Source organism: Burkholderia sp. IDO3, assembly GCF_003366075.1.
GTDB lineage: Bacteria > Pseudomonadota > Gammaproteobacteria > Burkholderiales > Burkholderiaceae > Burkholderia > Burkholderia anthina.
Map to the genome: position 1 here is coordinate 57672 of NZ_CP028962.1, position 114130 is coordinate 171801.

Here is a 114130-nt window from a genome sequence, read left to right on the forward strand (position 1 = left end):
CATCAGGTCGAGATTCTGCACGGCCGCGCCGGATGCGCCTTTGCCGAGATTGTCGAACACGGCGGAGAGCAGCACTTGACCGTGTTCGTCGTTGACGAACACGCTGAGCCGCAGGTCGTTCGTATCGTTCAGCGTCTCGGGATCGAGATGCGTGATCGTGCGCGCGTCCGCGAGCGGCGTGACCTCGACATGGCGCGCGCCGGCGTAATGGTGCGCGAGACATGCATGCAGCAACTCACCGGTCGTGCCGGCCGGGAGAAGGCGCAGGTCGATCGGCACGGTCAGCACGATGCCTTGCCGATAGGCGCCGTAAGCCGGCACGAACAGCGGACGGTGCGCGAGCCCGGCATGCAGCTGGATCTCGGGCACGTGCTTGTGCGCGAGCGCGAGGCCATAGACCTGCAGCGGTTTCGCGCGAGCCGCGCCGTTCGACTCGAATGCGTCGACGGCGCTGCGCCCGCCGCCCGAGTAACCGGACACGGCGTGGACGCTCACCGGGTAGTCGCGCGGCAGCAGGCCAGCCTGTTGCAGCGGCCGAAGCAGGCCGATCGCGCCCGTCGGATAGCAGCCCGGATTGGTGACGCGCCGTGCGCGCGCGATCTTCTGCGCGTGCCCCTCGACCATCTCGGGAAAGCCGTAGACCCATTCCGGGTCGGTGCGGTGGGCCGAGCTCGCGTCGATCACGCGTACCGCCGGATTCCGGATGAAGCCGACTGCTTCGCGCGCGGCGGCGTCGGGCAGGCACAGAATCGCGATGTCGGATGCGTTGATCGCTTCGGCGCGCCGCGCGGGGTCCTTGCGCTCCGCGTTCGGCAGCGTGACGAGCCGCAGGTCGGTGCGATCGCGCAGGCGCTCGTGGATCTGCAGTCCGGTCGTACCTTGATCGCCGTCGATGTAGACAGTGGGGAAGCTCATGATGGTCGCGCTCCTTGCTTCGGACGTCGGGAAAACCGTATCGTCCGTCGAACGCCTAGAATAGGAAAAGTTGAATTTCCTGATTGCCGGATTCAGTTTTCCTGAACGAGAGGTGGGCATGCGCGAGATCAGCCTGGACCGGCTGCGTACGCTGGTCGCAATCGCCGACCAGGGATCCTTCGTGGCCGCGGCGCAATTGCTTCATCTCGCGCCGCCGACCGTCAGTCTTCACGTCGCCGAACTCGAAAGCCGCGTCGGCGCGCCGTTGCTGTCGCGTACGCGCGGCAACGTGCGGCCGTCGACCATCGGCGAAGTGCTGGTGGAGCGGGCGCGCCGTCTGCTGGCCGAGGTCGAGTCGACACTCGACGACGTGCAGCGGCAGGTGCAGGGGCTGACCGGACGCGTGCGCCTCGGCGCGTCCACCGGAGCGATCGCCCATCTGTTGCCGCAGGCGGTGGCCCGGTTGCGCGAGCAGCATCCGGATATCGATGTCCAGATCGCGGTGCTCACGTCGTCCGACACGCTGGCGCGCATCGCGCAGGGCACGCTCGACGTCGGGCTGGTCGCGTTGCCGCAGCCGGCGGTCGCGGGGCTGTCGATCCGCGCGTGGCGGCGCGATCCGGTGCTGGCCTTTCTACCCGCCGACTGGCAGTTCCCGGCACGTGTGACGCCGGCCTATCTGGCTGCGCGTCCGCTGATTCTCAACGATGCGACCACGCGCCTGTCCCGGCTCACGACCGAATGGTTCGCGCTCGGCGGCCACCGGCCCGAACCGCGTATCGAACTCAACTACAACGATGCGATCAAGAGCCTGGTTGCCGCGGGTTACGGCGCGACGCTGCTGCCGCACGAGGCGGGTGCCCCGCTGCCCGACGCACGGATCGTGATGCGGCCGCTGCGTCCTGCGTTGTGGCGCGAACTGGGCATCGCGCACCGGGCCGGGCCGGTCGAGCGGCCGACACAGCATGTGCTCGATGCGTTATGGGCGCTTGGCGCGCGATAGGGGGCGGTGGTGCGGGTGGGTTCGCTCGCCATCGTGCGCGAGCGGGGGGCGTTGTGCTGGACATGTGCCGCAGGCGGGGAGCGGCCGGACGCAGCATGCATCGCGCGGAGCCGCGCCGGCGCTTGCCCGCTGCCGCAGTCCGTTACAGCCGGTTGTCCTTCGCGAGCATCAGCACGCGCGCCCAGCGCTGCGCGTCGTGCTTGTCCATCATCGGCAGTTTCCATTCGCCGCGTACGCCATCGCGCACGCGCACGACGAGATGCCAGCGGCCGTCGATCGGCGCGGCCTCGCAGCCGTCGAGTTGCGACAGCGTATAGCGGCCGTCCGCGCCGTCATGCGACAGCCACAGCAGCCCCTGCGTCGCGGACACGCGCAACTCGCCCCATGCGCGATGCACGATGTGGGTCCAGCCTTGTTCTTTCGTGTTCGGTGCGATGTCGCGGCGGCGTTTGATCCACCACGCGATCAGCGCGATCAGGATCGCGGCGGCGAGCACGGCGGCCGCGATCGCGACCGGCTGGCCGAATTGCGCGGCGATGACGTGAAACAGGTGAACGGCGCCCCATCCCAGGGCGATGAGCGCGAATAGCGCAATGAAAATCGGCATGTCGAATCGGTAGGAAAGACGGCCCGGCGCATCCATCGCGCCGGGCCGTCGCACACGGCATTACCGGCGGCGGTGAATGTCGTGCGTAACGAAGCCCGCGTCGTTGACGGGCAGCGCGAGGCCGTCCTTGACCGCGAGCGTCTTGCGGATGTCGTCGAGACCCGCGGACCAGTGGTCGCGCATCGTCGACAGACCGAACTGATAGTCCTTGTAGTGGTGCTCGTACGCCTTCTGCTGATAGATCAGGTGCTGGATGTTGTACTTCTTCCCGCTCGACATCGCGTCAGCCTCGATGCACCACGGGTCGTTCTTGCGCTGCTCTTCCGGCACCTGGTCGAGCACGTGACGCAGCACGTTGCGGTAGCGCTGTTCGCGCTGCAGCGTGTCGGTGACGAAACGCGTGCGGCTCGAATACTGCACGTCCTTCGTGCGTTCCGCGACGTCGGCCATGGTACGCGGCAGCGGCCCGCGCGCGCTCCACAGATCGACCTGGAACGCGAGCGTGTCGCGGCGCGGACGCGCGCGCAGCACTTCCATCAGCGGCGTGTTCGACACGACGCCGCCGTCCCAGTAGTACTCGCCGTCGATCTCGACCGGCGGGAACGCGGGCGGCAGCGCGCCGGACGCCATGAAGTGCTCGGGCGCGAGGCGAACACGCGAGTTGTCGAAGTACACGAAGTTGCCGGTGCCGACGTTGACCGCGCCGACCGACACGCGGGTCTCGCCCGAGTTGATCCGGTCGAAATCGCACAGCTTGAGCAGCGTCGCGCGCAGCGCCGACGTGTCGTACCAGCTGATCTTTTCCGGATGATCGGCCACGCCCGGCAGCGGCGGCGGGAAGCGCGGCACGAAGAAGCCTTGCTGGCCCTGCATCATCGCGCTCGCGGCTTGCGACGCCGTGAAGAACGTGCGGACCTGGTCGATGCTGTTGAACAGTGCGAATTCGAACGCGGCCGGAATCGCGGGAAAGAACGCCGGCTGGCAGATCGTTTCCCAGAATTCGCGCAGCCGTTCGACGCGATGTTCGGGGGCATTGCCCGCGATCAGCGCGGTGTTGAGTGCGCCGATCGAGATGCCGGCGATCCAGTCGAGGGGAATGCCCGCCTCGTGCAGACCTTCGAACACGCCGGCCTGATACGCGCCGAGCGCGCCGCCGCCTTGCAGGACGAGCGCGATCGTTTCGTACGGCAGCGACCGCGCAGCGGCCGGCGCGCCGGCTTCGTGATGCAGGTCCGCCGCATCGACGGCCTGCTTTTCTGTACGCGCGTGCGGTTTCATCAATGACTCCGAGAAATCCCGCCATGGATGGCGGAGAGGAACGGAGTGACGCCGATCGGCGGCACTCCACGTTCCATCGTGACAATGAGCGGTGATGCGGGAGTCGCCTCCCCGTCGGGGAGGGGAGGCGGGGGCGTTACTGCATGAACCAGCCGTGGCTGACGACGAACGACTGGCCGGTGAGCGCGGCGCTCGGGAACGCCGACAGGAACAGCACCGTCTGCGCGACGTCCTGCACCGTCGTGAACACGCCGTCGACCGTGTTGCCCAGCATCACCTTCTTGATCACGTCCTCTTCGCTGATCCCGAGCTCCTTCGCCTGTTCCGGAATCTGCTTGTCGACCAGCGGCGTGCGCACGAAGCCCGGACACACCACGTGCGAGCGCACGTTGTGCTTCGCGCCTTCCTTCGCCAGCACGCGTGCCAGACCGAGCAGGCCGTGCTTGGCCGTCACGTACGCCGACTTCAGCGGCGACGCTTCGTGCGAGTGCACCGAACCCATGTAGATCACGACGCCGCCGCGATCGTCCTTGTACATGTGCTTGAGCGCGGCCTTGGTCGTCAGGAACGCGCCGTCGACGTGGATCGCCTGCATCTTCTTCCAGTCGGCGAACGAGTAGTTCTCGATCGGGTTGACGATCTGGATGCCGGCGTTCGACACGAGGATGTCGACCGAGCCGAACGCCTCGGCCACCTTGTCGATGCCGCTGTTGACCGCGTCCTCGTTGGTCACGTCCATCGCGACGCCGATTGCCTTGCCGCCTGCCTTGTTGATCTCGTCGGCAACCGCGTTTGCGCCGTCCTGGTTCAGGTCGGCGATCGCGACGGCCGCGCCCGCTTTCGCGAGTTCGAGTGCGATTTCCTTGCCGATGCCGCTCGCGGCGCCCGTGACGACTGCGGTCTTGCCATTCAGGTTGCTCATTTCGAATTTCCCGTGGTGAAAGGATTGACAGGGAGAAAGGACTGCGGACGTGTTACTGAGCCAGGTAATCGTAGACGACTTCGCCCAGCCCGAGTGTCAAATCTGCTACGAGGTGGCGTGCCTCGACGATCTCGAGAACCGGCAGATCGGCCACCGGCGCGAGCGCGTGCGGCGCCAGCTCGAGCGATGCGGGGCCCGTCCACGCGCCCTTCATCTTGATGTCCTGCATGTAGTAGCGCACCAGTTCGCACACGCGTGCGGTGCCGTCGACGTGCGGGATGATCTTCAGCAGGAAGTTCGGGCCGGCGAGACGCTTCAGCTGCTCGTCGATGTCGAGTTCCTTGTGCTTGTAGCCCATCGTGCCGGTCGCGACGCGCACCTTGCCGTAGTCGAGCGTGCCCAGGATGTGATCGGTGTTCACGTGCAGCGTGGGCGATGCGAGCTTCTTCGGGAAACCCCACAGCTCGCGGCCGCCGGCGATCGGCGGGTGATCGTCGAGATACATCGCGAGCGTGTAGCCGCCGGCCTGGCCGTTGTATTCGACGGGAATCACCTGGCCGCTTTCGGTGTAGTCGCCGAAGCCGGTCGAATCGGCCATGCGAATGAATTCGTAATGAACGAGCGGCTCGGTGATCTGCAGCGGCTCGGGGACAATTTCACGGAGACGATCCGGATCGGTGCGATACGTGATGATCAGAAACTCACGATCGACGAAACGGTACGGGCCCATCGGGAACGCGGGGCTGGTCAACGGCATCGCAAACGCTTTCGATCGGACATCGCTGGGTTTCATGCGGACTCCTTGTTGTTGATCGCTTCGTGGATGAGTGGTCGTAATCGTATGCCTGTGCGTTGCCGTTGTGCGATGCCGCATCTGGAATTAATTGTTGCCGATTTCGACGTATCAGCGATGTAAATGTTGAGGCGAGCGACACAAACGGCGTGGATTGCGCCCGGCGGCCCGATCTTCGCATGCGTCAATGACGCCACGATGTGAAAAGGGTGAGCCTTTACGGGATAAGTGGTGAGGGTTTCCGGGAGAAGGTCGCGCGGGAATGTGACAATTGTGTGAACTTGTGTTGCAGTGCGGGCTCTAAGTGCGTTCGCCGCGACGAACCGGCCCCGGCCCCGGTTCAGGCGATCCGGACACCGGCGCAGGTCGCCCGGCGCATTAAGCACCCCTTAAGCGAGTGAGCACTAGCATCGTTCGCATCCGACCGGCGCGACCGGTCCCCCCACTTACGTTTCACGCAACCGGATTCATGCAGAACCTCAATCTCACCCTGTTTTCCGCCATCAATGCCGGCGCCGCGCCGAACCCCGGCGTGGCCCGCCTCGCGATCTTCGCCGCCGACTGGCTCGTCTATGCGCTGCCCGTCATGCTATTGCTGACCTGGATCTTCGGCGAGCGGCCGACGCGGCGTCAGGCGATCGAAGCCGGCGTCGGCACGTGCCTGGCGCTCTTGCTCGCACAGGTGATCGGGCATTTCTGGTTCTCCCCGCGGCCGTTCATGGCCGGCGTCGGCACGCAACTGATTCCGCATTCGCCGGACAGTTCGTTTCCGAGCGACCACATGACGTTCGCATGGAGCCTCGCGGTGGGCATGCTGCTCGCCGGTACGACGCGGCTGACCGGGTTCGTGATGGTCGCGCTGGCCGTGGCGATCGCATGGGGCCGCGTGTATGCCGGCGTGCACTGGCCGTTCGACATGGCCGGCGGCGTGCTGGTCGGCACGGCCGGCGCGCTGGCCGCGCACCTGTACGGGCAACGTATGGTCGAGCCGCTCGAACGGATCGGCGATGCGGTGCACGCAGTCATGATGGGGCGCGAGCGCGCGCCGTAAGCGGGGCAAGCAGGAGAAGTACGGGCCGGACGCCGTCAGCCGGGCGTCTTGGCCGATTCGGCCGAAGCGGACGTGCCGCCGCCCGCTTCGTGCAGTTCGGGCGTCTCGCCCGGGTGTTGCGCGGCGTCGCGTTCGAGCGAGCTTTCCTTCAGGATCGCGCACATCGCGACGAACAGCGCGAGAACGACTGCGGCCAGGCCGCAATATCCGGCGATCTTCAGGTTGCGAAGGAACGGCGACGCGTGGCTTTCTTTTGTCATGACCGGGCGCTCCTGTACGGGCTGCGGCGGCTGTCGTCCGACAGCGGCGTCGCAGACATACATATATACCAGCCGCGCCGCCGATGCCAACCCCGCCGGCGCGCGCCCTTTCGCGGTCAGTCTTCCAGCGTCTCGTGCACGGCCGCCGCGCCGCACTTCCAGTATGCCGCCGCGCGGATGCGCGACTTGTGGACCCCGCGCTCGCCGGTCAGGTGCAGGCGCACCGCGCGCATCGACTGCGCTTCGCCGGCCGCCCACACGTAACCGTCGCCGGACGGCGGCAGCGGCAGTTCGCGCACGGCGTTCAGCAGCACGTCGTCGTCGTCCGTCTCGGCTTCGGCGCGAAAGCGCCAGATTTCATGCACGTCGGCACGCGTATCGAACGCGATCTGCGCGCTGCGATCCGCGACCTCCAGCACCACCGCTGCGCGCGAGCCGGCCGGCAATTGCTCGAGACGCCGCGCGATCGCGGGCAGCGCCGTATCGTCGCCGATCAGCAGATGCCAGTCGAAATCGATCGGGACCACGAACGACCCGCGCGGGCCGCCGATGCCGAGCCACTGGCCGACGCGTGCCTGCGCGGCCCACTGCGATGCGGGGCCCGGATGGTTCAGCACGAATTCCAGATCCAGTTCGCAGGCGGCGCGGTCGAAGCGGCGCGGCGTGAAGTCGCGCGCGACGGGCTTCGGTTCGCCCTCCGGAAATTCCGGGCCGTTCGCGCCGAGTGTCGGCAGTGCCGGCCGATCGGCGCCGGGCGCCGGGAAAAACACCTTCACGTGATCGTCGAACGACGACGATTCGAAATCCGCGAGGTCGGGGCCGCCGAGCGTGACGCGCAGCAAGTGCGGCGTCACGGCGTGCACGCGCACGACCTGCAGCAGGCGGAACTTGAGGGTATGGCGCACGCGGGTGACGGCGCGCTCGGATGTGTTTTGCATCAATCCGTTCTCCTATGGTTTGACGGGGCGGCGCGGGTTACGCGCCGGTGCCGCCTTCGATTTCGGCTGTCGCGCGACGCATGATGGCCGCGATGCGACGCTGTTCGTCGGCATCGGCGGCGCTCTTGTGCAGCAGCGCGCGCTTCAGGGCGAGCCGAGCCTCGACGAACTCCGGCAGCCAGCCGGGCTGTGCTTCGTCCGGTGCTTCGTTGCCCGCCGCTTCGCCGGCGAAGGCGCGGCGCATGAACTCCATCTTGCGCGCGAGATGCGTGAGGCGCGCGAACAGGGTGTCGACGCGTTCGCGCTGCGCATCGAGATGCGCGCGGCCGGCGTCGGTGAGGGCGTAGCGCTTGCGGTTGCCTTCCGCCTGCGACGCGACGAAGCCGACTTCCTCGAGATACGTGAGGGCCGGGTACACCATGCCGGGGCTCGGGCTGTAGAAGCCGTTCGAGCGCGTGTCGAGCGCCTTGATGAGCTCGTAGCCGTGGCTCGGCTGCTCGGCGACGAGCGCGAGCAGGAGCAACTGGAGATCGTCGGAGCTGAACTGGCGGCCGCGCGGCATGCCGTCGTCGCCGAAATCGCCAAAGCCGCCGCGTCTGCCACGGCCGCCGAACGGGCCGCCACCGAACGGATCGTGGCCGCGCCGATGGCGGCCGATCGCGTGCCAGAGACCGGCGAACCATTCAGGGCCGGCATGCGCACCATGTCCGTCGCATCGGGCATGGCCGCGGGAGGGGTTGTGTCGCATGATCGTGTCCTATATGTCGTAAAACATATCTAAAGATATATATCGAAAGATAGGGTGTCAAGGGGGATTATTGGGGGTTCGATGGTGGGGTTGCTTCGGCGGCCCACGCCGCCCGCCCATGCACGTGAATCCTGCATCCGGTGCACGGACGTACCAGCAGCGCCAAAAGCCTCGTCCTACAGTGGGCCAGATAAGCCGATCCCGCCGTCATGCGCGGGATCGGCCCTCGATCTGGAGACGAACGACATGGCAGCCGAATACACCCTCAAACACCGGATCGCGGGCGAGCAGCGCGAAGCCGCCCGCGGCGAATGGTTCGAGAAACGCGAACCGTGCACGGGTCAGTTGCTCGCGCGCGTGGCGGCCGGCACCGACGCCGACGTCGACCTGGCCGTGCGCGCGGCCCGTGCGCAATTCGACGGCGGCGCCTGGAGCCGGTTGCCAGGCGCCGCGCGCGCGCAATTGCTGCACGGGCTGGCCAACCTGCTCGAGCGCGACGCCGAGCGCTTCGTCGAGCTGCTGGCGCGCGAACAGGGCCGCCCGGCCATGGAGGTGCGCATGATGGATCTGCCGATGTCGATCGACACGCTGCGCTACTTCGCCGGCTGGGCCGACAAGCTCGAAGGCCGGCAGATTCCGACCGGCGGCTTCATGGGACGTCCGACCGTCAACTACACCGTGCGCGAGGCCGTCGGTGTAGCCGGCCTGATCGTGCCCTGGAATGCACCGCTGATGATCGCGTGCTGGAAGCTCGCGCCTGCGCTCGCGGCGGGGTGCACGGTCGTGATGAAGCCGTCGGAAGACGCCCCGCTCGCCGTGGGCGCACTGGCGGACCTGGCCGCGGAGGCCGGGTTTCCTCCGGGCGTCGTGAATCTCGTGCACGGCATCGGCGCGTCGGTCGGGGCCGCACTGGTCAATCATCCCGGCGTCGACAAGATCAGCTTCACGGGCAGCACCGAGGTCGGCCGGACGATCGCGCGCGAAGCCGGCGCGACGTTCAAGCGGCTGACGCTCGAACTCGGCGGCAAGGCGCCGCAGATCATCTTCGACGACGCGAATCTCGAGCAGGCGGTCGCCGGCGTCGCGATGGGGCTGTTCGTCAACCAGGGGCAAACCTGCGCGGCGGGCACGCGCGTGCTCGTGCAGCGCCGTCTCTACGACGAAGTCGTCGGCGCGCTCGCGCACGCGGCGCGCTCCGTGAAGGTCGGTACGCCGTTCGATCCGCAGACGCAAATGGGCGCGCTGATCAGTGCGCGTCACGCCGATCGCGTGAAGACGCATATCGTGGCGGCACTGCGCGACGGCGCAACGATGGTCGCGGGCGACGAGCCGGTGCCGTCGCAGGGCTTCTTCGTGCGGCCGACGGTCTTCGCGAACGTCGATCCGGCGATGCGCATCGCACGCGACGAAGTGTTCGGCCCGGTCGGCACGATCATGCCGTTCGATACGGAAGACGAGGCGGTCGCGCTGGCGAACGACACCGTCTATGCGTTGTCCGCCTCGATGTGGACGCGCGACCTCGCCACCGCGCACCGCACCGCCGCGCGGCTGCGGGTCGGCGCGGTCGCGGTGAACGCATGGAGCCCGCTCGACGCGCGGCTGCCGTGGGGCGGCTTCAAGGACAGCGGCGTCGGGCGCGACCTGTCGCAGAGCGGGCTCGACGCGTACCTGGAAGAGAAGGTCGTCACGATCGCGATGTAGCGGTACGCGCGCCGACGCGCGGACCCTCCGACCACACAACCACAAGACCACGGGCGTTGCATCGCGCGCCCGCTTACCCCTATCGACTGACATGACTACACAAGACCTGACCTTCAATTACGTCGTCATCGGCGCGGGTTCCGCCGGTTGCGTCGTTGCCGCGCGGCTGATTCAGCAGAACGCCGGCTCGGTCCTGCTGCTGGAGGCCGGCACCCGCGACGACAATCCGTTTCACCGGATTCCGGGCGGCGTGATGATGGTGTTCCAGAAGAAATCGTGGCCGTACATGACCGAACCGCAGCCGAACGCGAACGATCGCCGGATGATCATCGCGCAGGGCAAGGTGCTGGGCGGCGGCAGCTCCGTCAACGGAATGATCTATATCCGCGGGCAGCGCGAGGATTACGACGACTGGGCGACGCAGTGGGGATGCACGGACTGGCGCTACGACGACGTGCTGCCGTACTTCATGAAGGCGGAAGCGAACGAAAGCCTGGGGCCGGCGTATCACGGCCAGACGGGGCCGCTACCCGTCAGCGAGAACCGCTACCGCCATCCGCTGACGGCCGCGTTCATTCGCGCCGGACAGGAAATGGGGCTGCCCTACGTCAACGATTTCAACGGCGACGTGCAGCAGGGCATCGGCTATTACCAGACGACGACGCGCAACGGCGAGCGCGCGAGTACGGCGCGAACGTATCTGGCGTCGGTGCGCAACGATGCGAAGCTGAAGGTGGTGACGGGCGCGCTCGTGCACCGGATCAAGACGGATGCGGGGCGCGCGGTCGCGGTCGAATTCAGCGAAGGCGGCAATGCGCCGGTGTCGGTGCAGGTGCGCGAGGAGGTCGTCGTGAGCGCGGGGGCGATCGGGAGTCCGAAGGTGCTGATGCTGTCGGGCATCGGGCCGGCGGAGCAGCTCGCCGCGTTCGGCATCGAGACGGTGACGGCATTGCCGGTCGGCAAGAACTTCCACGATCATCTGCACATGTCGGTGCAGGCGTCGATTCGGACGCCGACGAGCCTCTATGGCGAGAACGAAGGGCTCAGGGCGATGCGCCATTTCCTGCAGTGGAAGTGCTTCAGGAGCGGGTTGCTGACCAGCAACATCCTCGAAGGCGGCGCGTTCATCGACACGCTGGGCACCGGGCGCCCCGACGTCCAGTTCCATTTCCTGCCGCTGCTCGACAACTTCGACAATACGCCGGGGGAGAAGCCGCCGGCGGGCGAACACGGCATGTCGGTCAAGGTCGGCCATCTGCAGCCGAAGTCGCGCGGGCAGGTGCAATTGCGCAGCACGGATCCGGCGGATCTTCCCCGGATCGACGCGAACTTCCTGAGCGATCCGGCCGATCTCGAAGGGCAGATCCGCGCCGTTCAGGCGGGGCTCCGGATCCTGTCGGCGCAGGCGCTGCGCGCGCACGTGAAGGACATCGTCGCGCCTGCGCGGGTCGATCCGGACGATCTGCCGGCGATCGAGAAATTCGTCCGGCAGGACATCAAGACCGTCTATCACCCGGCCGGCACGTGCCGAATGGGCACGGACCCGCGGACGTCGGTGGTGGACCAGAAGTCGCTGCGCGTGCACGGCTTCTCGAACCTGCGCGTGATCGATTGCTCGATCTGCCCGCAGGTGCCGAGCGGCAATACCAATGCGCCGGCGATCATGATCGGCGAACGCGGCGCCGATCTGCTGCTCGGCCGGTGAACGGTGCGGCGCAGGGACGACCTGCGCCGCCGCCGCGTCGGCCGCAGCCGGCGCGGATTTGCTCGGGTCACAGCGGAAACACGGCCTTGAGCCAGAATGCCGCCCCTTCGGGGCGGTTCCGCACATCGGTTTCCATCTGGTATTTGGCGGTCACGAACCAGCCCTTCCCGCTGTCGTACTTGATCGACGGCCCGATCGCGAACGACTGGCCGCGATTGCCGGCGATGGTCTGCCCGCCCTGCGCGTCGTCCGTCATCTGCCGGTAGTAATAGCCGCCCGCGCCGACCGTCAGTCCGTTGCCGAACCCCCAGCCCGCCGAGTAGTCGACGATGAATTCCTGGCCGGACTGGTAGTCCGTCGCGTGATTGCGCTGGTTGAACGTCCACATGAGCTTGGCATCGAACGTCGGCCCGGTGCGGCCGCCGTACGAGATGCCGGCGATCGGCTGGATCGCCCAGTAATTCCGGCCGATGTTGGCGAGGTCGTTCTTGTCGTACTGGCCGGTCGGCGCGAAGACATCGACGGCGAGCAGCGTGTGGAGCGTCGGCGTGATATGCCAGCCGAGCGCCGGCCCGAACGTCATGTCGCCGACGCCGGTCTGCCGTTGCGATTGCCCGCCCGCGTGCACGTCGAGCGTGACGAGCGGCAGCAGCGCGTGCATGGCGAGCGACGCTCCCGCGAACGTGTACGGGGTCACCCACACGATGCGCGGCGTCACCGCATACGCCGTGATGCCGAAATCCGGCGGCGCAACGTTGCGGCCTTCGTTGTCGCGCAGTTCGCCGGCGTGGTAGCGCTCGGCATAGATCAGCGCATAGAGCCCCGGCGGGGGCAGCGCGCAGCACAGGTAGCCTTCCGCACCGGTCGGGTACACGGAGCCGCCGCCTTCGGTGGCATGGGCGCCGTGTGCGGCGGCGAGCGCGGACAGAATCAGGGAAATACGTAGCCGTTTCATCGTTTGTCTCCTCCGGCGGCGCACGAGCGGCCGCCATTCGTCTCCGGGCGGTGTTCGCGACAGCGCAAGCCGGGTGCAAGGTGTCCGAACGGAAGCAGGTTTCCGCCCGTCGGCAGGTTGCCGCGTCGCGCCATCGGCCGCATGTGTTTGCGTGCAGAGCCGTCAGGAGTGCCGTGCAACTAGGTGAAATCTTCAGGGTGTCCGGTGGCGATCCGGCCGCGGATGGGAGTTGTGCGAATTTTTTTTCCGGCCGGCGCGTCGTACGCTACGTCTCGATCCCCTCGATGGATGACGACCGTGCGTCGCCATGCGACCGGAAAGTCGGGCGAGTCGATCATCGTGCCTGGCGTATTCACGCGCAGGCGGCGACGCAATGAACGGACTTGCAAGCCGGACCTTTCTGGAGGCCACTGTCATGATCGATTCGGGATCTCATCCGCCCGCGCCGGGCGCGGACATTGCAGGCTGGTCGGAGCGCATCCGGCATCGGTTCTTTCCGCTGGAGCTCAATGCCGGGTCGTCCGGCGAATTCGACGCGAGCGTCGACGTGTTCGATCACGCGCGCTGCCGCGTGGCGCGCATTGCGGCCGCGGCCCATAGCGCGTCGATCGGGCGCGCCGCGTGCGGGGCGCTCAAGCACCGCTACGTCAAGGTGATCTGGCAACTGGGCGGGGTCGCGCGACTCGAACAGGGCGCGTGCGAAGCGGTCGTGCCGCAAGGGCATTTCACGCTGTACGAGGCGAGCCGCCCGTACTGGATCCAGAGCGAAACGCATGGCGAGTTCGTGACGATGCTGTGCGAAGTCGCGGATCACGATCCGCTGCTGGAACTGGCCCGCCGCGCGCTCGGCCGCGCGATGCCGACGGCGGGTGGCGCGGCAGTCGCGCTTGCCGCGCTGCAGGCGATGATCGGCGAAGGCCGGCGCATGAACCCGCGCAGCCGCTTCGGCGTGCTCGGACTGGTGGCGACGCTGATCGCCGAGGAAATCGATTTTGCGGACGGGACGGCGCCCGCTTCGCGGCGCAAGGTTCGCGACACGTTGCTGCGCGACGCGCAGCAGTACATTCATCGGCATCTGGACGACAGCGCGCTGTCGCCCGACTGCCTGGCGGCAGCCTTGAAGGTCTGCCGACGCACGCTCTACCAGGCGTTCGAATCGATCGGCGAGAGTCCGCAGGCGATGATCCAGCGGCTGCGGCTCGAAAAGTGCTACGAGGTGCTGTCGCAGACCGGAGCGGACGGCGCGAGCATTACGCGCCTCGCGTTGCAGTCGGGCTTTTCCGATCCCGCGTATTTTGCCCGGCTGTTTCGCCGGCGCTTCGGTATCACGCCGTCGCAGTGCCGGGATGCGGCGATGCAGGAGGCGGGCGGCGCGGCGTCGATGCGCTGATCGTCGACCGGTGCGTCGAGTTTCGGCGGTACCGCGCGATGACGCGCGTCACTCCCCCGGCATCGCGCGGTATGCGACACGATATGCCCCTGGACTACACCCGAACCGCGCCTTGAACGCCCGCCCGAAATGCGTGATGTCCGAAAACCCGCACGCGATCGCGAGTTCCAGCAGCGTGCGGTGGGTATCCGCCGGATCTTCCAGCGCGCGCCGGCTTGCCTGCAACCGGTATTCCTGAATCAAGCTCTGCGGCGTCCGCTCGGTCGCGGCCAGCGCGCTGTACAGCGTGCGCCGCGACACGTTCAGCGCGCTCGCCAGCTTGTCCGGCGACAAATCGGGATCGCTGTAGTGGTGCGACAGATAGAGTTCCGCATTCATCCGCAGCGTCGCGCTGCGCGTATCGGCGCCCATACGCGAATCGCTCGCCTCGCGGCGGATGACTGAATCGAGCAGCATCAGCGTCGACTGCTCGAAGCCGAACAGGCTTTCCGGATCGTTCGGCACCTGCCCGTCCATCAGGTAATGGATCGATTGAAGCGCCAGTTGCGCATTGCCGACGGTCTGTCGCACCTGCACGCCCGCCCGCTCCACGAACCAGCGCCACATCGTGCCGCTTCTCGGCGGCGTCAGCGCGGCGACGAAGCGCGACGCGTTCGCCGATTCGATCATGTACGGCTGCGTCGCATCGTAGATCACCCACTCGCCGGGATTGACGGTCGACGTCGCGTTGCGCTGCGTGACGCGGCTTTGTCCGGCGATCTGGAACAGGATCTTGTAGCAGTCGCGGTCGGCGCGCGACGCGAGCGAGCGGTCGCGATCGACGCGGATCGCCGTTGTATCGACGTCCGCCATGCGCAGGCCGCCAACCGTGGCAACGCGCACCGACATCCGGAACTGCGGGCCGGTGTCGTGAAAGATCAGCGGCAGGAAGCTGTCCGCGATCAGGTCGCGCAGGTTCGTGCTGCTGTTGCTGGCGTCGACGACGAGTTCGTGTGCCATTGCCGGAAGAGGAAGTGGGCCGGGGAACGCGTCAAGGGTAATGCAAACGGCCGCGACGCGGGTTCAGACGGCGCCATTGTCGGGAGCCCGGCCCCACGGCGTCAATCGTGGTTTCTCCACGTTTTGCCGCGACCTCAGTGCACCCCATCGCACCGCATCGATCTGCACGCTCAAGCCAAAAGTGTGCACGCAACGCCGATCGGCGCGGGCGACGCGTCCCTAGAATCGACAGGCGGTCGGCAAGCTGTTCTGTCGAATCGCATGGGCTGGCTCGTGCGATGAAGCGTAACCACCGATTTTCAAGGAGACCGTGCCGAAGGCCGGGCAACGGACGCATGCGGCGGCGGCGCGCGCCGGCGGCCGTCGTGCGGACGACCGCGGGCGCATGTCAGGATGTCCGATAGCACTTTCGACGACATCGTCGTTGGCGCCGGCTCGGCGGGCTGCACGATCGCGACCCGCCTCGTCGAGCGCCGCAAGGGCGCGTGCTCGGCGGCATCCCGAGCGGCAACACGAACGCGCCGACCATCGCGCTCGCCGAAAAAGCATCGAACCTGATCGCCCAAGCGGCCTGATCGGGCCTTTCACACTCACCTTCACATTCAACGGAATTTCCGGAGGAACACAGATGGCACTGGTTCGGATGCTGGACGAAGTCAAAACGTTTCTCGCGCGCGAACACGGTCACTACATCGACGGTCGCGCGGTGGCCGGCCGCGGCGAACGGATCGACGTGCGCGATCCGTCGACGCGTGCGGTGATCGGCTCGGTCGCCCAGGCGACCGACGACGACGTCGAAGCCGCGATCGCGTCGTCGCATCACGCGTTTCGCGGCGAATGGGCCAGCCTGACGCCGGCTGATCGCGAGCGCATCCTGTTGCGCTTCGCCGACCTGATCGACGCGCACGGCGAAGAGATCGCGCAGATCGAAACCGCGCAGTCGGGCAAGCTGATCGGGCTGTCGCGTGTGATCGAGGTCGGCTGGTCCGCGCGCTGGCTGCGCTATTACGCGGGCTGGGCCACGAAGATCGCGGGCGAAACGCTCGCGCCGTCGTTTCCGAGCATGAACGGCGAGCGCTACACGTCGTTCACGCTGCGCCAGCCGCTCGGTGTCGTGTTCGGCATCATTCCGTGGAATTTCCCGGTGATGATCCCGGTGTGGAAGTTCGGCGCGGCGCTCGCGACCGGCAACACGGTGCTGATCAAGTCGTCGGAGTTCACGCCGCTCACGATGCTGCGCATCGCCGAGCTGGCGACCGAAGCCGGCCTGCCGCCCGGCACGCTCAACGTGATCAACGGCACGGGCCAGGTCGGCTCGAAGGTGATCCGCGATCCGCGCGTGGCGAAGGTGTCGTTCACGGGGTCGGTGCCGACCGGCCGCATCATCGGCGAGGAAGCCGTGAACGCGAACTTCACGCGCTTCACGCTCGAGCTGGGCGGCAAGAATGCCGCGGCGTTCCTGCCGGACACGCCGGTCGACAAGATTCTCGACGGCATCGTCGAGGCCGGGTTCCTGCACAGCGGGCAGGTGTGCGCATCGGCGGAACGCTTCTTCGTGCATCGCTCGAAATTCGACGAGGTGGTCGAGAAGATGAAGGCGCGTCTCGACAGCTTCCAGCCGGCCGACCCGATGGACGACGCGGGGATGATCGGCCCCGTCTGCAACGAACCGCAGTTCCGCAAGTGTCTCGACGCATTCGAGCTCGCGCGCACGGAAGGCGACACGATCGTGACCGGCGGCGGCGCGTATGCGCGCGACGGCTTCTACGTGAAGCCGACCATCGTGCTGCCGAGCTCGCTGGAATCGGCGTCGTATCGCAAGGAGATCTTCGGGCCGGTCGGCGCGTTCGTGCCGTTCGACGACGAGGAAGCGCTGATCGCGATGATGAACGACACGCCGTTCGGGCTCACCGCGAGCCTGTGGACGAACGACCTGTCGAAGGCGCTGCGCTACGTGCCGCGCATCGAAGCCGGCACCGTGTGGGTGAACATGCATACGCTGGTCGACCCGGCCGTGCCGTTCGGCGGCGCGAAGGGGTCCGGCATCGGACGCGAGTACGGTTCGTCGTTCATCGACGCCTACACCGAGCCGAAGGCGGTGACGATTCGCTTCTGACGGCGTGGCGCCAATGGAAATGCCCGCCCGGGGCGACCCGGGCGGGCATTTTCGTCAAAGGGTGCGGCGCGTCAGAACCGCGTACTGAACCCCACCCGCGCGATCGACTGCACCGTGCCGCTTGCCGCGCCGTCGGCATCCATCACGCCGTTGATCTGCGCATTGCTGCCGTGGCTCGCGCGCTGATACACGCCGGCCACATACACCATCGTGCGCTTGGACAGCCAGTACTGAACGGCGGCCAGCAACTGATGCGCGTGCGCGTTGTCGAGCGTGTCGTTGCCCTTCATGTACGTGTAGCTCGCGCCGACCACCCAGGCCGGCGACGGATGCCACGCGGCGCCGGCTTCCGCCGACCATGCGCCCGCGCCGTTCCACGCGTTGTGCACGGTCGTGAAGAGCGCCTTCGCGGTGACCGTGCCGAGCGTGTAGTGCGCGCCCGCGCCCCAGTTGCGCACGCTCGTGGCCGGCATCCCGTCCGCCGCGCCGTATTTCTGGTTCGTATAGGCGGCGCCCGCGCCGAACGGGCCGTTGTCGTAGCTCGCGCCGACGCTGACCGTGTTGTTCGCGCCGACCGACCCCGCGACGTTGCCGAAGCCGTACAGCGCGCCGAAGGTCAGCCCCGAGATCGATGCGCTCGTGTACTTCACGGAATTCGCGACGCGGTTGCTGCCCGCGACGCGATCCCAGTCGAAGGCGCCGGTCGGGTTGTTCGGCAACGCGAGCTTGTCGAACGGCCCGTTGCGAAAGCCGTACAGCCCGACGAGATCCTGCGCGATCTCGTTGCCGCTCGCGGCCAGCGCATCGACCATGAACTCGTACTGGTTGCCGAGCGTCAGCGTGCCGTAGCGGTCGTTCTGCAGCCCGACGTAGGCCGTGCGCGCGAACAGCCCGCCGCCGATCATCGAGCCGTTCGCGAGCGAGAACTGATTGACGAGCCGGAAGATCGCGCGCGTGCCGGCGCCGAGGTCTTCCTTGCCCTCGAAGCCGAGCAGGTTCGGGAAGAATATGTTGTCGTCGAATTTCGCGTTGCCGTGGCCGCCCTCGTTGCTGACATAGCTGATGCCGGCGTCGAGCAGCCCGAACATCGTCACGCTGCTCTGCGCGAACGACGCGGCCGGGATCGTGCAGGCCGCGAGGGCCAGCAAGGTCTTTTTCGTCATCTCCAATGTGCTCCTCACATGTTTCCGGTCGTGCCGGAATATTTTTGATGGGACTACTGATTGATATGAAGATAAGGTGTTGCGAAACTACCGATTCGATCGCGCCCGGAACCGCACCGGTCGATCCCGCGGGCGTCGGCGATGTCGATCGGTCGCCGATGCCCGCGCGTACTGCGTCGGCTAGACCGTCGAATACCCGCCGTCCACCGGCACGATCGCGCCGGTGACGAACGACGCGGCGGGCGAACACAGGAACAGGATCACGTCCGCAACCTCGTCGGCCGTGCCCCAGCGCCCGAGCGGCGTGCGATCGAGAATCCGCCGCGAAGCCTGCGTGTCGGCCATCAGCCCGCTGCTGAGCGGCGTGTCGATCCAGCCGGGCGCGACCGCGTTTACGCGGATGCCGCGGTCGGCCCATGCCTGCGCGAGCGAGCGCGTGAGCTGCGCGATGCCGCCCTTGCTCGCGCTGTACGCCGGGCGATCCTTGCTGCCGAAGTACGTGTACATCGATGCGACGTTGACGATGCTGCCGCCGTTCGCCGACAGCGCCGTCAACGCGGCGTCGGACGCCCGCATCACCGACGTCAGGTTCACGTTCAGCACGAACTCGAACTGGTCCATCCGGTATTCGTCCGCGTGCCGACTGATGCCGACGCCGTTGACGAGCGCATCGACGTGCGGCAGCGCGCCGATCGTGCGTGTCAGTGCGTCGCTGTCGGTCACGTCGAGTTCGACGCGGCGAACGCCCGGATGGACGGGCGCATGCGGGCCGGTGGCATCGAGCCCGAGCGCGACGACCGATGCGCCCGCTTGCGCGAACCGCAACGCGGTGCGTGCGCCGATGCCGGACGTGCCGCCCGTCACGACGATGGTCTTGCCGTCAAACGACCACTGGCGGCTCATGTTCGATACTCCCGATGGTGTGAAGGGGGCGCGCCGGCCGGTGCGATGGCGCAACGAGGATCTTGATCTGGGCGCGATCGGCGAGCAGCGCATCGAAGCCGTCGGCGACGGCGTCTTCGAGCGACACGGTGCGCGTGACGATCGACGTGAGGTCGAGCGCGCCCGACCCGACGAGCCGAAGCAGGTCTTCGTACACGTGCCGGTAGCCGACGCTGGCCGTGAAGGTCAGCTCGTCGTTGACCGCGCGGAATGCGTCGAAGCCCACATGCGGCATCAGGCCGACCATCACGAGACGACCGCCCTTGCGCAACCCTTGCATCGCCGCTTCGAACGTGGCCGGCAGGCCGGCCGCCTCGAAGCTCACGTCGACGCCGAGCCCGCCCGCGGCTTCGCGGATCGCGTCGCGCAGCACCGGCGCGTCGAGCGAGCGTGCGTCGAACGCATGCGTCGCGCCGAAGCGCGCGGCGGCCGCGAGCCGTTCCGGCGACACGTCGACCGCGACGATCGTCGTCGCGCCCTGCAGCTTCGCGAGCATGATCAGCAACAGCCCGATCGGCCCGAGCCCGAACACCGCGCAGGTGTCGCCGAGGCGCAGCTCGCCGCGCCGCAGCGCGTGCAGCGCGACGGCGGCCGGTTCCATCACCGCCGCCTGTTCGAGGCTCACGTCGTCGGGCAGCCGGTGCAGCATGTAGGCCGGCACGACCGCGAAGTCGGCCATCCCGCCGTCGCCCATCAGCCCGGCGAAGCCCATCGACACGCACAGGTTGTACGACCCGGAGCGGCAGTACGCGCACTGGTGGCAGCGATACTCGGGCTCGATCGCGACGCGGTCGCCCGGGGCCAGTGTCGTCACGCCCGCGCCGACTTCGACGACGGTGCCGCTGAACTCGTGGCCGAGCGTGAGCGGCGCGGTGCGGCCCGACAGCGGATGCGGCGTGCCGACCGGAATCGCATGCGGGCCGTCCGCATATTCGTGCAGGTCGCTGCCGCAGATCCCGCAATAGGCCACTGCGACGCGAACCTCGCCGGGCCCGGCACGCGGCGTGTCGAGATCGGCCAGGCGGATGTCGCGCGGGCCGTGCCATTGAAGTGCACGCATGTCAGCGTCCTCCGAGGTTCTGGGTATCGAGACGGGCGCCGGCACCGGCGAGCGCGCGCTTGCGCAGCACGGCGGGCGCGGTTTCGACGAGACCGAACGACAGCACGCACGCGAGGATCGCGCCGGCGGCCGACGTCCACATCGCGAACTGCAGGCCGTACTTGTCGGCGGCGAAACCGGCGACGGTCGGCGCGACGAAGCCGCCGATCAGCTCGCCCGCGCCCATGATCAGGCCGAGCGCGCTGGCGATCGCGCGCGGCGGCACCGTTTCGGCCGGGATCGTCGCCATGAACAGCGTGAAGCAGCCGAGGCCCGTGTACGTGACGAACACGAGCGCGCCGAGCGCCCACAGCGCATTGACGTGGATCAGCACGATCGGGCAGATCGCGGCGATCAGCGCGAACGCGATCATCGTCGGCTTGCGGCCGATCCGGTCGGAAATCGCCGGCACCGCGAAGCCCCAGAACACCCACGCGGCGCCGAGGCAGGTCATCACGACGCCCATGTCGGCCGGCGACAGATGGCGGCTCTCGACGAGGAAGACCGGCGCGAACGAGATGATCACGACGAACCACGTGAGGAAGAAGCAACTGATCAGCACGCACAGCAGGATGTTGCGTTCCTTCAGCAGCGCCCAGCGGCTGACCTGCACGCCGGGCGTGGCCGTGCTGTCGGCCTGTGCATGCCGGACGCCGCCGGGCGGCACTTCCCGAACCCAGCGCCAGATGCAGAACGCGATCAGGAAGCCGGGAATGCACGACACGTAGAACGCTTCGCGCCAGCCGTACGCCGTCGCGATGCCGATCACGACCGGCGGCCCGATCATCGCGCCGAGCAGGCCGGCGGCCGAGCCTTGCAGCAGGCCCATGTTCAGCCCGCGGCGGCTTGGCGTCGAGCTCTCGACCATCAGCGATTGCGACAGCGGCAGCACGGGGCCTTCGGCGATGCCCATCAGCGCGCGGAACGCGATCAGGCTCGCGAAGCCGCCGACGAGGCCCGACAGCGCCGAGCAGACGGAAAAGCCCAGCACGGCCGCGATCAGCAGCGGCTTGCGGGTGCCGCGCGCGTCGGACCAGGCGCCGGTGGCGGCGCCCGACAGCGCCCACGTCAGCGCGAGTGCGGACGACACCATGCCGAGCTGCGTATTCGACAGGTGCAGCTCGGCCGACATGAACGGAAACAGGAACGACAGCGCGAGGCGGTCGAAGAACACGAAGCCGAACGTCATGAACAGGATCAGCAGCAGCCTGTTCTCGTACGTCCATGCGGGTTTGGGGGAGGAATGGGATGTCATGGGCGGCCTCGTCGCGCGTCAGCGGAACAGCTTCTCGATCGCCTGCGCGCCGAGGCCGACTTTCTCGTAGTGCGCCTTGCACATCGCGATGTACGAATGCACGTCGAAGTAGCCGTCGGGATTGCCTTCGTCATCGAGCCAGATCAACGGGCCCTTGACGATGAAGAACGCGCGCATCGGTTCCGGATGATCGAACGCGACGAGCGTATGGCCTTCGCCCGGCGTTTCGTACACGAAATCGCCGCGCGTCGCGGTCCATTCGTGCTCCAGATAGCCCCACTTGCCGGACAGCGTGTACGCGAACACCTCGTGCGGGTGGTAGTGCCGGTTCACGAGCCCCGCTTCCTTCGCCATCAGGATGTCGCACCATTTGTTTTGCGACGGCGAGATCCACAACGGCCGCGACGAAACCGTTTCGGTGAACGGAACGTAATAGCGCTCGTCTTCGGTGGCCGCGTTCTGGATGTAAGCTTCGGGCAGCGCATCGGGCTTGAACGGATTGGCAATCGGCGCGATGTTTTGCCAGAATTCGGATACGGCTTTGTCGACCACGGTTTGTCTCCTTGCAGGTTGGTGTCGTGGGGACGACTTTAGCCAGCCGGTGCGCGGCGCTCTTGACTGGGCTGGACGAATTGCTTGATCGGGCCGGACATCGCACCGCACCAACGACAAGACGCACCCTTCCCCAATCCGTGCCGCTCCGCACGACAGGCGCCAGCAGGAGGCGACGTGACGAATTCGACCGTTTTTTCACGCACGCGAGGCTCGACGGCCGACGTGCCGGCGCGCGACCGGATGGCGTACTGGGATGCGTTCAACGCCGAGACGCTGGTCGGGCTGCGCTGCTCGTCGCTGTCGCCGGCCGGGCTCGAGGTCGAGAAAACCGATCTCGCGCTGCCGGGGCTGGGCGTCGCGGACATCAGCGGCCGCGATCACGTGATCGAACGCAGCCCCGCGCTGGTGCGCCAGTTGCCGAAGGAGTCGCTGTTTGCGTGCCAGATCCTGAGCGGGCGCGCGTATTTCATCCAGCGCGACCGGTGCCTGCTCGCGGAAGCCGGCGACGTGGTCGTGTACGACACCCGCGTGCCTTATCTGTTCGGATTCCTCACACCGATGCGGCAACTGCTGATCGACATTCCGGTCACGACGTTCGACGACCGCTTCGATGCGGAGCTGGCGGCGCTGCCGCTGCGGATCGCGCCGAAGCCGGGGGCGGGCGCGATGCTCGGTGCGACGCTGCGCGCGAGCGTCGAGCGCTTCATGAAGGAGCCGGTCGAGGGCGAGGCCGCGCGCTTCGCCGAGCACACGCGCACGCTGGTTGCCGAACTCATCGACGTCGAAGTGAACGGTGCGGGCGCATCGCGCGCGTCGCTGTCGTATCTGCTGACCGCGAAGCAGTACATCGCGACCCATCTCGGCGAGCCGGAGCTCGGGCCGCAGGCGGTTGCCGATGCGGTCGGGCTGTCGTTGCGGCACCTGAGCCGGCTGTTTGCCGCCGAAGGCGAGTCGATCACGCAGCACATCTGGTCCGAGCGGCTGTCGCATGCGCACCGCGAGCTGACCGATGCGCGGCTGCGCAAGACGAGCATCGGCGAGATCGCGTTTCGCTGGGGCTTCTCGAGCCAGGCGCACTTCAGCCGCGCGATTCGCGAACGCTACGGCGCGTCGCCGATGACGCTGCGCAGCGCCTGTTGATGCAGCGAAACCGACGTCGAAGCGGCGCGTGATTCACGCGCCGCTTTCATGTTCATTGCCGCGCGGAGTGCGCCGTCAACCCGCCAGCAAGAATTCCGCGCAGCGCTCCGCGATCATGATCGTCGGCGCGTTCGTGTTGCCCGACACGATGCGCGGCATCACCGACGCATCGCAGATCCGCAATCCGTCGATCCCTTGCACCGCGAGACGCGGCGTCACGACCGCGCTTTCATCGCTGCCCATCCGGCACGTGCCGGCCGGATGGTAGACGGTTTTCGCGCGGTGCCGCACGTAGTCGGCCAGCGCGTCGTCGGTCAGCGGCTCGGCTTCGCGGACGACACGCGCGAGCGACGGCGCGCGAAGGATGTGCCGCGCGAGCGCGACGCCGCGCACGAGGCCGTCGACGTCGGCGGGGTCGGAGAGCGCGCCGCTGTCGAAGCGGATCGGCGCAGCGGGATCGTTGCCGCGCAACTGCACCGAGCCGCGCGAGCGCGGCCGCAACAGGCACGGGTTGATCGACAGGCCGTGACCGGGCAGCGGTTCGCGATCGACGTCGCCGACGAGCGTCGGCAGCACGTGGAACTGGATGTCCGGACGGCCTTCGCCCGTCGTATCGACGAACGCGCCCGATTCGACGACGTTCGACGTCAGCAGGCCCGTGCGGCTCAGCATCCACTGCAATCCGTGGCGCAGCGCCTTCAACCCGCGATCCTCGCCGAGCAGGCTGATCGGCGCATGGCTGTAGCCGTAGATCGACACTTCGAGATGGTCCTGGTAATTCGCGCCGACCTCGGGGCTGTCGTGCAGCACGTCGATGCCGTGCGCATGGAGATGCGCACCGGGCCCGATGCCCGACAGCATCAGCAGCTTCGGTGTACTGAGCGCACCGGCGGCCAGCACGACGTCGGCGCGCGCGGCCGCCGAACCGGTTGCGCCGCTTTCCGTGCGCCATTCGACGCCGGTCGCGCGCCGGCCGTCGAAGCGCACGCGCGTCACGCGGCAGCCGGTCAGCACGCGCAGGTTCGCGTGACCGAGCGCGTCGGCGAGATAGGTCGCCGCGGTGCTGCCGCGCTGTCCGTCGAAAATCGTCGTGTGATAAAAGCCGGCGCCGTGTTGCGCGGCGCCGTTGAAATCGTCGTTGTACGCGATGCCGGCTTCCTGCGCGGCCTTCACGAACGCGAGGCTCAGCGGATGCCGGAAACGCGTGTCGCCGACCTTCAGCGGCCCGTCGGTGCCGTGGAACGGCTCGGACAGCCGCAGGTGCGATTCGGCGCGCTTGAACACCGGCAGCACGTCGTCCCAACCCCAGCCGGCGCAGCCGAGCGCGGCCCATTCGTCATAGTCGGCGCGCGTGCCGCGCACGTACAGCATCGCGTTGACCGAGCTGCCGCCGCCGAGCGTGCGGCCCTGCGGCACGTAGGTCTTGCGCCCCGCCGCGCCGGCTTGCGGCTCGCTTTCGAACGTCACCGTGCGCTGCGTACCGAGCACGCGGATGAACGTCGCCGGAATCCGGATGAACAGGCTGTCGTCCTTCGGGCCGTCCTCGAGCAGCAGCACGCGCCTGCCCGCTTTTACCAGTCGATGTGCCACCGTGCAGCCGGCCGAACCGCCGCCGACGACGATATGGTCGTACGTCTCCATCCCGCTTCTTCTCCTTGCTGTCGGGCGGCGGAACGAGCACCGCCGCGCAAGAAGCCAGCTTATCGATGGGCATGCGGACCTATTTGACCGGGACGGCCGCCGTGCTTGCCTCGCAGGGACACGGCGGCGCCGGGCGCGAACGGGCGCTAGCGGGCTTCGGCCGGCACGCGCGTGTCGCTCGGCGTCTCGCCGAAGCGCGCGCGATAGCTGCGGCTGAAGTGCGCGCTGTTGTTGAACCCCCAGCGGAATGCGATTTCGCTGACCGTCAGGTGTTTCAGCGACCGGTCGCGCAGGTCGGCGCGGCAGCGTTCGAGACGCCGCGCGAGGATGTAGCGCGTGAGCGGCATCCCTTCGATCTCGAACACGCGCGCGAGTTGGCGCGGCGACAGGTTGAGCGCGCGGCTGACCGACTGGCTGTCGAGATCGTCGTCGGCGAGATGGCTGTCGATGAACGTCTTCGCGCGCGACAGCGTATGGGCGGTCGACTTGGTCGGCGACGCGTCGCCGTCGCGCAGCCGCAGCATCGACTGCATCACGTCGAGCATCGTCGCGGCGCGCCGTTCGCGTGCGTCGGGCGTCGCTTCATAAGGCTCGGCGAGCATCGCGTACATCCGCTGCACGGCCCACGACGTGACGCCGTCGCCGCGGTCGATCTTGACGACGCTGCGGTAGCGCCACGGGCCGACGCGCGCCTCGAAGATATCGCGCGGCACGTCGAGCACGGTCATCGCCATGTTGGCCGGGAAGCCGTGGCCGTACGGCATCGACGTGTCGTACAGCACGATGTCGCCGGGCGCATGCTGGATGCATTCGACGTCCTGGAACGTATAGCCTTGCCCTTCGTGCATCAGGCAGACGAATACGGCGTCGCGCTGGTCCGCGTGGATGTTGTGCGGCGTGCGCACGACCGCGTGCCGGTTCGCGACGATGTCGCATACGCCGAGCAGGCCGAGGTCGCGCCTGCGCAGCGTCGCGTCGATGCCTTCGGACGATTTTCCGCTGCACTCGATGCGCACGAGCGAGCGGGCGACGTGGTCGACCCAGAAGTCGACGCGTTCGTCGCCGCGTACGGCGCGCGTCGAGATCGTGACGCTTCCCGTGCTGATGTCCGGCATGACGTTCTCCCAATGACCGCCCGAGCGGCGCAGTCTCGGGCACGTCGCGGGGCGCGGTCAATCGGTGAAAGACCCGGGGCCGGGCCGGGACGCGCGAGGGGCGGCGGATTGCGGGCGGATGTCCTTCCGGGTCAACGATGGTGGCCGTGGCAGGCAAGACATGGGCGCGTATTCGGGCTAGGGCCTGTTCACGCTAATAACGGGCTTGCGAACGTGCCTTTCCGCCCGTCCCCCAAGGGGACTTCCTCCGGGCGCAGGCAAGGAGAGAGGAGGCGCAATAGCCGTAGCTATTGCAACGACGAACGACGCCGCCATGCGGGCGGAAAGGCACGTTCCCCTATTTGGAAAATTCATTCGTGGGGCTGGCCCCCAGAAGGGCCGATCGCGGCGTCATGCTCCTCGCGAATACGTCGAGTATTCGCTTCGTCGCATTCCTTGCGCTCGGCCCTTCTGGGGGCCAGCGCAAGCCCGTTATTAGCGTGAACAGGCCCTAGGTTGTCCGGTTTGACGCGGGCTTACTTCGACGAACCGGCCGGCAGTCCGAGCGAAACGTCCTGCTCGTAGCCCATCTTGCTGTCGCGGAACTCGACGGTCACGTGGCCGTCACGCTGTGCATCGGTGACGTTCGCGTAGATCGACGTCATCACCATCCCCGCATCGCATCCGAGCGCGATCGTGCGATCGGTGCGGCCCGTCGCGATGTTCACCGCGCGCAGCGATCGCATCGCGATCCCGCACTGGTCGGACAGCGTGTAGACGCCGACCAGCATGTGCGTTTTCGTACGGGACCACATCGGGACGTCGACGGTGCCGTCGAGCTGCAGGTGATCGCGATCGTTGTCGTTCAGGCGCCCGACTTCGTTCAGCGCGACCGGGAGCGTCTTCCGGCCGTCGTCCCAGAGGCCGGTTGCCGTTTTGCCCGTGACGGCGATCGCGATCGGGCAAGGCTTCGGCCGCGACGGCGATGCGGGCGGCACGACCGGCGATTCGGCAGTCGAGGCGGGCGGCGACGCCTCGCACAGCGTCATGCGGCCGTCGGGCTCGCGATGGCCCCGCAGCGGAATCGGCGTGCGATGCGCGTCGTAGTAGTAGCTGCCGTCGACGCGCCAGCGGCCCGCGTCGTTGTGGTCGAGCGCGTCGTAAGTCTGCAGCGACACGTGGACGGGGGCGCGGCCGATCGTGCCGGTGTAGTTCACGACCTCGTACCAGCCGGCATGGGATACCGCCGGCGCGAACGCGAACGCGAGCAGCGCGGCGACGGCCGCGGAGGGCAGGCGGGCGTAACGGGAGCGGCGGGTGTTCCGGGGCATGGGCGGTTCCGTGCGTGGTGTTCGTCCGGGCACGGATACCGGTTCGATCAGGTCGAGCCGCCCGGCCGTCGGGATGCACGCCATTGTATCGAGCCGCCACGCGAGAATTTCATGCGCCCCGCATGCGGCAATACCGGAACGCAGATGACGCAGGCCGGCCGCGGAACCGCTGCACGACGCGATTCCACCGACCGGCCTGTGCTGTTGCAGACGGCCTCAGGCCGCGCTGGCCTCGTCGATCTTGCGGATATCGCCGTCGTCGAGCTGCACGCGGATCGCTTCGCCGAGCAGCGCGAGCTGTTCGAGCGACGTCGCACTGGCGATCGGCGCGGTGATCGTCGGCCGGGCGATCTGCCAGGCGAGCGCGATCGCGGCCGGCTGCGTGCCGTGCTTGGCCGACACGTCGTCGAGCGCCTTGAGGATGCGCAGCCCGCGCTCATTGAGATAGCCGGCGACGCGACTGCCGCGCACGCTCTTCTTCAGATCGGCTTCGCTGCGGTATTTGCCCGACAGGAAGCCGCTCGCGAGCGCGTAGTAGTTGACGACGCCGAGCTTCAGGTCGCGCACGACCGGTTCGAGATCGCGCTCGTATTCGGCGCGGTCGATCAGGTTGTATTCCGGCTGGATCACCTGGTATGCGGGCAGGCCGTCGCGCTGGCTGATGTCGGCGGCTTCGCGCAGGCGCGCGCCGCTGTAGTTCGATGCGCCGATGATGCGCACCTTGCCTGCTTCGATCAGCGTCTGGTATGCGGCGAGGGTTTCTTCGAGCGGGGCCGTGTCGGCGAGATCGCGGTGCGAGAAATACAGGTCGATGTAGTCGGTCTGCAGGCGGCGCAGCGAATCGTCGGCGGCCTTCAGGATGTTGTCCTTGGTCAGCCCCGCGCGCGCGGCGAGCATGCCGACCTTGGTCGCGATCACGACCTGTTCGCGCTTGCCGGAGCGCTTGAGCCACTTGCCGATGATCGTTTCCGATTCGCCGCCGCTGTTGCCGGGCGCCCAGGCCGAATAGACGTCGGCCGTGTCGATGAAGTTGATGCCGGTGTCGGCGAGCGCGTCGAGCAGCGCGAACGATGCGTTCTCGTCGACGGTCCAGCCGAAGACGTTGCCGCCGAAGGCGAGCGGTGAAACCTGGATGTCCGACGTGCCGAGGGTGCGTAGTGCCATGTTTCTCTCCGAAATCTGCGAGGTGACGGGATCGAACTACGGGATGGGACGAGATGACGGCGACGAGACGGCGGGGCGCGACGCGCTTGCGCCGTTGTCGCGGGACTCGGGACATTCTCGCCGATCGCTCGAAATCGTGCAGCCGGCCCGCCGCCGTGGAGGCGGAGGAATCGCGGCGGATAGCGGACGCGTCGTCCGTTGCGTGGTGATCCGGTCGGCTGCGTTCGATCTGGAACTGAATTTCGTCGCGGATGCGGGCGGGAGAAACGGAGGGAGGGTTGCTGCGTGCGGGCGGCAAGCCGCTGCCCGGGCTTCGATCGGCGAACGTGCTATCGCAACTGCACCGCCGCCAGGAACAGCACCATCCCGCCGATCGCGCCGTCCAGCACGCGCCACGCGACGGCCTTGCGGAACCACGGCGCGAGCAGTCGCGCACCGTATCCGAGCCCGAGGAACCACACGACGCTGACCGACATCGCGCCGACGGCGAACGCGAAGCGCGCGCCTTCCGGCTCGCGCGCGCCGGCCGTGCCGATCAGCAGGAAGGTGTCGAGATACACGTGCGGGTTGAGCCACGTGAACGCGAGCGTCATCAGCACGATCGCGGCCGCGCTTTGCGGCGGCGGCGCGACGGCGTCGCCGCGGACGTCGAGCGTTTCGTGCCCCGGCTTGAACGCGCGGCGCAGCGCGTTGATGCCGAACCACGCGAGATACGCGAGACCGACGTACAGCACCGCGTGGACGAAGGTCGGATAGCGTTCGACGAGCACCGACGCGCCGCCGACGCCCGTGCCGATCAGGATCATGTCCGACAGCGCGCACAGCAGCACGATCTTGCCGACATGCGAGCGCATGATGCCTTGCCGGAGCACGAACGCGTTCTGCGCGCCGATGGTGACGATGAGCGACGCGCACAGGGCCACGCCGTGAGAAAAAGCGATCCAGTTCATGATGGGGAATTGACAGCAGTAGACGGGGGAATCGGTTGGCGCTAGTCTGCGGTCAGCCCCGGAATAAGAGAAGCTAATTTACCTAATGTCGATTAAGGAAATCTAATGCTGGACTACGCGTTGCTCGACGCCCTCGCGGCGGTGATCCGGCACGGCTCGTTCGAACGGGCGGCCAGGGAGCTGAACGTCACGCCGTCGGCGGTGTCGCAGCGGGTGAAACTGCTGGAGGAGCGTGTCGGCAGCGTGCTGGTCAAGCGCGGGCAGCCGTGCGTCGCGACGACCTCGGGCGCGCTGCTGTGCCGGCATACGGAGCGCGTGCAGTTGCTCGAGGCCGAACTGGGCGGCCGGATGCCCGCATTGCCGGGCCAGATCGCGAGCGCATGGCCGACGCTGCGCGTGGCCGTGAACGACGACAGCGTCGCGACGTGGTTCATCGACGCGGTCGGGCCGTTCTGCACGGAGCGCGAGACGTTGCTCGACCTCGTGATCGACGATCAGGACTACACGGCCGCGCGCATCCGCGACGGCAGCGTGCAGGGCGCGGTGACCGCGCAGGCCGAGCCGATCCAGGGGTGCAGGTCGACGCGGCTCGGGCGCATCCGCTATCGCGCGGTGTGCTCGCCGGCGTTTCACGACCGTTATTTCGGCGCGGGCATCACGCGCGATGCGCTGCGCCGCGCGCCGTGCGTGATGTTCAATCCGAAGGACGGGCTGCAGGCGCGTTTCATCCGGCGCGTGACGCGTGCGGAGCTCGATCCGCCGCAACACTGGATACCGCACGTCGCCGGGTATCTACGCGCATGCGAAACGGGGCTGGGATGGGGAATGTGTCCGGACCGGATGGTCGATCGCCAGCTGGCAGCGGGCGAACTGGTCGACATGTCGCGCGGGCGGACGGTCGACATCGAGCTTTACTGGCAGAGCTGGCGCCTGTCGATCGGCTGGCTCGACGATTTCAGCGCGGCGCTGAAGGCGCGCGCCGCGCTGTTTCTCGACTGATCGGACGGGGAAGGCATGCGGCGCGTATCGCACGCGCCGGGCCGGGTCAGACGTGATGCAGGCCGTCGAAGTCGACGATCTGCACGAGGCGGCCCTGCATTTCGATCAGGCCGCGCTTCTGGAATTTCGACAGCGTGCGGCTGACCGTTTCGAGCGTCATGCCGAGGTAGCTGCCGATGTCTTCGCGTGTCATCCGCAGGTTGAATTCCGACGGCGAGTAGCCGCGCTTCAGGTAGCGCTGCGACACGTCGAGCAGGAACGCGGCGACGCGCTCTTCCGCATTCAGCGAACCGAGCAGCATCGTCTGCGACGTTTCGCGCACGATCTGCTCGCTCATCAGCTTGTGCATGCGTAGTTGCATCGTGCCGGCTTCCGAGCACAGCGACTTGAGCGCGCTGTACGGAATCACGCAGACCGAGCTGTCTTCCAGCGCGACCGCGGTGCGCGGGTGCGTGTCGTCGCAGATGCCGTCGAGGCCGAGCGCTTCGCCCGCGAGGTGCAGGCCGGTGACCTGTTCGCGGCCATCATGGCGCGTGGCGACGGTTTTCAGCGAACCCGAACGTACGGCATACAGGTTGTCGAACGCATCGCCTTCGCGGAACAACGCTTCGCCGCGCTTGACCGGGCGAGCCGCGCAGATGACCGATTCGAGGCGGCTGAGCGCTTCGGGGGCGAGGCCCTGCGGCATGCACAGATGACGCATTGCGCACGACGAGCAATGAGGGGCCTGGCGGGGAGCCCAGTTGCCTGCATGGGAAGGGGCGGCGGGGCGTGTGGCGACGGGCGTCAGCATGATCGTTTACTCCGGCGTTGAATCGACAGAATCATTGTCCCACCGCAAATTGGTGCGGTCGGGTGACAAAACGTCGCGACCGCGCGCGCATGCCGGCCGTTGCGTGAGCACGGTGCGCGCGCGAACATGTTCAGCCCTCCTGCTCATCCGTGTGCGAGGCGGCCGGGATCAGCAGCACGGGCAACGTCGCGTGGCGCACGCACTGTTCCGCGATGCTGCCGAGCACGAGGCGGCGGAACCCGCGCCGGCCGTGCGTGCCGAGCACCAGCAGATCGGCGCCGAATGCCTTCGCGCCATCGAGGATCAGCGTCGAGACGTCGTTGAGCGACGACGCTTCGCTCATCAGCGTCTCGCCCTTCACGCCCGCCGCCTGCATCAGCTTCGTGAAATCCGCCGCGAGCGCGTTGCCTTGCGCGACGAGCTGGTCGCGCAGCACGGACGGATCGTAGCCCGGCACGTTGTAGTAGATCGCGGCGTTCTCGACGACGTAGAACGGCTGCAGTTCCGCGCCGTGTTCCTTCGCGAGTGCGAGTGCGGCATCGAATGCGTGGCGGGACGTGTCGCTGCCGTCGATGGCAACCAGAATGCGCTTGTACATAGTGTCTCCGAGTGGCGGGTTGAACGGAAGTCGGCCGAACGGCCGGGCAGACCGTGCGTTGCTGCGAGGCAGAGTAAACCAACGGCAGGGACTTTGCATCGACATGCCGGTCGTCTCGATCGGCACGCGCGATCGCGGCGCTTGTGTCGTTGCAGCGGCGCATGCCGATCGCGAGCCATGCGCGCGCCGCATGTTGCGCTGCGTGACGGGTGCGGCGGCGTGCGACGTCGCGCCGGCCGGCCGTCCGGGCGGCGCGTTGCGGCAGTCTGCGGCGAGATGACGGCGGACGAACACCGTGCGGATACCGCATCGTGACGGCAGCGGCCGCACAGGCGTCGCGCGATGGTCCGGGGTGCGGCACCGTCCGCCGATGCACGACAACGTCCGCTTTGGCGAAGCCGAATCGCGCGCGTGCCTCCATTGGATCGCAACCGAACTGCGAATAACCTGATTTCGATCAACATCGATGCATTCACATCGATCGAAAGCGCGCGGCGCACCCGCGCGTCGCCGCGAACCGGCGCCGGTATCGACACCGATACGGAAGATCGTCCGCGTGCGCGCCGAACACAAGCCGGGCCCGCGCGAACCATCGGCCCGCGCGCCGCTCCGGCAAACGAACGATCGATTCAAACGCCGCGCGCTACCTCGGCACCGCGGCGATCTCGATGACGCGTTCGGGCCGGCGTCCGTGCCCGGGCCAGTACGCGCTGCCGTACATCCGGTGAACCGGGCCGAACAGTTCGTCGCCTGCGTGCGGCGGTGCATCGAAACCTTTCTCGATCACCGTGTAGCCGGCCCGCAGCGCGAACGCCGGGTGATTGCCGCCGGGGCGGCTGTCGAAGCCCGCGAAGCCGTCGCCGGCTTCGGGCATTGCGTTGACGAGCGATGCGTTGCTGCGCGTGATTTGATCGGGCGAGATCGCGCCGCCAGCAAGACGCGACGCTTCGCGATTCTTGCCGTCGGTGTCGACGGTGCTGTCGTGCGTGTCGTCGTTGTCGAGTTCGATGCTGCGCGGATGCGCGGTGTGCGCTTGAGCTGACGATTCCATCGCGGCTCTCCTGGCGGCGAAGCGCTCCGGATCGAAGCAAGTCCCGTTCCGGGCACGACGGGAAAAGGCGCGCGGGCGATCGCCGCGGTCGCGCGGCGCGCATTGATTTGTCGTGATTTATTTCAGCTAGAACACGCGTTTTCTACAGAGTATGATTCTTTTCCTGCGAAGCGGCGAGAGGGGAAGCGATCTCGCCGTCTCTGCCCGCGCCGGGGGCCGCAGCACCCTTAAAGACGGGTAGTGAACAACAAAGCAAGGGACTAGAGGTGGCGGATTCATGCAAGCGACTACTGCCTTCACGCACCGCGGTTATCTGTTGAATTGCGCGCCCGCGCGCGCCAGTGACGGGTCGTTCAAGCCCTATGTCGTGATCTCCCGATCGAGCGACGGGGAACTCGTTGCCAATCGTTTTTTTCCGATCGAACTCCAGTTCAACGACGAAGGCGCTGCGATCGCGCACGCGCGCGACTGGGCCGTGCGCTGGATCGACGCGAGCAGCATCGCGATCTGACGCCGTCGCGCACCGGCCGCATTGGCCATCCGGCCGATCCACCGCGGGCCGCTGCCGGACGAAAAACGCGGTAATCTTGCGGAACCCGTCACTTTATTAGCGGCCGTGCGACTGCGCGCGGCTGCCTGCATTGGCATATGTCGACATCACCCGCCCGTCAGTGGGGCCTCGAAGAAATCGTCGCCGGTTTGCGCGAGTCGCGCGAGGAACTCCATCGCACGCGTCATCCGCGCGGCATTCGCGAACTGCCGTCGCGCGACGCGATCTGCAAGATTGTCACCGGCCTGCGCGCGTCGATGTTTCCGACGCATTACGGTGCGCCCGATCTTACCGACGAAAGCGTCGACTATTACGTCGGCCATACGCTCGAAAGCACGCTGCGCGTGTTGTCCGAGCAGATTCGCCGCGCGCTGCCGTTCCTGCCCGAGCATGTGGACACGCCGTTCGCGGCACTCGACGAGCGCGCATTCGAGATCGCGCGCGAGTTCGGGCGGCAGTTGCCGTCGGTCCGCGCACTGCTGGTCAGCGACATCCAGGCCGCGTACGCCGGCGATCCGGCCGCGCAGCACATCACCGAAATCCTGCTGTGCTACCCCGGCGTGCTGGCGATGATGCACCATCGGCTCGCGCATGCGTTGCACCGGCTCGGCGTGCCGCTGCTCGCCCGGTTCATCAATGAAATCGCGCACTCGGCTACCGGCATCGACATTCACCCGGGCGCGCAGATCGGCCCGAGCTTCTTCATCGACCACGGCACCGGCGTCGTGATCGGCGAAACCGCGATCATCGGCGAGCGCGTGCGCGTGTACCAGGCCGTCACGCTCGGCGCGAAGAGCTTCCCGGCCGACGGCGAAGGCACGCTGGTCAAGGGCAACGCGCGGCATCCGATCGTCGAGGACGACGTCGTGATCTACGCGGGCGCGACCATTCTCGGCCGCGTGACGATCGGGCGCGGCTCGGTGATCGGCGGCAACGTGTGGCTCACGCACAGCGTGCCGCCTGGCACGAGTGTCGCGCAGGGCAAGGTTCGGGAAGGCGGGAGCGGCGAGAAGCCGTAACGCGGTGCGCGAACGCCCGGGCGCCGCGCCGTACGACGCAGCGGCATGGGGCGGACGCAGCGGACGAGCTGTGCGAATGCTCGGGCGACGCGCCGCACGACGCGGCGGACGAGGTGGAATGGAGCGACGACCTGACCGCCGCCAGCGAGCGTCGCGCGTGAGCGGCGCAAAGCCGCGCGACCCGGCGCACGCAGGCGGCGCGCAGCCGCCTTCGCTCACCGAGCCTCAGTGCTTGCTGGCCGGCGAGCGGTGCTTGTACAGCACGTCCTGATCGACGCGGATCAGGTTCTGCCCCGCATCGACGACGAAATCCACGCCGTTGTACGCGCTGCCCGTGAGCAGCAGGATCGCGCTGGCGACGTCGTCGGGGCCGGCGATGCGCGCGAGCGGCGTCGATGCGCGGCTCGCGTGTTCGAAGTCGGCCTGCGTCTGGTCGTCGCTCGGCAGCATCAAGCCGGGGAACACCGCGTTCACGCGCAGCACCGGCGACGACGACAGCGCGAGCATCTGCGTGAGGTTGCCGAGCGCGGCCTTCGCGACCGTGTAGCTGAAGTGGTCGCGGTGGAAGTTTTCCTTGATCTTCTGGTCGACCACGTTGACGACGACGCCCTGCGTGCCGGCCGCGCGGGCCCGCTCGTAGAACGCGCGCGTGAGCAGGATCGGCGCACGGCAATTGACGGCCCACGCCTGGTCGAACGCCGCGAGGTCGAAGCTCGGGAAGTGATCCTGCCAGAACACCGACGCGTTGTTGACCAGCACGTCGAGGCGGCCGAAGCGCGCATAGGCCTGGTCGATCAGCGCGGTGATCTGCGCGGCATCCGACAGGTCGGCCTGCAGCGCGGCCGAATCGTGCCCGCGTTCGGCGATCGTGCGGGCCGCCGCTTGCGCGGCATCGGCCGAGCGGTCGTAGTGCACCGCGGTGCGATAGCCGTGCGCGGCGAAATACTCGGCGAACGCGCGCCCGGCCCGGCGCGCGGCGCCGGTCACGAGCACGACGGGCGCGTTCGCCGCTTGCTTCGTAGACTGCATTACGTATTCGTCAGGTTGACTGAAGAAGGATTCGCGACGATCGACAGGAATTCGCGCCGCGTCGACGGATCGGTGCGGAAGGTGCCGAGCATGCGCGACGTGACCATCTCGACGCCCGGCTTGTGCACGCCGCGCGTCGAGATGCACTGGTGCGCGGCTTCGAGAATTACGCCGACGCCCTTCGGCTGCAGCACGTCGAACAGCGTGTCGGCGATCTGCACGGTCATTTTTTCCTGGATCTGCAGGCGCTTCGCGAACGCGTCGACGAGGCGCGCGAGCTTCGAGATGCCGACGACGCGATGGTTCGGCAGATACGCGACGTGCGCGCGGCCGATGATCGGCACCATGTGGTGTTCGCAATAGCTCTCGAAGCGGATGTCCTTCAGCACGATCATCTCGTCGTAGCCGTCGACTTCGCTGAAGGTGCGCGCGAGGATGTCGCGCGGGTCGAGCGCGTAGCCGGCGAAGAACTGTTCGTAGGCGCGCACGACGCGCGCGGGCGTGTCGAGCAGGCCTTCGCGGGAGGGATCGTCGCCGGCCCAGCGCAGCAGCACGCGAACGGCATCCTCGGCTTCTTCCCGGCTCGGTCGGGATGCGGCCGGCTCGGGCCGCGCGGATTTTTTACCCATCAGGTCGCTCCATCGAATTCAGCCGCCCGCGGCGGCGCGATCCGGTCATTGTTTCATGCTTTCGCGGGTCGTGCGTGCGGCCGCCCGCTCACCCGTCGTTCACCTTTCCTCACTTCGGCCATTCGTCCTGTTCGTCGTTGAACAGCGACGCGACGACCCCGCGCAGCCACGCGGTGCGCGGGTCGTTGTGGAACTTGCGATGCCAGTGCTGCTTCAGGTCGAAGCGCGGCAGCGGCAACGGCGGCTCGACCGGCACGATGAACGCGTGCTCGGCCGCATACGCATAGCCGATCGCGTGCGGCACCGTCGCGATCAGGTCGGTGCGGCTCAGGATGAACGGCAGGCTCATGAAGTGCGGCGTCTCGAGCACCGCGCGGCGCTGCATGCGCTGCTTCGCGAGGTATTTCTCGAGCACCTCCTGGCTGCGTCCTTCGGCGCGCACCACCGCGTGGCCGCACGAGAGGAACTGCCCGGCCGTGAACGGGCGCGCCTGTTCGAGCGGATGGCCGCGCCGCATCAGGCAGACGAACCGGTGCGTAAACAGTCGCTGCTGGAAGAAGTTGTTGCCGTCGAGATCGGGGAAGTAGCCGACCGCGAGATCGATCGAGCCGGCTTCGAGGCCGCGGCCGACTTCGTCGTGCGCGAGCGAGACCGAGCGCAGGTTCGCGTACGGCGCGTGTGTCGCGAACGCCTGTAGCAGCTTCGGCAGGAACACGATCTCGCCGACGTCCGACAGCGCGATCGAGAACGTGTGCGTGCTCGCCGCCGGGTCGAAGTCGTGCGGCGCGACGAGGCCGCGCTCGATCTGCGCGAGCGCATCGCGCGCGGCCGGCAGCAGGGCGAGCGCACGCGGCGTCGGCTCCATTCCGCGCGACGTGCGTACGAACAGCGGATCGCCGAAATACTCGCGCAGGCGGCCGAGCGCCGTGCTCACGCGCGGCTGGCTCACGCCGAGCAGGTCGCCGGCGCGACTCACGTTGCGCGTGTCGTCGAGCGCGACGAGGTAGGGAATGAGGTTCAGATCGAGGGCATCCATCGCCAGGCCACTATCGGAAAGACGTATACAACTTATCTCCAAAATCGCGTTGCCGCATAGTCGGGAAAGCGCTCAAATTGTTTCCATTACTCGAACCAATGTTCAGGAGACGAACAATGCGCACCCAAGTCGCCATCATCGGCGCCGGCCCGTCCGGCCTTTTGCTTTCCCACCTGCTGCGCCTGCAAGGCGTCGATTCCATCCTCGTCGAAGCGCGTTCGCGCGAATACTGCGAGAACCGCATCCGCGCCGGCGTGCTGGAGCAGGGCACAGTCGACACGCTGAACGAAGCCGGCCTCGGCGACCGGATGCGCCGCGAAGGGCTCGAGCATCACGGCATCGAGCTGCTGTTTTCGGGCCAGCGCCACCGCATCGACCTGAGCGCGCTTACCGGCGGGCGCGCGATCACCGTCTACAGCCAGCATGAAGTCGTGCGCGACTTGATCGCGGCCGGCGACGCGCATGGCCACCCGATGCATTTCGACGTCAGCGACGTCGCGCTGCACGACGTCGAAAGCGAGCGCCCGTTCGTCACGTTCAAGCACGCGGACGGCCGCGCCGAGCGCATCGACTGCGACTACATCGCCGGCTGCGACGGCTTCCACGGCATCGCGCGGCAGACGATTCCCGCCGAGCGGCTGAATACGTTCGAGCGCGTGTACCCGTTCGCGTGGCTCGGCATCCTTGCCGACGCGGCGCCGTCGCTCGACGAGCTCGTCTATGCGCATCACGCGAACGGTTTCGCGCTGTTCTCGATGCGCTCGCCGACGGTCACGCGCCTGTACCTGCAGTGCCAGCCCGACGAAAACCTCGCCGAATGGTCCGACGCGCGGATCTGGGACGAACTGCACACGCGTTTCTCGAACGACACCGGCTGGACGCCGACCGAGGGCCGGATCACGCAGAAGAGCGTGACGCCGATGCGCAGCTTCGTGTCGGAGACGATGCAGCACGGGCGGCTGTTCCTCGCCGGCGACGCCGCGCACATCGTGCCGCCGACCGGCGCGAAGGGGATGAACCTCGCGGTGGCCGACGTCCGCGCGCTGTCCCGCGCGCTCGGCGCGCGCTACCGGAACGGCGACGCGGCGCCGCTCGAGCGCTATTCGGCAACCTGCCTCGAGCGCGTGTGGCGCGCCGAGCACTTCTCGTACTTCATGACGAACATGCTGCACGCGTCGCCGGACGACACGCCGTTCGTCGACCGGCTGAAGCTCGCGGAACTGAAATACGTGACCCGCTCGCGGGCCGCCGCGCAGTCGCTGGCCGAAAACTACGTCGGGCTGCCGTTCGACGATGCGGCGACCCCCGAGGCATCCCGCCTTGACAACGCGCTGTGCGCGACTCTATGATCGGCCCATCGTTCGCTAATCGAATCTAGGTTCGAATGGCGAACAAATGCCGAAGGCCGACGATGGTCTCCGGCGCGGCACGCGACACGCGCGTGTCCCCTCGACAGGCCGCGCATCGTGCCGCGGGTTCGTATCAGGAAGAGACATGGTCAACAAGATTTTCGAATCGCTTCAGTCGGCTGTCGCCGACGTCCACGATGGCGCGACAATCATGATCGGCGGTTTCGGCACGGCAGGCATGCCGTCCGAGCTGATCGACGCGCTGATCGAGCAGGGCGCGCGCGGCCTGACGATCGTCAACAACAACGCGGGTAACGGCGAGACCGGTCTCGCCGCGCTGCTCAAGGCCAAGCGGGTGCGCAAGATCATCTGCTCGTTCCCGCGCCAGAGCGACTCGCAGGTGTTCGACGCACTGTACCGCGCGGGCGAAATCGAGCTGGAGCTCGTGCCGCAGGGCAACCTCGCGGAGCGCATCCGCGCGGCGGGCGCCGGCATCGGCGGCTTCTTCACGCCGACGGGTTTCGGCACGAAGCTCGCGGAAGGCAAGGAAACGCGCGTGATCGACGGCAAGTCGTATGTGTTCGAGACGCCGATCCACGCCGATTTCGCGCTGGTCAAGGCGTACAAGGGCGATCGCTGGGGCAACCTGGTGTATCGCAAGACCGCGCGCAACTTCGGGCCGATCATGGCCAGCGCCGCGAAGGTCGCGATCGTGCAGGTGTCGGAAGTCGTGCCCCTCGGCGGCCTGAACCCGGAACACATCGTGACGCCGGGCATTTTCGTGCAGCGCGTCGTCGAAGTGCCGCAGGCCGCGCATGCGGCCGAGCTGGCCGCCGAACGTGCCGCATCGCAAGCCGCCTGACCGCCAGAGGAGACCCGACATGAAACGACTGACCCGCGATGAAATGGCCAAGCGCGTCGCCCAGGACATCCCCGAAGGCGCGTACGTGAACCTCGGCATCGGCGTGCCGACGCTGGTGGCGAACCACCTCGATCCCGCCAAGGAAATCTTCCTGCACAGCGAGAACGGCCTGCTCGGCATGGGCCCGGCGCCCGCGCCCGGCGAGGAAGACGACGAACTGATCAACGCCGGCAAGCAGCACGTGACGCTGCTCACCGGCGGCGCGTATTTCCATCACTCGGATTCGTTCGCGATGATGCGCGGCGGCCACCTCGACTACTGCGTGCTCGGCGCGTTCCAGGTGTCGGTGAACGGCGACCTCGCGAACTGGCATACCGGCGCGCCCGATGCGATTCCGGCCGTCGGCGGCGCGATGGACCTCGCAATCGGCGCGAAGCAGGTGTTCGTGATGATGGAGCACCTGACGAAGCAGGGCGAAAGCAAGATCGTCGCGGCGTGTTCGTATCCGGTGACCGGCGTGCAGTGCGTGAGCCGCATCTATACGGATCTCGCCGTGCTCGACGTGACGGTCGACGGCCTCGCGGTGAGCGAGATCTTCACCGACCTGTCGTTCGACGAACTGCAGAAGCTGACCGGCGTGCCGCTGATCGACGCGACGCGCAAGGCCGCGGCCTGAACCGCGAGCGTGCCGGCCCGCTCGTTCGAGCGCACGCCGGCACGCTTGGGTAGACAATAGGCGCACGCCGTTTCCCTACTCTGATGCCATGCTCGAAGACAGCGCCCGCCTGACCTCCCTGATCTGCGGCACCGAGCCGCTCAACCGGATCTGGTCGCCCCGCGCGACGATCCAGCGCATGCTCGACGTCGAAGCCGCGCTTACGCGTGCGCTCGCCGCGCGGCAGGTGATTCCCGCCACCGCGGTTGCGCCGATCGAACGCGCATGCAATGCCGATCGGCTCGACGCCGACGCGCTCGCGCACGGCGCGGCGCTCGGCGGCAATCTCGCGATTCCGCTCGTCAAGCAGCTCACCGCGCAAGTGAAGGCCGACGACCCCGAGGCCGCGAAGTTCGTGCACTGGGGCGCGACGAGCCAGGACATCATCGATACCGCGACCGTGCTGCAGTTGCGCGATACGCTCGACGTGCTGGAGCCGCTGCTCGACGAAGCGTGCGCGTCGCTCGCGACGCTCGCGCGCACGCATCGCGCGACGCCGATGATCGGCCGCACGTGGCTGCAGCAGGCGCTGCCGATCACGCTCGGTCTCAAATTCGCGCAATGGCTCGATGCGCTGCTGCGCCATCGCGCGCGCTTCGCCGAATTGCGCGAGCGCGTGCTGGTGCTGCAGTTCGGCGGCGCCGCCGGCACGCTTGCGAGCCTGCGCGAACACGCATCCGGCGTGAGCGCCGCGCTCGCCGCCGACCTGAAGCTCGCGGTGCCCGCCGTGCCGTGGCATACGCAGCGCGACCGCATCGCGGAAGCCGCGTCGTGCTTCGGCATGCTGACCGGCACGCTCGGCAAGATCGCGCGCGACGTGTCGCTGCAGATGCAGACCGAAGTCGGTGAGCTCGGCGAACCGGCTGCCGCCGGCAAGGGCGGTTCGTCGACGATGCCGCACAAGCGCAACCCGGTCGGCTGCGCGGCCGTGCTGACCGCCGCGGTGCGCGCGCCGAACCTCGTCGCGACCGTGTTCGCGGGGATGGTCCAGGAGCACGAGCGCGCGCTCGGCGGCTGGCAGGCCGAATGGGATGCGCTGCCCGATCTGGCTCGCCTGACCGGCGGCGCGCTCGCGCAGATCGCCCAGATCGTCGCGGGCCTCGACGTGAACACCGAACGCCTCGCCGCGAACCTCGACCTGACGCACGGGCTGATTCTCGGCGAAGCCGTGATGCTCGCGCTCGGCGACCGGATCGGCCGGCTCGATGCGCACCATGTCGTCGAGCACGCGTCGAAGGAAGCCGTGCGCACCGGCGCGACGCTGTTCGACGTACTCGCCGCCGACGCGACCGTGTCCGCCCACCTGTCGCGCGACGCGCTCGCGCGGCTGCTCGATCCCGCACATTACGTCGGCGAGGCGCAGGCCTACGTCGACGCCGTGCTCGCGCTGCACGCGCGCGCGCAATAACCAGGAGAACATTGATGCCCTTCGCCACTGTCAACGGCGTGAAACTGCATTACCGGATCGACCGTGCCGCGCGCGACGACGCGCCGTGGCTCGTCTTCTCGAACTCGCTCGGCGCCGACCTGCAGATGTGGGCGCCGCAGATCTGCCCGCTCACGCAGCACTTCAACATCCTGCGCTACGACACGCGCGGCCACGGCCATTCCGAAGCGCCGGCCGGCTCGTACACGGTCGACCAGCTCGCGGGCGACGTGATCGGCCTGCTCGACCATGTCGGCATCGATCGCGCGCATTTCTGCGGGATTTCGATGGGCGGCCTGACCGGCGCCGCGCTCGCCGCGCGCTTCCCGTCGCGCATCGTGCGCGCCGTGCTGGCGAACACCGCCGCGAAGATCGGTTCGCCGGAAGTGTGGGCGCCGCGTGCGCAGAAGGCGCGCGCCGAAGGGATGGCCGCGCTGGCCGACGCCGTGCTGCCGCGCTGGTTCACCGACGCGTTCGTCGGGCGCGAGCCGCGCCTGTTCGACGCGATCCGCGACACCTTCGTGCATACCGACAAGGACGGCTATGCGGCGAACTGCGACGCGCTGAACGCGGCCGACCTGCGCGAGGAAGTGAAGGGTATCGCGCTGCCGGTGCTCGTCGTGACCGGCGAGAAGGACATGTCGACGCCGCCCGACCAGGGCCGCGCGCTGGCTGCCGCCATTCCCGGCGCGCGTCACGTCGAATTCGACGCCGCGCACATTTCGAACATCGAGTACGCCGACGGTTTCAACCGCGCGCTGCTCGAATTCCTGACCGCGTAAGGCACCGACGATGGATGATCAGCAACGTTACGAAGCAGGGATGAAGGTGCGCCGCGCGGTGCTCGGCGACGCGCACGTCGATCGTTCGATCGAGAACCGCACCGAGGTGACCGACGAATTCCAGAACCTGATCACCCGCTATGCATGGGGCGAGATCTGGACCCGCGACGGCCTGCCGCGCCATACGCGCAGCCTGTTGACCATCGCGATGATGGTCGCGTTGAACCGTGGCGAGGAACTCGCGCTGCACCTGCGCGCCGCGCGCAACAACGGCGTGACGCGCGACGAGATCAAGGAAGTGCTGCTGCAGACCGCGATCTATTGCGGCGTGCCGGCCGCGAACTCCGCGTTCCACCTCGCGGACAAGATCTTCAAGGAGCAGGATGGGGCCGCCTAGGTGCGGCTGAATGACACGACCGGCTCGCGCCGGACGTGACCCGATCGCGACGCCTGCCGCAGCCGGCAGGTGTCGACGATGCATGACGCGCCGGCGGCGAATCGGCGCGCGAACAAGGAAAGACGCGGCCATGAGGCCGCGTTGTTCATATCAGCGTTACATGGGACCGGGAGAGCGCGCAAGCGCCAACGCCGGTCGACAAGGAGACTCGCGATGAATCGCGCACCCGTGGTCGATGTCCAGACCTTCATCAACGAGCAGCCGTTCGGCGGCTTTCAGTGGCTCGTATTCCTGATGTGTTTCGTGATCGTGCTGCTCGACGGCTTCGATACGGCCGCGATCGGCTTTATCGCACCGTCGCTGCTCGGTGAATGGAACCTGACCAAACCCGATCTCGCCCCCGTGCTGAGCGCCGCGCTGTTCGGCCTTGCGTGCGGCGCGCTGGTGTCGGGTCCGCTGTCCGATCGACTCGGGCGCCGCTCGCTGCTGGTCGGCTCGGTGCTGCTGTTCGGCGTCGCGTGTTTCGTGTCCGCGTTCTCGACGACCATCGGACACCTGACGATCCTGCGTTTCGTGACCGGCGTCGGCCTCGGCGCCGCGATGCCGAACGCGGTCACGATGATGGGCGAGTTCTGCCCGGACAAGCGCCGTGCGACCGTGATCAACCTGATGTTCTGCGGCTTCCCGCTCGGTGCGGCGTTCGGCGGCTTTCTCGCCGCGTGGATGATCCCGCATTTCGGCTGGCGCAGCGTGTTGATGCTCGGCGGCGTGACGCCGCTGCTGCTCGGCGTGTTGCTGCTGTTGAAGATGCCCGAATCGGTGCGTTTCATGGTGGCGCACGGGAAGAGCGTCGACCGGATCCGCGCGACGCTCGCGCGCATCTCGCGCGATGCGATGAACGCCGGCTCGTTCGCGATGACCGAAGCGGCGCCGCAAACCGGCAGCCAGGGCCTCGGCGTCGTGCTGTCGCGCTCGTACATCGTCGGCTCGGTGATGCTGTGGGTCGCGTACTTCATGGGCCTCGTGATCTTCTACGCGTCGATCAACTGGATGCCGATCCTGTTGAAGGATGCGGGCCTCACGCCGAAGAGCGCGACGCTGATCTCGGCGCTGTTCCCGCTCGGCGGCGTCGGCGCCGTGCTGTGCGGTGTGCTGATGGACCGCTTCAACGCGAACCGCGTGATCGCCGTGTGCTATGCGCTGACCGCGATCAGCGTGTATGCGATCGGGCAGGCCGCGGGGAACGTCGGGTTGCTCGTGCTGGTCGTGTTCGTGGCCGGCGTGCTGATGAACACCGCGCAATCGTCGATGCCGGCGCTCGCCGCCGCGTTCTATCCGACCGAAGGGCGCGGCACGGGCGTGGCGTGGATGCTGGGCGTCGGCCGCTTCGGCGGGATCGCCGGCTCGTTCCTCGTGGCGGAACTGACGCGCCGGCACTTCTCGTTCGCGGGTGTATTCGCGACGATCGCGGTGGCGGGCCTGCTCGCGTGCGTCGCGTTGCTGATCAAGCAGATGGCACGGCCGCACGGCGTCGCGCAGCCGACCGGCAAGATCGAATCGCTCGGGCATTGAGCGGGCGCGGGGCCGGGGCGATGCGCCGGCCCGGTGTGCCGAGGTTGCCGCAGTGGGTCGCAAGACGGCCGACACGCAACGACAGGGCGGGTCGCTTCGGCGGCCCGTCGTTCATTCCGGCCGTCGCATCGTTACTCCTCCGCGTCGTGTTCCTTGACGAAGTTGCGCAGATACGCGCGCAGCGCGGCTTCCTGGCTGCGATGATCGGCATGATTCGCGGCGCCCATCTCTTCCTCGTCGCCGAACAGTGTGGGCGGCGCGCAGTACGTACCCACTTCGACGTTTTCTCGCAGCACGCGGATGTCGTGCGTGAGCGGGTGATACTCGGCCATCCAGTGCATGCCTTCGATGTGTTCGCCGGCTTTCAGCATTGGCTTCATCGGCACTCTCCATGCAGCGACGGTGCAACCGCCGAAGCGGCTGCACGCGCCCGTATCAAAAGGGTACGCCTGCATGGGATGAAGCTCAACGGGTGCGCTGTGAGCGCTTACTGCGGGAGCAGGTGCGCGACGAGCGGATACAGCGACAGGATCAGCAGCACGGCCATCGTCACGTTGAAGATGCGCAGCGCGCGGCTGTTCGACAGGAAGCGGCGCAGGCCGAGGCCGAACGCGGCCCACAGGCTGATGCACGGAAAGCCGATCAGGATGAAGACGACGGCCATCCATGCGGCGTTCATGCCGTAGTCGGCGGACAGGCGGATCGTCGTCGCGGCGGTCAGTACCATCATCCATGCCTTCGGATTGACCCACTGGAACGCGGCGGCTTCGAGGAACGTCATCGGCCGCGGCTTGGCGCCTTGCGCCTTCACTTCGCCCGACGTGCCGATGCGCCACGCGAGGTACAGCAGGTATGCGACGCTTGCGATTTCGAGGATCGTGTACAGCACCGGTACGCGGCGGAACGCTTCGCCGAGACCGAAGCCGACACACAGCATCAGGATCGCGACGCCGATGCTGATGCCGAACAGGTGCGGCATCGTGCGGCGGAAGCCGAAATTGACGCCCGATGCGAGCAGCATCGTGTTGTTCGGGCCGGGCGTGATCGACGTGACGAGCGCGAACAGCATGCCGGCGGGCAGCGCGCTCAGGGTGAGGAATTCCATCGCGGATTCTCCATTCGTGTTCGGGACTGGGATGGAGTCAGTGTAGCGACGGTTTTCGGTACAGTACCGGTACAGTTTGTTTGACGATTGCCGGTACGGGGTGGGGGTGGGGGTGGCTGGGGCGGGGTGGTTCCTGTTTTGTTGTTTCGTAGACAACTCGGGTTCAGTTCTTTGAATGAACGGTGCAGCGTGTGGTGGCAGTGATATCGAAGCCGTCTGCGCAATGCATGCCGAGATGGCGAGCGAGCGTTGACTCCCGATATCTCACTGCAATCTTGTTTTGAAAATCAGTTGCTTGATACTTTGAGCTGCAGAAAATCGCTCAAATTACGGTAGGTTCTAGTGAATGTGTCCGATTTCGGCGCGGGATTTGCATTCTCGCCGATTGAATCGAGAGCCTTATCCGTAATGTCGGAGATCATTCCGAAAACTCGACCTGGCTCCTGCGGGTTACGTGTCAGGTACGCCACCAAGCGTATTTTTCGAATCTCACCGCCTGATCTGATGATTCTGAACTCGCTAAAATACTCCAGCCTGGAGGTCGAAGGTCCTTGATCGATCGACGTTACGCAAACCGCTTGCTGCATATCTTCAGGATGCACAAGCGCGCCAAGTTCATCAATGGACCGGGAATCGTCCGTGATATTGAGACACAGAATTTTGCGACAATGGTCGTCAAGAGCGATGCGCTTTACGTGGACATCGAATTCAAAAAATCCAACATCGCCAAACCGCGTAACGATATTCAGCCGATCCTGAAGTTGCTGATTTACATCTCGCGACTCGATTTCCCTGGTCACTTCCCGCGAAATGCAGAGAATCGTTGTCACTTGGCCGGCTGGGCCCATCACAGGGGTCAACATATTATCCCAATGCTGGATCCGGCCATTGGAATCTACGCTGCGTCCCGGGAATCGACCGGACTTGCCTTCCTTTGCCAGATTCAATGCAACCCTGCCGGCGGGTTGAATGTCTGCCGGCAACAAATCTAACCAGGGCATGCCAAAGGCAGAATTTTCCGGGATACCCAGTGCCTGGCAGCCTGCTTTGTTCATATGCAGCAACATGCCATCAGTCGCAACCAGCTTGATGCAGTCGACGCTGATGTCCAGCATATCGCTCTGAATGGATGCTCGTCTCTCCAGGGAAATCTCCCGGGTCTTGATTTCATCTATATCGAAGAAAATACACAGCCACTCCAGATTTCTGGTTGGCTGAAGGGTAGCGATATACCAGCGTTTGCTGTCGATGTCGCTGCCGTTTAATCGGCATTCGAACGAGATGCAATTTCCCTTCACCAGCGCTGCGCAGAAATTGGAGACTGCGCGATATCTGTCAGAGGGGTTGATTAACTCGGCCCAGGGGTTGTATTTCTGCGGATCGATGGACGGGTTTATCAATTTCCGCCACGGTTCGTTCAGCGAAACAACATAGCCTCGACCATCGATAATGCACGCCGGCAGGCAGATCGTGGACAAAACCGCCTTCGGGTCGGAAACGGGTTTGTCTTTGGGTTTGTTGTTCTCTATGTTTCTGAGGTCATTTATCGTATCTGCAATCATGGGTGTCTTCTCCATTTAATGCTCGATCGTGAAAATTTTATCGATGAATGTCGGAAAATACGAGGTATTGTCTTCGTTGTGCACCGGTCCGACTTGTGGGATGGAGAAACACTTTTTTAGTCACATTCCGAGATGCGAATGAGGGTGATCTGTTTTTAAAAAATGAATTAAATAATTTTGATCGATTCGGTTGTAAATAAATTGAAGGAATCGTCAGAATTGTTAATACATTCAGGCTATTTGGGCGGGATGTCAAGTGGCGCGCGGTAATTTGTGTTTGTGTCGAGCGCGTCTTTATCGTGGGCCCGCATAATAGTCAGACAAATGCGACAATTGACGATTAATTGACAACCAGACGTTGATAATTGGTGCGGGGATAAAGCACGGGTTGATATTGACTCTGCGGGTGTCAGAGGCGGGATTTTCGTTCGCGTGCTTCCTCGGCGTATTCGAGGTGCATGCAATGGTGGGGATGTTGGGTTTCGCGATGCTGGCGGTCGGGTTCGTATTGGCGAGGCTGGGAACCGACCTCGGGCGCTGGTGTTTTATGGTGCGTCGATGGCGCCGGTCGGTCCGGCATGGCTGCATGCCAAAAAATCACCTGGCGCACAGCTGAGCGGTTCGTGCCGGCCGCGACCACCGCTACGCAAACGGCTGCAGCGCCTTCGGTATCTGGTATTTGCCGTTGCGGTACGGGATCGTGTAGTCGACACGCTTCACGTCGGTGGCGCGCACGCCGCAATCCTGCGACGACGTTCCTTTGTTCGGGCTTGTGTAGGTCGATGACGTTTCCGACGCCGTCAGCGGCGGAGGGGCACCGTTGACGGCCGCCCCGACGGCCAGTTTCCGATTGATCTCCTCGATCTCGCCCGCGCAATCGTCGAAGATCCCGCCCGTGCGCCAGTAGACCAGCAGTCGGTCGAGAACCGGCGTCACGCGCGAGCCCTCCATCACGTACATCGACATCACGGCTTCCTTCGTGCGCGCCGTGGTGTCGATGTCGCCGTTGACCACCACGATGCCGAACCCGATCCGGTTCCGGTCGAGCGGATAGGGCTTGACGTCGATCGCAAGCCGGTCGAGCACGCGCCAGCTGCGGCGATCGATTCCGTTCTCCTGTTCACCGTGGGCGATCACCCTGCCGGTCGCACTGTCGGCCACGATCACGCCGAGGTCGGTGGAATGTCCGCCGAATGGCAGTGCGGCGATCGTCAGCTTCGGATCGGCCGGCCACGCGAGACATGCCACGTGCGCGGCGTCGACCGTGTGGTCCGGAAAGAGCTTGCCCCATGAACGGGTGAAGTCGTGGCAGTTCGCATGCGCGAGCGAGGATATGGCGAGGCCGACGGCAAAAGCGAAGCAGGCGCGACGTTTCATTGGGGTGGGTGCCGTGCGAGACAGGAGGTCGGCAGTATGAAACCGATCGATTGCGTTGTCACGCCGGCGGCCGCTTCGGTGGTGAGGCCCAGTGTGTCGACGCGGCGATCCGCGCGGAAGGTGCCGCGGCCAGTCAGGCGCGACGATCCCCGAACCCTGGCCCGCACCACCTCCATGCTTTCAAAATTGAAAGAATGTCCGGCGTTTGCGATAGAATGCCCCCCCTGTTCGCCGTGGCGGTGTCCACGGACGGGCTCCGGCACCCGAAACGGGCATGCGCCGCACCCGCGGCTCTCCGTCCCCGATTCCACGCCGACGATCTGCCAGCCGTTGGAAACACATGTTCTGTAATTTGGATTGCTAATGAAGAAGAAGCACAACATCACCCGGTACATCGTCATCGCGATGGCGCTGGGTATCGCCGTGGGCTACGCCTGTCATAGCGCGTTTCCCGACCCGAAGATGGCCAGGGAAGTCGCCGGCTACGTGTCGCTGCTGTCCGACGTGTTCCTGCGCCTGATCAAGATGATCATCGCGCCGCTGGTGTTCGCGACGCTCACGGTCGGCATCGCGCAGATGGGCGACGGCGGGTCGGTCGGCCGCGTGGGCGTGAAGGCGTTCGGCTGGTTCTTCATCGCGTCGTTCACGTCGCTGGTGCTCGGCCTCGTGACCGCGACGATCCTCCAGCCCGGCAGCCACCTGAGCCTGCCGCTGCCGGCCTCCGATGCGGCGCTGGGCCTGAAGACGGGCGCGTTCACGCTGAAGGACTTCGTCGTCCACCTGGTGCCGAAATCGATTGCCGAGGCGATGGCGAACAACGAGATCCTGCAGATCGTCGTGTTCTCGATCTTCTTCGGCACCGCGCTGTCCGCGCTCGGCGACGCCGGCAAGCGCCTGACCGGCGTGATCGACGATCTCGCGCAGGTCATGCTGAAAGTGACGGGCGCGGTGATGTGGTTCGCGCCGGTCGCGGTGTTTGCCGCGCTGGCGTCGACGATCACGACTGAAGGGCTCGGCATCCTGCTCACGTTCGCGAAGTTCATGGCGAGCTTCTACCTGGCGCTGGCGCTGCTGTGGGGCGTGCTGACGCTCGCCGGCGTGGCGTTCCTCGGCAAGCGCGCGTTCTCGCTGATCCGCCTGATCCGCGAGCCGTTCCTGCTGTCGTTCGCGACGGCGAGCTCGGAAGCCGCGTATCCGAAGCTGCTCGACGCGCTCGACCGCTTCGGCGTGAACCGCAGGATCTCGAGCTTCGTGCTGCCGATCGGGTATTCGTTCAACCTCGACGGCTCGATGATGTACTGCACGTTCGCGGTGCTGTTCATCTCGCAGGTGTACGGGATCGACCTGCCGCTCGGCACGCAGATCACGATGCTGCTGATGCTGATGGTCACGTCGAAGGGGATGGCGGGCGTGCCGCGCGCCTCGCTCGTCGTGATCGCGGCGACGCTCAGCCAGTTCCATCTGCCGGAAGCCGGGCTGCTGCTCATCATGGGCGTCGACATGTTCCTCGACATGGGCCGCTCGGCCACCAACGCGGTCGGCAACTCGATCGCGGCCGCCGTGGTCGCGAAGTGGGAAGGGCAGCTCGGCGATCCGCGCGACGACGCGGATTCGGAGTCGGACGGCGGCGGCGAGATCGAGCAGGTAGCAGTGCGGGAAACCGCGGCGTCCGCGTGATTTTCCCGTTGTCGTGAAGTTCGCCGGCCTGGATTCGACCTGGATTCAGGCCGGTACGATATTCGCCATCGGTCATTTCTCTACCCCGCATCCGGCGATTTTCCCGATTCGCCGAAAACTCCCTCCGCCATTTCAATACGCCAATACGCCGCATTCGAAAACCGCGGTGATATGCCGGTCGGCGCAAGCTGGACTTTTCCGATATCCAGCAAGCCGCGCGCGTAAGTGACCATTCACTTTCGCGCAGTCGCGTGCGCCGTCGGCCGGCCGGGCCTGCAATTTTTTTTCATTTATATAACGCTATTCTCGGCGGTGCCGATGATCGGATGCACGCCCGATGTAATACCGACCGCGCCGGATGATTTAGCGGAAGTATTGACGCATTGCCGATTTCAAACCATCCGGCCGTCCCTCATGTGAATGATTCCACCATTCAGGAGAGCATCAGCCATGGTCGCCAGACAACCGATTCGGGCCGTGCTGCTCGCCGCCGCGATCGCTGCGATTGCGCCGGCCGGATACGCGCGCAACACCACCGACTGGATCGCGAACACGTACGGCACGCTCGCGGCGCACGTCGGCAACGTCGCGCGCTCGATGTGGGTCGCGCCCGAAGGCGTGATCTACACGTCGTCGATGTGGGACGAGGATGAAGGCGGCGTCGCGATCTACCAGAACGGCAAGAGCATCGGCTCGATCGGCACGCATTCCGAATTCCAGGGCAGCGCGATCACGGGCAATGCGACGTCGCTGTTCGTCGCGCTGCAGCCCGGCAGCGGGTACGGCAGCGGCGCGGTCGGGCGCTACAACCGCGCGACGCGGTTTCGCGACAAGCTCATTCAGATCACCGCGGCGACGAATCAACCACGCATCGACGTCGTCACCGGGCTCGCGACGGCCGGCTCGCTGCTCTATGCGAGCGATTTCTACGGCAATCGCGTGCGGGTGTTCACGACCGACGGCGTCTGGCAGCGCGACATCGGCGTGAGCGCGCCGGGCGCGCTCGCGGTGGACGGCGCGGGCAACGTGTGGGTCGCGCAGAAGGGCGCGGGTTCGATCGTCGAATTCAGCGCGACCGGTGCGCCGCTGAACACGATCCGGATGGCAGCCGGGGCGCAGCCTTCGGCGCTCTGTTTCGATGCGGCGACGGGCCAGTTGCTGGTCGGCGACGAAGGCCCCGACATGAACATCAAGCGCTATGCCGTGTCGGGCCGGCCCGCGCTGGTCGACACGTTCGGCGTGCGCGGCGGCTATCTCGACACGACGACGGGCATCAAGGGGCAGGTGGGCGCGAAGCGCTTCACGCGGGTCGCCGGCATCGGCAAGGACACCGCCGGCAACCTGTACGTACTCAACAACCCGTGGGGCGGCAGCTGGGATCTCGGCCGCAACGGCGCGACCGACCTTCATGCGTACAGCAGCGCGGGCAGCCTGCGGTGGACGCTGCAGTCGCTGAACTTCGAAGGGATCGCCGCGCCCGATCCGGTGACGGACGGTGCGCTGTTCTACAGCGCCACGCACGTGTATGGCGGTACCGCGGGCGGCACGTTCGTCGCGAACACCGTCGATCCGTTCGCGTATCCGTCGGACCCGCGCATCGACATGAACGATACGCAGCGCGACGAGCACTTCGGGCTGCTGACGTCGGTCGGCGCGAACCGGATTCTCGTCGCGGCGGGCCAGAATCCGCCGGTCTACGCCTTCTTCCACTTCAACGCGGCCAATGGCAACGTCGCGATTCCGGACGGCTCGATCCCGGGGCCCGCGTTCAACACGACGCGGCGCGTGTCGGCCGGCTTCAGCCTCGACAGCAAGGGCGGCGTATGGGCCGGGCTCGACAAGACCGGCGCGATCTATCACTACCCGCTCGCGGGCTTCGACGCGAGCGGCAAGCCGTCATGGGGGCCGGGCGTGCCGACGCCGGTGCCGGCCAGCATCCAGCCGCTGACGCGCATCGTCTATCTCGCCGACAGCGACACGATGGTGCTCGCGCAGGGCGTCGTCGGGAGTACCGACTGGACGTCGATCGGCACGCGCATCGAGGTGTATCACGGCTGGCTCGCGGGCAACACGACGAAGCCGAACCCGGTGATCACGCTGCCGCACAGCGGCGCGAAGTCGATCGACGCGGCCGGCAATCACCTGTTCGTCGGCTACTGGTTCAGCAGCAGCGGGCCGCTGTGGCCGAACATCGATGCATTCAACCTCGACACCGGCACGCTCGACACGACGCTCGTCAACGCGAGCCCCGCGACGGTGGATACCAGCAGCGCGATCGATGCGATGTACAGCGTGCGCGCGTATCGCCGCTCGAACGGTGAGTACGTGGTGACGAAGAACAACGTGAAGGGGAACAGCATCACCGTTTATCGGTGGACGCCGTAAGCGGCGGGCGGCGTGTCTTCGAATGGCAGGCGGCCGGAGAGGCGGCCTGCCGCAATGTACGCCTCGTCCGTACGACGCGTCAGGTCAGTTCAGTTCGGCCCGCTTGCGCGTGACGCGATAGCGCATCTTGCCGTTGCGCAGATGTCCGATGGTCGTCACGAGCCACGCGCCGTCAGCAGACAGGCTTTCGTCCCAGTTCGCGATTTCGACGAGATGGCCGCCTTCATAGCGCCACGTTTCCGACGAGTGGCTGCAGCAGCTGTTGCGGTGAGCGGAGGTAACCTGCTTCCTGCGCGCATCGAAGCCGATCTGCGGCAGGTCGGACAGCGCCTGGTCGAACACGAAGCGCCGGGATTTCGGGTCGAACAGGAAGAAGTTGTCGGTGCTGTTGGGCCCTGCGCCGCCGGAGCTGCCGCCGATCATCAGGTCCGGATGGCCGTCGAAATTGGCGTCGACCAGTGTGAGGCTCGTGTCGCTCTCGCCCCATGGGTCCGCGTAGAAATCGCGGATGACCTGCACGCGTTTACCGGTTGCGCGATCGAGCACCTCGATGGCGACTGCCGTCGCGGGATCGTTGTCGCTCGCTCCCGCCGTGAAGGCGACGCGGAAGCGGAACTGCTTCGTGGTCGCCTGCTGACCGACCCATTTGACGTCTTCGAGATCGTCACGATCGATCCAGCCGTGCGTGGGCGTGCCGTCCTGGGCGAAGCGCTCGACTTCTTCCCATTCCGGGCCGGATGCGACGACGACCACGTAGCTGCCTGCGGGAAGCATGCCGGACGATGCGCTTCGGTGCGCGCCCGGGAAGAACGGCACGTCTTTCGTCAGGTACTGCACGCTCTGATACGCGCGCGGCGTCGCGAGCACGAAGCGGTCGCCATGGTGCTTGATCGCGTAACGGGGATGCGATTCGCCCTTGTCGTCGTAGTCGGTGCGCAGGTACTTCCGGTCGCTGCCCCAACTGACCGTGAACGCATTGGTCGACCAGTTGAATGCGGCGTCGTCGCCGGAGATGTTGGTGCGGCAGAACGGCTGCACGTCGGAGTATTCGTTCCAATCGGGAAACGCGTACGCGGGGCAGAGCTTGTTCGGGCTGTTGACGTCGTAGTGATACCCGCCGTCGACGAGGAACAGCACGCGATTCTGCGTGCGACCCGGATCGCGGGCGACCACCGCGTAGCTGATCCGAGCGGCTGGCGGCAGCGCGTGTTCGAACGAGTCGTCGTCGATCTCGCCGTAGCTTGCCGGTTTCGCTTTCGGCATCGCGAGGTAACCGTCCGGATCGAGCCGGTAGATGCCGGGTTCGAGCAGGGTCGGCGTGGCGGCGCGGGCCCCGGCGGAGAGAAACGGGACGGTGAGCAGAAGTGCGAGGATCGAGGACTTCACGGTGTCGGGTGTCCGGACATGAACGGGGAGGGGAACGGCGGACGATTCTAGTGGATCGGTGCAAAGGATCGCGCCCGCTCATCGCCGGGCAGGGGCGTCCCGGCGTGCGACGGCGAACGACGTCATCGGGCTTCGGGTACTTCCGGAACATTGTCACTGTCCGGCCGGAGGTTCGCGAATCGCTGGTCGATCGCTCGCATGGCCTGAACGTTCGGCAGTGCTTCCAGTCCGTCCACGAGCGTCGAAAGCAGGTCGCGCACGCGTTGCGGGCACGTGTCCTTCTCCATGTGATGCGTGGCCGCGTCGCTTATGTCGGTGAGGAGATTCTCATAGACTTTCGGGTAGGAATGGCCCGCAAATGTATGGACGATCTTGCCGTCGTGATCACCGACGACAACGAATTCCCGGGCGATCGTAACCATCGCCTTGAGACATTCGCGGATCGCTCCGATCAGCCAGGTATTGGGCGCGTTCGAGCGCGAGTTGTTCCGTTCGATCGCTCGCCATGCCGTCAGGATATTTCTGAAATATGGGGCGCGCTCGAGCCGCTTCTCGTCCCTGGCGTGTTCGAGCAGTTCCTTCAGGCGCCGCTGTACGTATTCGGCAATATCGTCCGGAATCCTGTCATTGGTGCCGGTTTCTGAAGTCGAGCCTTCGGGCGGCAGGCAACATTCCGCATACACGTCGGCGGCGAAAATTGCCGAAATGCGCTTTTTGAAAATGCTACGCACCACGTATCTGGCGTAGGACTCGTTCATTCGAAGTGTCTCCAGCAATTGGGCAACGAGTTCCAGGAGCCGGGTGCGGGGCGAAACGGATACCGCATCAGGGGCGGAAAATTTGCGCAGAAACCGTTCGCCGATGGCGAAGATGGCTTCCAGAAGGGGCGCGGCGATGACGGACTGAATTTCCTTCTTTGCCAGCCGAAGCGTCAACTGCTCGAACAGATCGATCGTGATCGCGCCGCGATGCGGGTTATCCGAGAAAATGAGGTCGGACAGCAACCCGGCTACGGTGTCGACATCCTGGTCGGGCCGCAGCAGGTCATCGATGGCTGTTTCCGCGACGAACGGCCGGGAAGGCTGCAGCGCGAAGTACGCGTCGAAGTTGTGCTTCGTGGAAATTCTCCGCCGGCTCGCGTCGTGGAGACGGAATGCCGGGTCTTCGTGGCTTCGGGCGTGAGAGAAGTCGCTGCCGAACAGTATGGACAGTATCGACGTCGTATCGGCGCTCGTCCCGCGTGGAAGCGTACTGATGAACATATCGACGTGCTTTTTCCGGGCGCTGTCGGTGGCCAGCCTGAAGCTTCCTTCCCGGAAAATGAAATCGTGGTTGTCGCGGATCCATTCGAAGACATCGGGCTCGAATAGCCGCAATCCTTCCATGGCCAGCAAGTCGTCCGGATCGAGCTCGTCCTGGAGGATGGTCCACGAAAACCTGATCGCGTTCGACAGGCGATGGACATCACGAGGCTTCCTGACCCATCGCGTCACGCCTCGGGACATGAGCGTCCGGTAGCGCCAGTCGCCGGCGCGCTTGCCGATGATCCGTTTCAGATCGTCCTCTACGATGCGAACCAGCACGGTCCGCGATGGCACCGGCAACTCGATCTCGTGCTGGAGTATTTTTTCTGCGTAGCCGGCGCCGTCCCCCACATCGAGCGTGTCGAGTGCGGCGTGAAGCTTGGCCCGGTCGTAGGCCAGCAGGTAGACCACGTTCGGAAGCTGTCCAACGGTCTTGACCATCTGCATGATCGTGACCATTTCCTCCTGTGTCAGCCGGTCGATGTCGTCGATGGTCACGAAGATGCGGATTCCGCTGTCCTTGAGCTTCTCTTTCAGCGTCTTGTGTGCGGCCTGCAGGGACGGCTCCTCGAGATACTTCTCGAGCAGCTTGGCGGCCGGCGCCTTGGCGAGTTTCGTCGCGTTCGTCAGCATGCCGCCGGCCAGCGTGCTGTCGAGCGCGACCGCGACCTTGGCGATGGCGTCGATGACTTCACCGGTTTTTCCGTCGGCGGACCGGGCCATGAAGCGAAAGAACTTCTTCGCTTTCGTTTGGGGAAACGCCGACTCCGACAGCACCTTGATGAACGCGGCCAGCAGATCCTGGTGACCGGCGACTATCCACGGCTTGAATTCGACGATCCGGATCTTGTCTTCGTCCGATGTCGACCCGTCGGTCGTGGTCCCGAGGCACTTGACGACGAAGTTGAGGAACGTGGATTTGCCGCTTCCCCACGGTCCATGCAAGCCGAGGACGTAGCCGTTGTGCGGGTGGTCGAGATTGCGGATGAAACCGGCGACTTTCCGGGCGAGCGGCGCGACGTCGAGCTTGTCGTCGTCGAGTTCCTCTTTCGGGATATCGTCGCCGAAAGTACGCCATTGCGTGGCCGAATCAGTCGTTCTTGTGCGCGCTTGTGTCATGTCCCGTGGTCTCTCTTTCCGGGCCGCGAGTCCATGCGTTGCGCAGGGCGGATCCCGGTTCTCTGTTGTTTGAATGTTGTCGTCGCGCCGGCGCCGGGCCGCGAAGAGGGGCGAGACAGCGTATCGACCCTCACGGGAATTGTATGAGAGAACAGCGGTGCACGGAACGGGAATTCCGACCGGCTGCAAGTCATGCACGCGTCACGGCAGCGCGCCAGCCGGCGTGACGGGCGCAGCGCGACGGCCTCGCCGATACCGAAGAAGATCAAGGGCGACAGGGCGATCCTCACGCGTACCAGAGCAGGTTCGTGCCGGTTGCCGTCTCCGACGCGAACCGGAACCCGAGCCGCTCGTAGAGCCGCCGTGCCGGGTTGCCATGCAGCACGCTGAGCGAAACGGGTACATGCTCGCGTGCGGCTTCGGTCAGCAGTTCGCGCAGCACGGCTTCGCCGATGCCGTGCCCTTGCCGCGACGGATGAATCTGGATCTGGTGAACGTGCCATTCATCGGCGGCGCGCGTCACTTTCAGCAAGCCGATCGGGTTCGCATTGGCGCGCGTGCCTTCGCAGACGATCATCGCGTCTTCGAAGTTCGCCGCGATGCGCCGGTGGTGCGCTTCGTCGTCGGTGGGTGCACCGACGCGTTGCAGGTGTTCGGTCATCGTGAGCCGGCGCAGCGTCAGCAGAAAGGGCAGGTCGGACGGGGACGCGAGACGAAGGCGGATCGCCGGTTTCATGATCGACGTGGATGCGCTCGGGGGGCGAGCTTCGACGTCGATGATTGCAGTATTCGCGAAGCCGGTCAAAGGCCCGGCAACGGAATCTGCCGCCCGGCCGGGCGATGTTCGAGGACATCCGTGACTTCGTATTCGGTTTTCGCTCCGTCCGATGTTTGCCACTGCTGCATACGGACATTGCAGACGAGCACGTCACCCTTGGTGAAACTGATCTGGCTGTTGTTCACGCGCGACAGGAAGCCGGCATCCGTGATCGCCGCGTGAATCGTCGACGCGCCGTCGTACAGCCGCCATGTGTTGTCGTCCTTGAATGCGAGCGACACGATCGAGAACGCCATCTTTCGATGTTCGTCGAGAATGAGCGCGTCGGCTTGTCCGGGCGCGTGAAACCATGCGATCTCGTCGCGGGTGACCGTCTCGAACACCTCGGTGTCGGTGCCGGTGGCGAACATCACGATGCCTTCGCGTGCGAGCGGGGCAAGCACTTGCTCGGTTGCCTGTCGGACGCCGACGTCCCGAAGCAGGGTGAGGACGGACAGATCGATTTCGAGTTGCTCGTCGTCCACGTACAGCAACGCGGTGTGCTCCTGCATTCGTACTTGCCGGATCGGGCGCCCGCGCAACCACTTGAGGACGGCGAAGAGACCCTTCCTCGCTTTGGGCGCGGCGATGCCGAGCGCGGTCAGGATCGTGACCGCGTTGGCAAGCGCCGTGCTCTCGTTGCCGCTCAGGATGTCGCGCATGCGGCCGAGAAGCGAGGTCGCGAGCGTGAAGTCGATGCCGAAGCTGCCGGTCTTGAAGCTGCCGCGCACGTTCACCTGCGGTCGAACCTGATCGCCGCACAACGCACGGGCCGAAGCTTCGAGCAATGCGCCGATCGCAAGCAGTGCGGGCGCGAGTTCGCGCACATCCATTTCGGAAGATTCGAGTGCGGGACCGTCGTAAGTGACGCGAAACTGGCTCATGTCGTCGAAGGGGGCGATATCGGCCCGGCCGGTACGGTTTTCATTGCGTGTGGTCATGCGAAACATGAACTGGAGACGTGGACGATACCGGAAATGATTTCTTTCGGGTGCCTTTCATATTAGGCGGGGTCAGCCGGCGGCGCGCGCTTTTGGCCATCGGGCCAGGGCGGCTGCGTCACGTGCGTCGACGATGTCCGGTAAGCGCCGAATTGCTTGGGATTTGTCCGGTATGCGAGGCAGGCCGTGCGGCGAATCACGCCGCGTCCGGCCTCCGCGCGATCCGCTCGCGAATCTCCGGCGACGCGAGGCACGTCGCCACGGCTTCGTAACCGGGTGCGCCCGGGTAAGGCGCCACGCGGGAAGGCGGCGCGTGATTCGCCGGACACAGGATGATGGCTTCATCGGGCCCGACCGCCGACAGGTCGAGGATCGCCGACGAACGTGTCATCAGGAACAGCGGCCGCACGTCGGTCGCGGCGCGCGCACGCAGCCACGCGATCAACGCGTGCTGGGTCGGCCGGTCGAGATCCTGTTCGATCATGTCGACGACCAGTGCGCTCGGGCCATCCGCTTCGAGGCACGCCAGCAGCGCGGTCAGCGCCGGCGATTGCGTCGCGCCGGCGGCGGCGAGCGACGCCGATGCGCGTTCGACGCGCGCCTTCAATACCGGATCGGCACGCAGCGCGCCCGATGCCGCTGCCGCGGCGTGGTCCAATCGATCGAGTCCCGCGAACACCGCGCCGGGCAGCGCGTCGGCGAGCCGCATCGCCAGCCGGGTCTTGCCGCTTCCCAGCGAGCCGATGATGTAGTTCAACGGCCGGATCCCGCGAAACTCGAACCACTCGCCGCCCCACGGCCACGGCAGGCTGAACGCGATACCGGCGCCGCCGTCGTCGAGCAGCCGCGTCAGTTCGCCGCCGTCAGGCATCCGGCCGCGTGCCAGGCCGGCGCGGATCGCGCGCACGCGGTCGAGCTTGCCGACGAGATCCTGAATGCCGTGGTCGAGCGCCGCTTCGTGAGCGGCGAGCGCTTCATCGAGACTGCGCGCGTCGCCGTCGAGCACGCTCGCGACTTGCGCGACGCTCAGGCCGAGCGCACGCAGCGCGACGATGTCGGCTGCGCGCGCGAGGTCGTCGGGGCCGTACATGCGGTATCCCGCCGGCGTCCGCTGCGGCGCGACCAGACCGTGCCGCTCGTAGAGCCGCAGCGCCTTGACCGATACGCCGAGCCGCGCGGCGGCGGCCGACGCGCTCAAGCGAAGCGTGGACGTGCCCATTCGTCACCCCTGTCTGCCGTCGATTCGTTGCACCCAGCATAAAGGCGACCCCAAGGGCCGGGTCAAGCCCGGTCACGCAATCCGGTACACGCGCATCGCGTTGCCGTGCCAGATCGCGGCGCGCGCGACGTCGTCGAGGCCGGCCATCGCGCGTGCGAACGTGCGCAGCAGCGCCGGATACGACACGCGCAACCCCGCCACCGGAAAATTGCTCGCGAACAGGCAGCGCTCCCAGCCGAAGATCGCGATCGTGTCGCGGATGATCCGCGCGTTGTCCGCGTCGCTCCACACGGCATCGCGCAATCCGAGCTCGGAGATCTTCACGCTCACGCGCGGCGATGCCGCGAGCGCTTCCATCCCGCTGCGCCAGCGCGCGAGCCCGGCGTCCGACCGATCCCACGGCAACCCGGCATGTTCGAGCACCACGTCGACACCTGGCGCTTCACCCAGCAGCGCGGCTGCTTCGCCGAGATGCCAGAACGGCACGCGCAGATCCCAGCTCAGGCCGTGCGCGGCAAGCCGTTCGAGCGCGGCCGGCCAGCGCGGATCGCGCAGCGTGCCCGGCCCGTCGACGTCGGCATCCGGCGCCGAAGCGGTGCGCGGCTTGAAGCGCACGCCGCGCACGCGCGGCCACGCGGCCTGTTCGGCGAGCCGCTCGTCCGCGTCGCCGGCGAGCAGGTCGACCCACGCGACGACCGCCGACGGCAGCCCGTGCGCGGCCGCGACCTCATGCAGCCAGCGCGTTTCCGCGAGCGCTTCGTCGTGCGCGCGTTCGGCCTCGACGTGCACGCTCGCGACGATCGGCGCGCCCTGTGCCGCATGCCGCAAATCGGCCACGCCGAAATCGCGGCACAGCGCCGCGTAGTCGCCGAACATGAAGCGCGCCGGATCGTATTGCGCCTGCAGCCACGGATAGCGTGCTCCCGTGCCGAGCTGCCACAGGTGGTGATGCGCGTCGACGAGCCTGGCCGGCCGCGCATTCGGCGACGGCGGTGCGTCGCCGCGTGGCTCAGCGCGTGCCTGCGAGCACATACGACGCATCCGGTTCGCGCAGCGTCGGCAGCGCGCCGACGAAGCGCCACGCATCGAGATCGAGCTCGCGCACGTAGTCGTCCTGGAACGACACGTACGCGACGCGCCGCGACGGATGGAACGACAGCGCGGTCGGATTCGCGGGCAGCGCGACGCGTTCGATCTCCTCGAGCTGCCGCGCGTCGAACACCGAAATCGACCGTTCGCCGGAATTGGTCAGCAGCAGCAGATCGCGGCCGTCCGGCGCGGTGGTGCGGTAGATGCGGTTCGGATCGCTGCGCGTCTTCACGCGGCGGCCGCAGGTCATCGTGTCGGTGTCGATCTCGACGAGCGTGTCGTCGCCGCGATTCGCGACGAACAGCGTGCGCTCGTCGCTCGACAGCGCATTGCCTTCGGGGCGCGGGCCGGGCATCACCGCGCGCGGCGCGACGGTCGCGTCGCGCGGATGAAACTGCGTGACGGTGTTCGACAGCAGGTGCACGCCGTAGGCGCGGCGCGCATCGCGCGTGAGCGTCACGAGGTGGGTCTTCACGCCGCCGGACGGCACGGCCATGTTCGGCACCGGCTGCCGGGTCGGCTCGTCGAACACGAGCAGCATGTCGTGCGCCTCGCTCATCGCGTATAGCCGGCCGTCGCGGTCGCTCGCCATCCCGTGCGGCCGGTAGTACGGCCACAGGTCGAGCATGCGCGTGTGCGTGCGCTCGACGAGATCGATCTCGGCAATCCGGTGATCGCCTTCATGGCCGCGCGACCACGCGGTCTCGATCCCGAAGATGCCGACGTATGCGTAGCGGTTGTTCACGTCGACGGTGAATTCGTGCGGGAAGTTCGGCAGCACGACATGCTTGAGCGCGGCTTTCGTTTCGAGGTCGTAGAAGCTGAAGGTATGGGCGCATTTCTGCACCAGCAGCAGGATGTCGTTCATGGTGAGTCTCCGTTGTTTCGTGCGCGTGCCGGCATCCCGGCGCGCACGTATCAGGCGTATCAGTCTTCGCAGCGCCCGGGCAGCGTCAGCGCGAGCAGGCCGGCCACCGCGAGCGTGACCGCGAGGCTGTACACGCCGGCCGCGGCGCTCACGTGCTGGGTCAGCACGCCGACCGCATACGGGCCGCAGAAGCCGCCGAGATTGCCGAGCGCGTTGATCAGGCCGCGTGCGCTGCCGGCCGTCTCGACGCTGCACAGCTTCGGCGGAATCGCCCAGAACACGCCGGCCGCCGCCTGCAGGAAGAAGCCGCAACCGATCAGGAACGCGAACGACACGAGCATCGACGCGTGGGTGAGCACCGACAGCGCGAGGCACGCGGCGAAGCCGACCAGCGGCAGCAGCACGAACAGGCGGCGCTTGCCGGTTCGGTCAGACAAATACGACGTGCCGAACATCCCGATCATCATCGCGACATACGGCAGCATCGCGAGCAGGCCGACTTTCCCCATCCCGCCGTGCGTGAGGTTCTTGAGCAGCGTCGGCAACCACATCGTATAGCCGTAGATGCCGACCTGATAGCAGAAGTTGATCGCGATCAGCAGCCAGATCGTCGGGTTGCGCAGCATCGCGCCGAACGACGCGGCGGCCGGCGTGCCGGCGGCCTGCTTGCGCGCCTGTTCCTCGCGCAGCGCGTCGAGGATGTACGCTTTTTCGCGCGGCGACACCCAGCGTGCGGTCTCCGGGCTGTCGTCGGCGAACATCATCCACGCGACCAGGCACAGCACCGACAGTGCGCCCGCGATGAAGAACAGGTGACGCCAGTCGTACGCGGCGAGGATGAAGCCGGACAGCGGCGCGGTGATCATCCCGGCGAGCGGCACGAACATGATGACCATCGCGTTGGCGCGCCCGCGTTCGCGGTCGGGAAACCAGTGGCTGACCATGGTCAGCACGACGGGCAGCATTCCGCCTTCGGCCACGCCGAGCAGGAAGCGCAGCGTCAAAAGTTGCCACGTATGGGTGACGAGCCCGGTCAGCACCGACAGCAGCGCCCAGCTCACGAGCGACCACGCGATGAATCTCTTGCCGCTGCCGAGCGCGGCGCGCCGGCCGGCCGGAATCTGCAGGAACAGGTAGCCGAAGAAGAAGATGCCGCCGGCGAGGCCGGCCATGGTCGCGTCCATGCCGAGATCGGCGTTCATCCCGCCGGGCATCGCGAACGCGATGTTCACGCGATCCATGTACGAAATGATGCAGGCGAGCAGCAGCGGCGGAATCACGCGCAGCCAGCGGCGGCGCGGAACGGTTTCGCCGGCATCGTAGGCCGGGTTGGCGGGGTTCAGCAGGTTCATGGTGTCTCCAGTCCATGTGATGAGCGGCGGCGGCCTTCTGTCGGGCCGCCGTCACGCCGATGCGCAACGCACGCGCGTTGCGGGTGCAGGCAAATGTCGGGTCAGCGTCCCCAGCGCAGCACGAGCGGATCGAGCCGCCGCGCCGCGTCGAGCAGGCCCGCGCGCACCTGCGGGTGCAGGTCGGGCCACGGCGCGCGCGGCCGGTCGCACGCGATCACGCCGCCTTCCTTCATCAGCGCCTTCGCGCTCAGGAAGCCCGACTGGCGGTTCTCGTAGTTGATCAGCGGCAGCCAGCGCGCGTAGTGCTCGCACGCTTCGTCGCGACGTCCGGCGAAATACGCGTCGGTGATCCGGCGAATGCCGTCCGGATACCCGCCGCCCGTCATCGCGCCGGTCGCGCCCGCATCGAGATCGGCGAGCAGCGTGATGCCTTCCTCGCCGTCCCACGGCCCTTCGATCGCGTCGCCGCCGAGCGCGATCAGCTCGCGCAGCTTCGACGCCGCGCCGGGCGTCTCGATCTTGAAGTACGACACCGCGTCGATCTCGCGTGCGAGCGTCGCGAGCAACGACGCCGGCAGCGCGACGCCGCTCGCCGGTGCGTCCTGGATCATCAGCGGAATGTCGAGGCCGTCGGCGACGTCGCGGAAGAACGCGCGCACCTGCGCTTCCGGCACGCGGAAGGTCGCGCCGTGATACGGCGGCATCACCATCACCATCGCGGCGCCGAGCGCCTGCGCGTGGCGGTTGCGTTCCGCGCAGATCCGCGCGCTGAAATGCGACGTCGTGACGATCACCGGCACGCGGCCGGCGACGTGTTCGAGCGTGGTGCGCGTGATGAGGTCGCGTTCGTCGTCGCCGAGCGCGAACTGCTCCGAGTAGTTCGCGTGGATGCAGATGCCGTGCGAGCCGGCGTCGATCATGAAGTCGAGGCAGCGGCGCTGGCCGTCGAGGTCGAGCGCGCCGTGCGCGTCGAAGATCGTCGGCGCGACCGGAAAGACGCCCTGGTAGCGTGCGTTCATGGCGGCCCTCACTCGACGATGTCGAACTGGTCGAGGAATTCGGTCTTCAGCGTGAGGCCGAGACCCGGCACGTCGTCGCGCAGTTGCAGGAAGCCGTTCTCGGCCACCGGCTCGCCGTCGAAGATGTAATAGAACAGCTCGTTGCCGACTTCCACGTCGAACATCGGGAAGTACTCGCTCATCGGCGATGCGAGCGTGCTCATCGTCAGGTGATAGTTGTGCATCTGGCCCGCGTGCGGAATCACCGGCACGCTGTACGCCTCGCACAGCGCGTTGATCTTGTGCGCCATCGTGATGCCGCCGACGCGGTTCGTGTCGTACTGGACGACCGACACGGCCTTGCGGTCGAGCAACTGCTTGAAGCCGTACAGCGAGAACTCGTGCTCGCCGCCGGAGATCGGGATGTTCGTGAGCTGGTTCAGCTCCGCGTAGCCGTCGAGGTCGTCGGCGATCACCGGCTCCTCGAGCCAGCGCGGCTGGTACTTCTCGAGCTTCGGCAGGATGCGCTTCGCATACTCGAGGTTCCAGCCCATGTAGCACTCGAGCATCAGGTCGTTGTCGTAGCCGATCACCTCGCGGATCGCCGCAACCGATTTCAGGTTCTCCATCACGCCCTGCTGCCCGTGCGCGGGCCCGTAGCCGAAGCGCATCTTGAACGCGCGGAAGCCTTCCTTCAGGTACTTTTGCGCTTCCTCCTGCATCGCCTTCAGGTCGGTGCGGTACAGCTTCGAGTAGTAGCAGGGGATCTTTTCCTTGGTGCGCCCGCCGAGCAGCTTGAACACGGGCTTGCCGACGCTCTTGCCGAGAATGTCCCAGATCGCGATGTCGACGGCCGAGATCGCCGCCATGCCGATGCCCTTGCGGCCCCATGCGTGGGTCGCGCGGTACATCCGCTGGTTCAGGTATTCGTAGTCCCACGGATCCTGGCCGATCACGAGCGGCGCGAGGTACTGGTCGATGATCGCCTTCGCGACGTGCGGCGCGAGCGCGACGTTGCCGAGGCCGACGATGCCGTCGTCGGTCTCGACTTCGACGACCGTCCACGCATGGAAGCGGAACGTGCTCATCGTCTCCTGCGGCGCGTACAGCAGGTCCATCGCGTTCGAGCAGAAGTTGCCTTGCGGCGGGACGGTCTTGCCTTTCCACTGGAATACGCGGGCGCGTACGGAACGGATCTTCATGATGGTGTCTCCGGAATCGATGTTGTCGTGTGTAGAAGGCGTGCGAGGGTCACGCGGAAACGGTGGACGTGCGGCGCGCGGCACCCATCCGGCACGCGATCTGCAGCGCCTGCCAGGTCGCGCCGACGTCGGCGCTGCCGCGGCCCGCGATGTCGTACGCGGTGCCGTGCGCGGGCGTCGTGATCGGCACGGGCAGCCCGCCCTGCACGGTCACGCCGCGCGAGAAGCCGAGCAGCTTGATCGCGATCTGCCCCTGGTCGTGGTACATCGTGACGATCGCCTGGTAGTCGCCGGCCTGCGCCTTCAGGAAGATCGTGTCGGCCGGGAACGGGCCGTGGAACGGCGTGTCGGTCGGCCACGCGCGCGCCTGCAGCTTGCGCACCGCCGGCTCGATGATGTCGACTTCCTCGCGGCCGCAGCTGCCGCCGTCGCCGCCGTGCGGGTTGAACGCGGCGATCGCGACCTTCGGTGCGGCGACGCCGTTCGCGAGCAGCGACCGGTAGATCAGTTCGGATGCCTGTTCGATCCGCTCGACGCTCAGCTGGGCCGCCGCATCCTTCAGCGGGATATGCGACGAGATTCGCGCGGTCCACAGCTCGCCGAGCGTGTTGAATTCGCAGAAGTAGCCGGTCACGCCGAGCGCGGCGGCGAAGTGGTGCAGCTCGTCGTCGTGCTGGAGGCCGCCGAGCTTCATTGCGTACTTGTTCAGCGGCGCGAAGCAGATCGCGTCGATGTCGCCGGCGAGCGCGGCGTCGAGGCACTGGTCGAGCACGGTCAGCGTCGAGCGGCCGCCGGCGGCGCCCGCCTGGCCGACGGTGACCTGCGCGGGATCGATCGTGTCGACCGCGACGAACGCGGCGCGCGCGGTGGACGGCCGGCCGCGCACGGCGGCGAGCGACGCGACGGGTTCCACGTCGACCGTCACGCCGGCCACGCGCTGGCCGGCTTCCCACAGCCAGCGGTCGCCGATCAGCACGAGGTTCGCGCGGGCGGTCGCGTCGGGCCGCGCGAGCAGTTTCGCGATCAGCTCGGCGCCGATGCCGGCGGGGTCGCCGAGCGTCAGCGCGACGACGGGCAGGGGAGCGGCGGTCGTCATGCGGCGCCTCCGTGGCGGACGGCGGTCGGGTGCTTGTTCATGCTGTGTCTCCGGTGGCGGCGCGTGGCCGTTGGTCTATGGGGTTCATGCTAGGTAGACGGAATGAGTCGGTAAATTGAAAACTCTTGATGAATCGATAACCTGGAGTAATCAAAAATGGGCTCGATCGATCGACGAGACTCGACTCCCCAATTGCTGAACCGGCTGCGGATGCGGCAGATCGCGCTGTTGCTCGCGGTGGACGAATGCTCGACGCTGCGCGCGGCGGCCGGCCAGCTCGGCCTCACGCAGCCCGCCGCGACGAAAATGCTGGCCGAACTGGAAAGCGCGCTCGGCCAGCGGCTGTTCGACCGCGTCGGGCGCGGGCTCGTGCTGAACCGGGCCGGCGAGCGCGTGCTCGGCTATTTCCGCGGGATCCGCGGTAGCGTGGAGGCGCTCAACCGCGAGCTCGGCGAGCTGCAGCTCGGCAGCGCGGGGCGGCTCGCGATCGGCAGCATCATGGCGGCGTCGCCGGGGCGGCTCACCGAGGCGCTGGTGCAGTTGAAGGCGCGCTATCCGCTGCTCGCGATCGACATCGCGGTCGACACCAGCGACCGGTTGATGCCGCAATTGCGCGAAGGCGTGCTCGAAGTGGTGATCGGCCGGAACGTCGGTACCGATTGCGATTTCCGCGTGGTGGACGACGAGGCGCTCGCGATCATCGCGGGCCGCGACCATCCGCTCGCGGGCGCGGGGCCGGTCGAATTCGACGCGCTGCTCGATTACGCGTGGATCCTGCAGCCGGCCGGCAGCCCGGCGCGCGAAGTGGTGGAGCGCGAATTCCGCGCGCGTCACCAGCCGATGCCGCGCGGGCTCGTCGAAACAGGCTCGATCCTGACGACGATGAACCTCGTCGACCGCTCGCACATGCTCGGCGTGATTCCGCTGACCGTCGCGCGGCGCAACGCCGAGCACGGGCTGGTGGCGATCCTCGATTACGTGCTCGACCAGAAGCTGCCGTCGTACGGCAGCCTCGTGCGGCGCGACCGGCCGCTGAGCATTCCCGCGCAGCAGTTTCTCGCGCTGTTCCATCGGGACGGGGCGGGGGATGACGGCGATGCGTAATGGCGTGGTTTGTCAGCCGAGGCGGCCGAGCCAGCCGCGCCAACCGCGCTGGCCGGTCAAGCCGGTCAAGCCGATCAAGCCGATCAAGCCGAACCAGCCGAACCAGCCGAACCAGCCGAACCAGCCGAACCAGCCAAGCAGGCCAAGCAGGCCAAGCACACCAAGCACACCAAGCACACCAAGCACACCAAGCACACCAAGCACACCAAGCACACCAAGCACACCAAACCACTGCCATCACGGAACGCGGTGAAGCGGGATGGCGACACCGGCGAGGCGACTGAGGCAGGCGAACCCGACGCGCGCCGCTTCAGCGCGCCGACGGCGCGGCCGGCGCTTCGACGAGCGACGGCGCGGCTTCCGACAGCGCGCGATCGGGCCGGATCCGCAGCGCGGCGACGATGCCGATCAGCAGCATCGCGACCGAGCCGATGAACGGCACCGTCCAGCTGCCGGTTCGGTCGACGAGATAGCCGAACAGGATCGGCGACAGAATCCCCGAGACCGCGGAACCGGCATTCATCATTCCGCTCGCGATGCCGGCGTGTTTCGGCGCGATGTCGCTCGGCACCGCCCAGATCGGCCCGATCGTCAGTTCGAGACACAGGAACGACCCGGACAGGCACAGCGCGACGCCGGCCGTCGAATGCACGAACGCGAGCGGCAGCAGGCACACGAGCGCGCCGGCGAAACTCGCGACGATCACGCTCTGGCGCGACAGCGCGAGGTTGCCGGTCTGGCGGTAGATGCGGTCGCACAGCCAGCCGCCGACCGTGTCGCCGACCACGCCCGCGAAGAACACGCCCGACGCGAACAGCGCGGTCGACTTCAGGTCGAGGCCCTTGCCGTTCAGGAAGAACGTCGGCAGCCACGTGAAGAACAGCCATGCGGTCCAGCCGTAGCAGAAGTACACGAAGATCGTCGGCGCCATCCGGCGGAACAGCGGCCCCCACGGCGTCGGGCCGGACGGCGGCGCGGGCCGTGCGACGGGGCGCGTGCGGCTGTCATCGTCGCCGAGCGGGTATTCGCGGAAGCCGGCGATCCACCAGGCGAGCCACACCAGCGTCACCGCGCCGATCACGAAGAACGCCGCGCGCCACGACAGCCACGTCATCAGCGCGGCGACGATCGGCGGCGTGACCGCGTTGCCGAGCCGCGAGAACGAATGCGTGAAACCCTGCACGACGCCGCGCCGTTCGCGCGAGAACCAGTGCGTGATCGCCCGCGCCTGCGCGGGCAGCGTCGCGCCTTCGCCGATGCCGAGCAGCAGGCGCGCGGCGAACAGCAGCGCGAGGCTGTGCACGAGGCCCGTCATGAAGGTCGACGCGACCCAGATCAGCCCGCAGCCGATCAGCGTGATGCGTGCGCCGAAGCGGTCGGCGATCCAGCCGCCGAAAACTTGGCAGACGGCGTACGAATATGCGAAGGCGGAGAAGGCGACGCCGAGTTCGGTGTTCGATAGCCCGAGTTCGGACTTGATCGCACCGGCCGCGGTCGCGAGGTTCACGCGGTCGACGTAGAGGATGAACGAAAGCGCGCACAGCAGCCACAGCGTGTGGCGCCGTTGACGATGATCGGTATTCATGTGTCTCGCTCCAAGGTCGTGCGCGGGGTTGCAACGACACCGCGTTCACGGGCCGGGCCAGCATCGCGCGCCGGGCGATGCATCGTCTAATGAATCTTTTGGATCAATTGATAACCTGAGGCATTCGGTGTCGCCGCGCCCGGGCGCGGACCTGCCGCGGGTTTGCCGCGAGCGCTTGCGGCATGATGCGGAATGGTCGTGCGGCGGGCGCGCGCATCGACGCGGATGCCGATGCTGCCGGTGCCGCCGCGCTGCGATGATGAAGTGACGAAGCGGTATCGCACAGTCGGGAATGGACGGACATGGAACAACAACTTGCACGCCACCGGGACAGCCGTTTCTGGCAACTGCCGCCGGTGAAATGGTGGATCCAGGGGCATGGCCGCGACGGTTATTCGTTCCGGCTGCTGCTGGTGCCGCTCGTCACCGTGTTCGTGCTCGAATTCGTTTGCGTAATGCTGGACGCGCTGTTCGGCGCGCTGCTCGTGAGCGGCACGATGACGCTGCTGCTCGGGTTCGCCGGGTTTCACGGCGCCAAGCGCGAATGGCTCGCGCCGTCCGCGACGGCGCGCGCGCTCGTGAAGGCGCGCACCAAGCAGGCGGCCGAGCGCTTCTCGTCGCTCGGCGCGGGGGCGACGGTGCTGGCGATCTTCGTCGGCGCGACGTCGCTGTCGCTCGTGCTGTCGGGCCAGCCGATGCTGGACAGTGTGTCGAAGGACACGGTGTCGATCTTCATCGCGTTGGTGTTCCTGCCGGTGTACGTGTCCGGCGCGGTACGCAAGCTGGCGATCGCGCGTGTCGAGGAGCTGGAAGCGCTGCGTCAGGCGACCGTGGGCACGCGGCTGAAGTTCGACCGGGCCGGCGCGGTGCGGGCCGTCGTCGTGCAGGGGCGGGAGGCGAAATCGACCGTGTCGGTCGCGGAATACACGCTGCTGGGTTTCGAGCCGCCGCTTGAGCGCGTGGGGCGCGAGACGGGCACGCGACGACTTCGACGGGATCGAACGGCTTGACCGCATGGTCGGCGGTGCCGATGCGCAGGCCGGCGAGCGCTGCCGGGTTTGCCGTTCATCGCTTGCTTTTTTTTTGTAAAGAAGCCACGACGACGAAACAGGAAGGCGCGCGACCGTTCGACGGCACGCGCCTTCCTGCCTAGATGCGACCCAGCAGCACCAGGATCACGACGATGATGACGATGAGCCCGACGGTCCCCGATGGCCAGTAGCCCCAGCTTCGGCTGTGAGGCCATGACGGAAATGCCCCGACGAGCATCAGAATCAGGATGATGATAAGGATCGTACCGAGCATCGCACCCCTCCTGGACGTGTTCGACATGACGGTGGCGGCTGCCGCAATTCGCGTACCGCGACGCGGGGTGCGGACGAAAGCCGGCGCAAGCACGTTGTCTGTCCAGGGTGAATTCACGCGATGAATACTGACTGATTCAGAAAATAAATTTCAAAAATATAGATCCGGTCGCTATGCTGGGCCTTCGGTTTCCCTCAGGCGGGCAGGGCAGGCAATGGCTGAACTCTTTCTGGTACGGCACGGGCAGGCGTCGTTCGGCACGGACGACTACGACCGGCTGTCCGCCGCGGGCGAGCAGCAAGGCGTCTGGCTCGGCGAATACTTCGCGCGGCAGGGTCTCGCATTCGATCGCGTGATCTGCGGCACGATGCACCGGCACGCGCAGACGGTCGATGCGATCCTGCGCGGGATGGGCCGTGAAGGCGCGCCGGTCGACCGCCATCCCGGCCTGAACGAATACGATTTCCACGGGCTGTTCGCGGCAGCCGCCCGCGACTATCCGGAGATCGCGCGGCTCGCGGCCGGCTCGATGAACGCGCACTTTCGCGCGCTCCGGCAGGTGCTGTACCTGTGGGCCGACGACAAGCTCGGCGACGCGGCCCCCGAAACCTGGGCGCATTTCCAGCAGCGCGTCGCCGACGCGCGCGCCGCGATCCGCCACGGCGGCGGCCGGCGCGTGCTCGCGGTGAGCTCCGGCGGCCCGATCTCGGTGACCGTGCAGCAGGTGCTCGACGCACCGCCGTCGAGCGCGATCGCGCTGAACCTGCAGATCCGCAACAGCAGCCTTTCGCAGTTTTTCTTCAACGCCGAAGCGTTCCACCTCGCGTCGTTCAATGGCATCCCGCATCTGGAGGATCCCGAACGACATGCGCTGCGAACCTACGGCTGACCCACGAACGATCGCGACGATGACGAACCCTTCCCAGCCCCTCGACGTAGCCCGCCTCACGCGCTATCTGGAAGCGCACGTAGCGGGTTTCGAAGGCCCGCTCGACATGGAGAAGTTTGCCGGCGGCCAGTCGAATCCGACCTTCCTGCTGCACGCGAAGAGCGGCCGCTACGTGCTGCGCCGCCAGCCGCCCGGCGAGCTGCTGAAATCCGCGCATGCGGTCGATCGCGAATTCCGCGTGCTGAGCGCGCTGTCGGGCACCGCGGTGCCGGTCGCGCATCCGTATCACCTCTGCGAAGACCGCGACGTGATCGGCAGCCTGTTCTACGTGATGAGCTTCGAGGACGGCCGGATCTTCTGGGATCCGGCGCTGCCGGAACTGCCGAAGGACGAGCGCGCGACCTGCTACGACGCGCTGCTGCGCACGATGGCCGCGCTGCACGACGTGGACGTCGACGCGGTGGGGCTTGCCGACTACGGCCGCCCCGGCAACTACTTCGAGCGGCAGATCGGCGTGTGGACGAAGCAGTATCGCGCGGCGGAAACGGAGCGTCTCGACGCAATGGAGACGTTGATCGACTGGCTGCCGAAAGCGTGCCCCGAGGATATCGGCCGGCCCGCGCTGGTTCACGGCGATTTCCGGATCGACAACCTGATGTTCGCGCGCGACGGCTATCGCGTGCAGGCCGTGCTCGACTGGGAACTGTCGACGCTCGGCAATCCGCTCGCCGATCTCGCGTATTTCTGCATGTGCCTGCGGCTGCCGTCGGGCGGCCAGGTGCGCGGGCTCGCGGGCCAGGATCGCACGGAACTCGGGATTCCCGACGAAGCGGCGATCGTCGCGCGCTATTGCGAACTGCGCGGGATCGAACCGATCCGCGACTGGCATTTCTATCTGGCCTTCAGTTTCTTCCGGCTCGCGGCGATCGCGCAGGGCGTGAAGGCGCGCGCGCTGCAGGGCAATGCGTCGAGCGAGCAGGCGTTGCGTGTCGGCGCGATGACGGGCCGGCTGGCCGAACTGGCCGTGGACGTGATCGGCACGCAGCGCTGAACGCCGGAATCGCCGCAGCCGCCGGGCGGTGGCGCGGCGGCACGGTCAAACATATCAATGGAGGAGCACGACGACATGGCAACGAATCTGTTCGACCTGACGGGAAAGATCGCACTGGTGACGGGCGCAAGCCGCGGCATCGGCGAGGAAATCGCGAAGCTGCTGGCGGAGCAGGGCGCGCACGTGATCGTGTCGAGCCGCAAGCTCGACGACTGCCAGGCGGTTGCGGACGCAATCGTCGCGGCGGGCGGCCGCGCCGAAGCGCTGGCGTGCCACGTCGGGCGGCTGGAGGATATCGCGGCGACGTTCGAGACGATCCGCGGCAAGCACGGCCGACTCGACATCCTCGTGAACAACGCGGCCGCGAACCCGTATTTCGGGCACATCCTCGATACCGATCTCGCCGCATACGAGAAGACGGTCGACGTGAACATCCGCGGCTACTTCTTCATGTCGGTCGAGGCCGGCAAGCTGATGAAGGCGAACGGCGGCGGCGCGATCGTCAACACTGCGTCGGTGAATGCGCTGCAGCCGGGCGACCGGCAAGGCATCTATTCGATCACGAAGGCCGCGGTCGTCAACATGACGAAGGCGTTCGCGAAGGAGTGCGGGCCGCTCGGCATTCGCGTGAACGCGCTGCTGCCCGGCCTCACGAAGACGAAGTTCGCCGGCGCGCTGTTCGCCGACAAGGACATCTACGAAACCTGGATGGGCAAGATCCCGCTGCGCCGCCATGCGGAGCCGCGCGAGATGGCCGGCACGGTGCTGTATCTCGTGTCGGACGCGGCGAGCTACACGAACGGCGAATGCATCGTCGTCGACGGTGGCCTGACGATCTGAGCGCGCGATGAAACTCGACAGCTACGCCGGGCAGGCCGTGATGATCACCGGTGCCGCGAGCGGCTTCGGCGCGCTGCTCGCGAGCGAGCTGGCCGCGATGGGCGCGCGGCTCGCGCTCGGCGACCTGAACGCTGCAGCACTCGAACGCGTGGCCGCACCGCTGCGCGCGGCCGGCGCCGACGTGATCGCGCAGCGCTGCGACGTGCGGATCGAAGCGGAGGTCGCGGCGCTGGTGCAGGCGGCGGTCGCGCGCTTCGGGCGGCTCGACGTCGGTATCAACAACGCGGGCATCGCGCCGCCGCTGAAGGCGCTGATCGATACCGACGAAGCCGATCTCGACCTGAGCTTCGCGGTGAACGCGAAAGGCGTGTTCTTCGGGATGAAGCACCAGATTCGCCAGATGCTCGCGCAGCGCGAAGGCGTGATCCTGAACGTCGCGTCGATGGCGGGGCTCGGCGGCGCGCCGAAGCTGGCCGCCTATGCGGCGTCGAAGCACGCGGTGATCGGGCTCACGAAGACGGCCGCGCTCGAATACGCGCGCCACGGCATTCGCGTGAACGCGGTGTGCCCGTTTTACAGCACGACGCCGATGGTCACCGACAGCGACATCGGCGAGCGCCAGGACTTCCTCGCGCAGGGCTCGCCGATGAAGCGGCTCGGCCGCCCGGAAGAAATCGTCGCGACGATGCTCACGCTGTGCGCGAAGGAAAACACGTATCTGACCGGGCAGGCCGTCGCCGTCGACGGCGGCGTCTCGGCCTTCTGAACCGAACGAACGGAACACGGAATCTCGAGGAGTCGATCATGGATTTTGGCTACACCCCGAAAGTGGAAGAACTGCGCGAACGCGTCGGCGCGTTCATGGATGCGCACATCGTGCCGCGCATCCGTCAATGGAACGAGGAAGTGCATGCGGGGCAGTACCCCGTGTCGTTCATGGAGGAGTTGAAGGCGCGCGCGAAGGCCGAAGGGCTGTGGAACCTGTTCCTGCCGCACCTGAAGGACGACGAGCCGGGCACGGGCCTGACGAACCTCGAATATGCGCCGCTCGCCGAGATCATGGGGCGCGTGGGCTGGGCGTCGGAGGTGTTCAACTGCAATGCGCCGGACACTGGCAACATGGAGCTGCTGCACATGTTCGCGACGCCGGAGCAGCGCGAACGGTGGCTGCTGCCGCTGCTGCGCGGCGAGATCCGCTCGGCGTTCGCGATGACGGAGCCCGACGTCGCGTCGTCGGACGCGACCAACATCACGACGCGCATCGAGCGCGACGGCGACGACTACGTGATCAACGGCCGCAAGTGGTTCATCACGAACGCCGCACATCCGAACTGCAAGATCTTCATCGTGATGGGCAAGACCGACCCCGATGCGGAAACGCACCGGCAGCAGAGCATGATCCTCGTGCCGCGCGACACGCCGGGCCTGACGATCGTGCGCAACATCACGGTGGTCAACCACTACGCGCCGGAAGGGCACTGCGAGATCACGTTCGACAACGTGCGCGTGCCGGCGCGCAACCTGCTCGGCGAGGAAGGCAGCGGCTTCGCGCTCGCGCAGGCGCGCCTCGGCCCGGGCCGCATTCACCACTGCATGCGCTCGATCGGCGCGGCCGAGCTCGCGCTGGAGCTGATGATCGACCGCGCGCAGTCGCGCGAGGCGTTCGGCAAGCCGCTGAACCGGCATGGCACGATCGGCGAATGGATCGCGCGCTCGCGCATCGAGATCGACCAGGCGCGCCTCTTGGTGCTGAAGGCCGCGTGGATGATCGACAAGGTCGGCGCGAAGGCCGCGCGCAAGGAGATTTCGATGATCAAGGCGCTCGTGCCGACCGTCTATACGGACGTGTGCGACCGCGCGATGCAGGTGTTCGGCGCGATGGGCCTGAGCCCCGACACGCCGCTCGCCGATCTGTGGACCTGGGGCCGCGCGCTGCGCTTCGCCGATGGTCCGGACGAGGTGCACCTGCAGGCGATCGCGCGCATGGAGATCAAGGATGCCGTGCGCGGATCGACCGAGCCGTACCTGACGCGCCCGCCGCGCGGTTGAGCGGCGCGACGTGGACGAACGAACGGCGCGCGCCGTAAGATCTCGGCAAGGAGATTCGGCGATGCGCCTTTCGAAGATTGATCTGAACCTGTTCGTCGTATTCGAGGCGATCTACAACAAGCGCAACCTGACGCGCGCGGCGGAGGTGCTGAACCTCACGCAGCCGGCCGTCAGCAACGCGCTGGCGCGGCTGCGCAAGACACTGAACGATCCGCTGTTCGTCAGCACGCCGGCCGGGATGATGCCGACGCCGATGGCCGAGAACATCGTCGGCCGCGTGCGCGAGGCGTTGCAGCTGCTCGATTCGAGCGCGCACGAAGGCGACGTGTTCGACCCGGCTTCGTCCGAACGCGTGTTCCGGCTCAGCATGAGCGACCTGACCGAGGCGCTGCTGTTGCCGGCGCTCGGCGAACTGCTGCAGACGCATGCGCCCGGCATGCACGTGCGCAGCTATACGATGGACCGCCGCGAAGTCGCGACCGCGCTCGCCAACGGCTCCGTCGACATCGCGATCGACGCGCCGCTGCTTGCCGATCCACACCTGCACCAGGCGCTGCTCGTGCGCGACCGCTACGCGTGCATGATCCGCGACGACCACCCGTTCAAGGGCGACACGCTGACCCTGGACGACTACCTGTCGATGGGACACATCCACGTGTCGAGCCGCCGCCAGGGCAGCGGACACGTCGATGCGGAACTGACGCGGCTCGGGCTGCGCCGCAACATCCAGATGCGCGTGCAGCACTACATGGTCGCGCCGCTGATCGCGATGCGTGGCGATCTCGCGCTGACGGCGCCGCTGCGGCTGTTGCGGCGCTATCCGGCGCGGATTCTCGAACTGCCGTTCGAGATGCCGGGGCTCGAATACTTCTGCTACTGGCATCGCAGTGCCGATCAGGACCAGGGGAGTCAGTGGCTGCGGGAGCAGTTGATGACGCTGATGGGCGGGATGGGCGAGGTGCAGTGATGCGCCTGCGGCGGCCCGCCGTCACCGGGCCATTGCGCGCCGGGTGGCGTGCCTGAGCGTCGGCGCGGCCGTCAGCCTTGCAGCGCGCGCTGCAGCACGCGTGCCACGTGCACGGCCTGCGTCTGCGCGCCGTCGCGGATCTGGTGCCGGCAACTCGTCCCGTCCGCGACGACGATCGCACCGTTGGCCCGCGCGCGCACGGCCGGCAGCAGCGACAGCTCGGCCATTGCCTGAGACGCATCGTAGTGCTCGGCTTCGTAACCGAAGCTGCCGGCCATCCCGCAGCACGACGATTCGACCGGCGACACCTTCAATCCGGGAATCCAGCGCAGCACGGTCTGCACCGGCGTGAACGCGTCGAATGCCTTCTGATGGCAGTGGCCGTGCACCAGCGCCTCGGCGGTTCCGTCGAGCGCACGCAGCGGCAGCGACAGCCGGCCGGCCGCTTGCTCGCGAACCAGAAACTCCTCGAACAGCAATGCATGACCGGCGAGGCGGGTCGCTTCGTCGCCGTAGCCATACGCGAGAAACTCGTCGCGCATCGACAGCAGGCACGAAGGCTCCAGCCCGACGATCGCCACGCCGCGTTCGAGATACGGCCGCAGCGTATCGAGTGTGCGTTTCGCTTCAGCCTTTGCTTCGTCGACGAGGCCGGCCGCGAGGAACGTGCGGCCGCAGCACAGCGGCCGTTCACCTTGCCGCGCGTTGAAATGCACGGTGTAGCCGGCCGCTTCGAGCACGGCCCGCGCGGCGCGCGCGTTGTCCGGCTCCTGGTAGTTGCTGAACGTATCGACGAAGAGCAGCACTTCGCGGGTGATCGAACCGGCTTGCGGGTCTGGCGCCGGCATCGAAGCCGCACCCGCACCCGCCAGGAACGGCCGCGCAAACGTGGGCAGCGCGCGCTGCGGCGCGAGGCCGATCCACCGCTTCATCACCGGCGCAACGACCGGCATGCCGTTCGCGAACGCGAGCGCGCCGCGCATCCTCGAAGCCCACGGCGCATAACGCGGCAGATACGCGACGAGTCGTTCGCGCAGTGTCGTGCCGTGCGTGCGGTTCCGCGCATGGCGCGCTTCGATCTTGAAACGCGCCATGTCGACGCCGGTCGGGCAATCGCGCTTGCAGCCCTTGCACGACACGCACAGATCGAGCGCGGCCTTCACGTCGTCGCCGGCGAGGCCGTCGGCACCGAGCTGGCCCGTCACCGCAAGCCGCAGCGTATTCGCGCGGCCGCGCGTCACGTGCTGCTCGTCGCGCGTCACGCGATAGCTCGGACACATCGTGCCCGCGTCGAATTTGCGGCAGTGGCCGTTGTTGTTGCACATCTCGACGGCCGACGCGAGCCCGTGCGTGATGTCCGTGCCGCTACCCGGTTCGGTTTCCTCTCCGGTCAGCGGGTTGCGTGTGACGTTCCAGGCCGACCAGTCGAGCGCGGGCTGCAGCGGCAGCGCCGCATAGCCGGGCGCGAAACGGAAGTGCTCGCGCGCATCCATGCGCGGCGGATTGACGATCTTGTCCGGGTTGAAGCGGTTGTCGGGATCGAACAGCCGCTTGATCTCCGCGAACGCGGCGTTCAGGCGCGGGCCGTACTGCCACGCGACCCATTCGCCGCGGCACAGCCCGTCGCCATGCTCGCCCGAATAGGCGCCCTTGTACTCGCGCACCAGCGCGGCCGCTTCGCCGGCGATCTCGCGCATCCGGGTTGCGCCGTCGCGCCGCATGTCGAGGATCGGCCGCACGTGCAGCGTGCCGACGCTCGCATGCGCGTACCACGTGCCTTCGGTTTCATGCTTGTGGAACACCTCGGTCAGGCGGCGCGTGTATTCGGCGAGATGTTCGAGCGGCACCGCGCAATCCTCGATGAACGACACCGGCTTGCCGTCGCCCTTCATGCTCATCATGATGTTCAGCCCGGCCTTGCGCACGTCCCACAGGGCCTTCTGCGCGCCGGCGTCGGTCATCTTCACGACGCTGCCGGGCAGGCCGAGATCGGCCATCAGCTCGGCGAGCCGGTCGAGCTGCGTCAGTTGCGCATCGCGCGATTCGCCCGCGAACTCGACGAGCAGGATCGCCTGGGGCTGCCCGACCAGCGCCCGTTCGATCACGGGCCGGAACGCCGGGTTTTCCATGGATAGCGCGATCATCGTGCGATCGACGAGCTCCACGGCCACCGGCTTCAGCTTCACGATGTGCTGCGCGGCATCCATCGCCTGATAGAAGGTCGGGAAGTTCACGACGCCGAGCGTCTTGTGCGCGGGCAGCGGCGCGAGCTTCAGCGTGATCTGGCGGCTGTAGGCCAGCGTGCCTTCCGAGCCGACGAGCAGGTGCGCGAGATTCGCATGGCCGTCGTCGGTATAGGCGCGCGGGTTCTGACAGTCGAACAGGTCGAGGTTGTAGCCGGCCACGCGGCGCAGCACCTTCGGCACGCGCTCGACGAGCTCGTCGCGCTCGCGCGTCGCGATCCGCTCGACGCCGTGCAGCAGGTCGAGCGTGCGGCGATCGGTGACCGGCTGCGCGAGCGAGCCGAACCGGCAGGCACTGCCGTCGGCGAGGATCGCGTCGATCGCGAGCACGTTGTGCACCATGTTGCCGTACTCGATCGAGCGCGATCCGCACGAGTTGTTGCCGGCCATCCCGCCGATCGTGCATTGCGCGCCGGTCGATACGTCGACCGGAAACCACAGCCCGTGCGGCTTCAGCCACGCGTTCAGGTGATCGAGCACGATGCCGGGCTCGACCGTCACGGTGCGCGCCTGCGCATCGAATTCGACGATCCGGTTCAGCCACTTGCTGTTGTCGACGACGAGCGCCTCGCCGACCGTCTGCCCGCACTGGCTCGTGCCGGCGCCGCGCGCGAGCACCGGAATCTTGCGGTCGCGTGCGATGTCGAGCGCGATCCGCAGGTCGTCCTGGTCGCGCGGCACGACCACGCCGAGCGGCATGATCTGGTAGATCGACGCGTCGGTCGCGTAACGGCCGCGGCTGGCGCGGTCGGCATGGACGTCGCCGCGCAGTTCGGTGCGCAACTGCTCGAACAGCGGCGACAGCGCGGCGCGTTGCGACGGCACGAGATGGACGGGGCGAACCAGCGAAGGCGAGACGGCGGATTTCATGGCGGCGGTCGGTTGTCGGTTGAAGGCGGGTCGTGCAAGGATCGGGCAAGGATCAGGCGAGCGTGACGCTCACGGGCGGCAATCCCGGGATGCAGCCGGCGGCCGTGCCCGCGGCCCGCGGGAAAAACATGCCCGTGTACGAGCCGGTCGTGACGACGGTGCCGGCCGGCAGCGCGATGCCGCGCCGCGACGCGTGATTCACGAGCCACGGCAGCAGGCGGCGCGGATCGCCGGCCGGGTTCGTGCCCGACGCGGCGCCGACGATGTCCTGCCCGTCGAACGCGAACGCCGGGCCGGGCGCGACGAACGGGAAATCGGCGCGGTAGCCGGTCATCTCGCCGAGCACGAGCGCGCCGTGGTTCTGCAGGTCGGCGAGCTGTGCGGCGGGCGCGACGTCCGGCCATTCGCGATAGCGGCTCGCGACGATCTCGATCGCGGCGCCCATCTGCGCGATGCCGTCGAACACTTCGTCGTCGGCATATGCGTCGGCACGCGGCGCGAATGCGCGGCCGAAGCGGAACGCGATTTCCAGTTCGAGCCCGAGCGGCCGGAACGCGCCGCGCGGCAGCGTGACGCCGCTCGCGTGCCGGCAATCGTCGGGCAGCGACGCGCACTGGATCGGTCCGTCGGGCTGTTTCGCGCCGACTTTCCACGCGCCGATCGCGGCGCGGCGTTCGGCGAGGATGTGCGCCTGCACCGCATAGGCCGTGTCGGCGCTGGCGGGGACGAGTTCGGGCGGCAGCGTGGCGAACGCGATGCCGTGTTGCCAGCCGGCGACGAGCCGGGCGGCCAGATCATGGGTAGCGTGTTGGGTCATGGATGACGAGAGGGAAAAGGGGGGCGCCGCGATGCCGGCGGCGCACTGATCGGCATCAGGCCGGCGACCGCTTGGCGGCGGGTTGCTCGGTGCCCGATTCGGTGAAGCGGCTGTCGGGCTGCATGCGGAACGCGAGCAATACGCCCACGCCCATCAGCACCATGCTGCCGATGAACGGCAGCTCCCAGTTGCCGAAGCGGTCGATCACGTAGCCGGAGATCACCGGCGACAGGATCGCGGCGAGCGCGGAGCCGGAGTTCATCATCCCGCTCGCGGTGCCGGAGTGTTCCGGCGCGATGTCCATCGGCACGGCCCACATCGGGCCGATCGTCATCTCGGCGAAGAAGAAGCCGGCCGAGAGGCACGCCATCGATACGTAAAGATGATGCGTGAACAGCAGCGGCAACAGCGACAGCAGCGTGAACAGCATGCAGATCGACACCATCCAGCTGCGCGCGCGCTTGAGGTTGCCGGTGCGCGTCAGGATGCGGTCGGTGACGAGGCCGCCGAGCGTGTCGCCGATCACGCCCGCGAAGAACACCGCCGATGCAAAGATGGCCGATTTCTTCAGGTCGAGGTCGTAGCTGTGCAGGAAGTACTGCGGGATCCAGCTCAGGAACAGCCACAGCGTCCAGCCGTAGCAGAAGTAGACGATCGTGACAGGCATCATCCGGCGGAACAGCGGGCCCCACGGCACCGTCGCGGGCTTCGGCTTCGGCGGCGGCAGCGTGTCGAGCTCGGCCTGCGTGATGCGCGGGTGATCCTTCGGGTGTTCGGTGTAGACGAGCGCCCAGATCGCGACCCACACGATGCTGATCACGCCGCAGATGTAGAACGATTCGCGCCAGCCGTACACGGCCATCACCGCGACGACCGCGGCCGGTGCGACCGCATTGCCGACGCGCGAGAACGCATGCGTGATGCCCTGCGCGAAACCGCGCTTCTCGCGCGGCACCCAGCGCGACATCGCCGAGGTCGCGGCCGGGAACGTCGCGCCTTCGCCGAGCCCGAGCAGCAGCCGTGCGGCGAGCAGCGACATCAGGCCGCCGGCCATCCCGGTGAGCAGCGTCGCGACGGCCCACAGCAACCCGCATGCGAGCAGCGTGCGGCGCGCGCCGAAGCGGTCGCTGACCCAGCCGCCGATGATCTGGAATACGAGGTACGGATACGCGAACGCGGAGAACACGAGGCCGATCTCCGTCCGGTTCAGCCCGAATTCCCGGCTGAACCCGGCGGCGGCCGTGCTCACGTTCACGCGATCGAGGTACGTGATGAAGTACATCACGCACAGCATCACCAGCACGATGCTGGTCGCTCGGAACAGCTTCATGTTGCGTCTCCTTGATGTTGTCTGGCTTGTAGCTGCAACCGCGCCGGCTCTGGGGCCGGTTTGCCGCGGCAGCAGCGCGGCCGCGCATCGTGCGCGGGCCGCAACGGGGAACGGGCGGCGTGCCGACGGCGACGCGCCGGCGCGCGCGATCAGGCCGCCGCGCGCAGTGCGGGCGTGTGGGTGCTCGATGCGATGAAATCCATCGCCGCGACGATGCCGCTGCCGGCGAGCGGCACGCCCGCGAGCGTCAGCCCCATCTCGCAGCCGGCGAGCGTGGCCATCAGCGTGAGGTCGTTGCAGTCGCCGAGATGGCCGATGCGGAACATCTTCCCGCGCATCTTGCCGAGCGCCTGGCCGAGCGACATGTCGAAGCGCTCGTAGATGAGCTTGCGCACCGCGTCCGCGTCGACGCCGTCGGGCATCATCACGCCGGTCAGCACCGGGCTGTAGACGGCCGGGTCCGCGCACTGGATTTCGAGGCCCCATGCACGCACCGCGCGGCGCGTCGCCTCGGCGAGCCGCTGGTGGCGCGCGAACACGTTGTCGAGCCCTTCGCCGAGGATCATGTCGAGCGCTTCGGCGAGCCCGTACAGCAGGTTCGTGTTCGGCGTATACGGCCAGTAGCCGTTCCGGTTCGCTTCGATGATCTCGTGCCAGCCCCAGAACGCGTGCGGCAGCGTCGCGTGCCCGCTCGCCGCGAGCGCCTTCGGCGACACCGCGTTGAAGCTGATGCCCGGCGGCAGCATCAGCCCCTTCTGCGAACCGGACACCGTCACGTCGACGCCCCATTCGTCATGGCGGTAATCGGCCGATGCGAGTCCCGAGATCGTGTCGACCATCAGCAGCGCCGGGTGGCCGGCCGCATCGATCGCGCGGCGCACCGCGGCGATGTCGGACGTGACGCCGGTCGACGTCTCGTTGTGCACCACGCACACGGCCTTGATGACGTGCGCGGTGTCCGCGCGCAGGCGCGCTTCGATCATGTCGGGCTGCACGCCGCGGCGCCAGCCTTCAATGCCCGGCAGGCCGAGGAATTCGGGTTTCAGGCCGAGCGCCTCGGCCATCTTCTTCCACAGCGTCGCGAAATGACCCGTCTCGTACATGAGCACCGTGTCGCCGGCGCTCAGCGTATTGGTCAGCGCGGCTTCCCATGCGCCCGTGCCCGAGGCCGGATAGATGACCACCGGCTGCGTGGTCTTGAAGATCTTCTTGATGCCGGCCAGCACCTTGAGGCCGAGCGCGCCGAATTCGGGGCCACGGTGGTCGATGGTCGGATAGCTCATCGCCCGCAGGATGCGGTCGGGCACCGGGCTCGGCCCCGGAATCTGCAGGAAGTGGCGGCCGGACGGATGGAAGTCGAGATGCAGCATGGCAGTTCTGTCTCCTTGGTTGCATTTTGAATTTTGCATGCAAAATACTTTAGCAGAGCGATCGCCACGAAACCAAGTATTGATTTCGCCGAAGATGCCGGTGTTTACCCGACATTCGCGGTGCGATATTCGGGTCGGGCGAGTTGCAGTAGAATCGCGTGAAGCAAGAAGGAAGGACTTTGCATGCAAGATTTGAACGAACTGGAGCATGCCGGCGGCGCGCCGGCACTGCCGAAACTCGAGCGGCAGCGGTTGCACGACACGGTGGTCGAGCACCTGCGCAAATTCATCGTCGAGGGCGTGCTGACGCCGGGCATGCGGCTGAACGAGCGCGAGCTGTGCGAAACGCTGGGCATCTCGCGCACGCCGTTGCGCGAGGCGTTCAAGGTGCTGGCGGCCGAGGGGTTGCTCGTGCTGTCGCCGAACCGCGGCGCGAGCGTGTACCGGATGAGCGAATCGGAGATCCGCGAGACCTTCGAGCTGATGTCGGGGCTGGAGGCGTTTTCAGGCGAGCTGGCCTGCGAGCGCATCACGCCGGCCGAGCTCGCGGAGATCAAGGCGCTGCATTACTCGATGCTCGCGTGCCGGCTGCAGAACGACCTGCCGGGCTACTACAGCCGCAACCAGGAGATCCACGACCGCATCAACGAGGCGGCGCGCAACTCGGCGCTGCGCGCGACGTATCAATCGATCAATCGCCGGATCATGTCGATGCGGTTCCGCTCGAACCAGCACGTCGAGAAATGGGATCGCGCGGTGCACGATCACGAGGAGATGATCAAGGCGCTGGAGGCGCGCGACGGCAAGGCGCTCGCCGCGATCCTGCGGCGGCATCTGCTGGAGAAGCGCGACGCGGTGTTGCTGCTGCACGGGGCAGCCGACGCGTAGCGGGTGTGCGTCGCATGCGGCCGCCGTCGCGTCGCGCCGGCGTGCGCGGCTCAGAAGGCGGTGCGCAGGCCGAGTCCAGCCGAATCGCCATTCCCGTAACCGCTCGCGCGGTCGCGCATGAACGCGACGTAGACGTCGGTCCGTTTCGACAGCCGGTAGTCGTAGCCGAGCGCCCAGGTCGTGCGTGACGGGCGGTCGCGGCCGTGGCTCTTCGCGGCCATGACCGATGCGAGCACCGTGCCGAAGCCGAGCGGCACCGCCGCGCCGATCTGCCCGCTATGCGTGCCGAGCCCGCCGCCGTCGATCGCGTCGTGCACGTACTGGTAGAACGCGGTGAACTTCACGAACTTCAGGTCGTAGCCGACGCCGGCCAGCACGGCGTCCTGCTGCGTGAAGCCGGCGATGGACGTGGTCAGGTCGCCCGGCGCACGGTCGTACTTCGCCTGCTGGAATGCGAGCGTCGCGCTGAACGCCTGTTGCCGGTCGTACGTGATGCTGCCGCCCCACTGGTTCGCGCCGGCGTGGCCCGGTGCGTTGCCGGTCGCATAGATCAGGCTCGCCTGCAGTGCCTGTGTGCCGGGCGTCGAATACAGGACCGAATTGCTCCAGCCGTTGTCGCCGACGAGGCCTTGCCCCGCCACGCCCTTGTACATCTGGTTCAGCGCCGGCGCAAAACCAAACGACGTCGAGAACGGGTTGAAGCGCACGACGGAGATGTAATACGGCGTCGTGTTGCGCCCCGCGCGCAGCACGCCGTACGGCGTCGCGACGCCGACATACGCGTTGCGCCCGAAGAACGTATCGCCGCCGAAGCGGCCGGCGCCGCCGTTCGATGGCCGCATGAATGCCTCGAGCGCGAACTGCAGCGCATAGCCGTCGCCGAGATCCTCGCGCCCGCCGATGCCCCAGAAGCTCGTCGTGAAGCCCCCCGAATTCATCGCATAGGCGCGTGCGCTGCCGAGGCTGCGTTGCGTGCCGACGTAGACGTCGGCGAGCCCGTACAGCGAGACGGACGACTGGGCCGCCGCATCGTCGGCGATCGCGCAGGCGATCAGCGCCGTGCCGACGGTCGATATCAGGTGCTTGCGCCGGCGGGTATTCCGGTTCGAATGAATAGTCATACTGATCGAATTTTATGAAGGAACGAAATGGAAGGGGCGCCGCCGCGTTGTCGAACGGCGCGTGACGAACGGCGGCGCAGATGCCGCAGCCGGCCGTCAGCCGTCGAAAACGTCAGAACACGTGCCGGATCCCCGCGCGCCCGACCGCCTGCTTCTGGTTGCCGGACGGATTGAAGCCCGCGATCTGCGCGACCGGCGCGTCGCCCGCCGCCTTCTGGAACGCACCCATCACGTAGACGCTCGTGCGCTTGGACAGCGCGTACTCGACGCTCAGGTTGAACTGGTGGTATTTCGGCTCCGCGTTCGTCGCGTGGTCGCGGCCCGTGGTGTACGTATAGCCGGCGCCGATCGTCACCGCGGGCGTCGGCGTGACGAGCGTCGACAGCTCGTAGTTCTGGAATGTCGCGTCATGCCCCGCGCTGCCCTGCTGGAAGTTCGTGTTCGTGAAGTCGGCCAGCAGCTTGAGCCACTGAACGACCTGGTACGACGCGCCGACGCCGAACACCTTCTGCGCACGCGCCGCGTCGAGGTAGTTGCCGTAGATCGCGTTCGTGAAGCCCGGATAGTTCTGGTAGCCCTGCGTCGACACGCCCGGGTTGTTGATGCGCAGATAGCCGATGCCGAAGCCGACCGGCCCCGCCGCGTAGTTCGCGCCGACGCTGAACGTTGCGTTGTCGGAGAAACGGCCGGGCTGCCCGCCGAATGCATAGAGACCGCCGAACGTGATGCCCGCGATCGTCGGGCTGCGGTACTTGACCGCGTTCGAGATCGGGAAGCCGTTGTCGGTGTTGTCCATGTCGTTCGGGTGCGCGAAGTAGTAGCCGCCGACGTTGCCGTTCAGCGTGAACGGCTCGACGTAGTCGACGATCGAGTCCCACTGGCGGCCGAGCGTGAGCGTGCCGAGCTTCGCGTCGTTCAGCCCGACGTAGGCATTGCGCGAGAATGCGAGCCCGCTGCCGAGGCGGCCGGCGTTGAGGTCGAAACCGCTTTCGAGCCGGAAGATCGCGCTCAGGCCGCCGCCGAGATCCTCGGTGCCGCGCACGCCCCAGCGGCTGCCGGCCGTCACGCCCGACGCGAGCTGCACGAGATGCTTGCCTTGCACGTTCGACACGTAGTCGACGCCGTCCTCGACGATGCCGTACAGCGTGACGCTGCTTTGCGCGTGAGCGGTGGCGGCCGCGGCGAGCGGCAGCGCGAACAGGATTCTTTTCATGATGCGGGTCCGTGTAGGGTGGTGGTGAGACGGCGAGCGAGCGGTGCTTCGATCCGGTTGCATACGGGAACGTAGGGACGTGCATGCCGCCGCCGCGATCGGGCGACGATCGCGGCGGCGGGTGCGGCAACTAAACGGTGAAACGCGGGAGGGGCGGTGCGCCGCTCAGTCGCGATACGCGCGCAGCAGCGTATCGGCGGCGCGGAAGTCCGGCGTGAGCGGGCGGTCGCGCTGGAGGAACGCGACCTTCGCGCGCAGTGCGCGATAGAGCGGCTGCGTGGCCGGCGCGAGCGCGAACGACGGCTGCTTGCGCTGGCGCAGGTCGATCGCCTGCGCGGCTTCGATCAGTTCGAGGCCGAGCAGCGTGTAGCTCGCGTCGATCTGCTTCTGCACGCGCTGCACGACGTCGGGCGCGTTCGTCGCGACGTCCTCGATGCCGCCGGCGACCGGCAGGTAGTCGAGCGACACCGGCATCGCGAGCGACTTCACCGTCATCGCGAGCGCGGTCGGCGGCTTCTCCATCGCGCCGAATGCGTGCACGGTCTCGTCGGTGCCGAGGAAGCGCGACAGGCCGGTGAGGTGCGGGTCGTTCAGCTTGACGATGCGCTGCGCGGATGCGAGCGCGTTGTGGCCGAGCGCGAGCCCGAGCTGCTCGAACGCGAGCACCCACGGCAGCGGCTCGAAGTTCGCGCTCGGCAGGACCGCACCGCCGCCGTCGACATAGCCGGCCGCGTCCTGCGCGCGGTTCGACTTCGGCGTGACGCCGACCGCGACGCCCGGGTTGTCGTCGCTCGAATTGAGCTGGATCTGCAGCAGCGCGCGCGCTTCGTCGTAGGTGCGATCCTCTTCGCCGAGCAGATAGACGCCGGAGCGGAAGCTGAGCGGATCCTGCAGCGGCCGGTCCGGATCGCGATTCCACAGGCTGCTGCCCGCGAGCAGCGTGCGCAGCGTCGCGCCCGCGCGCAGCGTGGCCGGGAACGGCCGCAGCGCCAGCGTGTCCTCGCGGAACGGCGACACGTTGCCGTTCAGCCCCTGCAGGCTCAGCGCGAACACGACCTTCGACACGTGCGCGAAACGCGCCATGTCGGTGAGCGCCAGCGCCGCCATGCCGGCCGAATACGCGTTGGAGCTGAGGATCGCGAGCGCGTCCTTGCCGTACGGACGGATCGTCGCGATGCCGGCCGACTTCAGCGCGTCGGCGGCCGAGAGCTTGCGGCCCTGGTAGTACACGTCGCCTTCGCCGAGCATCGCGAGCCCGACGTGGCTCAGGATCGTGATGTCCGCTTCGCCGATCGAGCCGTCCGCCGGCATCGCCGGCGTCACGCCGCGATTGAGGAACTGCGCGTACGCATCGACGATCGCCGGCTGCACGCCGGCCCCGCCGTCGAGCATCGCGTTCAGGCGCGCGGCCATCGCGGCGCGGGCCACGCGCACGCTCATGTCGGGGCCGACGCTGCCCGAGTGGGCATGGATCAGCCCGATGTTGAAGCGCGTCGACGCGTCGATAACCTCCTGGCTCAGCTTGCCGTGCGCATCGACCATTTCGCGATCCTTGTTGAGGCCGACGCCGACCGTCAGCCCGTAGATCTGCTGGCCGGCCGCAGCGGCCTTCAGCAGCACGTCGTGCGCGGCGGCGACCCGCTGGCGGGCAGCCGGCGCGATCGACACGGCTTCGCCGTCGGCGATGCGCGCGATCGATTCGGGGGTGGCGGAGCGGCCGTCGAGCGTGACGTCCGCGAAGGCCGGGACAGCAGTGAAAAGCGCGAGCGCGAGCGCGCTCCGCATGAGGAAGCGTGGCATGAAGCAGTTCTCCGGTTTCAGGCGTGACGTGACGTGGAAGACAGTGCGGCGATCGATACGAGGGCGATGGCGCTGGCGGCCATCACGTACCAGGCAGGCGCGAACGGGTTGCCGGATCGCTGCGTGAGCCACGCGAGAATCGCCGGCGCGAAGCCGCCGAAGATCGTCGTGGCGATGTTGTAGGACAGCGACATGCCGGTTGCGCGCACGCGGGTCGGGAACAGCTCCGACAGGGCGGCGGGCGCGACGCCGGTGAAGATCGCGACCATCACGCAGAACGCGCTTTGCACCGTGACGAGCGCGGCGAGCGTGTGCACGTCGGCGAGCCAGTGCAGCAGCGGATACACCGATACGAGCATCAGCGTGGCGCCGGCCGCGAGCACCCTGCGCCGGCCGAAACGATCCGACCAGCTGCCCGCGCACACGCAGGTGACGGCCATCAGGCAGTTGCCGACCAGCGACGCGATGAACGCTTCGCGTCCGTCGAAATGCAGCGCACGCTGCACGTGCGTCGGCATGTAGATCACCAGCGCATACACGCACACGGCCCACAGCACCGAGAATCCGGTCCCGACGACGAGCGCGCGCGGATAGTCGCGCACGACCTGCAGCAGCGGCGTCTTGTGCTCGGCCGGCGCGTGGGCGGCACGTGCCATCTCCGCGCGGAAATGCGGCGTTTCGTCGAGCGTCTTGCGCAGCCACAGGCCGACCGGCGCGATCGCGAGGCCGAGGATGAACGGAATCCGCCAGCCCCAGTCGCCGATCTGTTCGCGCGACAGCGTGAGCGTCACGGCGGTCGCGACCAGCGCGCCGAGGATGTTCGACGCGGCCATGCTGGCCTGCAGCCACGATGCGTAGCGGCCCTTGCGGTCCGCCGGCGCGTGCTCGATCAGGAACGCCGCGGCGCCGCCGACTTCGCCGCCGGCCGAGAAGCCTTGCAGCAGGCGGCCGCACAGGATCAGCAGCGGCGCGCCGACGCCGATCGCGGTGAACGGCGGCGCGAACGCGATGATGCCCGTGCCGGCCGCCATCACGAGGATGGTCAGCGTCAGCGCGGCCTTGCGGCCCGCGCGATCGCCGTACACGCCGATCGCGAGCGCGCCGAGCGGCCGCGCGATGAAGCCGATCCCGAACGCCATGAAGGCCTCGACCAGCTCGGTGCCCGTGTCGCCGCGATGGAAGAAATTCTGCGCGATGTACACGGCAAAGAACGCGTAGACGGAAAAGTCGTACCACTCCAGCGCGTTGCCGATCGACGCCGCGGCGATCGCGCGCCCGGCACTCGATGCGGGGGGCGACACGGCGTCGGCCGTGTCGAGGGGAACCGCGGTTTGCTTCACTTCGATCTCCTGTCGTCGTGCGGAACGGCCTTACAGCCGGATGTGCGGAATCTGCTTGCGTTGCGCTTCGTCGAGCGCTTCTTCGTAGCCGGCGTCCGCGTAGCGGATCACCCCGAGCGCGGTGTCGTTGGTCATCGACAGCGTCAGCCGTTCGTCCGCCGCCGCGCTGCCGTCGGCGACGACGGTGACGCCCGCGCTCGTCATGTAGCCGCTGTAGCCGCCGCCGCCCGAATGGATCGCGACGAGATCGGCCATCGACGCGCAGTTCATCATCGCGTTCAGCAGCGGCCAGTCGGCCACCGCGTCGGAGCCGTCGCGCAGGTTCTCGGTCATGATGTTCGGGTGCGCCATCGCGCCCGCGTCGAGGTGGTCGCGCGTGAACGCAACCGGCCCGGCCAGCACGCCGTCGCGCACCATCGCGTTGACGGCGAGCGCGAGCCGCGTGCGCTCGCCGTGGCCGAGCCACGCGATGCGCGCGGGCAGGCCTTCGAACGGCACGCATTCGCGCGCTTTCCGGATCCAGTTCGTGACGATCCGGTTGTCCGGAAAATGTTCGAGCAGGTAGTCGTCGATGATGCGGATGTCGTTCGGGTCGTTCGACAGCGCGATCCAGCGGAACGGGCCGATCGCGCGGCAGAACAGCGGGCGCAGGAACGCCTCGGTGAACACCGGGATCTCGAACGCGCGCGCGACGCCGCCGTCCTTCGCATGCGTGCGGATCAGGTTGCCGTTGTCGAACACGATCGCGCCGCGATCCTTGAAGCCGAGCATCGCTTCGACGTGCCGCACGATCGACGCGCGGCTCGCGTCCATCAGCCGCGTTCGGTCGCTGTCGCGCAGCGCGCGCACGTCGTCGAGCGTGTAGCCCGACGGCACGTAGCCGTACACGAGATCGTGCGCGGCCGTCTGGTCGGTGACGATGTCGGGCACGACGCCGCGCGCGAGGATCGCCGGGAACACGTCGGCCGCGTTGCCGAGCAGGCCGACCGAGATCGGCTCGCGCCGCGCTTGCGCGTCGCGGATCAGCGCGAGCGCCTCGTCGAGATCGCGCGCCTGCCGTTCGAGAAAACCGATCTGCAGCCGCTTGTCGATGCGCGTCTGATCGATCTCGACGACGAGCGTCGCCGCATTGGCCATCCGCCCCGCGAGCGGCTGCGCACCGCCCATCCCGCCGAGGCCGGCCGTCAGGATGAAGCGCCCGCGCAGGTCGTTGTCGAAATGGCGCTCGGCGATCCGCGAGAAGATTTCGTAGGTGCCCTGGATCACGCCCTGCGAGCCGATGTACTGCCAGTCGCCGGCCGTGAGCCCGCCCCAGCAGATCAGGTTGCGTCGCTCCAGTTCGTAGAAGTGCTCGGCCTTCGCCCACTGGCCGATCAGGTTGCAGTTCGCCATCACGACGAGCGGCGCGCTCGCATGCGTGCGCAGCAGCGCGACGGGCTTGCCGGACTGGACGACGAGCGTGTGGTCCTCGTCCATCGTCTTCAGCGTGCGCACGATCGCGTCGTGCGACGGCCAGTCGCGCGCCGCGCGCCCGAGCGCCGCATAGACGATCAGTTGATCGGGGTCCTCGCCGACGGCGAGCACGTTTTCAAGCAGCCGCAGCAGCGCTTCCTGGCGCCAGCCCTTGCAGCGCAGCGTGCTGCCGGAGGTGACTTCGAAGGTGCGGGTCGTCTGGTTCATCGTCGTGCCTCCCGTTCAGCGCGCGAGCGCATAGTCGGCGATCGAGATGCCGAGCGCGGCTTCGACCGGCGGGTACACCGCCGGATCGAACACCGACGACGACAGCGGAATGTGTGCCTTCGCGACCCGCAGCACGTGGATCTCCATCCCTTCCTTCAACCGGCCCGCGCTGACGGGGCGGCCTTCGGCGTCGAGCGTCGTGATCACGTCGGGGTAGGTCGCGATCCGTTCGCCGTGCGCGTCGTCCACCGCCATGTGTTCGTTCATCACGTGAATGGCCGCGCGCTGCGCGCCGCTGCCGACGTAGACGAGCCCGACGTCGAATGCTTCGCGCGTGTATTCGAGCGTATTGCGCTCGACCTTGCCGCTCGCGATGATCTCGCCGTGCGTGGCCGCGCAGATCGCATCGATCACCGCGCTGCCGCCGCGCCGTTCGGCGTCGATGATCGCTTCGCCCAGTGCGAGCGCGCGGCTGATGCCGCCGAGCGCCGCATGCTGGCGCACGTACGACGCGCGAATCGGGTTGCGGCAGCTCGCGATGAAGCCGCCCGCCATGTCGGCCGCCTTGCGCAGCACCGGCGACACCTTCGCGGTCGCGCCGCGCACGACCACTTCCATGTATGCATGCCGTTCGCGGTTGCCGCCGGCCGCTGCCTGGATCATCGGCGTCGTGCTCGACGCGAGGCCGAGCGAGCCCATGTCGCCGGTCGGATGCGCGCGGATGTCGCCCACCGCGTCGACCACCTTGGTGCCGAGCAGCGCGGACGGCAGCCACGCGTTCAGCGTGCTGGACATCCCGTTCTGCCCGATGATGAGCCCCGCGAGCGGCGCGCCGAGCGCGTCCTGCACGAGCTGCGCGGCCTTCACGTAGTCCGAGCCGAGCATTTGCCAGTCGGTGAGGCCGCCCGGCGCGCCGATCGCGGCGGCGGTGGCGATCCACGCGTCGTCGGGCAGCTCGTCGATGCTCACCAGTTCGGGGCGGCCGATCGTGACCGCGAGCGTGCCGAGTTCGCGGCCGTGGTCGGCCCAGCCGCCGCCGCCGCATGCGAAAACCGAACCGCCCTTGACGGCGGCTTCGACGTCTTTCGAAGACAGAATGCGTCCCATGTGTCGTTTGTCCTGAGAGGGGAAAAGGGCTGTACGCGCCGGCCGGAAAGCCTTGTGTGGCGGTACTGTCCAAACGATTCTAGGGACGCCGAATATTGAGCGTTATTGCTATTTTATGGAGACTTCATAACGCAATGTTAAGCGTAGGGTAATCCCGGTGACGCTCGAGCGACGGGTCGCGAACGGGGTGATCCGCCGCCTCCGGTGCGACGACGAAATGCAGGCTGGACAAGGATTCCAGCCCGTTCAGATAACGAAATTCATGCGTCCGCGGAAAGCGCGTGCAGCGTGTCGATGAATTCGTGCGCGAGGCGCGACAGCGGCGCGAGCACCGGGTGCAGCACGCTGACGGGGGCGGCGATGGTCGGCACGATCGGCTTCACGACGATCTGCGGCCATACGGGCCCGGCAACCGTCAGTTCGTCGATCAGCGCGATGCCGGTGCCGGCCTGTGCGAGCGCGCACGCGACGTGCGCCTGCTGCACTTCGATCTTGACCTGCGGCACGAGCCCTTCGTCGCTGAACAGCCGGCGCACCAGTTGCCCGAGCGGAATGTCGCTGCCATAGCCGATCAGCGGCTGGTTCGCGAGATCGCGCACGGCCAGCGTCTTGCGCCGCGCGAACGGGTGCGACGCGGGCACGGCCGCGACCATCCGGTTTTCATAGAGGCGCTGGCTCTCGACGTTCGGATGCGTGTCCTGCAGGAACGCGATGCCGAGTTCGACCTGTTGCGTGAGCACGGCCTGCAGCAGCACGCTCGGGATCATCGTGTGCAGGATGATGCGCACGTCGGGAAAGCGCGCGTAGAACGCCGCGATCGCGCGCGGCAGCAGCGATTGACCGAGGTTGGGGCTGCACGCGATGCGCAGGTGGCCCATCCGGTTCTCGATCAGGTCTTCCGCGATTTCGTTCACGCGCTGCACGCCCTGGTACACCGCATTGACCTCGACGAACAGCCGCTGTGCTTCCGGCGTCGGGTAGAGCCGCCCCTTGATGCGCTCGAACAGCGCGAGGCCGAGCCGTTGCTCGGCATACGAAATGAGCCGCGAGACGGCCGGCTGCGACACGTGCAGCAGCTTCGCGGCGCCGCTGATCGAGCCGGTCAGCATGATGGCGCGAAACACCTCGATCTGGCGCAGATTCAGACGCACAGCCTTAACTCCATGTTATGTGGGGACGATAAATCGGCATGAGACATTCTGGCAGAGCGCTGCCTAAACTGCTCGTGATCAAAAAAGCAGGAGGCGAAGATGAGCGAATTCGAACAGGTCGTGCGCGGCCGGCTGGTCGATGCGCACGAGGTAGTCGACGACGGCTGGCTCGCGATCCGGGATGGACGGATCGCCGCGCGCGGCACGGGCGTACCGCCGGCGGCGCGCGATACGGTCGATGCGCGCGGGCAGTGGGTGCTGCCGGGCGTCGTCGACGGGCAGGTTCATGCGGCCAGTCAGGCGAACCAGGAGGGGCTCGGTCACGCGTCGCGTGCGGCCGCCGCCGGTGGCGTGACGGTGATGGTCGACATGCCGTACGACGATCCGGAGCCGGTTGCGTCACGTGCGCAACTCGACCGCAAGATCGCGGAAGCCGAGCGCGACTGTCACGTCGACGTCGCGCTGTACGGCACGCTCAACGCGAAGCACGGCCTCGAAGCGGCGGCCGGTCTGATCGACGGCGGCGTGTGCGCATTCAAGTTCTCGACGTTCGAGGCGACGCCCGGCCGGTTCCCGCGCGTCGAGGAGGATGTGCTGTACGAAGCATTCCGGCTGATCGCGCCGTCGGGTCTCGCATGCGGCGTGCACAACCAGATGCAGGACCTGACGCGCAAGAACGTCGCGCGCATGATCGAAGCGGGCGACACGGGCTGGGATGCGTTCCTGCGCGCGCATCCGCCGCTGATCGAGAACCTCGCGACCGCATTGATCTACGAGATCGGCGCGGAAACGGGCGCCCGCGCACACGCGGTGCACGTGTCGACGTCGCGCGGCTTCGAACTGTGCAACATGTACCGGCGTGCCGGCCATCGCTCAAGCATCGAGACCTGCGTGCAGTACCTGATGCTCGACCACGAAACGCATACGAAGCGCTTCGGCGCGAAGACGAAGCACTACCCGCCGATCCGGCCGCGCGCCGAACAGGTGCTGCTGTGGACGCACATCGCGCGCGGCGAATGCACGTTCGTGTCGTCGGATCACGTGAGCTGGGGGCTGGAACGCAAGGGCGACCCGAACGTGTTCCGCAACGCGTCGGGCGGGCCGGGGCTCGAAACCCTGCTGCCGGCATTCTGGACCGGCTGCGAGCAGCACGGCATCGCGCCGACGCGGGTGGCCGAACTGCTCTCGACGAACCCGGCGCGGCATTTCCTGCTCGACGATCGCAAAGGGTCGCTCGATATCGGCGCCGATGCGGACTTCGTGATCCTCACGCCGGAACGTTACGCGTTCGATCCGTCGCGCAGCCTGTCGGCCGTGCAGTGGAGCGCGTTCGAAGGGATGGAATTCACGGTGCGGATCGCCGCCACCTACTGTCGCGGCGCGCTCGTGTATGACGGCGAGCGCATCGTCAACCCGGCAGGTTCGGGCCGCTTCCTGAAGCCGCACGGCAGCCGGTCGATCGCCACGCAACAGGAGCCCCACGCATGAATCCGACGTCTTTTCCGCCGCTGAACGCCGAACGCCTGAACGCGCGCGTCGAGCAACTGGCGCGCTTTACGCGGCCCGATGTCCCGTGGACCCGCCGCGCGTTCTCGCCGCTCTTCACCGACGCGCGCGCATGGCTTGCCGCGCAGTTCGCCGAAGCCGGGCTCGCGGTGTCGATGGACGCGGGCGGCAACCTGATCGGCCGCCGTGAAGGCAGCGGCCGTTGCACGAAGCCGCTCGTCACGGGGTCACACTGCGACACGGTGGTCGGCGGCGGCCGTTTCGACGGCATCATCGGCGTGCTCGCCGGCATCGAGGTCGCGCATACGCTGCACGAGCAGGGGATCGTGCTCGACCATCCGTTCGAGGTGATCGACTTCCTGTCGGAAGAGCCGAGCGACTACGGCATCTCGTGCGTCGGCAGCCGCGCGCTGTCGGGCGTGCTCGATGCCGGCATGCTGCGTGCGACGAACGCCGAAGGCGAAACGCTCGCCGACGCGCTGCGCCGCATCGGCGGCAACCCCGACGCGCTGCGCGAACCGCTGCGCGCGCCGGGCAGCACGGCCGCGTTCGTCGAGCTGCATATCGAGCAAGGCCCGGTGCTCGAGACGCGCGGCTTGCCGATCGGCGTCGTGACCAACATCGTCGGCATTCGGCGCGTGCTGATCACCGTGACCGGGCAGCCCGACCATGCGGGCACCACGCCGATGGACATCCGCCGCGACGCGCTCGTCGGCGCCGCGCACCTGATCGAGGCCGCGCATGCGCGGGCGTCGGCGCTGTCGGGCAATCCGCATTACGTGGTGGCGACGATCGGGCGGATCGCGATGACGCCGAACGTGCCGAACGCGGTGCCGGGGCACGTCGAGCTGATGCTGGAGGTGCGCAGCGACAGCGACGCGGTGCTCGACGATTTCCCCGAGACGCTGCTGGCCGGTGCGGCCGCGCGGCTCGACGCGCTACGGCTGAGCGCGCGTGCCGAGCACGTGAGCCGTGCGCGGCCGACCGATTGCCAGCCGCTCGTGATGGACGCGGTCGAGCAGGCGGCCACGCAGCTCGGCTATCCGAGCATGCGGCTGCCGAGCGGTGCGGGGCACGATGCGGTGTACGTCGCGCCGACCGGGCCGATCGGGATGATCTTCATTCCGTGCCTGGGCGGCCGCAGCCATTGTCCGGAGGAATGGATCGAGCCGCGGCAACTGCTCGACGGGACGCGCGTGCTGTACCAGACGCTCGTGGCGCTCGATCGCTCGCTGGCCGGCGCGGCGTAGCGTAAGGGGCGCAGCGCGGGGGCCGCTATCGATGGGTGCGGCCCGCTTCGCTCAAAACGAATCGTCGTCGAAGCGCGAAGAGACCGGCCGCCGCTTCATGTCCTTCAGCCAGTCCCGGACCTTGTCCGGATCCTCGAACTCGCGCAGCGCGACGGTCAGATCCTGATTGCCGCGCTGCATGCCGGCGATGTCGCGCGCGAGCATGCGCACGACGGTATCGGGTGCGACCTTGACCGACGACGCGATGCCGTACGTCCGCCGGAAATCGCGCTCGACGTGCTCGATCTCACGATCGAGTTCGCGCAGCTGTTCCTCCAGGATGCCGTTGTAGCGCGCGAGCCGCGCTTCGCCGAGGCCGTCGATCGCACGGCGGTCGATCTGTTCGATCTCCAGCTGCAGTTCGAGCAGCTGCAGCAGATTGCCCTTCTCGTAAGCGTGGTTGACCCGCTGCATCAGCACGGTCTTGCGCTGCTGTTCCTGCGGATCGGTTTCGCGATCGGGATGCAGCGCGCTGGCGAGCTTGCGATAGATCTCGCGGATCGACTTGCTCGATTCGGCCTGCTCGGCTTCGATCCGGGCCTGCGCGGCCGATTGCTTCGGTGCTTTCTTGCGCTTCGCGCGCTGCGCCTCGCGGGCCGCGTGCGCGGCCATGTCGCGCTCGAACTGGGCGTCGAGTTCGGCCTGCATCCGCTCGGCGAGTTCGTCGGGCGACAGCGCGTCGAGATCGTTCGCCGGCGCCGGGTCAGGTTCCGGTTTCGGTTTCGTCGGCGCAGGCTCGGCTGCTGCGTCGCCGACGTTCGCGGAGGCGCGATGCCGGTCGTACATGGCCTTCAACCCGGCATCGTCGCTGACGTGCAGCAAATCGCGAGCCATATCGGCGATCAGGTCGGACAGCGTACGTTGTTCGGCCTTGCTCAAGCCCTTCTGCAGAAACGCATCGTCGAGCAGATGGAGCAACCGGATCCGCAGCGCCGTCGATTCCCGTTCGAGCGGCAACAGCCCGTCGACGAACTTCTTCTGGAACGCCGGCGTGATGGCTTCCCACGCGCCGAGACGCTCGCGCCGCTTTTCGATCTGCTTGACGAGCGTATTGAACGTTTTCTGGGCTGTCGACAGGCTGGCTGTCTCGTGACCGGGCGCAATGGCGACCTCGGCACCGCGACGTGCGGTCATGATGAATATCCTCCGGCCGCGGCGGATGGCGCGGCAGGCCGGTATTCTAGCCGGACGGGCTCGCGTGCCGGCCCGCGGTGCACCGATGCGGCTGCGTTACAGCACCGCCATCGATTCCGTCATGTTCTGCTTCATGTAGTCGAGGAAGCGCTTCTGGAACAGCATCGTGTGTTCGTGCGCGGCCCGCTCGGCCGCATCGGCATCGCGCCGCGCGATCGCGTCGATCAGTTCGTCGTGGTCGCGGCCGAGCTTGGCCGCCGTCGGCGAACTCACCGTGAAATCGAAATGCAGATGCAGCAGGCGCTGGCCTTCGCCGAGCAGCCGCTCGTAGTAGCCGATGAAGTACGGATTGTTCGCGGCGTGCGCGATCGCCATGTGCAGCGCCTTGTTGGTCTCCGACATCGCCTGGAAGTCGCCGCTCGCGACGGCTTCCATGTAGACGTCGTCGGCCTTGCGGATCTTCGCGAGGTCGGCATCGGAGCGCTGCGTGGCCGCGAGCCGCGTGACCGCGCGCTGGATCAGGTCGAGCGCCGAGATGTATTTCGGGAATTCCTCGATTTCGAACGGTGTGACGAGCGTCGTGCGGTTCGGCCCGGCAAGCGATGCTTGCCGCGGCGCCCGGCGGCGCGTTATCGCTTCACCGCGGCGACGGCCGGTGCGCCCGAAGACGTGCCCGGTGCGCCGCTCGGGCCATATGCGGCTTCGCTGCTCTTGTGCTCCGCGACGCGTTTCGCGGCCAGGCGTTCCTGGGCGGCGATCAGGTCGTCCGGATAGTTGTCGCTCTCGCCGGTTGCCGGATCGTAGCCGACCGATTCGAGGTCGAGCAGTTCCTGGCGAACCTGTGCGCGCGTGAGCGTCGAGTGCGACGACTGCGCGTAGGACGCGGTCGGTGCGGCGAGCAGGACGGTAGCGGTAGCGGCGACAGTGGCGATGGTGACGATGATGGATTTCACGATTTCCTCAGAAGGTTTCGTTGCGGTTCGGCGCGAGTGCGATGGCCTGAACCGACGTGACAAGTTTAGGAACCCGGATCGCCGGGATATACGGCCAATCCTGGCGAGCTCTGTTCCAGATCGAGTGAAAGTGGGCGACGCGCGACGCGACGTTCACGCATCGGCAATCGCCGCGTCGGCGACCCTCGTGTCGGGCATGCGGTTCGCGTTGAGCGTGCCGGCGGCACGCGGCGCGCCGATCGACGGCAGCCTGAATCGTTCGGCCGCGAGGTCGACGAACGCGCGCACCTTGCCGGGCAGGAACTCGCGGCCGGGGTACACGAGCGACACGGTCACGCCGTCGTTCACGATCCGGTAGTCGCCGAGCACGCGCGTCAGCGTGCCGATGCGCAGGTCGCTGGCGACCGCGTATTCGGGCAGCAGCGCGATGCCGCCGCCGGCCAGCGCGAGCTGGCGCTGCATCAATGCGCTGTTCACGGTGAGCGGCGCATCGAGCTGGATCGCATCGAGCGTGCCGTTCGGGCCGGCCCATCGGCAGGTTCTCGGGCCGGCCGAAAGACCGACGATCCGGTGGCCGTCGAGGTCGGCCGGCCGCTGCGGTGCCGCCGCTTCGAGCAGGTAGCCCGGAGACGCGACCGCGACGAGCGGTGCATGCACCAGCGTGCGCGACACGACGGACATCGACGTGATCATCGAGTCGGCGACGATGCCGGCGTCGAAGCTGCCGCCGAGCAGATCCACTTCCGATTCGGTCAGCGTGATGTGCAGCGACACGTCCGGATGACGCGACTGGTATTCGGCGAACAGTCCGGCGAGCTCCGCCGACATCAGGCTGTGGAGCACGACGACGTTCAGGTCGCCGGCAATCTGGCTCGATGCCTGCGTGGCGCGCGACTCGATTTCCGACAGATCCATCAGCAGCGCGCGGCACCCTTCCGCATAGCGGACGCCAACTTCGGTCAGTACCGTCTTGCGCGTCGAGCGTTGCAGCAGTTTCACGCCCAGGTGCGCTTCGAGATCGCCGACGTAACGCGTGACCAGCGACGGCGAGAGATTCAGCTGGTGCGCGGCATGAGAGAAATGATGCGTGTCTGCAACCTTGAGAAAGACCCGCATCGCACTGAACAGATGGTTCACGACGATTCCTGTAGCTGGGCGTTGGAGGCGGTGCGATCAGCTGCCGAAGTAGACGTTGCAGAAGCTCACGGGGCCGACGCAGTCGGCGTCCGCGGCGCGCTGGCGGCCGGCCGGCGCAGGGCGAAGCGGGACGACGGCCTTCGTCGCGGCGGCGGCGCGCGCATTGCCGACGTCGTTCGAGCGGGCGGCGAGTTGCGCGGTGTAGACGGGGGCGGCTGCTTGCGATGCCGGTTGTTGTTGCTGCTGTTGCGCGTATGTACTGGTGGTTGCGGCGACGCCGGAAAATGCAATGAGAACGGTGGCGACAGGTACCGTGACAAACTTAAACATTTAGGATTCCGATAATATATATAAGGTATTTTTCCTGTTCGATTCGGTATGTCGGCGTATCGCGGAAAGATCGTGCGGACGGGGCGCTGGCGCCCGCCGCGTCGGGATTCGGCGCGGTCGGATTACCTTGAATCGATGACGAAAGGATGAAGGAAAACCCTGATCGTGTCCAAGGCGAATTTCCGATCCGGTCGATAAGGCAAAGCGATTGTCGATCGATGAAAGTTATTGCATCAATGCAGGATTGAAAATACGGAATCCAAAATTACCAGGACGCGTGCGTGCGTACGATCGCCGCGCCCGTCATGCGGGCGCGGCGTCGGGCCGACTGGACGATTCGTGCGGGATTCGCCGCCCGTCGGGCGACGAAGCGGAGGTCACGCGTGATCGCGTGGCGTCAGCGTGCGCAGCGACGCCAGGCTGCCGTGTTCGAGCATCTCGCGCACCAGCGCCGCGAACGCGGTCGACGCGACGGTGCGATATGCGCCCTTGCGACGCAGCAGCGCGACCGTGCGGACCGGAAACGGCGGATCGAGCGGCACGTACTGCAGGTCGCGATGCTCGAACTCGATCGTGCCGGGCAGGATCGTCGCGATCTTGCCGCGGCTCACGATCTTCAGCACCGCGCTGATCGAATTCGCCTGCAGCGCGACGTCGGGCTGCATGGCGTACGACTGGAAATAGCTGTCGACATAGAAGCGCGACACGAAGCTCGTCGTCAGCAGCGCGAGCGGCGTGCCGGCGAGCTGCGTCGGCGTGACGGGCTCGCGCTGCGCGGTCAGCGGATGCGTGCGGCCGACCACGAGCATCAGTTGCTCGGGAAACAGCGCCTCGGCCTCGATTTCGTCGGAGCGCACGTCGACGAAGCCGAACGCGAGATCGACCTGATCGTCGCCCAGCGCGGTTTCCACCGCATCGAGCGACATCTCGGTGATCTCGATCACGATGCCCGGATAGCGCTCGTGGAACTGCTCGATCACGGGTGCGACGAGATATTCGGTGAAGGTCGGCGTGAAGCCGATCCGCAGTTGCCCGCGCGACAGGTCGTGCACGTCGTGCAGCGCGCGCTGCGCGGTCAGCAGGTCGTTGTGCGCGCGGCGCGCATATTCGAGGTAGACGCTGCCGAAATCGGTGAGCTGGACCATGCGCCCGCTGCGGTCGAACAGTTGTGCGCCGAGTTCGTCCTCGAGCTGGCGCACCTTCTGCGACAACGCCGACTGCGACACGCTGAGCGCTTCGGCGGCCCGCGTGAAGTTGCGGTGCTCGTCGATCGCCAGCAGATAGCTGATGTTGCGAAGCAGGGGGCTGCGTTGGGTGAACTTCATCTTGCGCGGATTGAGTCGCGGGTCGCGTGGGTCGGGCATGGCGACATTATGCGCTGGTTGCGACGCGGCGGGCCGCGCTCGCGCGGTGCGCGGGAAGACGTCGGCGCGCGTGGCAACGCCGGAGTCGGGCATGGTTGCCGCTACCGGCGCGAGCGCGGTATCGCGTTCGATCGTCAGGTCGTCGGACATGCTCATTGCCAGCCGCCTCCGAGCGCCAGGAACGTCGAGATCTGGTCGTTGTTCACGTCCTGCTGCGCGGCGGCGACGGCCGTTTCGGCGGCCAGCCACGTGCGCTGCGCATCGAGCGCCGCCAGCCCGCCGACCCGGCCGCCGCGCCGCAGCTCGTCGGTGCGGTCCATCACGTCGCGCGCCGCGTCGCGCGACGCCTTGAGGCGTTGCAACCGGTCGAGCGCACCCGCGTAGGTATCGAGCGACGTTTCGGTTTCGCGCAGCGCGGTGAGCACGGTCGCGTCGAAATGGGCAAGGCTCGCGCGGCTGTCGGCATGTGCGGCTTCGATGCGGTCGCGGATCGTGCTGCGATGCAGGTCCCACGTGACCATCGGGCCGATCGCGAAGCGGTTCGTCAGCGGCGTGAAGAACGCGGCGGCGCCGCCGGTCGAGCCGATGCCCGCGCCGAGCTTGATGTCCGGATAGAGCGCGGCCGTTTCGACGCCGATGCGCGCCGTCGATGCCGCGAGCCGGCGCTCGGCCGCACGCACATCGGGGCGGCGTTTCAGTAGCGCGCGCCCGTCGCCGGCTGGAAGCGGTTTCGACAGTCGCAGCGGCGTGCTGCACGTCAGCAGCGTGCGATCGTAGTTTGCCGGCGGCCGCCCGGACAGCGTCGCGAGACGGAACGCCGCGTTCAGCCGGCGCGCCTGCAACGGCGCGAGCTGCGCGCGGCTGTTCTCGAGGCCGCCCTGGTCGCGCTGCTGCTCGAACGTCGGCGCGCGGCCGTTCGCGATCAGCTGGCGCGTCAGCGCGAGGCGCTGCTGCTGGACTGCGATGGAACGCTGCAGCACGTCGATCTGGTTGCCGGCATTGCACAGGTCCGAATACGCGCGCGTCACTTCGGCGGCGACGTTCACGCGCACGAGATCGCGCGCCGCGGCGACGGCCTCGTTGTCGGCGGACGCCGCCTCGATCCCGCGCCGGATGCCGCCGAACAGGTCGAGGTCGTAGCTCATCGTGAGCCCCATGTTGTAGATCTCGTGACGCGGCGGCTCGACGTGCGACAGCACCGAGGCCGCCGACTGCTGCGTGTAGTTCGTCGAAGCGTCGACGCCGACGCTCGGCTCGCGCGCCGTGCGCGTCGCCGCAAGCAGTGCGTTGCTGCGTTCGAGGTTCGCCTGCGCGGCGCGCAGGTCGACGTTGCTCGCCAGCGCCTTTTCGACGAGCCCGTCGAGCACCGGATCGGTATAGAGGCGCCACCAGTGATCGGGCAGCGGATCGGCCGACGCAATCGATGTGCCCGCAACGAACGCGCCGTTCGCGGCCGGTGCGTTCACGAGCGCGTTCGACGGAACGCGATAGTCGGGGCCGACCTCCGCGCACGCGGCGAGCGCGATGCACAGCGCGGCAAGGGCGGTCGTGCGCAGGCTCACCATGGCAGGCTCCTGCGTACCGTCACGTCGCCGGCCCGCGCATGAATCTCGACCGACGCGGTCTGCCCCGGCACGAGCCGCACGCCGGGCGGCACCGCATCGATCGCGACGCGTACCGGGATGCGTTGCGCGAGCCGCACCCACGTGAACGCCGGGTTCACGTTCGCGAGCTGCGCATCGCCGCCCGCCCGCTCGCGGTCCTCGACGCCGCCGGCGATGCTCTGCACGTGGCCGCGGATCTCGGTTGCGACACCCATCAGGTAGATGCTGGCCGGATCGCCGACATGAATGGCCGGCAGCTTGGTTTCCTCGAAGTAGCCTTCGACGCGCAGCGACGCGTCGTTCACCAGCGCCATCGCGCCCTTGCCGGCGTTCAGGTAGACGCCCGGCAGCAGCCCGACGTTGGTCACGGTGCCGTCGATCGGCGCGCGCACCAGCGTGCGCGCCAGGTTCAGCGCGGCAAGATCGCGTGCGGAGTGCGCCTGCGCGAGCGCGGCGCGCAGTTTCTCGACGCGCGTCGTGCCCTGCTGCGTCGATTCTTCGGCGACCACATCCGGCATCGCGCGATTGCGGCGGTCTTCGCGCACCGCTTCGTCGAGTTCGGCCTGTTCGCTCGCGATGTTCGCATCGGCCTGTTCGAGCGCGATGCGGTAGCGCGACGGATCGATCACGAGCAGGACCTGGCCTTTCGTGACCTTCTGGTTGTCGTGCACGCGCACGTTGGTGACGAGGCCGCTCACGTCGGGCGCGATCGGCACCACGTCGGCGCGCACCTTGCCGTCGCGCGTGAGCGGCTCGATCTGGTAGCGCACCCACAGCCCGTAGATCGCGCCGAGGATGCCGAGGATGATCGCGACCGTCAGCACGGTGCGCAACAGGGGGATGATTCGCTTCATGGTCAGGAAAGGAGGCGATACGGGAAACAGGCGTCGGCGAGACGGGCGATGCCCCACCACAGCACGAAGAACGTCGCCAGCTCGAGGAGTGCCGGTTGCCACAGCAGCACGCGCAGCGGCAGGCGCAGCAGCACGCCGCGCAGCAGGAACGTGACGGCCAGCGCGACGACGGCCCATGCGAGTGCGGACGGCATGTAGATGCCGAAAATGTGGATCTCTTCGATCATCGCGTCGCTCCTTCGACGAGTTGGACATGCGGGAACAGGTTGCAGCGCATGCCGACCAGCGCGAGCAGCGTGGCGTCGTCGCGGCCGGTGGCGTTGCGCGCGGCGGCGCCGATCGCGCGGTTCAGCGTGCGCATCAGCGCCGCCGTCGCCGGAATCGGGTGATGCGCGTCGGCGCGTGCGCGGTACAGGTTCGACACCGCTTCGAGCGCGGCTTCGATCGCGATGCGCGTCTGCGCATCGCCTTTGTCGAGGCCTTCGCGTACCTGGATGATGTTGCGGCCGATGCGCAGGTCGCTCAGCCCGTCGACGGCATGCAGCGCGTCGCCCGGGTTCGCGAATGCCATGCGCGCGGCCACCTGGCCGAGCCGGTCGACCGCGCGCGCGGTCCACGCGGGCGCGTCGAGCGGCCGGTGCGGGTCGGCCATCTGCGCGAGATCGGCCCAGTTCTGACGCACGATCCGGTACGCGGTCCAGCGCGTGCTGGCCGAGCGGAAGAGTTTGGTCACGACCAGCGTCGTGACGATGCCGCCGACCTGTGCGAGCCCCGTATTGAGGAACAGCGCGAAGTCGGCCTGGAAACGATCGAGAAAGCCCATGGCGACGATGAAGCAGGAGAACATCGGAAGCGCGCGCGCGGTGCGCGCGGGATCGGCCTGGATGTAGCCCATCCAGACGAAGGCCGGCGCGAGCGTCAGGATCAGCATTCCGGCGCCGTCGACACGTGGCAGGATCACGAACAGATACAGCGCGGCGAGCGGAAAGGTGACGAGCGTCGACATCAGGTAGCGGCCGATCACCGGCGCGGGATCGTCCTGCGCCGCGAACGAGCAGGTGACGAGCGCGGCGAACGCGGCGGTGGCCGAACCGTTTGGCCACGCGAGCAGGATCCACACCGCGCAGTAGATGACGATCGCGGTGGCTGTCGCGGCGCCCGCGAGCAGCGCGAGCCCGTGGTCGCGCGCGAGCCGGAAGCGCTGCGTGCCGTCGACGGGCGGCAGATGGCGTTCCAGCTCGGCATCGCTTTCCGCGAAGGTCCGCACGAGTCCGCGCGCGGCGTGCAGCGTGTCGATGAAATCGGCGGTGCGGTCGAACAGGTTCGCGGCGAGCAGCGACGTCCAGGTCGGATCGAGCAGGCGCTCGGCCGCCAGCGTGCGGCAGCGCGCGGCGAGGCCGACGTCGAGCGCTTCGCCGACTTCCTGCGACGCCTTCAGATCCTCGACCACGGCATCGACCAGCGCGGCGGTGTCCGCATCGACCGCGTTCAGCGCGCGCAACTGGTCGAGCCGGTTCGCGGCGGCCGATGCGATCGACAGCAGCGCGGCGAGGCGGTGTTGCAGCGCGGTGACCGTATCGCGCGTCGCGAGCGCGAAGCGCTGGTCGAACGGCAGCGTCGTCGCGATCATCCCGAGCTCGGTCACGTCGGCCGCGAGCTTGCGGCGATGCTCGTGTTCGAGCCGTGTGTGCTGCGTACCGAAGGCGTCGACCGTCCAGCGGCACGCGTCGCCCAGAAACGACAGCGCGCGCTCGTGAATCACCGGCCGGCTGTTCGCGGGCTTCAGCAGCATGTGCGTGATCGTCACGCACAGGATCGCCACCGTCATTTCCTCGACGCGCGACACCGCGGTGATGAAGATGTTGGTCGGATCGTCGAGATACGGGAAGCAGATCACGGCCGAACTGAACGCGGCCATCTGGAACAGGAACGCGCGCGGCGTGCGGTCCAGCACCGCGAGATAGATGCAGAAGCCGATCCACAGCGCGAGACACAGCACCAGCAGGGCCGGCGAGTTCTGCAGGTTGGGCGCGACCACGACCGTCACCACCGCGCCGGTCGCGATGCCCGCGAGCCGGTAGATGACCTTCGGGCGGAATGCGCCGGCCATCGGCTGCGCGGTCACGTACACGGTCAGCAACGCCCACCACGGGCGCGGAAAGCTGACGGTAAACGAGATCAGCAGCACAAGCGCGGCGGCGATAAAAGTGCTGATCGAGAAAAGGAGCTTTCTCGGATCGATAGAGAATGGATCGCGCGGCCGTAGCGGCGCGACGGTGGTTTGCGACACGTCGGTTTCCTTGGGCGAGACAGGCGAAGAGCGTTGCTGCGGCTGGGTTACGGCGTCGGAGGCGGCGTGCCGCGCGTCATGTCGTGCGGTGCCGGTTTGCGGCATGCGCCGTGGCGGAGGGCGGTGGGGTGTGCGGGAGTAGGAGACCGCACGAAAAGGAGGTGTGTTGCAGGTATTTCAAGCACGGCGTGCGCGCCTTTTCCTTTTGATTCAAGCGCATGGCGACGCCACGTCGATGGCCGCGGGCACCACGAAAACTCGGTTGCGAAGGATCAGGGTTTCGTTCGATTGCGATGGACGAAATTGTGCGCTGCGGCGTGCGCGGCGTCCAAGTCGGATTTCTGACCGGGTCGATCGGTTTTACTTATCGCTCGGCGCAAGAGCCGGCATGAATGCCGATCGGCGCGGATGTGCCGTCATGAAGGGCATGGCGGGCGAGAAGCGGTTGCGAGCGCAACCGTGTGACGGGACGGGGCCTCGCGATGCGGCCGGGTCAGTCGCCGAACAGTTGCCCCTGCCCCGAAATCACGCGTTCGAAATCGTCCCGCAAAAACGGCAGGATCGCATCGGCGACCGGCTGCAGCTGGCGGCTCACGTAGAACGCGTAGTCGATCGGCGAGCGCATCGTCTCGAGCGGTTCGGGGCCGGCCGTCGTCATCACATAGCTGATCCAGCCGCCGCGCTGATACTGGAGCGGCCGGCCGCGCGCCTGGTTGAATTCGTCGGCGATCCGCGCCGCGCGCACGTGCGGCGGCACGTTGCGTTGATATTCGCTCAACGGCCGGCGTACGCGCTTGCGATAGATCAGTTGCGCGTCGAATTCCCCGGCGAGCGTGCGGCGCACGTAGTCGCGCACGAAGTCCTGGTACGGCTCGCGCTTGAACACGCGCCGGTAGAGTTCGCGCTGGAATGCCTGCGCGAGCGGCGTCCAGTCGGTGCGCACCGTTTCGAGCCCCTTGAACACGAGGTCTTCGCCGCCGTCGGCCGCGAGCGCGAGGCCCGCATAGCGCTTCTTGCTGCCTTCCTCCGCACCGCGCACGGTCGGCATCAGGAAGCGGCGGTAATGCCGCTCGTACTGCAGTTCCAGCGCGCTCTCCAGCCCGAAGCGATCGTGCAGGTGCGCGCGCCACCAGCGGTTCACGTGCTCGACCAGCGCGCGGCCCTTGCCGGCGGCTTCGTCGTCGTCGTGCGCGCGGCCGAGCCACACGAACGTCGAATCGGTGTCGCCATAGATCACTTCGTATCCCTGAGCTTCGATCAGATCGCGCGTGCGATGCATGATCTCGTGGCCGCGCATCGTGATCGACGACGCGAGGCGTGGATCGAAGAACCGGCAGCCGGTCGAGCCGAGCACGCCGTAGAACGAGTTCATGATGATCTTCAGCGCCTGCGACAGCGGTGCGTTGCGCTGCCGCTTCGCTTCGTCGCGGCCTTCCGATACGCGCCGCACGATGTCGGGCAGGCAATGCGCGGTGCGCGAGAAGCGCGCGCCGAGAAAACCGGGCACGGAGGTGTCGTCGCCCGGCTGCGCGAGCCCTTCGATCAGCCCGGCCGGATCGATCAGGAACGTGCGGATGATCGACGGATACAGGCTCTTGTAGTCGAACACGAGCACCGAGTCGTACAGGCCGGGCCGCGAATCCATCACGAAGCCGCCGGGGCTGTTCTGCCCCGTCACGTCGCCGAGGTTCGGCGCGACGTAGCCGAGCCGGTGCATGCGCGGCAGGTACAGGTGCGTGAACGCCGCGACCGAGCCGCCGGTGCGATCGGCCGCGAGCCCCGTGACCGTCGCGCGTTCGAGCGCGAAGGACAGCAGGTCGGCCTTGTCGAAGATGCGCGTGACGAGCTCGCAGTCCTTCAGGTTGTAGCGCGCGAGCGCGGGCTTGTCGTGATCGAAGCGGCGCTGGATCTCGTCCATCCGCTGGTACGGATTGTCGATCGACTTGCCTTCGCCGAGCAGCGACTGCGACACGTATTCGAGGCTGAACGACGGGAACGTCCACGTCGCCGATTTCAGCATGTCGATGCCGTCGAGGATCAGCCGGCCCGCCGCGCCCGCGAAGAAGTGGTCGGGCTGCTGGCCGTGCGCGCGCCAGTCGAGCACGCTGCCGCCGCGGCCGAGTTTCAGCGGCACGCCGTACTGCTCCGCGTGTGCGTGCAGGATGCGCAGGTCGAACTGCACGAGATTCCAGCCGATCACCGCATCGGGATCGTGTTCGTCGAACCACGCGTTGAGCCGCGCGAGCAGCTCGGGCCGGCTGTCGCAGTAGTCGAGCCGGAAGTCGAGCGAGGGCGCGGGCGCGTCGCCGTTCGGCGGCCCGAGCATGTAGACCTGCCGCTGTCCGCAGCCTTCGAGCGCGATCGAATACAGCTCGCCGTGGACGCTCGTTTCGATGTCGAGCGACACGCAGCGCAGCGCCGGACGATAGCCGGTCGCGCTTTTCAGTTCGCCGTCGGCCAGCGTGCCGTCGCGGCCGGGCACGCCGCGAAACTGCACGGGCGCCGTGATGAAGCGCTCCATCATGTAGCGGTCGGGCGGCTGCACGTCGGCTTCGTAGACGTCGACGCCGGCCGCGGCGAGGCGCTTCTGGAGCCCGGACAGATGACGGTAGCGCCGGCAGTAGAGGCCGACGACCGGGCGCTGACGGAAATCGCGCAGCGCGAGCGGGCGCAGCTCGGCGTCGCGTTCACCGGCCAGCGCGCGTTCGGCGAGCGCCTGCTGCTCGACCGGCACGAACGCGACGGCTTCCTGCGGGCGCAGCCGCACGCGGCGCGGGCCGTGTTCGGTTGCCAGCCAGAACTCGATCTCGATGCCGGACGCGGTGTCCCGCCAGTGGCGGGTGAGGATGAAACCCTGCTCGAACTCCGTCAAAACGCTTGCTCGTCGTGGATGCCCAGGCGGCGGATTTTAGCGCTGTCGTGCGGTTCCCGCCGGAGTACGTGCCGATGGCATCAGGTGGCGGGAAGCCGTCGCGCGATTCGCCACGCGGTGCGTGTCGCGTCGGCTGGATGAAGCCGCCAGCGTCGCGCGACGACCGTATGGCGCTTGCTCGTCACGTATTCGTCGACGTCGGGTTCGAGCGCGTCGTGTTCCCGCTGCGATAGCGTTGCCACCGCACCCGAGCCATCCGCGAATTCGATCACCGCGGGATGCGGCGTTGCGACAGCGTCGCGGGATTCGAGGCGTTTCTTCGGAACATACATTGGCTATGCATGTATATTGAAGCCACGTACCGGAAAAAACCCCCGACCGCATCATGGTGCGGCCGGGACAGAAAACACCTTCTCTTGGCACGAGGATGGTGCGCGGCAAGTATAAGATGCGACGCGCGATTGAAAAATATTGCTAATCAAAAAAGGCGTCATTTTGTAATTGACTCCGATCAGGAGATATTCGCGTAGCGCGGCCGGCATCGGAATTGACCGTCGATCTGCCGCGAACGTCGTCCCACCCGCGTCGCGCGGGTTTCTTTTTCAGGGTCAGGCGTTACCCGAGGGCGGCGGACGTGCCGATTCGCACGTCGGGCCGGCCGCGCGTCAGAAGTCGTCGCGCATCTTGTGGAGCAGGTCGCGCGGCGACTGGCGCGTGTCCACTGCGGTCAGAACGTCGGTCAGAAACCAGGGCAGGTTCAGTTGCGTATCGGAATCGCCGACGCACACGCGAATCGGCGGGGCTTTCGACGTGGCGCGGGAGCTGGAGGACGGCACGCAATTCCCCGCTGGCCGGGCAACCGGTGGGGCGGCATGGTCCGCGCCGGTATCGGCGGCGGCCGGTAAGCTGGCCGCGGCGAGCAGGATCAGGGCGATGAGCGGGGCGGTGCGTTTCATTTGAATCTCCGGCGATGTTCGTTCGACATCGCCGGGCAGGCCGAGTTCGGGGATCTCCGCGCCATCCGCCCCTGTCTTTCCGCGTCGTCGGCGACGCGGCTTCATCCACGCGCGACGTTCGCGGCGCGTGTCGGTTGGCGGCTGCGCCACTGTTGCGGCGATTCGCCCGTCCAGCGGCGAAACGCGCGCGTCAGCGCGCTGTGTTCCGAATAGCCGAGCAGCCACGCGACTTCCGCGAGCGTCAGGCGCGGATCGTTCAGGTAGTCGATCGCGAGCCGCCGCCGCGTGTCTTCGCGCAGCGTCCGGAAATTGAGCCCGAGTTCGGCGAGCCGCCGATGCAGCGTGCGCGACGACACGTGCATGTCGGATGCGACCTGTTCGATGCTCACTTCGCCGCGCGTGAGCAGCCGCGCGACGGCCTCGCGCACCGACTGTTCGAGATCGTCGGTCTGCCGCAGCTCCGCGAGCAGCGCGCCCGCCTGCCGTTCCATCATCTGCAGCAGCGCATCGTCGGGCTGGCGCAGCGGCTGCGCGAGCAGGTGCAACGGAAACGCGAGCCGGTTGACCGGCTGTCCGAACCGCACCGGGCAGCCGAAGTAGTCGGCGTAAGGCTGCGTGTCGACGGGCGGCGGATGCACGAAGCACACTTCGGCCGGGCTGTCGCGCGTGCCGGTGATGTTCCGCGCGAACTGGACGATCGCGGTGAGCGCCACTTCGTCGACGAGCGCGCCGAGCGGTTCGGGCGCATCGTGCCATTCGATCGCGACCGACGCCGCTTCGACGCGCACTTCCATGCGCGCGACGTTCGCGATCAGGTGTTCGTATTGCTGCCAGCGCGCGAGCGCCGCGCCGGCGTCGCGGCACGCATGCAGCGCATAGCCGAGCGCGCCCAGATGCGCGGGCGAGATCCGCTGGCCGACATGCAGCCCGAGCAGCGGATCGCCGAGCGCATCGGCGGCGCGTTCGAGCAGGCGTCGCCAGTGCGCGCTCGCGTACAGCGTGAGCCCGCGATCGTCCTCCGGCGGCCGCGCTTCGCCGAGCACGCGCGCCGCGTCGCGCCCTTGCTCCGACAGATAGTCGAACAGCAGCCGGACATAGGTGCTCGAGTAGTAGACGCGCTGCGTCGGTAGCGGGGAGGCGGCGGGCATGGCGGAAAGTGTCAAAGAATCGTCCGCAAGTGTCAACGCGGGCCGACCCGTGCACGACCATACTGGCCGTCAATTCCCGACAGAGGCGATCGATATGCCGGCAGAGTGGATGACGTGGCTGCATGCGTTCATGGGCCACGACGTGGACTGGAAACAGGTGCTGCTGATCGGCATGACGCCGGTGTTCCTGGTCGCGTTCATGATCGAGTTCGCGATTGCAACGAAGCGCGGCCGGCGCGAGCAGTTTCGCTGGAAGGAGATCGTCGCGAACCTGTCGCTCGGCGCCGGCTATCAGGTCGCGGAGACCGTGATGGGGATCCTGTTCACCGGCGCGATCTTCGCCTGGGTGTATCGGCATCGCCTGTTCGACGTGCCGGTGAACGGCTTCACGATCGTGCCGATCTTCGTCGTCGTCGAGTTCTGCTACTACTGGTTCCATCGCACGTCGCATCGCGTGCGCTGGTTCTGGGCCGCGCACGTGCCGCATCACAGCGGCGAAGTGATGAACTTCACGACCGCGATGCGGCAGTCGCTGCTGAATGCGTTCGTCGGCGTGTTCGTGTTCTATCTGCCGCCGGTGTGGCTCGGCATTCCGCCTGCGGTCGTGCTGTTCCTGCTCGCCGTCGATCTCGCATACCAGTACTTCGTGCATACCGAAGCGATCGGGCGGCTGCCGCGCTGGTTCGAATACGTGTTCGACACGCCGTCGAATCATCGCGCGCACCACGGTCGCAATCCGCGCTACATCGACAGGAACTACGGCGGCGTGCTGATCGTCTTCGACCGGATGTTCGGCACGTACGTCAAGGAAACGGAGCCGGTCGACTACGGCATCACGCAGCAGATCCGTTCGTACAACTTCCTGGTGCTGAACCTTCACGAGTTCGTCGACATGTGGCGCGACGTGTTCGCGCCGGGGCCGCTCGCGCAGCGGATCCGCCATCTGTGGATGCCGCCCGAGTGGGAGCGGCCCGGACACCGGCCGATTCATACATGGAGCGTCGAGCGAAAGGGCGACGGGGAAGAGGATGCGGTCGAGGTGGCCGACGTGAACGAGGCCGCCGAACACCGCGCGTGACCGCGATGCGCGGCGGATCGCGCGTGAAACGTTAAGAATCGTTTGAATCGCCGGTTCGATGCTTGCGATGCGCAACGCGCTCCTTTACTGTGCCGCCACGACGACGCCGACATCGGGCGTCAAGCCAGATCGCAAGGAGCATTCGTCATTACCGCATCGAATCGTCGCACGCATGTTCGTGCATTTCTCGTGGCGTCGGTCGCCTATTTCAATCTCTCGTACCCTGCGTCGGCGGCCTATACGGAGTCCTGGATGAGCGACCAGGACGTGAAGGCGTACTCGCGGCAGGTCAAGCAGGCACCCGTTGCAACGCGCCGCCCGGCCGCGGCGAAGCCGGCGCAGCGGCCCGCTGGTTCGCAATCGACCGCGCCGGCCGCCGCGCACGCCGACGCGAAGCCCGCGTCAAAGGCGCCGGCGGCTGCCGTTGCCGCGAAGGCCCGGAAGGTGCAGCATGCGGGCAAGGCCGACCCGAAGCAGCAAGCCGCCGCGAAGTCGACGGCCACGCGGGTGGCACGCACGGGCGCCGAGACCGTACATTGAGGCATACGCGCCGCGCGTCGCGGCATCGAACGGATGCGGAGCACATCATGTCGCTGATGGATCGCCTGTTGTCACGCGGTGTGCAGAGCGCGTCGTCGCGACGGCGCGTGATCGTGCGAGTCTGGCTCGACGAGCACGGGCGTGTCCGCGATCTCAAGGTCAGGCACAGTTGCGGCGACGCGGCGCTCGACGAGAAGGCGCTTCATGCGATCGCCGTGATGCGCTTCCCCGCCGGTCATCTCGGCTCCGGCGGGAAATCCGCGAAGCGCTGGCATGATCTCGATTACGCGGTGGACTGACGACGCGCCGCCGCGCATCACGGATATCCGTAACAGCGCTTCAGCCCCGCGTAGTCGTAGAAGTGGCTCGCCGGTGCGATCTTCGCGCCGTCGCACGCCGCCTGGAAATCCGTCTCGCGCTCGTTGTACAGCATCTTCACGATGAGCCGCGAGCCGTTGCGATACACGTCCCACTGCATGTTCGCGGCCATCGGCGACACCTGGTCGCCGCGCCACGGGTTGTTCGCATACGTGTAGGTCTGCGCCTGCGGCGTCGGCACGAACACGTTCTTCAGGTTCATGATCGACGCAAACGGAATCACGATCTCCGCATGCGTGAAGCGCAGCTTCGCGGCACGCGTCAGGTCGCCGCGCGCGATCGCGTCGACTTCGTTGAAGAAGTCGTCCTGCAACACCTTCGCCATCCGGTACGTGACCGGATTCGCTTCCTGGATGCCGGGCCCCTTCTGGTAATAGTCCTCGGCGTCCTGCAGGTATGCGAGCGTCTGCGCCTGCTCCGCGCCGATGTATCGCTCCATCGTGACGCCGCCCGTTTCGGCCGTCATGGCCGGTGCGACCTGCAGCAGGTTGTACAGCACGTTCACGGCGTCGACGGCCGACGCGATCTTCGTCTTGCCGTCGCCCTTCAGCGTATTGGTGAACTTGCCGTCCGACGACGTGAACGCGTAGGTGCCCGTGTTCGCGAACGTGTAGCCGTCCGTGCCGAGCTTCGCGACGAACGCCTGCGACACGAGCGCGGACAACACCGTCTGCGCGACTTGCGCGACCTGCGGATCCGCCTTGATCGTCTTGAGCTTGTCGGCCACCGTCGCATCGCTCGAATAGGCCTGGTATGCCTGGCTCGCCTGATAGGTCGCGTAGTACGGATCGGACGTATCGGTCACGAGATCGGTGGCCGGCTTCAGCGAGTGGAAATACAGCAGGAAGCGATTGGTGCCGGCGGGCTGCGCGACCGGCGCGCTCGCGGGATAGCCGGCCGGCGCGGCCGGCAGCGTGATCGCGGCGGCCAGTGCCGGTTGCGCGGCGACGAGCGCGGCCGAGAAGTAGGTCGAGCTGTCGACCGCGCGGTCCTGCCCCGAGTTGACGACGACGATCTGCCGGCCGCCCGACGAGAACAGCGCCGGCAGCCGCTGCGCGAGACGCGCGGCGAGTTGCTGGTGCTCGCGGATGCCGGTTTGCGTGAGATTGCCGTAGCCGGGCGTCGAGATTCCCTGTACGCCATAGCCGAGCAGCGCGTTGGCCTTCATCATCGCGTACGTGTCGGCTTTCAGTTGCGCGCCGAGCGCGGTCAGCGCGCCGTCGGCCTCGGCCTTGACCAGCATCGAATAGATCGCGCCGTCGTACTTGAAGCCCGACAGCCCGCGCGAGCCGTGCCGCGCGACGAGTTCCGCATAGACCGGCGTGTAGCCGGCCGGCGGCGCTTCGTAGGTGGCCGCGTCCTGCTGCGGACGATACGGCGTCTTCGTCTGGTAGTAGGTCGCGGGTGTCGGCGTGGGCGTGGGCGTCGGCTGCGGTTCGGTCGGCGTGCCGCTGTTGTCGGTCGACGTGGCGGGCGGATTCGACGTCTCGCCGCCGCACGCGGCAAGCAGCAGGCAGGCAAGGGCGACGGCGGAGGCGGTGCGGGAAGGGCGTGTCATCGTGGCTTGAAGCGGGCGGGACGGCGCGGATGCGCGCCGTCGCGGTTCCGGGAGGAATCGGTCAAGCCCGGAAGTGTCGCAAGCGACTTTGACAGCAAAATGTCAGGATTCGGTCGGGCAATCGTCGGCATGCCGACGGGATGCGACCGGCCGGCGGTTGCCGGCCCGTGTGCAGGTGCTCAGGTCAGTGCACGCCTGCCGACGCGATCGACCGCACCGTGTCGGTGATGCGCACGCAGCGCGACAGGCCGAAGACTTCGGCTTCGCGGCGTTCCGGTTCGCTGCTCGCGACGGCGACCGCACGTTCCGGCGGCACGCCGAGCGCCTGCAGCGCGACGTCGAACGGATGCTGATTTGCTCTGGAGTCCTGCTGGTTTGCGTCGCTCACGACGACCGAGAA

Annotated in this window: 104 protein-coding genes (2 of these 104 only partly in view); 33 read left to right on the forward strand and 71 right to left on the reverse strand. The window is 67.1% G+C overall.

The annotated features are described in order from the left end of the window. Window positions 1-915, reverse strand: partial view of an N-acetyl-gamma-glutamyl-phosphate reductase gene (argC, locus tag DCN14_RS00260; protein ID WP_096508893.1) — the 5' portion only. The gene continues 33 nt to the left of window position 1, outside the view; the window shows 915 of its 948 coding nt (coding positions 1-915); the start codon lies at window positions 913-915; its stop codon lies off the left edge, out of view. A gap of 118 nt (window positions 916-1033) precedes the next feature. Here argC and DCN14_RS00265 point away from each other — a divergent pair, with 118 nt between their 5' ends. Next, entirely contained in the window at window positions 1034-1918 is an 885-nt protein-coding gene (locus tag DCN14_RS00265; protein ID WP_096508894.1) for a LysR family transcriptional regulator, read from the forward strand. A gap of 142 nt (window positions 1919-2060) precedes the next feature. Here the strand turns inward: DCN14_RS00265 and DCN14_RS00270 are convergent, their stop codons facing one another. From DCN14_RS00270 to DCN14_RS00285, 4 genes are all read right to left on the reverse strand, one after another. Further along, window positions 2061-2525 carry a hypothetical protein gene (locus tag DCN14_RS00270; protein WP_096508895.1) on the reverse strand — a complete coding sequence of 155 codons (465 nt, stop codon included), beginning with the start codon at window positions 2523-2525 and terminating at the stop codon, window positions 2061-2063. A gap of 60 nt (window positions 2526-2585) precedes the next feature. Continuing rightward, window positions 2586-3803, reverse strand: coding sequence for a patatin-like phospholipase family protein (locus tag DCN14_RS00275; protein ID WP_162826148.1), 1218 nt, complete (start codon window positions 3801-3803; stop codon window positions 2586-2588). A gap of 136 nt (window positions 3804-3939) precedes the next feature. Continuing rightward, on the reverse strand, window positions 3940-4725 hold the full coding sequence (locus DCN14_RS00280) for a 3-hydroxybutyrate dehydrogenase (RefSeq protein ID WP_115531340.1): 786 nt from the start codon (window positions 4723-4725) through the stop codon (window positions 3940-3942). A 52-nt stretch (window positions 4726-4777) separates the two neighbouring features. Continuing rightward, window positions 4778-5518, reverse strand: coding sequence for an acetoacetate decarboxylase (locus DCN14_RS00285; protein ID WP_096501016.1), 741 nt, complete (start codon window positions 5516-5518; stop codon window positions 4778-4780). A gap of 469 nt (window positions 5519-5987) precedes the next feature. On the opposite strand from DCN14_RS00285, the gene DCN14_RS00295 reads away from it, so the two are divergent. Then, window positions 5988-6569 carry an undecaprenyl-diphosphatase gene (locus DCN14_RS00295; protein ID WP_096501012.1) on the forward strand — a complete coding sequence of 194 codons (582 nt, stop codon included), beginning with the start codon at window positions 5988-5990 and terminating at the stop codon, window positions 6567-6569. Window positions 6570-6604: 35 nt separating this feature from the next. On the opposite strand, the gene DCN14_RS00300 is transcribed toward DCN14_RS00295, so the two are convergent. From DCN14_RS00300 to DCN14_RS00310, 3 genes are all read right to left on the reverse strand, one after another. After that, entirely contained in the window at window positions 6605-6829 is a 225-nt protein-coding gene (locus DCN14_RS00300; protein ID WP_096501010.1) for a hypothetical protein, read from the reverse strand. Window positions 6830-6945: 116 nt separating this feature from the next. Continuing rightward, entirely contained in the window at window positions 6946-7767 is an 822-nt protein-coding gene (locus tag DCN14_RS00305) for a siderophore-interacting protein (RefSeq protein WP_096501008.1), read from the reverse strand. A gap of 37 nt (window positions 7768-7804) precedes the next feature. Further along, window positions 7805-8515: a PadR family transcriptional regulator gene (locus DCN14_RS00310; RefSeq protein WP_096501006.1), complete on the reverse strand. Its 711-nt coding sequence runs from the start codon at window positions 8513-8515 to the stop codon at window positions 7805-7807. A 246-nt stretch (window positions 8516-8761) separates the two neighbouring features. Here DCN14_RS00310 and DCN14_RS00315 point away from each other — a divergent pair, with 246 nt between their 5' ends. Together DCN14_RS00315 and DCN14_RS00320 are read left to right on the forward strand one after the other, a co-directional pair. After that, window positions 8762-10216: an aldehyde dehydrogenase family protein gene (locus DCN14_RS00315; protein WP_096501004.1), complete on the forward strand. Its 1455-nt coding sequence runs from the start codon at window positions 8762-8764 to the stop codon at window positions 10214-10216. Window positions 10217-10307: 91 nt separating this feature from the next. Beyond that, complete coding sequence (locus DCN14_RS00320; RefSeq protein WP_096501002.1) at window positions 10308-11921, forward strand: GMC family oxidoreductase N-terminal domain-containing protein; 1614 nt, start codon at window positions 10308-10310, stop codon at window positions 11919-11921. Window positions 11922-11988: 67 nt separating this feature from the next. Here the strand turns inward: DCN14_RS00320 and DCN14_RS00325 are convergent, their stop codons facing one another. Further along, the gene (locus tag DCN14_RS00325; protein WP_096501000.1) at window positions 11989-12876 is read right to left on the reverse strand and encodes a transporter; all 888 of its coding nucleotides are present in this window, start codon (window positions 12874-12876) and stop codon (window positions 11989-11991) included. Window positions 12877-13291: 415 nt separating this feature from the next. On the opposite strand from DCN14_RS00325, the gene DCN14_RS00330 reads away from it, so the two are divergent. Then, entirely contained in the window at window positions 13292-14266 is a 975-nt protein-coding gene (locus tag DCN14_RS00330) for a helix-turn-helix domain-containing protein (RefSeq protein ID WP_240327222.1), read from the forward strand. Between the two features lie 48 nt (window positions 14267-14314). Here the strand turns inward: DCN14_RS00330 and DCN14_RS00335 are convergent, their stop codons facing one another. After that, window positions 14315-15265 carry a helix-turn-helix domain-containing protein gene (locus DCN14_RS00335; RefSeq protein ID WP_096500996.1) on the reverse strand — a complete coding sequence of 317 codons (951 nt, stop codon included), beginning with the start codon at window positions 15263-15265 and terminating at the stop codon, window positions 14315-14317. A gap of 628 nt (window positions 15266-15893) precedes the next feature. On the opposite strand from DCN14_RS00335, the gene DCN14_RS00345 reads away from it, so the two are divergent. Next, on the forward strand, window positions 15894-17381 hold the full coding sequence (locus tag DCN14_RS00345; protein WP_096500994.1) for an NAD-dependent phenylacetaldehyde dehydrogenase: 1488 nt from the start codon (window positions 15894-15896) through the stop codon (window positions 17379-17381). 71 nt (window positions 17382-17452) lie between these two features. Here the strand turns inward: DCN14_RS00345 and DCN14_RS00350 are convergent, their stop codons facing one another. From DCN14_RS00350 to DCN14_RS00370, 5 genes are all read right to left on the reverse strand, one after another. Continuing rightward, window positions 17453-18544 carry a porin gene (locus tag DCN14_RS00350; RefSeq protein ID WP_096500992.1) on the reverse strand — a complete coding sequence of 364 codons (1092 nt, stop codon included), beginning with the start codon at window positions 18542-18544 and terminating at the stop codon, window positions 17453-17455. A 180-nt stretch (window positions 18545-18724) separates the two neighbouring features. Next, window positions 18725-19447, reverse strand: a complete 723-nt coding sequence (locus DCN14_RS00355; RefSeq protein WP_096500990.1) for an SDR family oxidoreductase — start codon at window positions 19445-19447, stop codon at window positions 18725-18727. Beyond that, on the reverse strand, window positions 19425-20546 hold the full coding sequence (locus tag DCN14_RS00360; RefSeq protein WP_096500988.1) for a 2,3-butanediol dehydrogenase: 1122 nt from the start codon (window positions 20544-20546) through the stop codon (window positions 19425-19427). Before DCN14_RS00360 ends, DCN14_RS00355 begins: the two co-directional genes overlap by 23 nt. A 1-nt stretch (window position 20547) precedes the next feature. Next, window positions 20548-21840, reverse strand: a complete 1293-nt coding sequence (locus DCN14_RS00365) for an MFS transporter (RefSeq protein ID WP_096500986.1) — start codon at window positions 21838-21840, stop codon at window positions 20548-20550. Window positions 21841-21858: 18 nt separating this feature from the next. After that, on the reverse strand, window positions 21859-22392 hold the full coding sequence (locus DCN14_RS00370; protein ID WP_096500984.1) for a 2,4'-dihydroxyacetophenone dioxygenase family protein: 534 nt from the start codon (window positions 22390-22392) through the stop codon (window positions 21859-21861). Window positions 22393-22569: 177 nt separating this feature from the next. Between DCN14_RS00370 and DCN14_RS00375 the strand changes: the two genes are divergently transcribed. Further along, window positions 22570-23535 (forward strand): helix-turn-helix domain-containing protein, encoded by a 966-nt coding sequence (locus DCN14_RS00375; protein ID WP_096500982.1) that lies wholly within the window; start codon window positions 22570-22572, stop codon window positions 23533-23535. Between the two features lie 75 nt (window positions 23536-23610). On the opposite strand, the gene DCN14_RS00380 is transcribed toward DCN14_RS00375, so the two are convergent. From DCN14_RS00380 to DCN14_RS00400, 5 genes are all read right to left on the reverse strand, one after another. Continuing rightward, window positions 23611-25176, reverse strand: coding sequence for a GMC family oxidoreductase N-terminal domain-containing protein (locus tag DCN14_RS00380; protein ID WP_096500979.1), 1566 nt, complete (start codon window positions 25174-25176; stop codon window positions 23611-23613). 146 nt (window positions 25177-25322) lie between these two features. Further along, complete coding sequence (locus DCN14_RS00385) at window positions 25323-26291, reverse strand: helix-turn-helix domain-containing protein (protein WP_096500977.1); 969 nt, start codon at window positions 26289-26291, stop codon at window positions 25323-25325. Between the two features lie 515 nt (window positions 26292-26806). Beyond that, window positions 26807-27601 carry a hypothetical protein gene (locus DCN14_RS00390; protein ID WP_240327223.1) on the reverse strand — a complete coding sequence of 265 codons (795 nt, stop codon included), beginning with the start codon at window positions 27599-27601 and terminating at the stop codon, window positions 26807-26809. Between the two features lie 216 nt (window positions 27602-27817). Then, window positions 27818-28765 carry an aldo/keto reductase gene (locus DCN14_RS00395; protein WP_096500975.1) on the reverse strand — a complete coding sequence of 316 codons (948 nt, stop codon included), beginning with the start codon at window positions 28763-28765 and terminating at the stop codon, window positions 27818-27820. A gap of 329 nt (window positions 28766-29094) precedes the next feature. Continuing rightward, window positions 29095-29715: a LysE/ArgO family amino acid transporter gene (locus DCN14_RS00400; protein WP_096500973.1), complete on the reverse strand. Its 621-nt coding sequence runs from the start codon at window positions 29713-29715 to the stop codon at window positions 29095-29097. Window positions 29716-29820: 105 nt separating this feature from the next. Between DCN14_RS00400 and DCN14_RS00405 the strand changes: the two genes are divergently transcribed. Next, window positions 29821-30714: a LysR family transcriptional regulator ArgP gene (locus tag DCN14_RS00405; protein ID WP_096500971.1), complete on the forward strand. Its 894-nt coding sequence runs from the start codon at window positions 29821-29823 to the stop codon at window positions 30712-30714. A gap of 46 nt (window positions 30715-30760) precedes the next feature. Here the strand turns inward: DCN14_RS00405 and fnr are convergent, their stop codons facing one another. From fnr to DCN14_RS00420, 3 genes are all read right to left on the reverse strand, one after another. Beyond that, window positions 30761-31507, reverse strand: a complete 747-nt coding sequence (fnr, locus tag DCN14_RS00410; RefSeq protein ID WP_096500969.1) for a fumarate/nitrate reduction transcriptional regulator Fnr — start codon at window positions 31505-31507, stop codon at window positions 30761-30763. A gap of 130 nt (window positions 31508-31637) precedes the next feature. After that, the gene (locus tag DCN14_RS00415; RefSeq protein ID WP_096500967.1) at window positions 31638-32105 is read right to left on the reverse strand and encodes a universal stress protein; all 468 of its coding nucleotides are present in this window, start codon (window positions 32103-32105) and stop codon (window positions 31638-31640) included. Window positions 32106-32748: 643 nt separating this feature from the next. Continuing rightward, complete coding sequence (locus DCN14_RS00420) at window positions 32749-33156, reverse strand: DUF3005 domain-containing protein (protein ID WP_096500965.1); 408 nt, start codon at window positions 33154-33156, stop codon at window positions 32749-32751. A 277-nt stretch (window positions 33157-33433) separates the two neighbouring features. Here DCN14_RS00420 and DCN14_RS00425 point away from each other — a divergent pair, with 277 nt between their 5' ends. Both DCN14_RS00425 and epsC read left to right on the forward strand, forming a co-directional pair. Beyond that, on the forward strand, window positions 33434-33667 hold the full coding sequence (locus DCN14_RS00425) for a hypothetical protein (RefSeq protein ID WP_096500963.1): 234 nt from the start codon (window positions 33434-33436) through the stop codon (window positions 33665-33667). A 137-nt stretch (window positions 33668-33804) separates the two neighbouring features. Further along, complete coding sequence (epsC, locus tag DCN14_RS00430; RefSeq protein WP_096500961.1) at window positions 33805-34725, forward strand: serine O-acetyltransferase EpsC; 921 nt, start codon at window positions 33805-33807, stop codon at window positions 34723-34725. Window positions 34726-34950: 225 nt separating this feature from the next. Here epsC and DCN14_RS00435 read toward each other — a convergent pair whose 3' ends face one another. From DCN14_RS00435 to DCN14_RS00445, 3 genes are all read right to left on the reverse strand, one after another. Continuing rightward, window positions 34951-35754 carry an SDR family oxidoreductase gene (locus tag DCN14_RS00435; RefSeq protein ID WP_096500959.1) on the reverse strand — a complete coding sequence of 268 codons (804 nt, stop codon included), beginning with the start codon at window positions 35752-35754 and terminating at the stop codon, window positions 34951-34953. Next, window positions 35754-36383, reverse strand: a complete 630-nt coding sequence (gene folE / locus DCN14_RS00440; RefSeq protein ID WP_096500957.1) for a GTP cyclohydrolase I FolE — start codon at window positions 36381-36383, stop codon at window positions 35754-35756. Before folE ends, DCN14_RS00435 begins: the two co-directional genes overlap by 1 nt. Before the next feature lie 109 nt (window positions 36384-36492). Continuing rightward, window positions 36493-37419 (reverse strand): LysR family transcriptional regulator, encoded by a 927-nt coding sequence (locus DCN14_RS00445; RefSeq protein WP_096500955.1) that lies wholly within the window; start codon window positions 37417-37419, stop codon window positions 36493-36495. A 116-nt stretch (window positions 37420-37535) separates the two neighbouring features. Here DCN14_RS00445 and pobA point away from each other — a divergent pair, with 116 nt between their 5' ends. From pobA to DCN14_RS00480, 7 genes are all read left to right on the forward strand, one after another. Beyond that, window positions 37536-38768 (forward strand): 4-hydroxybenzoate 3-monooxygenase, encoded by a 1233-nt coding sequence (gene pobA, locus DCN14_RS00450; protein WP_096500953.1) that lies wholly within the window; start codon window positions 37536-37538, stop codon window positions 38766-38768. A gap of 145 nt (window positions 38769-38913) precedes the next feature. Beyond that, window positions 38914-39630, forward strand: a complete 717-nt coding sequence (locus tag DCN14_RS00455) for a 3-oxoacid CoA-transferase subunit A (protein ID WP_006756646.1) — start codon at window positions 38914-38916, stop codon at window positions 39628-39630. 19 nt (window positions 39631-39649) lie between these two features. Beyond that, a complete protein-coding gene (locus DCN14_RS00460) occupies window positions 39650-40306 on the forward strand; it encodes a 3-oxoacid CoA-transferase subunit B (RefSeq protein ID WP_096500952.1) in 657 nt (218 codons plus the stop codon). Window positions 40307-40394: 88 nt separating this feature from the next. Beyond that, window positions 40395-41753, forward strand: a complete 1359-nt coding sequence (locus DCN14_RS00465) for a 3-carboxy-cis,cis-muconate cycloisomerase (protein WP_096500950.1) — start codon at window positions 40395-40397, stop codon at window positions 41751-41753. A gap of 14 nt (window positions 41754-41767) precedes the next feature. Beyond that, entirely contained in the window at window positions 41768-42553 is a 786-nt protein-coding gene (gene pcaD / locus DCN14_RS00470) for a 3-oxoadipate enol-lactonase (protein WP_096500948.1), read from the forward strand. Window positions 42554-42563: 10 nt separating this feature from the next. Then, the gene (gene pcaC / locus DCN14_RS00475; RefSeq protein ID WP_006749282.1) at window positions 42564-42950 is read left to right on the forward strand and encodes a 4-carboxymuconolactone decarboxylase; all 387 of its coding nucleotides are present in this window, start codon (window positions 42564-42566) and stop codon (window positions 42948-42950) included. 213 nt (window positions 42951-43163) lie between these two features. Then, entirely contained in the window at window positions 43164-44522 is a 1359-nt protein-coding gene (locus tag DCN14_RS00480) for an MFS transporter (protein WP_096500946.1), read from the forward strand. Window positions 44523-44653: 131 nt separating this feature from the next. Here DCN14_RS00480 and DCN14_RS00485 read toward each other — a convergent pair whose 3' ends face one another. From DCN14_RS00485 to DCN14_RS00505, 4 genes are all read right to left on the reverse strand, one after another. Further along, entirely contained in the window at window positions 44654-44902 is a 249-nt protein-coding gene (locus tag DCN14_RS00485; protein ID WP_096500944.1) for a hypothetical protein, read from the reverse strand. 107 nt (window positions 44903-45009) lie between these two features. Continuing rightward, window positions 45010-45627 carry a LysE family translocator gene (locus tag DCN14_RS00490; RefSeq protein ID WP_096500942.1) on the reverse strand — a complete coding sequence of 206 codons (618 nt, stop codon included), beginning with the start codon at window positions 45625-45627 and terminating at the stop codon, window positions 45010-45012. Window positions 45628-45914: 287 nt separating this feature from the next. Further along, complete coding sequence (locus tag DCN14_RS00495; RefSeq protein ID WP_096500940.1) at window positions 45915-47204, reverse strand: PAS domain-containing protein; 1290 nt, start codon at window positions 47202-47204, stop codon at window positions 45915-45917. Window positions 47205-47831: 627 nt separating this feature from the next. Then, window positions 47832-48566 (reverse strand): hypothetical protein, encoded by a 735-nt coding sequence (locus DCN14_RS00505; RefSeq protein WP_096500936.1) that lies wholly within the window; start codon window positions 48564-48566, stop codon window positions 47832-47834. Between the two features lie 363 nt (window positions 48567-48929). Here DCN14_RS00505 and DCN14_RS00510 point away from each other — a divergent pair, with 363 nt between their 5' ends. Both DCN14_RS00510 and DCN14_RS00515 read left to right on the forward strand, forming a co-directional pair. Next, window positions 48930-50243 carry a dicarboxylate/amino acid:cation symporter gene (locus DCN14_RS00510; protein WP_096500934.1) on the forward strand — a complete coding sequence of 438 codons (1314 nt, stop codon included), beginning with the start codon at window positions 48930-48932 and terminating at the stop codon, window positions 50241-50243. Between the two features lie 450 nt (window positions 50244-50693). Then, window positions 50694-52628, forward strand: coding sequence for an SMP-30/gluconolactonase/LRE family protein (locus DCN14_RS00515; protein WP_096500932.1), 1935 nt, complete (start codon window positions 50694-50696; stop codon window positions 52626-52628). Window positions 52629-52712: 84 nt separating this feature from the next. Here the strand turns inward: DCN14_RS00515 and DCN14_RS00520 are convergent, their stop codons facing one another. The 11 genes from DCN14_RS00520 to DCN14_RS00570 all read right to left on the reverse strand — a co-directional run bounded on the left by DCN14_RS00520 (window position 52713) and on the right by DCN14_RS00570 (window position 66019). Continuing rightward, window positions 52713-54014 carry a hypothetical protein gene (locus DCN14_RS00520; RefSeq protein WP_096500930.1) on the reverse strand — a complete coding sequence of 434 codons (1302 nt, stop codon included), beginning with the start codon at window positions 54012-54014 and terminating at the stop codon, window positions 52713-52715. 122 nt (window positions 54015-54136) lie between these two features. Further along, window positions 54137-56437, reverse strand: a complete 2301-nt coding sequence (locus DCN14_RS00525) for a P-loop NTPase fold protein (RefSeq protein WP_096500928.1) — start codon at window positions 56435-56437, stop codon at window positions 54137-54139. 286 nt (window positions 56438-56723) lie between these two features. Then, on the reverse strand, window positions 56724-57173 hold the full coding sequence (locus DCN14_RS00530) for a GNAT family N-acetyltransferase (protein ID WP_096501060.1): 450 nt from the start codon (window positions 57171-57173) through the stop codon (window positions 56724-56726). A 65-nt stretch (window positions 57174-57238) separates the two neighbouring features. Continuing rightward, window positions 57239-58195, reverse strand: coding sequence for a hypothetical protein (locus tag DCN14_RS00535; protein ID WP_096501058.1), 957 nt, complete (start codon window positions 58193-58195; stop codon window positions 57239-57241). Window positions 58196-58391: 196 nt separating this feature from the next. Then, window positions 58392-59414 carry a MerR family transcriptional regulator gene (locus tag DCN14_RS00540; protein ID WP_096500926.1) on the reverse strand — a complete coding sequence of 341 codons (1023 nt, stop codon included), beginning with the start codon at window positions 59412-59414 and terminating at the stop codon, window positions 58392-58394. Window positions 59415-59486: 72 nt separating this feature from the next. Next, entirely contained in the window at window positions 59487-60446 is a 960-nt protein-coding gene (locus DCN14_RS00545) for an amidohydrolase family protein (protein WP_096500924.1), read from the reverse strand. After that, window positions 60424-61371 carry a hypothetical protein gene (locus tag DCN14_RS00550; RefSeq protein ID WP_096500922.1) on the reverse strand — a complete coding sequence of 316 codons (948 nt, stop codon included), beginning with the start codon at window positions 61369-61371 and terminating at the stop codon, window positions 60424-60426. The genes DCN14_RS00545 and DCN14_RS00550 overlap by 23 nt, the downstream gene beginning before the upstream one ends. Window positions 61372-61430: 59 nt before the next feature. Then, the gene (locus tag DCN14_RS00555; protein ID WP_096500920.1) at window positions 61431-62723 is read right to left on the reverse strand and encodes an MFS transporter; all 1293 of its coding nucleotides are present in this window, start codon (window positions 62721-62723) and stop codon (window positions 61431-61433) included. 101 nt (window positions 62724-62824) lie between these two features. After that, window positions 62825-63742: a dihydrodipicolinate synthase family protein gene (locus tag DCN14_RS00560; protein WP_096500918.1), complete on the reverse strand. Its 918-nt coding sequence runs from the start codon at window positions 63740-63742 to the stop codon at window positions 62825-62827. An 8-nt stretch (window positions 63743-63750) separates the two neighbouring features. Continuing rightward, entirely contained in the window at window positions 63751-64923 is a 1173-nt protein-coding gene (locus DCN14_RS00565; protein ID WP_096500916.1) for an L-rhamnonate dehydratase, read from the reverse strand. 49 nt (window positions 64924-64972) lie between these two features. Continuing rightward, entirely contained in the window at window positions 64973-66019 is a 1047-nt protein-coding gene (locus DCN14_RS00570) for a 4-hydroxythreonine-4-phosphate dehydrogenase PdxA (RefSeq protein ID WP_096500914.1), read from the reverse strand. Between the two features lie 156 nt (window positions 66020-66175). Here DCN14_RS00570 and DCN14_RS00575 point away from each other — a divergent pair, with 156 nt between their 5' ends. Next, window positions 66176-67123 (forward strand): LysR family transcriptional regulator, encoded by a 948-nt coding sequence (locus tag DCN14_RS00575; protein WP_096500912.1) that lies wholly within the window; start codon window positions 66176-66178, stop codon window positions 67121-67123. Window positions 67124-67135: 12 nt separating this feature from the next. Here the strand turns inward: DCN14_RS00575 and DCN14_RS37760 are convergent, their stop codons facing one another. Next, window positions 67136-67282, reverse strand: coding sequence for a hypothetical protein (locus tag DCN14_RS37760; RefSeq protein WP_162826149.1), 147 nt, complete (start codon window positions 67280-67282; stop codon window positions 67136-67138). A 151-nt stretch (window positions 67283-67433) separates the two neighbouring features. Then, a complete protein-coding gene (locus DCN14_RS00585) occupies window positions 67434-68708 on the reverse strand; it encodes an MFS transporter (protein ID WP_096500910.1) in 1275 nt (424 codons plus the stop codon). A gap of 302 nt (window positions 68709-69010) precedes the next feature. Here DCN14_RS00585 and DCN14_RS00590 point away from each other — a divergent pair, with 302 nt between their 5' ends. Next, window positions 69011-69718 carry a hypothetical protein gene (locus DCN14_RS00590; RefSeq protein ID WP_096500908.1) on the forward strand — a complete coding sequence of 236 codons (708 nt, stop codon included), beginning with the start codon at window positions 69011-69013 and terminating at the stop codon, window positions 69716-69718. Window positions 69719-69857: 139 nt separating this feature from the next. On the opposite strand, the gene DCN14_RS00595 is transcribed toward DCN14_RS00590, so the two are convergent. Next, a complete protein-coding gene (locus tag DCN14_RS00595; RefSeq protein WP_096500906.1) occupies window positions 69858-70013 on the reverse strand; it encodes a DUF3309 family protein in 156 nt (51 codons plus the stop codon). 214 nt (window positions 70014-70227) lie between these two features. Between DCN14_RS00595 and DCN14_RS00600 the strand changes: the two genes are divergently transcribed. The 6 genes from DCN14_RS00600 (at window position 70228) to DCN14_RS00625 (ending at window position 75809) form a co-directional block, all read left to right on the forward strand. After that, window positions 70228-70902 (forward strand): histidine phosphatase family protein, encoded by a 675-nt coding sequence (locus DCN14_RS00600; RefSeq protein WP_096500904.1) that lies wholly within the window; start codon window positions 70228-70230, stop codon window positions 70900-70902. Between the two features lie 19 nt (window positions 70903-70921). After that, window positions 70922-71953: a phosphotransferase gene (locus DCN14_RS00605; protein ID WP_096500902.1), complete on the forward strand. Its 1032-nt coding sequence runs from the start codon at window positions 70922-70924 to the stop codon at window positions 71951-71953. A 75-nt stretch (window positions 71954-72028) separates the two neighbouring features. After that, window positions 72029-72793 (forward strand): SDR family oxidoreductase, encoded by a 765-nt coding sequence (locus DCN14_RS00610; RefSeq protein ID WP_096500900.1) that lies wholly within the window; start codon window positions 72029-72031, stop codon window positions 72791-72793. Window positions 72794-72800: 7 nt separating this feature from the next. Further along, the gene (locus DCN14_RS00615; RefSeq protein WP_096500898.1) at window positions 72801-73559 is read left to right on the forward strand and encodes a glucose 1-dehydrogenase; all 759 of its coding nucleotides are present in this window, start codon (window positions 72801-72803) and stop codon (window positions 73557-73559) included. A 38-nt stretch (window positions 73560-73597) separates the two neighbouring features. Then, window positions 73598-74842, forward strand: a complete 1245-nt coding sequence (locus DCN14_RS00620) for an acyl-CoA dehydrogenase family protein (RefSeq protein ID WP_096500896.1) — start codon at window positions 73598-73600, stop codon at window positions 74840-74842. Window positions 74843-74903: 61 nt separating this feature from the next. After that, window positions 74904-75809, forward strand: a complete 906-nt coding sequence (locus tag DCN14_RS00625) for a LysR family transcriptional regulator (RefSeq protein WP_096500894.1) — start codon at window positions 74904-74906, stop codon at window positions 75807-75809. Window positions 75810-75880: 71 nt separating this feature from the next. Here DCN14_RS00625 and DCN14_RS00630 read toward each other — a convergent pair whose 3' ends face one another. The 4 genes from DCN14_RS00630 to DCN14_RS00645 all read right to left on the reverse strand — a co-directional run bounded on the left by DCN14_RS00630 (window position 75881) and on the right by DCN14_RS00645 (window position 82439). Then, window positions 75881-78922 (reverse strand): FAD-binding and (Fe-S)-binding domain-containing protein, encoded by a 3042-nt coding sequence (locus tag DCN14_RS00630; protein ID WP_096500892.1) that lies wholly within the window; start codon window positions 78920-78922, stop codon window positions 75881-75883. A gap of 52 nt (window positions 78923-78974) precedes the next feature. Beyond that, entirely contained in the window at window positions 78975-79739 is a 765-nt protein-coding gene (locus tag DCN14_RS00635; protein ID WP_240327224.1) for a 2-keto-4-pentenoate hydratase, read from the reverse strand. A gap of 55 nt (window positions 79740-79794) precedes the next feature. Further along, complete coding sequence (locus tag DCN14_RS00640) at window positions 79795-81069, reverse strand: MFS transporter (RefSeq protein ID WP_096500890.1); 1275 nt, start codon at window positions 81067-81069, stop codon at window positions 79795-79797. A gap of 149 nt (window positions 81070-81218) precedes the next feature. Then, window positions 81219-82439, reverse strand: a complete 1221-nt coding sequence (locus tag DCN14_RS00645; protein ID WP_096500888.1) for an aminotransferase class V-fold PLP-dependent enzyme — start codon at window positions 82437-82439, stop codon at window positions 81219-81221. Window positions 82440-82622: 183 nt separating this feature from the next. Between DCN14_RS00645 and DCN14_RS00650 the strand changes: the two genes are divergently transcribed. Then, window positions 82623-83327, forward strand: a complete 705-nt coding sequence (locus DCN14_RS00650; protein ID WP_096500886.1) for a GntR family transcriptional regulator — start codon at window positions 82623-82625, stop codon at window positions 83325-83327. Window positions 83328-83377: 50 nt separating this feature from the next. Here DCN14_RS00650 and DCN14_RS00655 read toward each other — a convergent pair whose 3' ends face one another. The 7 genes from DCN14_RS00655 to DCN14_RS00685 all read right to left on the reverse strand — a co-directional run bounded on the left by DCN14_RS00655 (window position 83378) and on the right by DCN14_RS00685 (window position 92739). Next, window positions 83378-84448 carry a porin gene (locus DCN14_RS00655; protein ID WP_096500884.1) on the reverse strand — a complete coding sequence of 357 codons (1071 nt, stop codon included), beginning with the start codon at window positions 84446-84448 and terminating at the stop codon, window positions 83378-83380. 112 nt (window positions 84449-84560) lie between these two features. Further along, complete coding sequence (locus tag DCN14_RS00660; RefSeq protein WP_096500882.1) at window positions 84561-85661, reverse strand: porin; 1101 nt, start codon at window positions 85659-85661, stop codon at window positions 84561-84563. A gap of 165 nt (window positions 85662-85826) precedes the next feature. After that, window positions 85827-87461 carry an aromatic amino acid ammonia-lyase gene (locus DCN14_RS00665; RefSeq protein ID WP_096500880.1) on the reverse strand — a complete coding sequence of 545 codons (1635 nt, stop codon included), beginning with the start codon at window positions 87459-87461 and terminating at the stop codon, window positions 85827-85829. A gap of 17 nt (window positions 87462-87478) precedes the next feature. After that, entirely contained in the window at window positions 87479-88801 is a 1323-nt protein-coding gene (locus tag DCN14_RS00670) for an MFS transporter (RefSeq protein ID WP_162826150.1), read from the reverse strand. A 30-nt stretch (window positions 88802-88831) separates the two neighbouring features. Beyond that, entirely contained in the window at window positions 88832-90481 is a 1650-nt protein-coding gene (locus DCN14_RS00675; RefSeq protein ID WP_096500878.1) for a urocanate hydratase, read from the reverse strand. A gap of 15 nt (window positions 90482-90496) precedes the next feature. Further along, the gene (locus tag DCN14_RS00680; RefSeq protein ID WP_096500876.1) at window positions 90497-91588 is read right to left on the reverse strand and encodes a DUF917 domain-containing protein; all 1092 of its coding nucleotides are present in this window, start codon (window positions 91586-91588) and stop codon (window positions 90497-90499) included. Between the two features lie 260 nt (window positions 91589-91848). Then, window positions 91849-92739, reverse strand: coding sequence for a LysR family transcriptional regulator (locus DCN14_RS00685; protein WP_096500873.1), 891 nt, complete (start codon window positions 92737-92739; stop codon window positions 91849-91851). A 99-nt stretch (window positions 92740-92838) separates the two neighbouring features. Here DCN14_RS00685 and DCN14_RS00690 point away from each other — a divergent pair, with 99 nt between their 5' ends. Further along, a complete protein-coding gene (locus DCN14_RS00690) occupies window positions 92839-94227 on the forward strand; it encodes an amidohydrolase family protein (protein WP_096500871.1) in 1389 nt (462 codons plus the stop codon). Beyond that, a complete protein-coding gene (locus tag DCN14_RS00695) occupies window positions 94224-95495 on the forward strand; it encodes a Zn-dependent hydrolase (protein ID WP_096500869.1) in 1272 nt (423 codons plus the stop codon). The genes DCN14_RS00690 and DCN14_RS00695 overlap by 4 nt, the downstream gene beginning before the upstream one ends. Window positions 95496-95546: 51 nt before the next feature. Here DCN14_RS00695 and DCN14_RS00700 read toward each other — a convergent pair whose 3' ends face one another. From DCN14_RS00700 to DCN14_RS00765, 14 genes are all read right to left on the reverse strand, one after another. Further along, window positions 95547-96668, reverse strand: coding sequence for a J domain-containing protein (locus DCN14_RS00700; protein ID WP_096500867.1), 1122 nt, complete (start codon window positions 96666-96668; stop codon window positions 95547-95549). A gap of 96 nt (window positions 96669-96764) precedes the next feature. Further along, window positions 96765-97364: an FCD domain-containing protein gene (locus tag DCN14_RS00705; RefSeq protein WP_341772270.1), complete on the reverse strand. Its 600-nt coding sequence runs from the start codon at window positions 97362-97364 to the stop codon at window positions 96765-96767. Continuing rightward, complete coding sequence (locus tag DCN14_RS00710) at window positions 97298-97621, reverse strand: DUF4148 domain-containing protein (protein ID WP_096500865.1); 324 nt, start codon at window positions 97619-97621, stop codon at window positions 97298-97300. The genes DCN14_RS00705 and DCN14_RS00710 overlap by 67 nt, the downstream gene beginning before the upstream one ends. A 153-nt stretch (window positions 97622-97774) precedes the next feature. Continuing rightward, window positions 97775-98758, reverse strand: coding sequence for a LysR family transcriptional regulator (locus tag DCN14_RS00715; RefSeq protein ID WP_240327225.1), 984 nt, complete (start codon window positions 98756-98758; stop codon window positions 97775-97777). A 36-nt stretch (window positions 98759-98794) separates the two neighbouring features. Beyond that, on the reverse strand, window positions 98795-99088 hold the full coding sequence (locus DCN14_RS00720; protein WP_096500863.1) for a hypothetical protein: 294 nt from the start codon (window positions 99086-99088) through the stop codon (window positions 98795-98797). A gap of 377 nt (window positions 99089-99465) precedes the next feature. Then, window positions 99466-100452, reverse strand: coding sequence for a transcriptional regulator CynR (cynR, locus tag DCN14_RS00725; RefSeq protein ID WP_096501050.1), 987 nt, complete (start codon window positions 100450-100452; stop codon window positions 99466-99468). 152 nt (window positions 100453-100604) lie between these two features. Then, window positions 100605-102017 (reverse strand): TolC family protein, encoded by a 1413-nt coding sequence (locus DCN14_RS00730; protein WP_096500861.1) that lies wholly within the window; start codon window positions 102015-102017, stop codon window positions 100605-100607. Next, complete coding sequence (locus DCN14_RS00735; RefSeq protein ID WP_096500859.1) at window positions 102011-102910, reverse strand: efflux RND transporter periplasmic adaptor subunit; 900 nt, start codon at window positions 102908-102910, stop codon at window positions 102011-102013. Before DCN14_RS00735 ends, DCN14_RS00730 begins: the two co-directional genes overlap by 7 nt. 2 nt (window positions 102911-102912) lie before the next feature. Beyond that, window positions 102913-103137 (reverse strand): DUF1656 domain-containing protein, encoded by a 225-nt coding sequence (locus DCN14_RS00740; RefSeq protein WP_096500857.1) that lies wholly within the window; start codon window positions 103135-103137, stop codon window positions 102913-102915. Continuing rightward, window positions 103134-105200 (reverse strand): FUSC family protein, encoded by a 2067-nt coding sequence (locus tag DCN14_RS00745; protein WP_096500855.1) that lies wholly within the window; start codon window positions 105198-105200, stop codon window positions 103134-103136. Before DCN14_RS00745 ends, DCN14_RS00740 begins: the two co-directional genes overlap by 4 nt. A gap of 493 nt (window positions 105201-105693) precedes the next feature. Further along, on the reverse strand, window positions 105694-108072 hold the full coding sequence (locus DCN14_RS00750) for a DNA polymerase II (RefSeq protein ID WP_096500853.1): 2379 nt from the start codon (window positions 108070-108072) through the stop codon (window positions 105694-105696). 80 nt (window positions 108073-108152) lie between these two features. After that, window positions 108153-108404 carry a hypothetical protein gene (locus DCN14_RS00755; RefSeq protein WP_240327226.1) on the reverse strand — a complete coding sequence of 84 codons (252 nt, stop codon included), beginning with the start codon at window positions 108402-108404 and terminating at the stop codon, window positions 108153-108155. A 333-nt stretch (window positions 108405-108737) separates the two neighbouring features. Then, window positions 108738-109028 carry a hypothetical protein gene (locus DCN14_RS00760; protein WP_096500851.1) on the reverse strand — a complete coding sequence of 97 codons (291 nt, stop codon included), beginning with the start codon at window positions 109026-109028 and terminating at the stop codon, window positions 108738-108740. Between the two features lie 101 nt (window positions 109029-109129). Then, window positions 109130-110176, reverse strand: a complete 1047-nt coding sequence (locus DCN14_RS00765; protein WP_096500849.1) for an AraC family transcriptional regulator — start codon at window positions 110174-110176, stop codon at window positions 109130-109132. Window positions 110177-110270: 94 nt separating this feature from the next. On the opposite strand from DCN14_RS00765, the gene DCN14_RS00770 reads away from it, so the two are divergent. From DCN14_RS00770 to DCN14_RS00780, 3 genes are all read left to right on the forward strand, one after another. Further along, window positions 110271-111254, forward strand: coding sequence for a sterol desaturase family protein (locus DCN14_RS00770; RefSeq protein WP_096500847.1), 984 nt, complete (start codon window positions 110271-110273; stop codon window positions 111252-111254). Window positions 111255-111506: 252 nt separating this feature from the next. Continuing rightward, window positions 111507-111794 carry a transcriptional regulator gene (locus DCN14_RS00775; RefSeq protein WP_096501048.1) on the forward strand — a complete coding sequence of 96 codons (288 nt, stop codon included), beginning with the start codon at window positions 111507-111509 and terminating at the stop codon, window positions 111792-111794. Window positions 111795-111841: 47 nt separating this feature from the next. Beyond that, a complete protein-coding gene (locus DCN14_RS00780) occupies window positions 111842-112093 on the forward strand; it encodes an energy transducer TonB (protein ID WP_096500845.1) in 252 nt (83 codons plus the stop codon). A 17-nt stretch (window positions 112094-112110) separates the two neighbouring features. On the opposite strand, the gene DCN14_RS00785 is transcribed toward DCN14_RS00780, so the two are convergent. Both DCN14_RS00785 and DCN14_RS00790 read right to left on the reverse strand, forming a co-directional pair. Next, window positions 112111-113730 (reverse strand): histidine-type phosphatase, encoded by a 1620-nt coding sequence (locus DCN14_RS00785; protein WP_096500843.1) that lies wholly within the window; start codon window positions 113728-113730, stop codon window positions 112111-112113. A 184-nt stretch (window positions 113731-113914) separates the two neighbouring features. Beyond that, window positions 113915-114130: the 3' end of a phosphatase gene (locus tag DCN14_RS00790; protein ID WP_096500841.1), read on the reverse strand. The gene runs 219 nt beyond the window's last position; 216 of the gene's 435 nt are visible here — the last part of the coding sequence; the start codon falls outside the window, past its right edge — the gene reads right to left on this strand; the stop codon is at window positions 113915-113917.

Excerpts from the sequence above, each read along its gene's own strand:
- folE (WP_096500957.1), bottom strand. The coding sequence starts at position 36,383 with ATGGGTAAAAAATCCGCGCGGCCCGAGCCGGCCGCATCCCGACCGAGC.
- DCN14_RS00280 (WP_115531340.1), bottom strand. The coding sequence starts at position 4,725 with ATGAGCAACCTGAATGGCAAGACCGCAGTCGTCACGGGCGCCGCGAGC.
- DCN14_RS00485 (WP_096500944.1), bottom strand. The coding sequence starts at position 44,902 with ATGAAGCCAATGCTGAAAGCCGGCGAACACATCGAAGGCATGCACTGG.
- DCN14_RS00310 (WP_096501006.1), bottom strand. The coding sequence starts at position 8,515 with ATGCGACACAACCCCTCCCGCGGCCATGCCCGATGCGACGGACATGGT.
- DCN14_RS00740 (WP_096500857.1), bottom strand. The coding sequence starts at position 103,137 with ATGATCGAAGAGATCCACATTTTCGGCATCTACATGCCGTCCGCACTC.
- DCN14_RS00680 (WP_096500876.1), bottom strand. The coding sequence starts at position 91,588 with ATGGGACGCATTCTGTCTTCGAAAGACGTCGAAGCCGCCGTCAAGGGC.
- DCN14_RS00755 (WP_240327226.1), bottom strand. The coding sequence starts at position 108,404 with ATGTATGTTCCGAAGAAACGCCTCGAATCCCGCGACGCTGTCGCAACG.
- DCN14_RS00425 (WP_096500963.1), top strand. The coding sequence starts at position 33,434 with ATGCAAGCGACTACTGCCTTCACGCACCGCGGTTATCTGTTGAATTGC.
- DCN14_RS00420 (WP_096500965.1), bottom strand. The coding sequence starts at position 33,156 with ATGGAATCGTCAGCTCAAGCGCACACCGCGCATCCGCGCAGCATCGAA.
- DCN14_RS00300 (WP_096501010.1), bottom strand. The coding sequence starts at position 6,829 with ATGACAAAAGAAAGCCACGCGTCGCCGTTCCTTCGCAACCTGAAGATC.
- DCN14_RS00760 (WP_096500851.1), bottom strand. The coding sequence starts at position 109,028 with ATGAAACGCACCGCCCCGCTCATCGCCCTGATCCTGCTCGCCGCGGCC.
- DCN14_RS00480 (WP_096500946.1), top strand. The coding sequence starts at position 43,164 with ATGAATCGCGCACCCGTGGTCGATGTCCAGACCTTCATCAACGAGCAG.
- DCN14_RS00305 (WP_096501008.1), bottom strand. The coding sequence starts at position 7,767 with ATGCAAAACACATCCGAGCGCGCCGTCACCCGCGTGCGCCATACCCTC.
- DCN14_RS00630 (WP_096500892.1), bottom strand. The coding sequence starts at position 78,922 with ATGAAATCCGCCGTCTCGCCTTCGCTGGTTCGCCCCGTCCATCTCGTG.
- DCN14_RS00650 (WP_096500886.1), top strand. The coding sequence starts at position 82,623 with ATGCAAGATTTGAACGAACTGGAGCATGCCGGCGGCGCGCCGGCACTG.
- DCN14_RS00435 (WP_096500959.1), bottom strand. The coding sequence starts at position 35,754 with ATGCAGTCTACGAAGCAAGCGGCGAACGCGCCCGTCGTGCTCGTGACC.
- DCN14_RS00660 (WP_096500882.1), bottom strand. The coding sequence starts at position 85,661 with ATGAAAAGAATCCTGTTCGCGCTGCCGCTCGCCGCGGCCGCCACCGCT.
- DCN14_RS00665 (WP_096500880.1), bottom strand. The coding sequence starts at position 87,461 with ATGCCACGCTTCCTCATGCGGAGCGCGCTCGCGCTCGCGCTTTTCACT.
- DCN14_RS00315 (WP_096501004.1), top strand. The coding sequence starts at position 8,762 with ATGGCAGCCGAATACACCCTCAAACACCGGATCGCGGGCGAGCAGCGC.
- DCN14_RS00445 (WP_096500955.1), bottom strand. The coding sequence starts at position 37,419 with ATGGATGCCCTCGATCTGAACCTCATTCCCTACCTCGTCGCGCTCGAC.
- DCN14_RS00270 (WP_096508895.1), bottom strand. The coding sequence starts at position 2,525 with ATGCCGATTTTCATTGCGCTATTCGCGCTCATCGCCCTGGGATGGGGC.
- DCN14_RS00465 (WP_096500950.1), top strand. The coding sequence starts at position 40,395 with ATGCTCGAAGACAGCGCCCGCCTGACCTCCCTGATCTGCGGCACCGAG.
- pcaD (WP_096500948.1), top strand. The coding sequence starts at position 41,768 with ATGCCCTTCGCCACTGTCAACGGCGTGAAACTGCATTACCGGATCGAC.
- DCN14_RS00550 (WP_096500922.1), bottom strand. The coding sequence starts at position 61,371 with ATGAACGACATCCTGCTGCTGGTGCAGAAATGCGCCCATACCTTCAGC.
- DCN14_RS00360 (WP_096500988.1), bottom strand. The coding sequence starts at position 20,546 with ATGCGTGCACTTCAATGGCACGGCCCGCGCGACATCCGCCTGGCCGAT.
- DCN14_RS00540 (WP_096500926.1), bottom strand. The coding sequence starts at position 59,414 with ATGGGCACGTCCACGCTTCGCTTGAGCGCGTCGGCCGCCGCCGCGCGG.
- DCN14_RS00605 (WP_096500902.1), top strand. The coding sequence starts at position 70,922 with ATGACGAACCCTTCCCAGCCCCTCGACGTAGCCCGCCTCACGCGCTAT.
- DCN14_RS00645 (WP_096500888.1), bottom strand. The coding sequence starts at position 82,439 with ATGCTGCATCTCGACTTCCATCCGTCCGGCCGCCACTTCCTGCAGATT.
- DCN14_RS00620 (WP_096500896.1), top strand. The coding sequence starts at position 73,598 with ATGGATTTTGGCTACACCCCGAAAGTGGAAGAACTGCGCGAACGCGTC.
- DCN14_RS00335 (WP_096500996.1), bottom strand. The coding sequence starts at position 15,265 with ATGGCACACGAACTCGTCGTCGACGCCAGCAACAGCAGCACGAACCTG.
- DCN14_RS00320 (WP_096501002.1), top strand. The coding sequence starts at position 10,308 with ATGACTACACAAGACCTGACCTTCAATTACGTCGTCATCGGCGCGGGT.
- DCN14_RS00545 (WP_096500924.1), bottom strand. The coding sequence starts at position 60,446 with ATGTGCTCGCAGGCACGCGCTGAGCCACGCGGCGACGCACCGCCGTCG.
- DCN14_RS00515 (WP_096500932.1), top strand. The coding sequence starts at position 50,694 with ATGGTCGCCAGACAACCGATTCGGGCCGTGCTGCTCGCCGCCGCGATC.
- DCN14_RS00355 (WP_096500990.1), bottom strand. The coding sequence starts at position 19,447 with ATGAGCCGCCAGTGGTCGTTTGACGGCAAGACCATCGTCGTGACGGGC.
- DCN14_RS00345 (WP_096500994.1), top strand. The coding sequence starts at position 15,894 with ATGGCACTGGTTCGGATGCTGGACGAAGTCAAAACGTTTCTCGCGCGC.
- DCN14_RS00635 (WP_240327224.1), bottom strand. The coding sequence starts at position 79,739 with ATGACCCAACACGCTACCCATGATCTGGCCGCCCGGCTCGTCGCCGGC.
- DCN14_RS00380 (WP_096500979.1), bottom strand. The coding sequence starts at position 25,176 with ATGGAGACGTACGACCATATCGTCGTCGGCGGCGGTTCGGCCGGCTGC.
- DCN14_RS00295 (WP_096501012.1), top strand. The coding sequence starts at position 5,988 with ATGCAGAACCTCAATCTCACCCTGTTTTCCGCCATCAATGCCGGCGCC.
- DCN14_RS00530 (WP_096501060.1), bottom strand. The coding sequence starts at position 57,173 with ATGAAACCGGCGATCCGCCTTCGTCTCGCGTCCCCGTCCGACCTGCCC.
- DCN14_RS00775 (WP_096501048.1), top strand. The coding sequence starts at position 111,507 with ATGAGCGACCAGGACGTGAAGGCGTACTCGCGGCAGGTCAAGCAGGCA.
- DCN14_RS00720 (WP_096500863.1), bottom strand. The coding sequence starts at position 99,088 with ATGTTTAAGTTTGTCACGGTACCTGTCGCCACCGTTCTCATTGCATTT.
- DCN14_RS00595 (WP_096500906.1), bottom strand. The coding sequence starts at position 70,013 with ATGCTCGGTACGATCCTTATCATCATCCTGATTCTGATGCTCGTCGGG.
- DCN14_RS00600 (WP_096500904.1), top strand. The coding sequence starts at position 70,228 with ATGGCTGAACTCTTTCTGGTACGGCACGGGCAGGCGTCGTTCGGCACG.
- DCN14_RS00390 (WP_240327223.1), bottom strand. The coding sequence starts at position 27,601 with ATGCCCCGGAACACCCGCCGCTCCCGTTACGCCCGCCTGCCCTCCGCG.
- pobA (WP_096500953.1), top strand. The coding sequence starts at position 37,536 with ATGCGCACCCAAGTCGCCATCATCGGCGCCGGCCCGTCCGGCCTTTTG.
- DCN14_RS00615 (WP_096500898.1), top strand. The coding sequence starts at position 72,801 with ATGAAACTCGACAGCTACGCCGGGCAGGCCGTGATGATCACCGGTGCC.
- DCN14_RS00560 (WP_096500918.1), bottom strand. The coding sequence starts at position 63,742 with ATGAACGCACGCTACCAGGGCGTCTTTCCGGTCGCGCCGACGATCTTC.
- DCN14_RS00525 (WP_096500928.1), bottom strand. The coding sequence starts at position 56,437 with ATGACACAAGCGCGCACAAGAACGACTGATTCGGCCACGCAATGGCGT.
- DCN14_RS00590 (WP_096500908.1), top strand. The coding sequence starts at position 69,011 with ATGGAACAACAACTTGCACGCCACCGGGACAGCCGTTTCTGGCAACTG.
- DCN14_RS00365 (WP_096500986.1), bottom strand. The coding sequence starts at position 21,840 with ATGACATCCCATTCCTCCCCCAAACCCGCATGGACGTACGAGAACAGG.
- DCN14_RS00330 (WP_240327222.1), top strand. The coding sequence starts at position 13,292 with ATGATCGATTCGGGATCTCATCCGCCCGCGCCGGGCGCGGACATTGCA.
- DCN14_RS00565 (WP_096500916.1), bottom strand. The coding sequence starts at position 64,923 with ATGAAGATCCGTTCCGTACGCGCCCGCGTATTCCAGTGGAAAGGCAAG.
- DCN14_RS00495 (WP_096500940.1), bottom strand. The coding sequence starts at position 47,204 with ATGGAGAAGACACCCATGATTGCAGATACGATAAATGACCTCAGAAAC.
- DCN14_RS00695 (WP_096500869.1), top strand. The coding sequence starts at position 94,224 with ATGAATCCGACGTCTTTTCCGCCGCTGAACGCCGAACGCCTGAACGCG.
- pcaC (WP_006749282.1), top strand. The coding sequence starts at position 42,564 with ATGGATGATCAGCAACGTTACGAAGCAGGGATGAAGGTGCGCCGCGCG.
- DCN14_RS00490 (WP_096500942.1), bottom strand. The coding sequence starts at position 45,627 with ATGGAATTCCTCACCCTGAGCGCGCTGCCCGCCGGCATGCTGTTCGCG.
- DCN14_RS00585 (WP_096500910.1), bottom strand. The coding sequence starts at position 68,708 with ATGAATACCGATCATCGTCAACGGCGCCACACGCTGTGGCTGCTGTGC.
- DCN14_RS00690 (WP_096500871.1), top strand. The coding sequence starts at position 92,839 with ATGAGCGAATTCGAACAGGTCGTGCGCGGCCGGCTGGTCGATGCGCAC.
- DCN14_RS00780 (WP_096500845.1), top strand. The coding sequence starts at position 111,842 with ATGTCGCTGATGGATCGCCTGTTGTCACGCGGTGTGCAGAGCGCGTCG.
- DCN14_RS00765 (WP_096500849.1), bottom strand. The coding sequence starts at position 110,176 with ATGCCCGCCGCCTCCCCGCTACCGACGCAGCGCGTCTACTACTCGAGC.
- DCN14_RS00460 (WP_096500952.1), top strand. The coding sequence starts at position 39,650 with ATGAAACGACTGACCCGCGATGAAATGGCCAAGCGCGTCGCCCAGGAC.
- DCN14_RS00405 (WP_096500971.1), top strand. The coding sequence starts at position 29,821 with ATGCTGGACTACGCGTTGCTCGACGCCCTCGCGGCGGTGATCCGGCAC.
- DCN14_RS00395 (WP_096500975.1), bottom strand. The coding sequence starts at position 28,765 with ATGGCACTACGCACCCTCGGCACGTCGGACATCCAGGTTTCACCGCTC.
- cynR (WP_096501050.1), bottom strand. The coding sequence starts at position 100,452 with ATGCCCGACCCACGCGACCCGCGACTCAATCCGCGCAAGATGAAGTTC.
- DCN14_RS00700 (WP_096500867.1), bottom strand. The coding sequence starts at position 96,668 with ATGACCGCACGTCGCGGTGCCGAGGTCGCCATTGCGCCCGGTCACGAG.
- DCN14_RS00505 (WP_096500936.1), bottom strand. The coding sequence starts at position 48,566 with ATGAAACGTCGCGCCTGCTTCGCTTTTGCCGTCGGCCTCGCCATATCC.
- DCN14_RS00325 (WP_096501000.1), bottom strand. The coding sequence starts at position 12,876 with ATGAAACGGCTACGTATTTCCCTGATTCTGTCCGCGCTCGCCGCCGCA.
- DCN14_RS00265 (WP_096508894.1), top strand. The coding sequence starts at position 1,034 with ATGCGCGAGATCAGCCTGGACCGGCTGCGTACGCTGGTCGCAATCGCC.
- DCN14_RS00285 (WP_096501016.1), bottom strand. The coding sequence starts at position 5,518 with ATGAAACCCAGCGATGTCCGATCGAAAGCGTTTGCGATGCCGTTGACC.
- DCN14_RS00770 (WP_096500847.1), top strand. The coding sequence starts at position 110,271 with ATGCCGGCAGAGTGGATGACGTGGCTGCATGCGTTCATGGGCCACGAC.
- DCN14_RS00415 (WP_096500967.1), bottom strand. The coding sequence starts at position 32,105 with ATGTACAAGCGCATTCTGGTTGCCATCGACGGCAGCGACACGTCCCGC.
- epsC (WP_096500961.1), top strand. The coding sequence starts at position 33,805 with ATGTCGACATCACCCGCCCGTCAGTGGGGCCTCGAAGAAATCGTCGCC.
- DCN14_RS00640 (WP_096500890.1), bottom strand. The coding sequence starts at position 81,069 with ATGAAGCTGTTCCGAGCGACCAGCATCGTGCTGGTGATGCTGTGCGTG.
- DCN14_RS00625 (WP_096500894.1), top strand. The coding sequence starts at position 74,904 with ATGCGCCTTTCGAAGATTGATCTGAACCTGTTCGTCGTATTCGAGGCG.
- DCN14_RS00575 (WP_096500912.1), top strand. The coding sequence starts at position 66,176 with ATGGGCTCGATCGATCGACGAGACTCGACTCCCCAATTGCTGAACCGG.
- DCN14_RS00275 (WP_162826148.1), bottom strand. The coding sequence starts at position 3,803 with ATGAAACCGCACGCGCGTACAGAAAAGCAGGCCGTCGATGCGGCGGAC.
- fnr (WP_096500969.1), bottom strand. The coding sequence starts at position 31,507 with ATGCTGACGCCCGTCGCCACACGCCCCGCCGCCCCTTCCCATGCAGGC.
- DCN14_RS00510 (WP_096500934.1), top strand. The coding sequence starts at position 48,930 with ATGAAGAAGAAGCACAACATCACCCGGTACATCGTCATCGCGATGGCG.
- DCN14_RS00455 (WP_006756646.1), top strand. The coding sequence starts at position 38,914 with ATGGTCAACAAGATTTTCGAATCGCTTCAGTCGGCTGTCGCCGACGTC.
- DCN14_RS00610 (WP_096500900.1), top strand. The coding sequence starts at position 72,029 with ATGGCAACGAATCTGTTCGACCTGACGGGAAAGATCGCACTGGTGACG.
- DCN14_RS00570 (WP_096500914.1), bottom strand. The coding sequence starts at position 66,019 with ATGACGACCGCCGCTCCCCTGCCCGTCGTCGCGCTGACGCTCGGCGAC.
- DCN14_RS00385 (WP_096500977.1), bottom strand. The coding sequence starts at position 26,291 with ATGCCGGACATCAGCACGGGAAGCGTCACGATCTCGACGCGCGCCGTA.
- DCN14_RS00785 (WP_096500843.1), bottom strand. The coding sequence starts at position 113,730 with ATGACACGCCCTTCCCGCACCGCCTCCGCCGTCGCCCTTGCCTGCCTG.
- DCN14_RS00675 (WP_096500878.1), bottom strand. The coding sequence starts at position 90,481 with ATGAACCAGACGACCCGCACCTTCGAAGTCACCTCCGGCAGCACGCTG.
- DCN14_RS00730 (WP_096500861.1), bottom strand. The coding sequence starts at position 102,017 with ATGGTGAGCCTGCGCACGACCGCCCTTGCCGCGCTGTGCATCGCGCTC.
- DCN14_RS00735 (WP_096500859.1), bottom strand. The coding sequence starts at position 102,910 with ATGAAGCGAATCATCCCCCTGTTGCGCACCGTGCTGACGGTCGCGATC.
- DCN14_RS00400 (WP_096500973.1), bottom strand. The coding sequence starts at position 29,715 with ATGAACTGGATCGCTTTTTCTCACGGCGTGGCCCTGTGCGCGTCGCTC.
- DCN14_RS00535 (WP_096501058.1), bottom strand. The coding sequence starts at position 58,195 with ATGACCACACGCAATGAAAACCGTACCGGCCGGGCCGATATCGCCCCC.
- DCN14_RS00655 (WP_096500884.1), bottom strand. The coding sequence starts at position 84,448 with ATGACTATTCATTCGAACCGGAATACCCGCCGGCGCAAGCACCTGATA.
- DCN14_RS00555 (WP_096500920.1), bottom strand. The coding sequence starts at position 62,723 with ATGAACCTGCTGAACCCCGCCAACCCGGCCTACGATGCCGGCGAAACC.
- DCN14_RS00350 (WP_096500992.1), bottom strand. The coding sequence starts at position 18,544 with ATGACGAAAAAGACCTTGCTGGCCCTCGCGGCCTGCACGATCCCGGCC.